The organism is Nocardioides sp. NPDC054178, assembly GCF_055585005.1.
Genome location: NZ_JBVJKY010000004.1, coordinates 109,156 through 220,848, shown reverse-complemented (window position 1 = coordinate 220,848; position 111,693 = coordinate 109,156). Strand labels below are relative to the sequence as shown.

Annotated in this window: 107 protein-coding genes (2 of these 107 cut by a window edge); 48 read left to right on the top strand and 59 right to left on the bottom strand. The window is 69.2% G+C overall.

The features are described 5' to 3' along the window. The 3 genes in view from ACZ6WN_RS17000 to ACZ6WN_RS16990 are tightly spaced (at most 50 nt apart) and all read right to left on the bottom strand, a layout consistent with a single transcriptional unit that may run on beyond the window. On the bottom strand, positions 1 to 2,011 hold the 5' portion of the coding sequence (locus ACZ6WN_RS17000; RefSeq protein ID WP_465866144.1) for an oxidoreductase. It extends 62 nt beyond the left edge of the window; 2,011 of the gene's 2,073 nt are visible here — the first part of the coding sequence; its start codon is at positions 2,009 to 2,011; its stop codon lies beyond the left edge, outside the window. Further along, a complete protein-coding gene (locus ACZ6WN_RS16995) occupies positions 2,008 to 3,522 on the bottom strand; it encodes an APC family permease (protein WP_465866143.1) in 1,515 nt (504 codons plus the stop codon). The genes ACZ6WN_RS17000 and ACZ6WN_RS16995 overlap by 4 nt, the downstream gene beginning before the upstream one ends. A gap of 50 nt (positions 3,523 to 3,572) precedes the next feature. Beyond that, positions 3,573 to 5,057 (bottom strand): aldehyde dehydrogenase, encoded by a 1,485-nt coding sequence (locus ACZ6WN_RS16990; RefSeq protein ID WP_465866142.1) that lies wholly within the window; start codon positions 5,055 to 5,057, stop codon positions 3,573 to 3,575. 99 nt (positions 5,058 to 5,156) lie between these two features. On the opposite strand from ACZ6WN_RS16990, the gene ACZ6WN_RS16985 reads away from it, so the two are divergent. Further along, positions 5,157 to 5,810, top strand: a complete 654-nt coding sequence (locus ACZ6WN_RS16985; protein ID WP_465866140.1) for a TetR/AcrR family transcriptional regulator — start codon at positions 5,157 to 5,159, stop codon at positions 5,808 to 5,810. Positions 5,811 to 5,813: 3 nt separating this feature from the next. Here ACZ6WN_RS16985 and ACZ6WN_RS16980 read toward each other — a convergent pair whose 3' ends face one another. From ACZ6WN_RS16980 to ACZ6WN_RS16965, 4 genes are all read right to left on the bottom strand, one after another. Further along, positions 5,814 to 6,440 carry a hypothetical protein gene (locus ACZ6WN_RS16980; protein ID WP_465866138.1) on the bottom strand — a complete coding sequence of 209 codons (627 nt, stop codon included), beginning with the start codon at positions 6,438 to 6,440 and terminating at the stop codon, positions 5,814 to 5,816. 56 nt (positions 6,441 to 6,496) lie between these two features. Continuing rightward, positions 6,497 to 7,060 (bottom strand): PIN domain-containing protein, encoded by a 564-nt coding sequence (locus tag ACZ6WN_RS16975; protein ID WP_465866137.1) that lies wholly within the window; start codon positions 7,058 to 7,060, stop codon positions 6,497 to 6,499. Continuing rightward, positions 7,057 to 7,434 (bottom strand): excisionase family DNA-binding protein, encoded by a 378-nt coding sequence (locus tag ACZ6WN_RS16970; RefSeq protein WP_465866136.1) that lies wholly within the window; start codon positions 7,432 to 7,434, stop codon positions 7,057 to 7,059. Before ACZ6WN_RS16970 ends, ACZ6WN_RS16975 begins: the two co-directional genes overlap by 4 nt. Before the next feature lie 83 nt (positions 7,435 to 7,517). Next, a complete protein-coding gene (locus tag ACZ6WN_RS16965; protein WP_465866134.1) occupies positions 7,518 to 8,720 on the bottom strand; it encodes an MFS transporter in 1,203 nt (400 codons plus the stop codon). Between the two features lie 48 nt (positions 8,721 to 8,768). Between ACZ6WN_RS16965 and ACZ6WN_RS16960 the strand changes: the two genes are divergently transcribed. The 8 genes from ACZ6WN_RS16960 to ACZ6WN_RS16925 all read left to right on the top strand — a co-directional run bounded on the left by ACZ6WN_RS16960 (position 8,769) and on the right by ACZ6WN_RS16925 (position 16,626). Further along, positions 8,769 to 9,425 carry a FadR/GntR family transcriptional regulator gene (locus tag ACZ6WN_RS16960; RefSeq protein ID WP_465866133.1) on the top strand — a complete coding sequence of 219 codons (657 nt, stop codon included), beginning with the start codon at positions 8,769 to 8,771 and terminating at the stop codon, positions 9,423 to 9,425. A 66-nt stretch (positions 9,426 to 9,491) separates the two neighbouring features. Beyond that, a complete protein-coding gene (locus tag ACZ6WN_RS16955; protein WP_465866132.1) occupies positions 9,492 to 10,370 on the top strand; it encodes a DUF1295 domain-containing protein in 879 nt (292 codons plus the stop codon). Continuing rightward, positions 10,367 to 11,485: an FAD-dependent oxidoreductase gene (locus ACZ6WN_RS16950; RefSeq protein ID WP_465866131.1), complete on the top strand. Its 1,119-nt coding sequence runs from the start codon at positions 10,367 to 10,369 to the stop codon at positions 11,483 to 11,485. Before ACZ6WN_RS16955 ends, ACZ6WN_RS16950 begins: the two co-directional genes overlap by 4 nt. Before the next feature lie 189 nt (positions 11,486 to 11,674). Beyond that, positions 11,675 to 12,364, top strand: a complete 690-nt coding sequence (locus ACZ6WN_RS16945; RefSeq protein WP_465866130.1) for a sensor histidine kinase — start codon at positions 11,675 to 11,677, stop codon at positions 12,362 to 12,364. A 64-nt stretch (positions 12,365 to 12,428) separates the two neighbouring features. Further along, on the top strand, positions 12,429 to 13,196 hold the full coding sequence (locus ACZ6WN_RS16940; RefSeq protein ID WP_465866128.1) for an ANTAR domain-containing protein: 768 nt from the start codon (positions 12,429 to 12,431) through the stop codon (positions 13,194 to 13,196). A gap of 61 nt (positions 13,197 to 13,257) precedes the next feature. Then, positions 13,258 to 13,860 (top strand): chemotaxis protein CheB, encoded by a 603-nt coding sequence (locus ACZ6WN_RS16935; RefSeq protein WP_465866127.1) that lies wholly within the window; start codon positions 13,258 to 13,260, stop codon positions 13,858 to 13,860. Next, positions 13,860 to 15,749, top strand: a complete 1,890-nt coding sequence (locus tag ACZ6WN_RS16930; RefSeq protein ID WP_465866126.1) for a CheR family methyltransferase — start codon at positions 13,860 to 13,862, stop codon at positions 15,747 to 15,749. The genes ACZ6WN_RS16935 and ACZ6WN_RS16930 overlap by 1 nt, the downstream gene beginning before the upstream one ends. Before the next feature lie 28 nt (positions 15,750 to 15,777). Next, positions 15,778 to 16,626 (top strand): GAF domain-containing protein, encoded by an 849-nt coding sequence (locus tag ACZ6WN_RS16925; RefSeq protein ID WP_465866125.1) that lies wholly within the window; start codon positions 15,778 to 15,780, stop codon positions 16,624 to 16,626. A 16-nt stretch (positions 16,627 to 16,642) separates the two neighbouring features. On the opposite strand, the gene ACZ6WN_RS16920 is transcribed toward ACZ6WN_RS16925, so the two are convergent. The 8 genes from ACZ6WN_RS16920 to ACZ6WN_RS16885 all read right to left on the bottom strand — a co-directional run bounded on the left by ACZ6WN_RS16920 (position 16,643) and on the right by ACZ6WN_RS16885 (position 31,048). Beyond that, complete coding sequence (locus ACZ6WN_RS16920; protein ID WP_465866124.1) at positions 16,643 to 18,784, bottom strand: hypothetical protein; 2,142 nt, start codon at positions 18,782 to 18,784, stop codon at positions 16,643 to 16,645. Between the two features lie 243 nt (positions 18,785 to 19,027). After that, the gene (locus ACZ6WN_RS16915; protein ID WP_465866122.1) at positions 19,028 to 22,585 is read right to left on the bottom strand and encodes a TIM-barrel domain-containing protein; all 3,558 of its coding nucleotides are present in this window, start codon (positions 22,583 to 22,585) and stop codon (positions 19,028 to 19,030) included. 105 nt (positions 22,586 to 22,690) lie between these two features. Further along, on the bottom strand, positions 22,691 to 23,542 hold the full coding sequence (locus ACZ6WN_RS16910) for a class II fructose-bisphosphate aldolase (protein WP_465866121.1): 852 nt from the start codon (positions 23,540 to 23,542) through the stop codon (positions 22,691 to 22,693). Between the two features lies 1 nt (position 23,543). Further along, positions 23,544 to 24,455: a 1-phosphofructokinase family hexose kinase gene (locus ACZ6WN_RS16905; protein WP_465866119.1), complete on the bottom strand. Its 912-nt coding sequence runs from the start codon at positions 24,453 to 24,455 to the stop codon at positions 23,544 to 23,546. Beyond that, positions 24,452 to 25,363: an ROK family protein gene (locus tag ACZ6WN_RS16900; protein WP_465866118.1), complete on the bottom strand. Its 912-nt coding sequence runs from the start codon at positions 25,361 to 25,363 to the stop codon at positions 24,452 to 24,454. Before ACZ6WN_RS16900 ends, ACZ6WN_RS16905 begins: the two co-directional genes overlap by 4 nt. Next, positions 25,363 to 26,283 (bottom strand): SIS domain-containing protein, encoded by a 921-nt coding sequence (locus ACZ6WN_RS16895; RefSeq protein WP_465866116.1) that lies wholly within the window; start codon positions 26,281 to 26,283, stop codon positions 25,363 to 25,365. The genes ACZ6WN_RS16900 and ACZ6WN_RS16895 overlap by 1 nt, the downstream gene beginning before the upstream one ends. Before the next feature lie 91 nt (positions 26,284 to 26,374). After that, on the bottom strand, positions 26,375 to 27,157 hold the full coding sequence (locus ACZ6WN_RS16890) for a DeoR/GlpR family DNA-binding transcription regulator (protein WP_465866115.1): 783 nt from the start codon (positions 27,155 to 27,157) through the stop codon (positions 26,375 to 26,377). Positions 27,158 to 27,202: 45 nt separating this feature from the next. Further along, a complete protein-coding gene (locus tag ACZ6WN_RS16885; protein WP_465866113.1) occupies positions 27,203 to 31,048 on the bottom strand; it encodes an endo-alpha-N-acetylgalactosaminidase family protein in 3,846 nt (1,281 codons plus the stop codon). 101 nt (positions 31,049 to 31,149) lie between these two features. On the opposite strand from ACZ6WN_RS16885, the gene ACZ6WN_RS16880 reads away from it, so the two are divergent. Beyond that, positions 31,150 to 32,937: a glycoside hydrolase family 35 protein gene (locus ACZ6WN_RS16880; protein ID WP_465866112.1), complete on the top strand. Its 1,788-nt coding sequence runs from the start codon at positions 31,150 to 31,152 to the stop codon at positions 32,935 to 32,937. Positions 32,938 to 33,179: 242 nt separating this feature from the next. Further along, entirely contained in the window at positions 33,180 to 34,205 is a 1,026-nt protein-coding gene (locus ACZ6WN_RS16875) for an ankyrin repeat domain-containing protein (protein WP_465866110.1), read from the top strand. Positions 34,206 to 34,253: 48 nt separating this feature from the next. On the opposite strand, the gene ACZ6WN_RS16870 is transcribed toward ACZ6WN_RS16875, so the two are convergent. Next, entirely contained in the window at positions 34,254 to 35,048 is a 795-nt protein-coding gene (locus tag ACZ6WN_RS16870; RefSeq protein ID WP_465866109.1) for a helix-turn-helix transcriptional regulator, read from the bottom strand. 9 nt (positions 35,049 to 35,057) lie between these two features. Here ACZ6WN_RS16870 and ACZ6WN_RS16865 point away from each other — a divergent pair, with 9 nt between their 5' ends. Both ACZ6WN_RS16865 and ACZ6WN_RS16860 read left to right on the top strand, forming a co-directional pair. After that, on the top strand, positions 35,058 to 35,432 hold the full coding sequence (locus ACZ6WN_RS16865; protein WP_465866107.1) for a DUF4345 family protein: 375 nt from the start codon (positions 35,058 to 35,060) through the stop codon (positions 35,430 to 35,432). Positions 35,433 to 35,530: 98 nt separating this feature from the next. Next, the gene (locus ACZ6WN_RS16860; RefSeq protein ID WP_465866105.1) at positions 35,531 to 36,013 is read left to right on the top strand and encodes an NUDIX hydrolase; all 483 of its coding nucleotides are present in this window, start codon (positions 35,531 to 35,533) and stop codon (positions 36,011 to 36,013) included. On the opposite strand, the gene ACZ6WN_RS16855 is transcribed toward ACZ6WN_RS16860, so the two are convergent. After that, positions 35,976 to 36,692 (bottom strand): TetR/AcrR family transcriptional regulator, encoded by a 717-nt coding sequence (locus tag ACZ6WN_RS16855; protein WP_465866103.1) that lies wholly within the window; start codon positions 36,690 to 36,692, stop codon positions 35,976 to 35,978. The genes ACZ6WN_RS16860 and ACZ6WN_RS16855 overlap by 38 nt on opposite strands. A gap of 164 nt (positions 36,693 to 36,856) precedes the next feature. Here ACZ6WN_RS16855 and ACZ6WN_RS16850 point away from each other — a divergent pair, with 164 nt between their 5' ends. Both ACZ6WN_RS16850 and ACZ6WN_RS16845 read left to right on the top strand, forming a co-directional pair. After that, positions 36,857 to 37,600 carry a hypothetical protein gene (locus tag ACZ6WN_RS16850; protein WP_465866101.1) on the top strand — a complete coding sequence of 248 codons (744 nt, stop codon included), beginning with the start codon at positions 36,857 to 36,859 and terminating at the stop codon, positions 37,598 to 37,600. A gap of 5 nt (positions 37,601 to 37,605) precedes the next feature. After that, a complete protein-coding gene (locus ACZ6WN_RS16845) occupies positions 37,606 to 38,088 on the top strand; it encodes an NUDIX hydrolase (RefSeq protein ID WP_465866099.1) in 483 nt (160 codons plus the stop codon). Here ACZ6WN_RS16845 and ACZ6WN_RS16840 read toward each other — a convergent pair whose 3' ends face one another. Then, a complete protein-coding gene (locus ACZ6WN_RS16840) occupies positions 38,089 to 38,625 on the bottom strand; it encodes an HDIG domain-containing metalloprotein (protein WP_465866607.1) in 537 nt (178 codons plus the stop codon). 139 nt (positions 38,626 to 38,764) lie between these two features. Next, positions 38,765 to 39,604, bottom strand: a complete 840-nt coding sequence (locus ACZ6WN_RS16835) for an oxidoreductase (RefSeq protein ID WP_465866098.1) — start codon at positions 39,602 to 39,604, stop codon at positions 38,765 to 38,767. A 201-nt stretch (positions 39,605 to 39,805) separates the two neighbouring features. Between ACZ6WN_RS16835 and ACZ6WN_RS16830 the strand changes: the two genes are divergently transcribed. Continuing rightward, complete coding sequence (locus tag ACZ6WN_RS16830; protein WP_465866097.1) at positions 39,806 to 40,858, top strand: helix-turn-helix domain-containing protein; 1,053 nt, start codon at positions 39,806 to 39,808, stop codon at positions 40,856 to 40,858. On the opposite strand, the gene ACZ6WN_RS16825 is transcribed toward ACZ6WN_RS16830, so the two are convergent. Both ACZ6WN_RS16825 and ACZ6WN_RS16820 read right to left on the bottom strand, forming a co-directional pair. Then, the gene (locus ACZ6WN_RS16825; protein ID WP_465866095.1) at positions 40,859 to 41,236 is read right to left on the bottom strand and encodes a nitroreductase family deazaflavin-dependent oxidoreductase; all 378 of its coding nucleotides are present in this window, start codon (positions 41,234 to 41,236) and stop codon (positions 40,859 to 40,861) included. It lies immediately after the preceding gene. 1 nt (position 41,237) lies between these two features. Beyond that, on the bottom strand, positions 41,238 to 41,693 hold the full coding sequence (locus tag ACZ6WN_RS16820; protein ID WP_465866606.1) for a nitroreductase family deazaflavin-dependent oxidoreductase: 456 nt from the start codon (positions 41,691 to 41,693) through the stop codon (positions 41,238 to 41,240). Between the two features lie 78 nt (positions 41,694 to 41,771). On the opposite strand from ACZ6WN_RS16820, the gene ACZ6WN_RS16815 reads away from it, so the two are divergent. Next, the gene (locus ACZ6WN_RS16815) at positions 41,772 to 42,155 is read left to right on the top strand and encodes an MmcQ/YjbR family DNA-binding protein (protein ID WP_465866093.1); all 384 of its coding nucleotides are present in this window, start codon (positions 41,772 to 41,774) and stop codon (positions 42,153 to 42,155) included. Between the two features lie 70 nt (positions 42,156 to 42,225). Here ACZ6WN_RS16815 and ACZ6WN_RS16810 read toward each other — a convergent pair whose 3' ends face one another. Then, a complete protein-coding gene (locus ACZ6WN_RS16810) occupies positions 42,226 to 44,037 on the bottom strand; it encodes a hypothetical protein (protein ID WP_465866091.1) in 1,812 nt (603 codons plus the stop codon). 502 nt (positions 44,038 to 44,539) lie between these two features. On the opposite strand from ACZ6WN_RS16810, the gene ACZ6WN_RS16805 reads away from it, so the two are divergent. Next, on the top strand, positions 44,540 to 45,100 hold the full coding sequence (locus ACZ6WN_RS16805; protein WP_465866605.1) for a tyrosine-type recombinase/integrase: 561 nt from the start codon (positions 44,540 to 44,542) through the stop codon (positions 45,098 to 45,100). A 98-nt stretch (positions 45,101 to 45,198) separates the two neighbouring features. On the opposite strand, the gene ACZ6WN_RS16800 is transcribed toward ACZ6WN_RS16805, so the two are convergent. Then, positions 45,199 to 45,726, bottom strand: a complete 528-nt coding sequence (locus ACZ6WN_RS16800) for a Pycsar system effector family protein (protein ID WP_465866089.1) — start codon at positions 45,724 to 45,726, stop codon at positions 45,199 to 45,201. After that, a complete protein-coding gene (locus tag ACZ6WN_RS16795) occupies positions 45,719 to 46,120 on the bottom strand; it encodes a hypothetical protein (RefSeq protein ID WP_465866087.1) in 402 nt (133 codons plus the stop codon). Before ACZ6WN_RS16795 ends, ACZ6WN_RS16800 begins: the two co-directional genes overlap by 8 nt. A gap of 472 nt (positions 46,121 to 46,592) precedes the next feature. Between ACZ6WN_RS16795 and ACZ6WN_RS16790 the strand changes: the two genes are divergently transcribed. From ACZ6WN_RS16790 to ACZ6WN_RS16780, 3 genes are all read left to right on the top strand, one after another. Beyond that, the gene (locus tag ACZ6WN_RS16790; protein WP_465866085.1) at positions 46,593 to 47,498 is read left to right on the top strand and encodes a hypothetical protein; all 906 of its coding nucleotides are present in this window, start codon (positions 46,593 to 46,595) and stop codon (positions 47,496 to 47,498) included. A 900-nt stretch (positions 47,499 to 48,398) separates the two neighbouring features. Continuing rightward, complete coding sequence (locus tag ACZ6WN_RS16785; RefSeq protein ID WP_465866083.1) at positions 48,399 to 48,974, top strand: hypothetical protein; 576 nt, start codon at positions 48,399 to 48,401, stop codon at positions 48,972 to 48,974. Positions 48,975 to 49,128: 154 nt separating this feature from the next. Continuing rightward, the gene (locus ACZ6WN_RS16780) at positions 49,129 to 49,737 is read left to right on the top strand and encodes a hypothetical protein (RefSeq protein ID WP_465866081.1); all 609 of its coding nucleotides are present in this window, start codon (positions 49,129 to 49,131) and stop codon (positions 49,735 to 49,737) included. Between the two features lie 77 nt (positions 49,738 to 49,814). On the opposite strand, the gene ACZ6WN_RS16775 is transcribed toward ACZ6WN_RS16780, so the two are convergent. Continuing rightward, on the bottom strand, positions 49,815 to 50,201 hold the full coding sequence (locus ACZ6WN_RS16775) for a hypothetical protein (RefSeq protein ID WP_465866079.1): 387 nt from the start codon (positions 50,199 to 50,201) through the stop codon (positions 49,815 to 49,817). 538 nt (positions 50,202 to 50,739) lie between these two features. Between ACZ6WN_RS16775 and ACZ6WN_RS16770 the strand changes: the two genes are divergently transcribed. Further along, entirely contained in the window at positions 50,740 to 51,465 is a 726-nt protein-coding gene (locus ACZ6WN_RS16770; protein ID WP_465866077.1) for a uracil-DNA glycosylase family protein, read from the top strand. Between the two features lie 147 nt (positions 51,466 to 51,612). On the opposite strand, the gene ACZ6WN_RS16765 is transcribed toward ACZ6WN_RS16770, so the two are convergent. After that, positions 51,613 to 51,945, bottom strand: coding sequence for a hypothetical protein (locus ACZ6WN_RS16765; protein ID WP_465866075.1), 333 nt, complete (start codon positions 51,943 to 51,945; stop codon positions 51,613 to 51,615). A 178-nt stretch (positions 51,946 to 52,123) separates the two neighbouring features. On the opposite strand from ACZ6WN_RS16765, the gene ACZ6WN_RS16760 reads away from it, so the two are divergent. Next, positions 52,124 to 52,477: a hypothetical protein gene (locus ACZ6WN_RS16760; RefSeq protein WP_465866073.1), complete on the top strand. Its 354-nt coding sequence runs from the start codon at positions 52,124 to 52,126 to the stop codon at positions 52,475 to 52,477. 172 nt (positions 52,478 to 52,649) lie between these two features. Next, positions 52,650 to 53,030 carry a RidA family protein gene (locus ACZ6WN_RS16755; protein WP_465866071.1) on the top strand — a complete coding sequence of 127 codons (381 nt, stop codon included), beginning with the start codon at positions 52,650 to 52,652 and terminating at the stop codon, positions 53,028 to 53,030. 213 nt (positions 53,031 to 53,243) lie between these two features. Here the strand turns inward: ACZ6WN_RS16755 and ACZ6WN_RS16750 are convergent, their stop codons facing one another. The 3 genes from ACZ6WN_RS16750 to ACZ6WN_RS16740 all read right to left on the bottom strand — a co-directional run bounded on the left by ACZ6WN_RS16750 (position 53,244) and on the right by ACZ6WN_RS16740 (position 57,441). Next, positions 53,244 to 53,657: a GNAT family N-acetyltransferase gene (locus tag ACZ6WN_RS16750; protein ID WP_465866069.1), complete on the bottom strand. Its 414-nt coding sequence runs from the start codon at positions 53,655 to 53,657 to the stop codon at positions 53,244 to 53,246. A 95-nt stretch (positions 53,658 to 53,752) separates the two neighbouring features. Continuing rightward, positions 53,753 to 54,514 carry a hypothetical protein gene (locus ACZ6WN_RS16745; RefSeq protein WP_465866068.1) on the bottom strand — a complete coding sequence of 254 codons (762 nt, stop codon included), beginning with the start codon at positions 54,512 to 54,514 and terminating at the stop codon, positions 53,753 to 53,755. After that, complete coding sequence (locus ACZ6WN_RS16740) at positions 54,511 to 57,441, bottom strand: metallophosphoesterase (protein ID WP_465866066.1); 2,931 nt, start codon at positions 57,439 to 57,441, stop codon at positions 54,511 to 54,513. Before ACZ6WN_RS16740 ends, ACZ6WN_RS16745 begins: the two co-directional genes overlap by 4 nt. A 271-nt stretch (positions 57,442 to 57,712) precedes the next feature. On the opposite strand from ACZ6WN_RS16740, the gene ACZ6WN_RS16735 reads away from it, so the two are divergent. Continuing rightward, complete coding sequence (locus tag ACZ6WN_RS16735; protein WP_465866064.1) at positions 57,713 to 58,042, top strand: hypothetical protein; 330 nt, start codon at positions 57,713 to 57,715, stop codon at positions 58,040 to 58,042. A 9-nt stretch (positions 58,043 to 58,051) separates the two neighbouring features. Here the strand turns inward: ACZ6WN_RS16735 and ACZ6WN_RS16730 are convergent, their stop codons facing one another. The 3 genes from ACZ6WN_RS16730 to ACZ6WN_RS16720 all read right to left on the bottom strand — a co-directional run bounded on the left by ACZ6WN_RS16730 (position 58,052) and on the right by ACZ6WN_RS16720 (position 60,551). Then, on the bottom strand, positions 58,052 to 58,891 hold the full coding sequence (locus tag ACZ6WN_RS16730) for a hypothetical protein (RefSeq protein WP_465866062.1): 840 nt from the start codon (positions 58,889 to 58,891) through the stop codon (positions 58,052 to 58,054). Positions 58,892 to 58,894: 3 nt separating this feature from the next. Beyond that, entirely contained in the window at positions 58,895 to 59,530 is a 636-nt protein-coding gene (locus tag ACZ6WN_RS16725) for a hypothetical protein (RefSeq protein WP_465866061.1), read from the bottom strand. 109 nt (positions 59,531 to 59,639) lie between these two features. Continuing rightward, positions 59,640 to 60,551, bottom strand: a complete 912-nt coding sequence (locus ACZ6WN_RS16720) for a LysR family transcriptional regulator (RefSeq protein ID WP_465866059.1) — start codon at positions 60,549 to 60,551, stop codon at positions 59,640 to 59,642. A gap of 116 nt (positions 60,552 to 60,667) precedes the next feature. On the opposite strand from ACZ6WN_RS16720, the gene ACZ6WN_RS16715 reads away from it, so the two are divergent. From ACZ6WN_RS16715 to ACZ6WN_RS16685, 7 genes are all read left to right on the top strand, one after another. Then, positions 60,668 to 61,918, top strand: coding sequence for an MFS transporter (locus tag ACZ6WN_RS16715; protein ID WP_465866057.1), 1,251 nt, complete (start codon positions 60,668 to 60,670; stop codon positions 61,916 to 61,918). Positions 61,919 to 61,944: 26 nt separating this feature from the next. Continuing rightward, positions 61,945 to 62,775, top strand: coding sequence for an alpha/beta fold hydrolase (locus ACZ6WN_RS16710; RefSeq protein ID WP_465866055.1), 831 nt, complete (start codon positions 61,945 to 61,947; stop codon positions 62,773 to 62,775). Between the two features lie 80 nt (positions 62,776 to 62,855). Next, positions 62,856 to 63,866 carry an NAD-dependent epimerase/dehydratase family protein gene (locus tag ACZ6WN_RS16705; RefSeq protein ID WP_465866053.1) on the top strand — a complete coding sequence of 337 codons (1,011 nt, stop codon included), beginning with the start codon at positions 62,856 to 62,858 and terminating at the stop codon, positions 63,864 to 63,866. Positions 63,867 to 63,913: 47 nt separating this feature from the next. Further along, positions 63,914 to 64,321, top strand: coding sequence for a hypothetical protein (locus tag ACZ6WN_RS16700; protein ID WP_465866051.1), 408 nt, complete (start codon positions 63,914 to 63,916; stop codon positions 64,319 to 64,321). Next, complete coding sequence (locus ACZ6WN_RS16695; RefSeq protein WP_465866049.1) at positions 64,318 to 66,243, top strand: caspase, EACC1-associated type; 1,926 nt, start codon at positions 64,318 to 64,320, stop codon at positions 66,241 to 66,243. The genes ACZ6WN_RS16700 and ACZ6WN_RS16695 overlap by 4 nt, the downstream gene beginning before the upstream one ends. Positions 66,244 to 66,390: 147 nt before the next feature. Further along, positions 66,391 to 67,608: a tachylectin-related carbohydrate-binding protein gene (locus ACZ6WN_RS16690; protein WP_465866048.1), complete on the top strand. Its 1,218-nt coding sequence runs from the start codon at positions 66,391 to 66,393 to the stop codon at positions 67,606 to 67,608. A gap of 65 nt (positions 67,609 to 67,673) precedes the next feature. Beyond that, positions 67,674 to 68,360, top strand: coding sequence for a hypothetical protein (locus ACZ6WN_RS16685; RefSeq protein ID WP_465866046.1), 687 nt, complete (start codon positions 67,674 to 67,676; stop codon positions 68,358 to 68,360). A 372-nt stretch (positions 68,361 to 68,732) separates the two neighbouring features. Here the strand turns inward: ACZ6WN_RS16685 and ACZ6WN_RS16680 are convergent, their stop codons facing one another. Genes ACZ6WN_RS16680 through amcB form a run of 3 tightly spaced genes read right to left on the bottom strand, consistent with a single transcriptional unit; the run spans position 68,733 to position 70,799 of the window. Next, positions 68,733 to 69,407, bottom strand: a complete 675-nt coding sequence (locus ACZ6WN_RS16680; protein WP_465866044.1) for a pentapeptide repeat-containing protein — start codon at positions 69,405 to 69,407, stop codon at positions 68,733 to 68,735. A 39-nt stretch (positions 69,408 to 69,446) separates the two neighbouring features. After that, positions 69,447 to 69,656, bottom strand: coding sequence for a multiple cyclophane-containing RiPP AmcA (gene amcA / locus ACZ6WN_RS16675; RefSeq protein WP_465866042.1), 210 nt, complete (start codon positions 69,654 to 69,656; stop codon positions 69,447 to 69,449). Between the two features lie 12 nt (positions 69,657 to 69,668). Further along, positions 69,669 to 70,799: a cyclophane-forming radical SAM peptide maturase AmcB gene (gene amcB, locus ACZ6WN_RS16670; protein WP_465866040.1), complete on the bottom strand. Its 1,131-nt coding sequence runs from the start codon at positions 70,797 to 70,799 to the stop codon at positions 69,669 to 69,671. A gap of 442 nt (positions 70,800 to 71,241) precedes the next feature. On the opposite strand from amcB, the gene ACZ6WN_RS16665 reads away from it, so the two are divergent. After that, positions 71,242 to 72,453, top strand: coding sequence for a helix-turn-helix domain-containing protein (locus tag ACZ6WN_RS16665; protein ID WP_465866039.1), 1,212 nt, complete (start codon positions 71,242 to 71,244; stop codon positions 72,451 to 72,453). A gap of 17 nt (positions 72,454 to 72,470) precedes the next feature. On the opposite strand, the gene ACZ6WN_RS16660 is transcribed toward ACZ6WN_RS16665, so the two are convergent. After that, positions 72,471 to 73,124: a YdcF family protein gene (locus ACZ6WN_RS16660; protein ID WP_465866038.1), complete on the bottom strand. Its 654-nt coding sequence runs from the start codon at positions 73,122 to 73,124 to the stop codon at positions 72,471 to 72,473. Positions 73,125 to 73,206: 82 nt separating this feature from the next. On the opposite strand from ACZ6WN_RS16660, the gene ACZ6WN_RS16655 reads away from it, so the two are divergent. Continuing rightward, positions 73,207 to 73,686 carry a GNAT family N-acetyltransferase gene (locus ACZ6WN_RS16655; protein ID WP_465866036.1) on the top strand — a complete coding sequence of 160 codons (480 nt, stop codon included), beginning with the start codon at positions 73,207 to 73,209 and terminating at the stop codon, positions 73,684 to 73,686. Between the two features lie 3 nt (positions 73,687 to 73,689). Here the strand turns inward: ACZ6WN_RS16655 and ACZ6WN_RS16650 are convergent, their stop codons facing one another. From ACZ6WN_RS16650 to ACZ6WN_RS16625, 6 genes are all read right to left on the bottom strand, one after another. Beyond that, entirely contained in the window at positions 73,690 to 75,063 is a 1,374-nt protein-coding gene (locus ACZ6WN_RS16650) for an NAD(P)-binding protein (protein ID WP_465866035.1), read from the bottom strand. A 73-nt stretch (positions 75,064 to 75,136) separates the two neighbouring features. Beyond that, a complete protein-coding gene (locus ACZ6WN_RS16645; RefSeq protein WP_465866033.1) occupies positions 75,137 to 76,348 on the bottom strand; it encodes a 2Fe-2S iron-sulfur cluster-binding protein in 1,212 nt (403 codons plus the stop codon). After that, positions 76,348 to 77,253, bottom strand: coding sequence for an FAD binding domain-containing protein (locus ACZ6WN_RS16640; RefSeq protein ID WP_465866031.1), 906 nt, complete (start codon positions 77,251 to 77,253; stop codon positions 76,348 to 76,350). The genes ACZ6WN_RS16645 and ACZ6WN_RS16640 overlap by 1 nt, the downstream gene beginning before the upstream one ends. 4 nt (positions 77,254 to 77,257) lie before the next feature. Further along, positions 77,258 to 78,037, bottom strand: coding sequence for an enoyl-CoA hydratase/isomerase family protein (locus ACZ6WN_RS16635; protein ID WP_465866030.1), 780 nt, complete (start codon positions 78,035 to 78,037; stop codon positions 77,258 to 77,260). A 1-nt stretch (position 78,038) separates the two neighbouring features. Beyond that, entirely contained in the window at positions 78,039 to 80,441 is a 2,403-nt protein-coding gene (locus ACZ6WN_RS16630) for a xanthine dehydrogenase family protein molybdopterin-binding subunit (RefSeq protein ID WP_465866029.1), read from the bottom strand. Then, the gene (locus ACZ6WN_RS16625) at positions 80,438 to 82,009 is read right to left on the bottom strand and encodes a class I adenylate-forming enzyme family protein (RefSeq protein ID WP_465866027.1); all 1,572 of its coding nucleotides are present in this window, start codon (positions 82,007 to 82,009) and stop codon (positions 80,438 to 80,440) included. The genes ACZ6WN_RS16630 and ACZ6WN_RS16625 overlap by 4 nt, the downstream gene beginning before the upstream one ends. A gap of 72 nt (positions 82,010 to 82,081) precedes the next feature. Between ACZ6WN_RS16625 and ACZ6WN_RS16620 the strand changes: the two genes are divergently transcribed. Then, a complete protein-coding gene (locus tag ACZ6WN_RS16620; protein WP_465866026.1) occupies positions 82,082 to 82,615 on the top strand; it encodes a PadR family transcriptional regulator in 534 nt (177 codons plus the stop codon). Between the two features lie 248 nt (positions 82,616 to 82,863). Further along, on the top strand, positions 82,864 to 84,021 hold the full coding sequence (locus ACZ6WN_RS16615) for a benzoate/H(+) symporter BenE family transporter (protein WP_465866025.1): 1,158 nt from the start codon (positions 82,864 to 82,866) through the stop codon (positions 84,019 to 84,021). Positions 84,022 to 84,031: 10 nt separating this feature from the next. Here the strand turns inward: ACZ6WN_RS16615 and ACZ6WN_RS16610 are convergent, their stop codons facing one another. Continuing rightward, positions 84,032 to 84,460 carry a DUF309 domain-containing protein gene (locus ACZ6WN_RS16610; RefSeq protein ID WP_465866024.1) on the bottom strand — a complete coding sequence of 143 codons (429 nt, stop codon included), beginning with the start codon at positions 84,458 to 84,460 and terminating at the stop codon, positions 84,032 to 84,034. An 80-nt stretch (positions 84,461 to 84,540) separates the two neighbouring features. Between ACZ6WN_RS16610 and ACZ6WN_RS16605 the strand changes: the two genes are divergently transcribed. After that, complete coding sequence (locus ACZ6WN_RS16605; protein WP_465866023.1) at positions 84,541 to 85,086, top strand: YciI family protein; 546 nt, start codon at positions 84,541 to 84,543, stop codon at positions 85,084 to 85,086. Between the two features lie 61 nt (positions 85,087 to 85,147). Here the strand turns inward: ACZ6WN_RS16605 and ACZ6WN_RS16600 are convergent, their stop codons facing one another. Further along, on the bottom strand, positions 85,148 to 85,351 hold the full coding sequence (locus ACZ6WN_RS16600) for a cold-shock protein (RefSeq protein ID WP_141804077.1): 204 nt from the start codon (positions 85,349 to 85,351) through the stop codon (positions 85,148 to 85,150). A gap of 215 nt (positions 85,352 to 85,566) precedes the next feature. Further along, on the bottom strand, positions 85,567 to 87,075 hold the full coding sequence (gene putP / locus ACZ6WN_RS16595) for a sodium/proline symporter PutP (RefSeq protein WP_465866021.1): 1,509 nt from the start codon (positions 87,073 to 87,075) through the stop codon (positions 85,567 to 85,569). 181 nt (positions 87,076 to 87,256) lie between these two features. Between putP and ACZ6WN_RS16590 the strand changes: the two genes are divergently transcribed. Further along, on the top strand, positions 87,257 to 87,709 hold the full coding sequence (locus tag ACZ6WN_RS16590) for a hypothetical protein (RefSeq protein ID WP_465866020.1): 453 nt from the start codon (positions 87,257 to 87,259) through the stop codon (positions 87,707 to 87,709). A 30-nt stretch (positions 87,710 to 87,739) separates the two neighbouring features. Here the strand turns inward: ACZ6WN_RS16590 and ACZ6WN_RS16585 are convergent, their stop codons facing one another. The 5 genes from ACZ6WN_RS16585 to ACZ6WN_RS16565 are packed head-to-tail and all read right to left on the bottom strand — an operon-like array spanning position 87,740 to position 92,827. Then, positions 87,740 to 88,822, bottom strand: a complete 1,083-nt coding sequence (locus ACZ6WN_RS16585) for a sulfite oxidase (RefSeq protein ID WP_465866018.1) — start codon at positions 88,820 to 88,822, stop codon at positions 87,740 to 87,742. 37 nt (positions 88,823 to 88,859) lie between these two features. Continuing rightward, on the bottom strand, positions 88,860 to 89,720 hold the full coding sequence (locus ACZ6WN_RS16580) for an enoyl-CoA hydratase/isomerase family protein (protein WP_465866017.1): 861 nt from the start codon (positions 89,718 to 89,720) through the stop codon (positions 88,860 to 88,862). Beyond that, complete coding sequence (locus ACZ6WN_RS16575; protein WP_465866016.1) at positions 89,717 to 91,102, bottom strand: Dyp-type peroxidase; 1,386 nt, start codon at positions 91,100 to 91,102, stop codon at positions 89,717 to 89,719. Before ACZ6WN_RS16575 ends, ACZ6WN_RS16580 begins: the two co-directional genes overlap by 4 nt. Position 91,103: 1 nt before the next feature. Then, positions 91,104 to 92,252, bottom strand: coding sequence for a DUF4331 family protein (locus ACZ6WN_RS16570; protein WP_465866014.1), 1,149 nt, complete (start codon positions 92,250 to 92,252; stop codon positions 91,104 to 91,106). Between the two features lie 26 nt (positions 92,253 to 92,278). After that, positions 92,279 to 92,827, bottom strand: a complete 549-nt coding sequence (locus ACZ6WN_RS16565) for a hypothetical protein (protein ID WP_465866012.1) — start codon at positions 92,825 to 92,827, stop codon at positions 92,279 to 92,281. A 188-nt stretch (positions 92,828 to 93,015) separates the two neighbouring features. Here ACZ6WN_RS16565 and ACZ6WN_RS16560 point away from each other — a divergent pair, with 188 nt between their 5' ends. Both ACZ6WN_RS16560 and ACZ6WN_RS16555 read left to right on the top strand, forming a co-directional pair. Beyond that, on the top strand, positions 93,016 to 93,195 hold the full coding sequence (locus ACZ6WN_RS16560; protein WP_465866011.1) for a hypothetical protein: 180 nt from the start codon (positions 93,016 to 93,018) through the stop codon (positions 93,193 to 93,195). Positions 93,196 to 93,349: 154 nt separating this feature from the next. Beyond that, positions 93,350 to 93,907, top strand: a complete 558-nt coding sequence (locus ACZ6WN_RS16555) for a helix-turn-helix transcriptional regulator (RefSeq protein WP_465866009.1) — start codon at positions 93,350 to 93,352, stop codon at positions 93,905 to 93,907. 180 nt (positions 93,908 to 94,087) lie between these two features. On the opposite strand, the gene ACZ6WN_RS16550 is transcribed toward ACZ6WN_RS16555, so the two are convergent. Further along, the gene (locus tag ACZ6WN_RS16550; RefSeq protein WP_465866008.1) at positions 94,088 to 94,729 is read right to left on the bottom strand and encodes a TetR/AcrR family transcriptional regulator; all 642 of its coding nucleotides are present in this window, start codon (positions 94,727 to 94,729) and stop codon (positions 94,088 to 94,090) included. 163 nt (positions 94,730 to 94,892) lie between these two features. Between ACZ6WN_RS16550 and ACZ6WN_RS16545 the strand changes: the two genes are divergently transcribed. From ACZ6WN_RS16545 to ACZ6WN_RS16530, 4 genes are read left to right on the top strand one after another with little or no spacing between them, the layout of a single operon-like run. Next, on the top strand, positions 94,893 to 96,500 hold the full coding sequence (locus tag ACZ6WN_RS16545; protein ID WP_465866007.1) for an MFS transporter: 1,608 nt from the start codon (positions 94,893 to 94,895) through the stop codon (positions 96,498 to 96,500). Between the two features lie 41 nt (positions 96,501 to 96,541). After that, positions 96,542 to 97,717: a cytochrome P450 gene (locus tag ACZ6WN_RS16540; protein ID WP_465866006.1), complete on the top strand. Its 1,176-nt coding sequence runs from the start codon at positions 96,542 to 96,544 to the stop codon at positions 97,715 to 97,717. Continuing rightward, positions 97,714 to 97,902 (top strand): ferredoxin, encoded by a 189-nt coding sequence (locus ACZ6WN_RS16535; RefSeq protein ID WP_465866005.1) that lies wholly within the window; start codon positions 97,714 to 97,716, stop codon positions 97,900 to 97,902. The genes ACZ6WN_RS16540 and ACZ6WN_RS16535 overlap by 4 nt, the downstream gene beginning before the upstream one ends. Further along, positions 97,899 to 99,026, top strand: coding sequence for an NAD(P)/FAD-dependent oxidoreductase (locus ACZ6WN_RS16530; RefSeq protein WP_465866004.1), 1,128 nt, complete (start codon positions 97,899 to 97,901; stop codon positions 99,024 to 99,026). The genes ACZ6WN_RS16535 and ACZ6WN_RS16530 overlap by 4 nt, the downstream gene beginning before the upstream one ends. Positions 99,027 to 99,093: 67 nt before the next feature. Here the strand turns inward: ACZ6WN_RS16530 and ACZ6WN_RS16525 are convergent, their stop codons facing one another. The 6 genes from ACZ6WN_RS16525 to ACZ6WN_RS16500 are packed head-to-tail and all read right to left on the bottom strand — an operon-like array spanning position 99,094 to position 105,661. Next, a complete protein-coding gene (locus ACZ6WN_RS16525) occupies positions 99,094 to 100,815 on the bottom strand; it encodes a CocE/NonD family hydrolase (RefSeq protein WP_465866003.1) in 1,722 nt (573 codons plus the stop codon). Continuing rightward, positions 100,812 to 101,726 carry an MBL fold metallo-hydrolase gene (locus tag ACZ6WN_RS16520; RefSeq protein ID WP_465866002.1) on the bottom strand — a complete coding sequence of 305 codons (915 nt, stop codon included), beginning with the start codon at positions 101,724 to 101,726 and terminating at the stop codon, positions 100,812 to 100,814. The genes ACZ6WN_RS16525 and ACZ6WN_RS16520 overlap by 4 nt, the downstream gene beginning before the upstream one ends. Further along, positions 101,726 to 102,631, bottom strand: coding sequence for an alpha/beta hydrolase (locus tag ACZ6WN_RS16515; RefSeq protein WP_465866001.1), 906 nt, complete (start codon positions 102,629 to 102,631; stop codon positions 101,726 to 101,728). Before ACZ6WN_RS16515 ends, ACZ6WN_RS16520 begins: the two co-directional genes overlap by 1 nt. 6 nt (positions 102,632 to 102,637) lie before the next feature. Beyond that, the gene (locus ACZ6WN_RS16510) at positions 102,638 to 103,747 is read right to left on the bottom strand and encodes an FAD-dependent monooxygenase (RefSeq protein ID WP_465865999.1); all 1,110 of its coding nucleotides are present in this window, start codon (positions 103,745 to 103,747) and stop codon (positions 102,638 to 102,640) included. Between the two features lie 9 nt (positions 103,748 to 103,756). Further along, positions 103,757 to 104,764 carry a phosphotriesterase family protein gene (locus tag ACZ6WN_RS16505; protein ID WP_465865997.1) on the bottom strand — a complete coding sequence of 336 codons (1,008 nt, stop codon included), beginning with the start codon at positions 104,762 to 104,764 and terminating at the stop codon, positions 103,757 to 103,759. A 3-nt stretch (positions 104,765 to 104,767) separates the two neighbouring features. Next, positions 104,768 to 105,661: a phosphotriesterase family protein gene (locus tag ACZ6WN_RS16500; RefSeq protein WP_465865996.1), complete on the bottom strand. Its 894-nt coding sequence runs from the start codon at positions 105,659 to 105,661 to the stop codon at positions 104,768 to 104,770. A 265-nt stretch (positions 105,662 to 105,926) separates the two neighbouring features. Between ACZ6WN_RS16500 and ACZ6WN_RS16495 the strand changes: the two genes are divergently transcribed. From ACZ6WN_RS16495 to ACZ6WN_RS16480, 4 genes are all read left to right on the top strand, one after another. Beyond that, positions 105,927 to 106,637 carry a response regulator transcription factor gene (locus ACZ6WN_RS16495; RefSeq protein WP_465865994.1) on the top strand — a complete coding sequence of 237 codons (711 nt, stop codon included), beginning with the start codon at positions 105,927 to 105,929 and terminating at the stop codon, positions 106,635 to 106,637. Further along, positions 106,634 to 107,941: a HAMP domain-containing sensor histidine kinase gene (locus ACZ6WN_RS16490; protein ID WP_465865992.1), complete on the top strand. Its 1,308-nt coding sequence runs from the start codon at positions 106,634 to 106,636 to the stop codon at positions 107,939 to 107,941. The genes ACZ6WN_RS16495 and ACZ6WN_RS16490 overlap by 4 nt, the downstream gene beginning before the upstream one ends. Before the next feature lie 116 nt (positions 107,942 to 108,057). Then, a complete protein-coding gene (locus tag ACZ6WN_RS16485) occupies positions 108,058 to 109,314 on the top strand; it encodes a COG4705 family protein (RefSeq protein WP_465865991.1) in 1,257 nt (418 codons plus the stop codon). A gap of 586 nt (positions 109,315 to 109,900) precedes the next feature. Continuing rightward, positions 109,901 to 110,680, top strand: coding sequence for a hypothetical protein (locus tag ACZ6WN_RS16480; RefSeq protein WP_465865990.1), 780 nt, complete (start codon positions 109,901 to 109,903; stop codon positions 110,678 to 110,680). A 550-nt stretch (positions 110,681 to 111,230) separates the two neighbouring features. Here ACZ6WN_RS16480 and ACZ6WN_RS16475 read toward each other — a convergent pair. Both ACZ6WN_RS16475 and ACZ6WN_RS16470 read right to left on the bottom strand, forming a co-directional pair. After that, complete coding sequence (locus ACZ6WN_RS16475) at positions 111,231 to 111,356, bottom strand: hypothetical protein (protein WP_465865989.1); 126 nt, start codon at positions 111,354 to 111,356, stop codon at positions 111,231 to 111,233. A gap of 34 nt (positions 111,357 to 111,390) precedes the next feature. Then, on the bottom strand, positions 111,391 to 111,693 hold the 3' end of the coding sequence (locus tag ACZ6WN_RS16470) for a hypothetical protein (RefSeq protein ID WP_465865988.1). The gene runs 477 nt beyond the window's last position; only the last 303 of its 780 coding nucleotides appear in the window; its start codon lies beyond the right edge, outside the window; it ends in the stop codon at positions 111,391 to 111,393.

Genomic DNA, 111,693 nt, shown 5'->3' with positions numbered 1-111,693 from the left:
CGAACTCCTCGGCGGCGCGCCGCCCCGACCACACCGCGGCGGCGATGGTGCCGGGTGCCCAGGCGTCGCCGATGCCGCGTACGGAGGCGATCTCGCCGGCGTCGCGGCGGGCGACGAGGTCGAGGTAGAGCTCCTCCCGGGGCAGGCGGGCGGTGACCATGACGACGGCGTCGCAGTCGAGGTCGCGCTCGGCGCCGGTGTAGGTCTCGCGGACCGTCACCCCGCCCGCACCGACCGCCACGACGGCGTGGTCGAGCACCCGGGCGATGCCGTTCTCGATGACCCGGCGCTGGATCCGGTTGATCTCGAAGGTGTTGTTGGTCCACGACGAGACCTGCGGAGCGGGGGTGACGATCGAGACGTCGTACCACTTCTGCGCGAGGAGCTCGGCGACGACGCCACCGAGGTAGTAGTGGTCGTCGTCGTAGACGACGACCCTCTTGCCGTCGGGCAGGCGGCCGGCGAACAGGTCGTCCGGCCCGAGCACCTGGGCGCCCTCGGCGATCGGCAGCGGGCTGGTGTGGAAACGGGCGACGCCGTCGGTACGCCAGGTGGCCCCCGTCGCGGTGATGACGTGCTCGAAGCCGAACTCGACGATGTCCGCGGCCGCCATCGGGCTCTCGCGGTAGATCTCGACGTTGGGCAGGTCGGCGAGGACGGCCTCGCGGTACTCCTTGACCCGGCCCCAGGCCGAGAGCCCCGGCAGCTTCGACTCCGCGCTCACCCGGCCGCCGAGGTCGCGGCCGGCCTCGGCCAGCACGACATCGTAGCCGCGTACGCCGAGCGCTCTGGCCGCTTCCAGGCCGGACGGTCCGGCACCGACGACGAGGATGCGGGAGTCGCTCTCCTTGGCCCGGATCCGCTCCGGGTGCCAGCCGCGGCGCCACTCCTCCCCCATGCTCGGGTTCTGGGTGCAGCGGATCGGCGACATGGTGAGGTCGCCGGAGACGCAGATGTTGCAGCCGATGCACTCGCGGATCAGGTTGAGCCGGCCGTCGCGGATCTTGTTCGGCAGGAACGGGTCCGCGATCGACGGGCGCGCGGCGCCGATCAGGTCGAGGATGCCGGCCTTGACCTGACGCACCATCGCGTCCGGCGAGGTGAACCGACCGACGCCGACGACGGGCTTGGAGGTGAGCTTCTTCAGCCCCGCGACGAACTCCTCCTGGCGCCCCTCGGGAGCGAACCGTGAGGTGACCGAGTCGCCCTCCCAGCTGCCCATCGCGAAGTCCCACAGGTCGGGCAGCTCGCCGAGCTCGCGCAGCACGCCCTCGATGTCCTCGCGGGTGATGCCGCCGTCGACCTCCTCCTCGACCGTGATCCGGCAGGCCACCGCGGCCCGGCCGGCGACCTCCTCGATGGTGTCCTCGAGGAGCTCGCGCAGCAGCCGCATCCGGTTCTCCAGCGAGCCGCCGTACGCGTCGGTGCGGTCGTTGTAGCGCCGCGAGAGGAAGTGGTGCGGGGTGCCGTAGCCGTGGGCGCCGTAGACGTAGACGATGTCGTAGCCGGCCTCGAGCGAGCGGCGTACGGCGTTGCGGTGCCAGCGCCGCAGGTCCTCGATGTCCTGCAGCGACATCGCCCGGGCCTGGACCGGCGCGATCGTGTCGGGGGCGACCGGGAGGTGCGCGGGCCCGAGCGGGGTCTCGCGGCTGAGCTGGTTCGGCGCGTTCATGCCGTTGTGCGCGAGCTCGATGCCGGCCAGGCCGCCGCCCTCGTGGATCGCGTCGGCGATCCGCTTCAGCGCGGGCAGGTCCTGGTCGTCCCAGATCCGCAGCTCGATGAACGGCGCGATGTCGGAGGTCGCGTGGATCTCCACCTGCTCGGTGCACACCACCGACCAGCCGCCCTCGGCCTTGATCTTGCGCATCGCCGCCTGGGCGCTGGGGTCGCGGTAGCCCATGCCGTTGCAGTGCGGCACCTGGTAGAAGCGGTTCTTCGTGGTGAACGGGCCGATCTGGACGGGCTCGAACAGGAGGTCGTACGGAGCCGCCACGGGCTTGCTCTCGGTCATCGGGTGGGCTCCTCGGTGGGAACGGACGGGACGGGGGCGCCGACCTCGGCGCGGACGCGGGCACCTCGGACGTACCCGATGCCGCACAGCAGGAGCAGGCAGCCGAGGGTGCCGAGCGTGAAGACCTCGAAGGTCAGCTGGCTCACGCCCCAGATCTCCTTGAACGGGTACGCCTCGCCGAACAGCCGCTCGAGAGTGCCGGGGAACACCGCGACCCAGGAGCCGAGCAGCACCCAGGCGAAGGCCAGCCAGCCGAGCAGCGCGAAGCCGCGGTCGGAGACGGGGACGCGGAAGGGACGCGGACGGTCGGGATAGCGGGTGCGCAGCCGGATCGCGGCCGGGATCACCAGCAGGTAGCTGAGCAGGAAGGTGGAGATCGAGATGGTGAGGACGACACCGAAGATCGACGCGCCGTCGCCGGTGACCTGCATCGCGACGAGCAGGAACACCGTCGCCACGACACCGGAGAGCATGTTGACCCGCACCGGGGTGCCGAGGCCCTCGTGGAAGCGGCCGAAGAACCCGCCGAAGAAGGCGCCGTCGGCGGCGGTCATCGCCTGCATCCGGTCGGAGATGATCATCCACGCCGCGCCCTGGCTCATCAGGATGTAGACGAAGACGACGGCGGTGAGCGTGAGCAGCGGCTCGGCCGCGGCGCCGTAGACGGAGTAGACGGTGCCGACCGCGTCGAGGAGGCCGCCGATGCCGGTGATGTCGTCGCTGGGCACGACGAGCAGGATCGCGAAGATCGGCACCAGGTAGCAGACCGCGGCGGTCGCGCACGAGCGGAAGATCGAGACCGGTACGTCGCGGGCCGGGTTCTCCATCTCGCCGGCGGCGCTGTTGGAGGACTCGAAGCCGAGGTAGGCGAAGAGCAGGATCGGGACCGACCCGAACAGACCGAGCAGGGTCGGGCTGAAGTCGTCGCCGCTGAGGTCGACGACGCCGTTCTGCGCGGCGTAGATGATCGTGGTCAGCACGAAGAACGCGAGCAGGCCGACCTTGAGGATCGCTCCGCTGGTCGGCAGCCACTTGCCCTTGGCCAGGCTCGCGATCGCGGCCACCACGGTGATCCAGATGAACACGATCTTGAACATGTAGTCGCCGAACGAGCCGTGCTCGAGCGGGGTGATGTAGACGCTCACCGTTTCCGCGGCGAGGAAGGCCATCGAGCCACCGACCCACACCGGCTGGGTGATCCAGGTGAGGATCGCGGCCACCGCGGCCGCCGGGCGCCCGAAGGCGTCCCGGACCCAGGTGTAGGCCCCGCCCTCCTCGCTGAACGCCGCGCCGGTCTCGGCGAAGATCAGGCCGTACGGCACGAGGAAGAACACCGCGAGCACGAGCGCCCAGGTGAACGCCTCGGCGCCGTAGAGCGAGACCTGCCCGAGGGTCTCGAGGCCGACGACGGCGGCGATGAGCAGGAAGACGATGTCGAAGCGTCTCAGCGTCTTGCGCAGATGTGACTGTTGCTCGGCCGCGAGGGCGGTCGGCTGGTTGGTCTGGGTCATGGTGTGTCCCTGGCTGTTCGGATGGCTTCTCGGATGACTGGCCGGGCCGGTCAGTGGTTGATCCAGACGGTCTTGAGACCGACGTACTTGTCGAGGGCGTGCAGCGAGAGGTCGCGACCGAACCCGGAGCCCTTGAACCCGCCGAAGGGGGTCCAGGCGCTGAAGGCGTCCACGCCGTTCACGGTGACGGTGCCGGCGTGGATCCGCTCGGCGAGCCGGTGGGCGCGGCTCAGGCTGCCGGTCGCGACCGAGGCGGCCAGGCCGTACGGGGTGTCGTTGGCGAGCGCGACGGCCTCGTCCTCGGTGTCGAAGGCGGTGACCGCCAGGACCGGCCCGAAGACCTCCTCGCGGGCGAGGGCGGAGGCCGGGTCGACGTCGTCGAAGACGGTGGGCTGGACGTAGCAGTCGCTGCCGTCGCGAGTGATCCGCTCACCGCCGGTGACCAGGCGCGCGCCCGAGGTCCTGGCCTCCTCGACGTACTGCATGATCCGGTCGGTCTGCTCGGGCGAGACGATCGCGCCCATCCCGGCGGCCGGGTCGAGCGGATCTCCAGGAGCGTACGCCGCGGCCTCCTTGGCGACGAGGTCGACGAACTCCTCGTGGACCTCACGCTGGACCAGGACGCGGGAGTGCGCCGAGCAGACCGCGCCCTGGTTGAACCAGATGCCGAAGGCGGTCTGCTTGGCGGTGGCCGCGAGGTCCTCGGCGTCGGCGAAGACGACGTGCGGGCTCTTCCCGCCGCACTCGAGCCAGACCTGCTTGAGGTTGGACCGGCCGGCGTACTGCAGGAAGTAGGCGCCGACCTCGGTCGAGCCGGTGAAGGCGAGCACGTCGACGTCGGGGTGGAGGCCGAGCGCCTTGCCGGTGGTCTCGCCCAGCCCGGGGACGACGTTGAGGACACCGTCGGGGATGCCGGCCTCGGCGGCGAGCTCGGCGATCCGCAGCGCCGAGGAGGGCGACTGCTCGGCCGGCTTGAGCACGACGCTGTTGCCCGCGGCCATCGCCGGAGCGACCTTCCAGGCGAGCATGTCGACCGGGTAGTTCCACGGGACCACCGCACCGACGACGCCGAGCGGCACCCGGCGGATCAGCGCGGTCGTGCCCGGCGGGGTCGGCGCGACCTCGTCGTTGATCTTGTCGATCGCCTCGGCGTAGTAGCGGAACAGGTTCACCGAGAACGGCAGGTCCAGGTCGTACGCGTCCACGACCCGCTTGCCCATGTCGAGCGCGTCCAGGACCGCCAGCTCGGCGGCGTGCTCGGCGAGGAGGTCGGCGAAGCGGAGCATCCGCTCGCGGCGGAAGGCGACACCTGCCCGCGACCAGCCCCCGTCGTCGTACGCGGCCCTCGCCGCGCGCACCGCCTCGTCGACCCCTGCGGCGCCGGCGTCGGCGACCTCGGCGAGCAGGGCGCCGGTGGCGGGGTTGCGGTTCTCGAAGGAGCCCTCCGCGGTGTCGACGGAGCGGCCGCCGACGAACGGTCGTGTCCGGAGCCGGACCTCGGCGGCGAGCTGTCGCCAGTCCTGGTGGGTACGCACAAGCAAGTCCTTTCTTTGCGCTTCACCGCAAATATGAGGCGCGCCACACCAGGTGTCAATCATCCGCCCGCAGATTTCACATACGCGTTACGGTTGAGCATGGCTCGACGCAAGGACCAGGCCGCTCGGCGCGAACATCTGACCGCGGCAACTCTGACCGTGATCGCGACCCACGGCCTCGCCGGCGCCACGATGAAGAACATCGCCGCGGAGGCCGGCATCTCGCCACGGCTGATCGCCTACTACTACCCCGAGCTCGACGGCCTCATCGAGGCTGCCCACCAAGCCGCGACCGACCGCTACTACTGGTCGCGACAGCGCGCGATCGAGGGCGACCTCTCCCCCGCCGAGAAGCTCGGCCGCCTGATGTACTCAGGTCTTCCCCGAGGTGAGGACCTCCTCCTGAGCCAGGTCCTCGACGAGATCTCGGTCAACGCGAGCCGCAGCCCGATGCACGCGACCCTGATGACGCTGCTCTTCGACCGCGAGGTCTCGCTCTACGTCGCGGTGCTCGAGGTCGGCCGCGCGACCGGCGTGTTCACGCCGACCGACTCGGCCGAGGCGATCGCCCGCAACTTCGTCGCCCTCGAGGACGCCTTCGGCCTCCACCTGCTCGCCCACAACTCCTCGCTCACCCTGGAGCGCGCCGAGCAGCAGCTCGCCAGCTACGCCCACTCCGCCCTCGGGGTCCGGGTCACCCCGATCGACCCAGAACTGCCTAAGAAGGCAAAGAATCCCCCGGCTGCGAGATAGCAGTCAGGCAGCTGCGACCTGGGCCTGTCGAGCCGTCCGCGACAGGGCCTCGACGCCCCAGCAGGCCAGGCAGCCGATGAGCGGGATCGCCGCAGTGGACACCAGCATGAAGAGGTCGGAGACCACCGGCTGACCGCCCAGCGTCTCCCAGGCCCTGTCCGCCCACCTGATCCACACCAGCATCAACACCCCGGGCACGACCAGCCCGACCGGCCAGAGGTAGCCCCGGCGCCGCGCGATCCCCCATGCGGCCGTCAGGCACAGCACCGTGACCACCATCTGGAGCCGGATCATCCACAGCCACCACTCACCGTGCGGCAGGCCGAACGATCCGCGCCCTATCAGGAAGCTCACCACGAGCCAGAAAGAATCGAAGAGCCAGGGCACGAGCAGAAGGAGCGGGGCCGTGATCCGGCGAACGAACGTTCGTCCGCGCCAGACCAGCACCGCCGCGTACGTCAGGTAGACCAGCGTGAACAGCACACCCTGGACCGCGTACGTCTCCGGATAGCCGAGCTCCCACCGAAGCCGGTTCAGGAGCAGCAGTCGCGCGGCCTCCACCGCCACGACGACCACCGCCGCCACCACCGAGAGTCCGACCCGATCCGTCCGCTCCGCGGTCTCCATCATGTCCAGCAGTATTGCCGTCCGTCAGCGTTGGCGCAGGTACAGGACCCACGTGTCGGTCAATCTCCGGCCAGCGCCCGCCGAACCGCAGCGGCCGCGCGATCACCCGCGCATCGCGCGAGTGTGGCGAGAAGATCTTCTTCATCCTTCTTCGAGTACCGCAACGTCATCTCGTGCGCCGAGCGAACCTTCCCCGGCATCGAGTCGGCTAGGCGAACGACCAGATCCCCTGAACCGATCAGCTCGATGCCACGCTCATCCATCCAGGCCTTCGGAAAGTGCCGAAGGTTGTCGGTGAGCAGGATGTCGGCGTCAGCCGAGATCGCAGCCGCCAGAACGTGTCGATCCTTCGCGTCCATCTCGACGTCCGAAATTTCGTTCACAACCTCGTCACTGACCTCGACGATGGCGTATTCCAGGTAGTCGTTCATCAACTCTTCGAGCCGATCAGTGTCCTCGACGCGGAGGCCGAGGCCGACGCGCAGGTTGCGGGACATCTCATCCAAGATCTCCTGGGACCAGTGGATCTCGATGGCACCCGCATCAGCGGCGTACAGGAAGTAGTCCCGAAGCGTGCGGGAGTAGAGGATGTTCGCGTCCGCGAGAACAACGCTGAAGGTCAATCGACGAAGCCGATCTCGTTCGAGAACTCGGCCAGAGCTTCTGCCGCCTTCGCCCGCCGCACTCGTCTCGCCCGCTCGAACGCCACCAACGGTTCGGCGGGGATCCGGTGGTGAGATCCCACCATGATGTGCTCGATGTCGCCGGCCGCGATCATCTTCATCAAGGTCGGGCGCGAGACCCCGAGGAAGCTGGCTGCCTCAGTCGTCGTGAACGCCTCCTTGATCGGCACGACGACAGCGCCAGACGTACGCTCCGCATCCAGGAGGGCGAGCACCTTCTCTGCACTGGCTCGCGGCAGGCTCAAGGAGACGTGCACCGTCTCGTCCGCGTCGTCGAGTGCCGCACGGAGCATCCGCACGTCGTCGTTCAGCATCTCCGACACCTCAGAACCTCCCTCTGCACATCTGGAGCCAACTGAAGCAAGTGTAACCCGGATCCGAGGCCCGGGCGAGCGCTTCAGTCCTCAGCCGGGTCCCCGATGACGACCGGACGACCGGCGACGTACCCGGCCCCGACCTGGACGATGGCGAGCCCGAGCAGGAGCACGATGGGGACCGACCAGGAGCCGGTGGACTCGCGCAGGAGGCCGACGACGAACGGGCCACCGGCGGCGAGCAGGTAGCCGATGCTCTGGGCCATCGAGGACAGTGCAGCGGTGCCGGCGGTGGTCGCGGTGCGGATGCTGAACAGGGTCAGGGCGACCGGGAAGACAGCGCCGCCGATGCCGATCAGCACCGCCCAGAGCCAGGCGCCGGTGACGGGGGCGAGCCAGAGCCCGGCGAACCCGATCGCGAGCAGCGCGGTCAGGACCGCGACCAGGTGGCCCTGCTGGGACGAGCGAATCGCGAGCGTCGGCGCCAGGAAGAACACGGGTACGCCGACCAGGATGCTCACCGCGAGCAGCAGCCCGGCGGTCGCGTGGCTGAAGCCCGCGTCGGCGTAGATGCTCGGCAGCCAGCTCATCACGACGTATGCGAACAGCGACTGGGTGCCGAAGACGAGGGTCACGGCCCAGGCCACCGGCTCGCGCCACAGCGAGACCCGGGTGCCGCCACCGCGGCGACGACCGTGCTCGCGCAGGTGTGGCACCCAGGCCAGCAGGGCGAGCAGGGCCAACAACGCCCACACCCCCAGACCGACCCGCCAGGTTCCGGCCGCATCGGCGATCGGGACCGTGACCCCCGCGGCGATCGCCGCGCCCAGCGACATCACCGCGCTGTAGGCACCGGTGACCGCGCCGACCCGGTTCGGGAAGCCCTCCTTGACCACGGCCGGCAGCAGCACGTTGGCCAGCGCGATGCCGGCGCAGGCGACGAAGGTGCCGGCGAGCAGCAGCCACGGGCCACCGACCACCCGGACCAGCAGCCCGGCCACGAGCAGGCCGAGCGCGACACCGATGCCACGGTGCACGCCGAGCCGACGCGCGAGCGTCATCCCGGTCGCGCCGACGACCGCGAAGCACAGCACCGGCAGCGACGTCAGGAAGGCGCGGGTGCCGGCCGAGAGCCCGTCGAGACTGTCGAGCAGGGCACCGAGGGACGTGATGCCCCCGCGCAGGTTCGCGGCCACCAGCAGGACCGCGATCAACAGCCATACCGTCGACCGGACGGCTGTGTTCGACGGCGGAGACTCGGGGCGGGACTGGAGACGCGACTTCACGCCCACTAGGATGCCAGACATCGGATGATTGGATGAAAGGACGGCATCGTGCCGCTCTCGACCACCACGCCTCGCTCCCTGGTCGACCAGGCGATCGACGGCATGCGCGCCCTGCTCACCGACGGCGAGTGGGCCGTCGGCGCCCGCATCCCGCCCGAGCCCGAGCTCGCCGCGGCGCTCGGCGTCAGCCGCAACACGGTGCGCGAGGCCGTACGGGCGCTGGCCCACACCGGCGTACTGGAGGTGCGACGCGGCGACGGGACGTACGTCGCGGCCTCGAACGAGGTCGCCGCGATGATGCGGCGCCAAGTCGGCCGCGTCGACCTGCAGCACGTCCTCGAGGTCCGCCATGCGATCGAGACCCGCGCCGCGGCGCTGGCCGCCGAGCGGCGCTCAGAGGACGACCTGCGATCCCTGACCGCCATCATGGAACGCCGCGCAGCCTCCGTCGCGGCCGGGGACGCCGACGCCTTCGCCGAGGCCGACGCGGAGTTCCACCTCGGCGTGGTCACCGCGACCCACAACCCGCTCCTCATCGAGCTCTACGCCGGCTTCGAGGACACCCTGCGCGCCACCATCCACCTCGACGACGAGACGGCCGAGATCGCCGACGAGCACGCCGCCGTCTTCGACGCGATCCGCGCCCAGGACGCCGACGCCGCCGCGGCCGCCGTCACCGGCCTGCTCCACACGCTCGCTCGCTGACGCCTGACCACTCGACGCAAGCTAGAACATGTTCCAATTTCTCGAAAGGTCCACTACCGTCGAGCGGTGAGCAAGTCAGAGTCGCTCGTCCGCGTCGCCGCGGCGTACGTCATCGCCCTCGCCGTGGCTTCGGCCTGGCTGATCTGGGGACCCGACACGCGTCACCTGTGGCTCGACGCCCTGATCGCAGACGTCCTCGCGACGCTGGTCATCTTCGGTGCGAGCCGGTTGCACAAGAACTCCAGCTTCTATGACGCGTACTGGAGCGTCGTTCCTCCGCTTCTCCTTCTCTATTGGTGGTCCTCGGCCGGCGAGGACGTCCCCGACGCCCGCGTCATCCTGATAGCGCTGGTGGTCCTCGCGTGGTCGATCCGGCTGACCGGCAACTGGGTGTACGCGTTCCCCGGGCTCCACCACGAGGACTGGCGCTACCCGCTGTTTCGCGAACGGGCCGGCAGGTTCGCGTTGATCGTGGACCTCATCGCGATCCACCTCATCCCGACCCTCCAGGTGTTCGTGGGATCGTTGCCGATCTACGTCGCTGTCACCCGCACAGGTCAGGACGTCGGCTGGCTCGACGTCGCCGCCTGCGCGCTGGGCCTCGGTGCCGTGGCTCTGGAGTTCGGCGCAGACCTTCAGATGCACCGGTTCACCCGCGACAGCCAACCGGGCCAGGTGATGGACCGCGGACTCTGGGGCTGGTCGCGGCACCCGAACTACTTCGGAGAGATCAGCTTCTGGTTCTCCCTCGCTCTGTTCGGCCTGGCCGCCTCGCCCGACAGCTGGTGGTGGCTGTTCGCGGGCACCGTCGCGATGACGGCGATGTTCCTGGGTGCGAGCATCCCGATGATGGAGAAGCGCAGTCTCGCGCGGCGGCCGGCCTACCAGGACGTCATCGACCGGGTGCCCCGCCTCGTGCCGAGACCACCCAGGGCGGCAGGGTGAGGCGCAAGCGGGTCGTCATCGCGGGGCTCGGCGACACGGGTGTCCTGACAGCGGTACGCCTCTCGAAGCACGCCGACATCGTCGGGATCTCCGCCAAACCGGGGCTGGTCAGCGGCCAAGAGCTCGGCGCTCGAGTCAGCAGGCCGGTCGAGTGGGAGCGCGACCACCGGATCTCGTTCGACCGGTTCCGCGGACTCGATCGGGTCGAGGCCATCCACGGCACGCTCGTCGGTCTCGACCTCGCGCACAGGGCCGTCCATGTCGAGCTGCCGGACGGCAGCACCCGACCCGTGCCGTACGACCTGCTGGTGATCTCGACGGGGGTCACCAACGGGTTCTGGAGAACGCCGGGCTTCCAGACGGACGCCCAGATCGATGCCGACCTGCAGCGTGTCCACCAACAGCTGCGGAGAGCGGCCTCGGTGATCGTCATCGGCGGTGGCGCAGCGGCTGTCAGCAGTGCGGCCAACATCAGCGGCACCTGGCCCGACAAGCAGGTCGACCTCTACTACCCGGGCGAGCGCGCCCTCCCCCAGCACCATCGAAGGACGTGGCAGAGCCTGGAGAAGCGTCTTGTCGAGTCAGGCGTCGGGCTGCACCCGGGCCATCGCGCCGAGCTACGGCGCGGCTTCGTCGGGGACGAGATCACCAGCGACGCGGTCACGTGGAGCACCGGCCAACCACCGTCGAAGGCCGACGCGGTCCTCTGGGCCATCGGCCGCGTGCACCCCAACACCGGCTGGCTTCCCGCGGAGATCCTCGACGACCGCGGGTTCGTCTTGGTGGAGCCGAATCTCCAGGTCAAGGGCCGGAGCGATGTCTTCGCGGTGGGCGATGTCGCGGCCACCGACGAGCTGAGATCCTCCGCGAGGAACCGCGCCGACCGACTCCTCGCTCGCAACCTCAAGGCAGCTCTCAAGGCGAGGCCGCTCGACAGCTACCGGCCACCCCGTCGCCGCTGGGGCTCGGTGATCGGCGTCCAGCGAGACGGGCTCCAGGTCTTCGCGCCCAACGGACGCCCGTTCCGATTCCCCGCGTGGACGATCAACACCGTCCTGCAGCCGTGGATCGTGCGGTGGGGCATCTACAAGGGCGTACGCCGCGGCCGTGGCTGATTCGCAACGGCGTCGTGACGGCGTCCCGGGCCTGCTCCACACGCTCGCCCGCTGACCACCACATCTGTGTCACTGGTGTCGCTCTGCTGATAGCCTGCTGTTGATCTCATGGTCCGCCGCGACCACGAGGGAAATGCCCCTGACCCCGGTAGTCGATCCGTCATGTCTCGGCTCTTTGGGGGAGCAGCGATGTCAACACCAACCGCCGCCGACGACGCCGGCCGAGACCTTCTGCAAGAGCGCGAGCGCATCGCCGAAGAGCTCCGGGACGTCGCGATGGCACACCTGCTCACACTCGGCTTCAAGCTGGTCTCGATCAGCAGCTCGGTCCAAGGACCCGCCGCGGACCGGCTGCGAGATGCCGTCAGCGACATCGACGACATCATCCGGGGCCTTCGCAGACTGGCGTTCGGACTCGACCGTCGCGACGACCAGGACGCCGACCACGAGGCGAACGGGCTCATCCTGCAGACACTGCTCGACGCGAGCGCCGACCTGTCGGCGCCCGGCGCGAGCATCTCGGTGCACGGCGACCTCACCCGGCTTCCGGCGACCGTTGCCCGAGGCCTGGCCGAGCTCCTCGGCGGCGTGGTCGTCTCGGCGGCCGCGGGTTCGGGCCGCGTCCGGCCCGACATCACGATCGCGATCGGCGAGGCAGCCATCGACGTCCTGGTGGCCGACGGCGGCGCCTGGCAGCACAGCGACCGCGCCGGCCTCGACCTCGTCGGGATGCTCGACCGCGCCCAGCACCTGGGCGGACGCTGCACCTTCACGCTCGACCCGGACGGCGGCTCCGTCGCGCACTGGGACATCCCGTACACCCCGGTGGAGACCACCCTCGAGCCTGCCACGCAGGCCGGGCCTCACCCTGCCCGGTGACCACAGAGGAGTGGCGCGACGCGTCCCGAGACGGCATGATCGATGCAAGGAGAGAGACGCGAGCGTGAGCAACCCGAAGACGCCCTGGCCAGACCTGGGCGACCTTGTCACCGTGCTCGCTGCGGGCGAGACACCGTCCAACGACCTGGACGTGATCACGGCAGCGGCCTGCCGCCTCATGTCCGTCGACGCGGCGGTGCTCAGCGACGCCCACCACACCGTGCTCTCTCGGGCCACACCGCGGCTCACCACCCTGAGAGCCCTCCCCGTCCCGCCGCTGCTCGGGGACCGGCTCCTCGTGCTGGCCGAAGCCCGCACGGCCACCGTCGCCGTGGTGCGGGACCTGCGCCACGTACCCGTCACCGAGGAGTCGGTGACGGCAGAGCTCGAAGTCGCCGACCGTCTCGGTGTCCGAGCGATGGCGCACGTCCTCCTTCCCCTCGTCCAGGAGGACGGCGAAGGCAGCCTCACCCTTTACTCCCGAAGCCCGCGCCGCTGGACCGGCGAGGAACTCGGACTCGCCGGCTTCCTCGGCGTGCTGACATCGGCGTTCCTGACCTCGGCGACGCGGTTGGCCCACGAGAGGAGCACCGTCGGCCAGCTCCAGCACGCACTCGACTCCCGAGTCATCATCGAGCAGGCCAAGGGGGTCCTGGTCGCCAGCGAGGCCATCGACGCCGACGAGGCCTTCGGCAGGCTCCGCGACCAAGCGCGCCGCCGGGGCGTCACGGTGAGAAGCGTCGCCGAAGCGGTCGTGAACAACGGATACCGGCCCGGCCCGCAGCCGTCGCGGGTGCCACCGCGGCCGCGCTCCCGGCGTACGTCTGGATAAGTCATGCCGGACACCCCGCTAAAGGCCCCCTCACGGACGTGTCCTCGCTATGCTCGATGACGTGTCTGCGGCAGCCCCGGCGCGATCCACGGCGTTCGACGTCATCGCGATCGGCTCCTCGGCGGGCGGGGTCACCGCGTTGGGTCTCGTGCTCTCCGGACTCGCTGCGGACCTACCGGTCCCGCTCCTCGTCGTCCAGCACCTCGACCCGCGCCACGAGACCGTCATCGCCGACGTCCTGCAACGCCGGTCCCCACTGCGAGTCAAGCTCGCCGAGGACGGCGAGAGCGCAGCACCGGGGATGGTGTACATCGCGCCGCCCGACCGCCACCTCCTGGTCCGCGAGGGCGGCGTGCTGACCCTCACCGAGAGCGAGCTCGTCCACTTCGTGCGTCCCTCGGCCGACCTGTTGTTCGAGTCGGTGGCCGCGACCTACGGCGACCGCGCGATCGCCTGCGTGCTGACTGGCACCGGGGTCGACGGCTCGATGGGGGTGACCGCGGTCAGCGACCGTCGCGGTACGGTGATCGTCGAGGACCCGGGGACGGCTGAGTTCAACGGGATGCCCGAGGCCGCAGCGGCCACCGGAGCGGCGGACTTCGTCCTCCCCCTCGACGAGATCGCCAGCGTCCTCGACGGGCTGGTCAGGCAGCGGAGAGCATGATGACAGACGACCAGGATCCCCAGGACCAGGCCCCACACGCCGAGCCGTCGATCGATGAGCAGCTCGAGGACCTGCTGGTGTTCATCCGCGACGCACGCGGGTTCGACTTCACCGGTTACAAGAGGTCCTCGCTCGCCCGGCGGATCAAGAAGCGGATGACCGACATCGGCGTGGAGAGCTGGACCGACTACCGCGACCGGCTCGAGACCGATGCCGACGAGTTCAGCTATCTCTTCAACACCATCCTCATCAACGTCACCAGCTTCTTCCGCGATGCCGAGGCCTGGACGTACCTCCAGGAGGAGATCATCCCGAAGATCCTCGCCGGCACGGAGGGCGATGAGGAGATCCGGGTCTGGAGCGCCGGATGCTCCAGCGGCGAGGAGCCCTACTCGCTCGCGATCGCGTTCGCCGAGGCCATGGGTCTTCAGGAGTGTCTGGACCGGGTGAAGATCTATGCCACCGACGTCGACGAGGAAGAGCTGCAGCACGCGCGGTCGGGTGTCTACGGTGCGCGAGCGCTGAAGAACCTGCCCGAGGGACTGCGAGAGCGCTACTTCGAGCACAACGGCACCAACTACAGCTTCCGCCCCGATCTTCGTCGCCGGGTGATCTTCGGACGCCACGACATCACCCGGGACGCGCCCATCTCCCGGCTCAGCCTGCTGGTGTGCCGCAACACGTTGATGTACTTCAACGTCGAGGCCCAGCACGAGATCATCGAACGGTTCAACTTCGCGCTGGGCGAGGGTGGCTTCCTCTTCCTCGGCAAGGCCGAGATGCTCACCTCGAGCGACCGGTTCGGCGTCGTGAACATGCGTCAGCGGATCTTCCGGCGCACCAGCAAGCACGGCCTGGGAAGAGCACCGGCCGTACGGCCTCGAGCCGAGTCCGCTCACCCGGAGATCAACACCGGTGGCACCGGCCGGAAGCGACAGCTGCGTGACAGCTTGCTCGACGTCGCGCCGTACGCCGTCCTCGGCATCGACTACGACGGCGTGCTGGTCTCCGCGAGCAGCACCGCGCGCACCCAGTTCGGGATCGGGGTGCACGACATCGGCCGGCCGTTCCGCGATCTCGAGATCTCCTACCGACCGGTGGAGGTGCGCTCGGTCATCGAGAAGGCGACCAACGAGCGTCGGGTGATCCGGCTCGCTGGAGTGGAGCGCCGCACCGGAGACACCACCGAGTCCCAGTACTACGACGTCGTCGTGCAGCCGTTGACCACCGCGGGCGGCGAGCTGCTCGGCGCCTCGATCTCGTTCATCGACTGTTCCGCCCAGGTGCTGCTCGAGCACGAGGTCAAGCGCGTGCGCGAGGATCTCGAGACGGCCTATGAGGAGCTGCAGTCCACCAACGAAGAGCTCGAGACCACCAACGAGGAGCTCCAGTCCGGGATGGAGGAGCTGGAGACCACCAACGAGGAGCTGCAGTCCACCAACGAAGAGCTCGAGACCACCAACGAAGAGCTCCAGTCGGGCAACGAGGAGCTCGAGACGATGAACGAGGAGCTCCGGATCCGCTCGAGCGAGCTCGACGAGACGCGCACCTTCTTGCAGAGCGTGCTCTCCAGCGTCGGGCTCGCGGTGGTCGTGCTCGACGACCGGTTCACCGTACGCAGCTGGAACACCGCCGCCGAGGACATGTGGGGGCTGCGCGCCGAGGAGGTGCGGGACGAGGCGTTCTTCCGGCTGGACTTCGGGCTGCCGGTCGCCGAGATCCACGGCATCGTCGAGCAGGCCCGCGCCGACGACATCCGCACCGGCCCGATCGAGGTGCCCGCGATCGACCGCAAGGGCCGCGCCCTGGGTTGCCAGGTCACCTGCTCACCGCTGGTGGGCGAGACCGGCGGCGTCGTGATCATCATGGAGCCGGTCGACCGATCCTGACCCGCCCGCACAGGCGTACGCTGGGCAGATGGCCCGCTCCGGTCGAAGGGACCTCAACCTCCTGCTGACGCGTGCGGCCGCCGAGGACATCCGCGCCGACTCGGCGGCCGCACGCGCGGCGGAGGCCGAGCTGCGCGCGATGAGGTGCGCGCCGGAGATGCACGACCTCCACGCGTCGGCCGCCCGGGTCCACCGTCGCAACGAGGAGCTCCACCGGGCCACCGCCAGGCTCCACCGGTCCATCGCGCGCCAGATCACCACCCAGACCGTGGGCGCCTCCGTCGTCACGGCCGTCTCGGAGGCGACGGAGGCACCCGATGTCGCGCTGCTGCTCCTCACCAGCGACGGCGTCGCGGCGGGCTCTCAAGCCACCGACGGCCTCGGCGAGACGGCGCAGGACCTCGAGCTCGTGCACGGAGAGGGCCCGTCGCGCTCGGCCTGGAGCTCGCGGCGCCCCGTCCTGAACGAGGGCGACGAGATCGCGCGCCGCTGGCCCCACCTCGGACCCCCGCTGCAGGGGCTGGGGATCAGCACGGTCCTCGCCGTCCCCATCCGCGCCCCCGACGGGGTGCTCGGCGCGCTCACTCTCTACAACCCCCCGGCCCAGGTTCACGGCGGCAGCGCACTGCAAGGCGCCGCCGACGCCTTCGCCCTCCTCCTGGCCCGCACGGTCGATGTCGGTCAGGCCCCGGCCTCCATCGACCTGGCCGACATCGACGGGGTGAGCCGGCTCCACCAGGCGGCCGGGATCGTCGCCGTCGACTCCGACTGCAGCGTCGAAGACGCCCTGGCACTGATCCGCGCGCGTTCCTTCGTCGAGAGCTGCCCCACCAGCGCGATCGTCGCACGCATCCTGAGCGGCGACCTGCGGCTCTGACCGAACGGCGGCGGCGCTAGCTGCCCGGCAGGTCCACCCGGATGAACTTCGGCCGGTACAGGAGCGGGTCGCGCAGCACCGCGCCGAGGTCGGTGCTGTTGCGGCTGTAGGACACGATCACCGAGCCGGGCTTCTCGAGGATGTCGGGATGCGCCAACGGCATGTAGCGCAGCTTGCCACGTGCCACCCCGGAGGGGAGGGCGCCGACGGGCGGCTGCGCCCGGAACGGGCCGGTCGGCGAGGACGAGGTCCAGAAGACGAGGTCGTCGCCGAGGAACTCGCCGCTCTTGCTGAAGGCGTACCAGCGCCCGTCGCGCTCGAAGACGCTCAGCGTCTGGGAGACGCCGCCTCCCGTTGCGGGGATCAGCTCGCTCGACGACTCCGCTCGCCTGCTCCACTTCGTGCCGTCCCAGTAGGTCCAGCGGTCGGGGTCGGCGACGTCGTCCGGCGCGACCCGGGCGACGTGCAGGGCGAAGCCGGTGCCGAGCGGCGGGTCGGGCTCGCGGGCGGTGCCATAGAGGTAGAGCCACTCCCCCGAGACCGCCGCGGCGGCGCCCCACATCGGCCGCCGCGTGTCGGCGTCGTCGGCCCCGATGTCGGTCACCGCGATCAGCTGCGGGACTCCCCCGTCCGGGACCACGAACTGGGCGATGGCCGGCCCGAGCGCCTCGAAGCCGAACACGTCGTCGGAGTCGGTCGTCCGCACCCGCTGCGCGGCCACGACGACCAGCGCGTAGCCGGGCTTGTCGAGCGTGGTCACCGACATGGGCCAGTAGCCGACGCCGTCGTCCCGGTCGGGGATGACGGCGCCGCCGGACTCCGGGAGCACGACCTGCAGGCAGTCGGGCTCGACGAGCAGCATCGAGTTGCGTACGAAGCCGGCACCGGGGAGCTTCTTGTCACGCAGGGTGTCCCCGAACATCCAGATGCTCCGCCCGTCGCCGAGGTCGGCGCTCACCCCGACGTCGCCGCCCTGCAGGGCAGGCTCGGCGCGGAGCCTGGTGATCCGGTTGAGGTCGTCGACGTCCTCGACCGGCCCCGAGGGGACGCACTGAGTTGTGGAGGCGAGGCTGGGCAGCGGGCGCGGCACGGCTTCGGCGTGGAGTGCGGAGGTCACCGCGGTCACCAGCACGGTCAGACAGGTGGCCGCGGTCAACACGATGCCGAGGTTCCACCGCCACGCCTGCACCGGCCGGGCCCCCTCGCCGGCGAGACCGGCGCGGACCAGCCACCGGGTCGCCACCAGCACGACCAGACCGAGCAGCGCCGAGCCGGCGATGGTCACGACCGGCTGGACGAGGCCGGTCCGTACGTCTCCGGTCGCCGCCCAGAGCAGGGACTCGGCCGAGCCGGCGATCGTCCATCGAGACCCGATCGACCAGGCATCCGCGAGCAGCAGCCGGTCGCCGGCGAGGACGAGCGGCAACGGCCCGGCGACGATCAGGGTCGCGGCGAGCAGCAGCCCCGGCAACCCGCCGATGACCTCGCAGGCGAAGGTCAGCGCACCCGCGGCGACCACCGTCGCCGCGAGGACCCCGGCGACGAGCAGGCGCTCCCCGGCCGGTGCCGGCGCGGCGAGCAACCAGCCACCGCCGGCCGCCACGACCGCCAGGGCACCGAGCGCGGTCAGCCGCGCCAAGAGCCGGGGCAACGTACGTGCGAGCGGCCCCCACACGAGCGAGACGACGCACACCAGCAGGAAGCCGGCCAGCGCGGTCACGAAGGTCACCGGGGCGAACGACCGCTCCTCGAGCCGCTCGCTCGAGGATGCGAGCGCCACCGTCCGTCCTCGGGTCTTCTCGATCCGCGCGACCTCGGCCCGGATCGCGCTCGCCAGCTCGGGCCGGTGAGCGGCGGCGATCCGCAGCTCGTCACGCGTCCCGGACAGGTCGAGGTGGACCGCGGCGACGGCCTCACCGCTCTCCAGCAGCTCCGCCGCCTCGGCCGGGTCGTCGACCGCGCCGGCCGCGAACGGCCGCCCGGGCACCGCGTTCACCTGCTTCACCAGAGGCGCGGTGACGACGTCCGGGCCGACCAGCACCACCGGCGCCTCGTGCAGCTCACCGGAGTCGGCACGCAGCCCGCCGATGATCCAGCCCAGCGCAATCAGTGCCAGGACGGCGCAGAGCACGGCCTCACGACGGCTGCCAGACCGCACCGCTCACCACCCTTCCCTGTCACCGACTGCGCGGTTTCTCGACTGCGCGGTTCCTGAGGTCATGTAAGCAGTGCGACGAAGATCCTGAAAGCAGAACCGATCTATGTCACAGCGCACACCTCATCGGGGCGCATCTCATCGGAAACCTTGCATCCCCGGCGCCTACGGCAGTGGGCCTCACCTCGTGAAGCGATTCACAAGGTGAGGCCCACTGTCGTAGCGGCCGAGGGGGCCGCCGATCGCCTAGTTCGGCGTGGCGCGCCAGCGCTGTGAGGTGTTCGCGCTGTCGGTCTGCTGGATCACCGACCCGTCGGCGTCGACCGTGAGGCTGAGGCCGCTGTGCTTGGCCGAGATCTTCAGGGCCGCACCGTCGGCCGCGATCACCCAGCGCTGGTTGGGTGTGCCGGTGCAGGTGTACTCCACGACCGGGTCGCCGCTCGTCGTCGAGCTGTAGGCGACGTCGGCGCACAGACCGGTGCCGGCGTTCTTCAGCTGGTAGCTGCCGTCGTCTTCGTTCCGGGTCACCACCCACTTCTGCGACGCCGCCGCCCCGACCGCCGAGGTGGTCAGCTGACCGTCGGTGGCCTCACCTGCGGCGTCGAGCGCGAGCCCGGACGCGGCGTTCCCGAGCGAGTACTGGCCGTCCGCCAGGGCCGGCGGCACGACCTCCTCCTCACCGACGGTCATCGCGAACACGTGCACCGCGGCGTTGGCGGGCAGCGTGACCGCCGCGATCTCCTTGGCCGGATCGGTACGCAGCGTCTTGGTGAACAGCCGGTAGGAGACCGTCGGATAGGCCGGGCCGCTCGGCGTGTTCTTGCCCAGCGTCGTGACGGCCACCTTGGCGCCGTAGCTGTCCGTGGCCGCACAGCACCAGTTGGGGAAGCCCAGCGTCCCCGTGGAGGAGGTGCCGTCGGTGTAGTGCACCGTGGCTTTCCCCGATGCCGACAGGCTGGTGCCGGTCCCCAGGAACGCCAGCGCATTGCCGCGGCCGCTGACCCGGATGGTCTGGCCGCCGGAGGCCACGTTGTCCTGGGTTCCGGGCGCCGAAGACGGCCAGGTGAAGTCGAAGCCGTTCGCGCTCACCGTCGCCCCGGGCGTGACTCCCTTCTCGGCGAGCTTGCCGGCAAGGAAGCTGCTGCCTCCACCGTCGATGTCGCCCGGACCCGGATCCTCGGCCCTGGTGACGCCGACGTTGTCGAACGCCGAAGCCAGGTCCGGATGAGCAACCGTCGTGGTGACCGAGTCGGACACTGCGTACGTCCGGTCGTGGGTCACGTACGTCGCGCCCACCTCGATCTTCACCCGGCCGGGTTCGGCATCCGCCGGCGGCGTGACGCCGAAGGTCGCGGTCCGGGAGGCACCCGGCGCGAGCCCACCGGTCGCTGCAGAGGTGGTGCGTACCTCCCAGCCCTGGGGCGCGGTGGCGGTGATCGACGTGAGCTGCACGCGGGAGTCGGTGTCGTTGGTGAAGGTGGCCTTGACCTCGGCGGCCTCACCGGCGACCGCGATCGCGGGGGTGGTGCCGTCGAGGCTCACGTTGCGGTCGCCCGGGTGGCTGCCACCGACAGCCGACGAGCCGTTCAACACGACCACAGCAGCGGACGACGTGGACAGCTTCCCGGTCTTCACGTGCGTGACGCCCGTCGCCGAGTCGTGGAACCATCCGGTCGCTGCGTCTTCCAGCGCCGCATTCGAGCCACGCTGCGGCAGCTCCCTACCGCCCAGGACCACGCTTCCCGGCTCGGCATCGGCATGCACAGCGAGCCCGTACTCCCGCGAGGCGGGCTTGCCGGCGTACGTGCCGTCGACCTCGCCCAGCCGCACCACGACGCGCCCGCGGCCCTGCTCGGGGGCGTCGACCTCGAACTCCTGGGTGGCGGACTCGCCGGAGGCGTGCGCCTGGCTGCGTCCGTCGTCCTCGTAGTTCACGAACGAGGAGGACCCCTGCGGGTAGATGTCCAGGTCGAGGCGGCCCGACTTCTTGCCCTGCTGCCAGTCGAGGGTGCCCTCGGGGAACTGCGGGACGACCGCACCGGCGCGGACGAAGAGCGGGAGCGTGTCCAGCGGAGCCTTGTAGCCGTCGATCGTGGTCGGTCCCTGGTGGACCCGGCCGCTCCAGTAGTCGACCCAGGTGCCCTCGGGGAGGTAGATCCCGTCGCGCGTCGTGGCGTCCTCGTAGACCGGCGCGACCAGGAAGTCGTCACCGGCGAGGAACTCGTACTTCACCGCGTCGCCCCAGGTCTTCGGGTCCTCGGGGTAGTTGAGGTAGAGCGGCTTGACGGCTCCCACGCCGTTGCGGTTGGCCCGCATCGTGTGCGTGTAGAAGTAGGGCAGCAGCCGCTCGTGCAGCTTCAGGTACTTCCGGTTGATCGAGGTGAAGGGCTCGCCGTAGCGCCACGGCTGCTTGTCGGAGGCCGCCCACCCGCTCATCAGGTAGGTCATCGGCAGGAACATCTTCCACTGCATGTCGCGGACGTACGTCTCGGCGCTGCCGCCGAAGATGCCGTCGACGTCGCCGGTGGCGAGGTGCTGGCCGGACATGGTGGACCCGGCGTACGTCGGGATCTGCCAGCGGATGTAGTCCCAGCTCCCGGACTGGTCGCCGCTCCATACCGCGGCGCAGCGCTGGGTGCCGGCCCAGCCCTCGACGGTGAGGACGGTCGAGCGGTCGGTGCTGTGGGTCTCGATGCCGTCGCGGGCCTGCTCGCAGGCGTCGAGCGCGAAGCGGTAGCCCGGGCCGACCCAGGCGACGTCGGTCTTGCGGACGCGTACACCGGCCTTGACCTCGCTCTCCTGCTCGGTGAGGTCGTCCTCGGTCCACAGGCCCAGCTCGGCACCGTGGTCGTCGAGCATGTCGCCGGTCTCGGCCAGGTCCTCGTAGCCGCAGCCGTAGCCGTCGTTGACCAGCATCCAGCCCAGCGGCAGGTCGTGCTCGGCGTAGCCCTCGGCGATCGCGGTCGAGTCACGCAGGGTCTCGCGCTCACCGCGGTTGGCGTTGTGGAGGTAGCAGTCGGCGTCGCCGACCTCCAGTGCGTACATCGGCACCGCGACCGGCCGGCCGGTCAGCTCGGTGTAGGAGTCGATGACGCCCTTGGCGTCACCGACGAAGTAGTAGGCGTCGAAGCGCTGCTCGTCGTGGGTGGTCGTGGTCGGCGCACCGAAGTCGTAGCTGCCGGGCGCGAAGGTGTTGCGCAGCACGCCGTAGCCGCGGGAGGAGACGTAGAACGGCACGGCGTTCGGGTTGCCGCCGTCGTTCCAGTTGAAGTCACGCGAGATCTTGATCGTCTGGCCGCGGTGGCTGAACCGGCCGTTCTGCATGCCGCCGCCGAAGAACTGCTCCTCGGCGCCGCGCTCCAGGTGCTGGGCGGTGCCCTGCGCGTCCCAGGTCAGCGGCGAGGCCTCCGCCATCAGCACCCGCCCGTCAGGATCGGTGAGGCGCAGGGTGATCGGCCGCTTGGTCACGGTGAGCACGGCCGCCGCGGTGCTGATGACGTACGCCGCGTCGGTCTCCTTCACCGACGAGCGCCCGCCGGGGTAGTCGCGCTTGACGACGATGTCGGCGTCGGGAGCACCGGGCTCGGTGGGGTCGTCGTTGGCGGGGTCGTCGAACTCACCGTTCGGAGCCAGGCGGACGCGCACCATGTCGGCGTCCTCGAAGGTCACGCGCAGCGCGGCCTCGCCGGACGTGAAGGTGTAGCTGTCGCCGTCGCGCTCGAAGCCGGTGACGTCGCCGAGCTCGCTGCTCGCCTCGGCCGCCACGGAGCTCACCGGGCTGAGCGCGACCAGGCCTGCCGCCAACGCGACTCCCGCGACCAGAAACTGTCGGAATGATTGATTGAACATGATCGCATCACGCCCTAATTAGTCAGAATCAATCGAAGTCGAGGGCGACTGTAGCGTGGGTCACACCGCGCGGTCCACCCTCGGTCCACCGATCAGGGCGAGCAGGCGCGCGGCCTCGCCCGCGACCGCGTCGCGGCCCACGCCGAGGTACTTGCGCGGATCGACCTTCCCCTCGTCCGCGAGCGCCGCACGGACGGCCCGGGTGAAGGTCGCGTTGAGGTGGGTGGCGATGTTGACCTTGGTCATCCCGGCACGGACGGCGGCGACGATCCCCTCGTCCGGGACCCCCGAGGAGCCGTGCAGCACGAGCGGCACCTCGACGGCGGCCGCGAGCCGGGTGATGAGCTCGTTGTCGAGGCTGGCCGTGCGCGTCGTCATCGCGTGCGAGGAGCCGACCGCGACCGCGAGCGCATCGACTCCGGTGACCTCGACGTACTCCGCCGCCTCGGCCGGCTGGGTGCGGACCCCCGGGGCGTGCACCCCGTCCTTGCCGCCGACCTCGCCGAGCTCGGACTCGACGGAGACGCCGCGCTCGTGGCACCAGGCCGCGATCTTCGCGGTGGCCGCCACGTTCGAGTCGTAGTCGAGCCTGGAGGCGTCGAACATCACCGAGGGACACCCCAGCTCGACGGCCTCCTCGACGAGCTCGACCCGGGTCGCGTGATCGAGATGTACGCAGACCGGCACCGTGGCGCGCTCCGCGATCGCGAGGGTGGCTCCCAGCAACGGCGCCAGGCTGCCGCGGTAGTCGGCGGTGTTCTCCGAGATCTGCAGGACCACCGGACGGCCGGCCTGCTCGGCGCCGGCGACGATCGCCTCGGCCAGCTCGAGCTGGATGACGTTCATCGCGCCCAGCCCGCCTCCGGTCCCGCGGGCGTTGTCGAGCAGCAGCGACATCGGTGCCAGGGGCATGTCAGGGCTCCTTGTGGTCGATCCGTGCGACGCCGAGACCGGCCAGGACCGAGGCGTACGTCTCGGTGTCGATCTCGCCGGCGACCGGCGTGGCCACGGCGGCGGCACCCAGCGCGGCGGCATCGCGGAGGATCTCCGGCCACGGCCTGCCGTGGGCCAGGCCGCGAGCGATCCCTGCGGCGGTGGCGTCCCCGGCGCCGGTCGGGTTCCCGGCGATCCCGGCGGGCGGGCTCACCTCCCAGCAGACGCCGTCGGCACATGCGACCAGCCCGAGGCGTCCCCGGGTCAGCACGACCGCTCCCCCGTGGCGGGTGGCGAGCTCGGTGACCGCGGCGACCGGGTCCTCGGGCGCATACCCGAGAAGGCGTGCGGCCTCGTCCTCGTTGGGCGTCAGGACGGCGCCGGTCCCGACCGCGGCCGCGAGGGCCGCGTCGTCGAGATCGAGGAGCACGGGGACCCCGGCGGCCGCGGCGAGGCGTGCGATCCGTGCCGGAAGGTCGGTGGGCACTCCGGGCGCCAGGCTGCCGGAGACGGTGAGAGCCGTGGCGTCCATGACCCAGTCCTCGAGGAGGTCGAGCAGCCGCAGGTCGGCGCCGGGGGCGGCCTGCCGTCCCGGCTCCCACAGCGAGGTCGTCGACTCGTCGGCGGCGACGACCACGGTGCGGCGTACCTCGGCGAGCTCGGGCAGGAAGGTCGAGGGCAGCTCACGCGCGAGCGCTTCGGCGAAGTCGTCGTCGGCGAGACCGACGGCGTGGGTCGGCTCGGCCAGCTGGTGCAGCACGCGGGCGACGTTGACCCCCTTGCCGCCGAGCCGGCTGGTGACCTCGGTGACCCGGTGGACCTCGCCCACGGTCAGCCGGGGCAGCCGGTAGGTCACGTCGATCGCCGGGTTGAGCGTGACGGTGATGATCACGGGTTCGTCCTCACCGCATCCAGGGCCAGCCGGGCGGCACCGACCAGGCCGGCACGGCCTCCGAGCGTGGAGAGGCGTACGGGCGGGACCGCCGTCACGCCGGCACGCTCACCCATCCGGGTCCGCAGCGGGGCGAGCAGCGCTTCCTCCGCCTCGGCGACGCCACCGCCGAGGATGATCTCGCCGGGCGCGAGCAGCGCTCCCACGGCGAGGAAACCGTCGGCGAGAGCGGTGATCGCCTCGGACCACACCTGGGCGGCGAGGCGGTCGTGCTCAGTGCGTGCGACCAGGTCGGCGACGCCGGAGATCGTGGTGTCGCCACCCAGCGCGGCGTACCTCTCCAGCATCGCGCGCCCACCCGCGTACGCCTCCACGCAACCGCGCAGCCCGCAGCCGCACCGCGGCCCGGCCGGGTCGACCACCAGGTGGCCGAGCTCGCCGGCCTGCCCGGAGACCCCGAGGACCGCCGTCCCCCCGACGTACGTCACCCCGGCGACACCCGTCCCGAGCACGGCGACGAACGCGGAGGCCGGCGAGCCGGCGTCCGCCCAGATCGCGGCGGCTGCGGCGGCCGTGTCGTGCACGACCGTGACCGGCAGGCCCAGGCGTTCACCGAGAGGGGCCGCGACGAGGGTGTCGACGAGACCGAGGTTGACCGCCCTGCGGGAGATGCCTGCTTCGGTGTCGACGAGACCGGGGAAGGCGACGCCGACCCCGGCCACCTCCGCCCGAGCCGCGGGGCTCAGCCCGGCGAGCAGCTCCTCGCCCATCCGCGCGATGTCGTCGAGGACGGCCGGACCGGTCCGGGTCGCCACCCGCGACTCGGCCATCACCACGTCGGCGGCCCCCACCACGGCCCCCCGCACCGAGGTGCCGCCGACGTCGAACGCAAGGGCAAGAGATCGCATCACGCAGACGGAGGAGCGGCCGGGTCGAGGATGATCGAGCGCGTGAGGTTGCGCGGCGCGTCGGGGTCGAGCCCGGCCCGCCGGGCCCGCTCCACGCAGAGCAGCTGCACCCGCACCAGCTCGGCGAGCGGGTCGACCCCGTGGTGCACGAGGTCGGCGCCGGTGACCGCGACGTCCTCGGCGAAGCCCGGGACCAGGTCGCCGAAGGCCCACACGACCCGGCCCGGAGCACTGATCGAGAGCGGGCCGTGGCGGTATTCCATCATCGGGTAGGACTCGGTCCACACCTGCGCGGACTCCCGGAGCTTGAGCGCGGCCTCCTGCGCCACGCCGTTGGTCCAGCCGCGGCCGACGAAGGTGAGCTGCTCGGCGGTCAGCGCCGGACCGAACCCGCCCTCGCCGGCGTCGATGATCTGCTGGGCCTGCTCGGCGGCCAGGCTCAGGTCCTCACCGAGGTGCCAGCGCAGCATGGCGAGCGTGGTGGTCGCGAAGCGGGTCTGGACCACCGACCTCTCGTCGATCTCGGGCACCAGGATCGGCTCGGCCAGCTCGAGAGCCGGAGTGCCGGGCGAGGACGAGATCACCGTCGCCGGGATCCGGCCACCGACCCGGGCGAGCAGGTCGACGACCTCGGTCGTCGTGCCGGACCGGGTGATCGCGAGCAACCGGTCGTAGCCCCGGCCGATCCGGGCCTCCGTCGGCGTCCAGGCGTCGGTGACGCCGTGGCCCTGCTCCTCGCGCAGCGCGGCGTAGGCCTGCGCCATGTAGAGCGAGGTTCCGCAGCCGATGACCGCGACCTTCTCCCCCGGCTTCGGCAGGGCATCGGCAGCTCGTTCGGCGGTGCTCCTGGCAGCCATCCAGTTGGCGGGCTGCGTCGCGATCTCGGCGGCGAGATGCGTCGTCGGTGCAGATGCGGTCATGGCGTCGGGTCACCCTCCGATGTGTTGCCGGCTGGACCCGAATCATCCAACGCATTGCGCGTTTCTGTCAACAAAGCAGCCAAAGCGATCATTATCGATCAGTTGTGACGATGACTTCCGTCTCGTGCTCGGCCAGCGCCTTCGCGAGCGCCTCCGGCACCGCCCGGTCGGTGACGAGCATCGAGACGCCGTCGAGGTCGCCGATGCGCGCGAAGGTCGGGTGCTCGAGCTTGGTGCTGTCGGCGACGACGATGGTGCGCTGCGCGGCCGCGATGAAGTCGGCGCTGACCTTCGCCTCGGCCGGGTGGATCGTGGTCAGCCCGGCCCGGGTGCTGATGCCGTCGACGCCGAGGATCGCGGTGTCGATGTGGATCTTCGACAGCACTCCCTCGCTCAGCGGACCGACCAGCTCGTAGGACTGGGTGCGAGCGGCCCCGCCGGTCACCACGATGTTGACGTTGGGCCGGATCGAGAGCTCGTAGGCGATGTTGAGCGCGTTGGTGACCACGGTGATGCTCTCGTCCTCGGCCAGGTCGGGATGGCGCCCGATCGCGCGCGCCACCTCGCTGGTGGTCGTGCCGCCGTTGAGCGCGACCGTCTCGCCGGGGACGAGCAGGTCGGCCACCGCGGTCGCGATCGCCCGCTTGGCGTCGGCCTGGCGGCCGATCTTGTACTGCAAGGGCAGCTCGTACGCCGAGCCGAGCGCGGTCGCGCCGCCGTGCGTCCGGGTGACCAGCCGCTGGTCGGCGAGGTGCCCGATGTCGCGGCGGGCGGTCGCGGCCGAGACACCGAGCGCGCTCTCGACCTCGGCGATCGACACGTGCCCGTGCTCGCTGATCAGCTCGAGCAGCTGGTTGAGTCGCTGTTGTCTCATGGGCCCCCTTCCTGGGTCCCGGACAGCCTACGCATCTCCGGCGCCTCAGGCGCCGCAGTGGAACCTCGCGTCGGCCCAGTCGGCGTGGTCGTTGCCGTTCCCGTCGCCGGCGTCGCCGGCCACGAGGTCGACGTAGTCGGCGCCGGTGACGTCGGCGGTGACCTGTGCGGTGGCACTGGCCGGCCCCAGGGTGCCGGTCTCGGCGACCGTCCGCCCGTCGGCGACGACCGAGAAGGTCACCGAGCCCCGCGAGGTCTGGGCGTCGTCGACCCCCACGTCGGCAGTGAAGGCGGTGCAGTTGCCGGCCAGGTAGTAGCGGACCTTCGAGACCGCGTGCGCGCCCAGCCCCTTGGGGTAGACCTTGCCGGCGAGCGTGATCGGGCCACCGTCGCCGGAGCCGTTCTCCCCCACGCTGGTGTCGCGCTCGACCGGTCCCCAGCCGTTGGTGGCCGAGATCCAGCCGAGATCGCTGGCGTAGGTGTCCGCGGTCGGCGGAGGCGGCGCGGTCTGCACCGTGGCCGCGCGAGTCACCGTGCGCGTCTCGCCCCCGATGTCGTACGTCGCTGAGCCGGTGAGCCGGTAGCTCGACTCGGCCGCGTCGGCCGGCGGTGTGACCGTCCAGGTCACGGCGTGGCTCTCCCCGGGTGCGAGCGAGTCGAAGGCCGCCGGGGTGGCGGCCTCCGCGGTCCAGCCGTTGGGGACCTCGAGGGCGACCTCGCCCGCGCCGGTCGCCGACGCCTCGTCGCTGGTCAGGGTGGTGGTGACCTCGCTGGCCGCGCCCGGCAGCAGCTTCTCCTCGCCGGCATCGACGGCGAGGGTGGCACAGGCCGGCAGGTCGGCGGCCGCACCGAGGTCCTCGACGGTGAAGTCGTCGATGCTGATGTCGCCGCTCGCGCCGTCGTCGTCGGCGGTCCGCAGACCGACCCAGTAGTCGCCACAGCCGCCGGCCACGAGCTCATCGCTGAACCGGGCCGTCTCGACCTGCCGGCCGATCGCGCGGGCACCGACCTCGACCGATCGCGGCTCACCGCTCGCGACCGAGTCGTAGCCGGTCACCCACTCGTAGTCGTCGGCCCGCTCGGTCTGGTGGTCGAAGGAGACCCGGTAGCGGTGGCCGGGCTCGAGACGTACGGTCTGCGGGACGGTGCGGTAGACGAGGCCGCCGTTCTCGGCGTGCGACTTCAGCGACCAGTCGCCGCTGATCACGTCGTCGGTGGCCTTGCCGTTCCAGCCGCTCTGCGTGTAGGGCTCGTGCCGCTCGGCCAGGTGGGTGCGCGGGTCGGTGACGCCGCCCGAGGTGCCCTTGACGAAGGGCGACCAGCCCTGGACGACCTCTTCGAAGTCCTCCTGGGCGATGACCTTCGCCCCCGGCGCGGCCGGCAGGTCGCGCTCGACCGCGACGACGCGTACGTCATCGAGCCGGACCTTCCCGGCGCCTGCCTCCGCGGAGATCCTGACGGTCGCGGTTCCGTCGCGGCCGGCGTCGAAGGGGACCTCGACGCGCTGGAAGTAGGTGCTGTGCAGCTCGTCGGCGGCCACCAGGTTCTTCGCGGTCGAGCGCTCGACACGGTTGCGGTAGGTCTTCCCGCCGGAGGTGACGGTGACCGTGGTCGCGCGGCTGTGGCCGGGCTCGACCTCCACCCAGACACCCAGGGCGTTGCGGCCGCTGCGCAGGCCGTTCAGCCGCTGGCTGATCGTGGCCCGACCGCCGGCGCCCAGGACGGCGACCTGCTGACCGGTCGAGGTCCGACCGGTGGTGGCCGGGCCGCTCGGGTGCCAGGCGTCGAGGTCGCCGGCGTTGAAGCCGGGGTCGGCGACGTGGCTGCCCTGACCCCACTGCGGGTCGGCCGACCTCCCGGGAGCCTTCGTCAGGACGTACGCCGTCCCGGGCTCCGCCTCGAGGGTGACCTTGCCGTTGCGGACCGGCACGCTGCCGGCCGCGGCGCGGCCCTGCTCGGTGAGCTCGTAGACGTTGAGCCGGCCGGCCTCGCTCCACGCGTCGGTGAGGCTCCAGGTGGTCCGGCCGCCGTCGGCGTTGTAGTGGTAGAGCTTCGCGTCGTCCTTCCACGGGAGCAGGTAGGCGTCGCCGTCGAGGACGAGGTCGCCGTCCTGGTAGATCTTCCGGGTCGCCTCTGTCTCCCCTGAGTTGACCACGCGGACGCCACCGTCCTGGACGACCTCGTCCGGGCCCCAGCGCAGGATCGGGTTCCTCTGCAGGTACTTCGTCGGCAGGTTCGTCCGCCAGATGTTGTCGTAGAAGGCGTCGACGTCGTTCTCGCCGGTCCAGCCCTCGAACTCGACGATCTCGGTGTGCCCGAGGAGCTTGTCCGGGTTCCAGGTGTCTTTCTGCCCGTTGCGTACGAACCGGATCAGCTGGCTGTTCAGGCCCTTGTTGGTGGCCCCGCCGTAGGACTCGTCGTTGGCCCAGTGGGACCAGAGCGCGTCCTCCTCGAAGTGGTAGGACCACTCGGTGCCGATGTTCCAGCCCTGTCCGCGCAGCTCCTGCGCGAGCCGCTCCTGGAGCCAGCCGTAGGAGTAGTAGACGTCGATGTAGACGAAGTCGAGGTTGCGGTGCGTCTCGCGGCGCAGCTGGGCGAAGCGGTCGACGATGTTGGTGGTCGCGAGGTCGGTGCGCTGGTCGATGTAGTAGGACTGGTCGATCCAGTCCCAGCCGGGCTTGCTCTTGTCGACGAGGGTCTCGTCGAAGGCCTTGGCCTCGGGGTAGGCCTCGGTCGCGTTGACGTGGACACCGAAGTCGGCGCCCCACTTCTCACCCTCGCGGGCGAGCGTGTTGAGGTCCTCGAGCCCGCCGGCGCGGGTGTTGTAGTTGCCGCCGTAGTCGGGGTGCGCGGAGTCGTGGCCCTCGGAGCCGTAGCCCTTCAGCACGGCCAGCTGCCCGAGCCCGTCGGTGGCCAGCGAGACCCGTTTGACGTCGTCGAGCGTACGCAGGAACGGATGCGTCGCCTGGCTGGCGAAGTTGAACGGGATGTGGGTGACGACCCGCTCGGGAGTCTCCTCCGCGCCGTTCATCGGCCGCTGGATGTCGCGCAGCGCGATCGCGCCGTCCTGCCAGTCGACTCGCTGGTCGTCGTTGGCGTCGGGGGTGATGGTGACCTTCGCCCAGGGGAGCTCCTCGGTGTAGGGTGAGCCGGTCGCCCGGTAGGTCCACTGGCCGCTCCACAGCCCGACCCGGCGGCCGCTCTCGGTGGCGCTCACGCTGCGCCAGATCCGGCCGCGCTCGTTGGTCGCGTCGCCGCCGCTCTGGTCGTAGACCGAGTTGGTCTCGATGGCGGCGGCCAGCCGGTCGGTGTCGACGATGGCGTACGCCGAGCCGACCGGATTCGCGGTCGTGGCCAGGTCCGCGGTCACCTCGGTGTGGGTGTCGCCGTTCTTGGTGCGGTCCGCGCTCACGACGGCGGTGCTCACGGTCGCCCCGGCCTGGTCGGAGCTGACCGAGAGGAGGTCGTGCCCGGGGATGTCGAGGGTCCCGACCCGGTGCTCGGCGGTGTCGGTCACCTCGGTGACCGCGAAGGTGACGACGTCGCCGGCGACCTCGAGCTTCGCGTCGAGCTCGACGCCGGGCAGGTCGGCGAAGGTCAGCCGGTAGGTCGCGGTGTCGGCGTCGACCTGGGTGCCGGTCACGGTCGCGGTGTGCGCGGTGCCGTTGATCCGTACGGAGGTGGGCGGGGTCGCGGCACCACCGATCTCGCCGCCGGCGGTGTGCCGGTAGCCGAGCACGGCCGGGAAGTCCTCGGCGACCTGGACGCTCAGCTGGGAGGAGGTCAGGGTGAAGCCGCTCGCGGCGGCGGCGTGACTTTCGGGCGCGATGGCGACCACGCCGGCGAAGGCCGTCACGGACGCGAGGAGGGCGGTGGGGAAACGCTGCGGCATCGTGACTCCCGAGGGTGGGGGTGGGCCTGAGGTTCGTCCATCATGCAGAGTTTTGCGCGGATTGGCTACGTTATGCGCAAAAGTTGTCATAGCCTCGGCGGGTGATCCCCACCTTGACCTGGCGCGACGGCGAGTTCCTGAAGCGCGGCGTCCCCCACCGGATCCTGTCCGGGTCGATCCACTACTTCCGCATCCACCCGGACCTCTGGGAGGACCGGCTGCGCCGGGTCGCCGCCACCGGGTTCAACACCGTCGACACCTACGTCGCCTGGAACTTCCACCAGCAGGACGAGGGGTCCCCCGACTTCAGCGGGCCTCGCGACCTTGCCCGCTTCGTCACTCTCGCCGGTGACCTGGGGCTCGACGTGATCGTGCGCCCCGGCCCCTACATCTGCGCCGAGTGGACCAACGGCGGGCTGCCCTCGTGGCTGACCGCCCGCACCCGGGCGCCGCGCAGCACCGACCCGGTCTACCAGGACGTGGTCGCGCGCTGGCTCGACGTCCTGCTCCTCCACCTGGTCCCGCTCCAGGCCGCCCACGGCGGACCGGTCGTGGCCGTGCAGGTGGAGAACGAGTACGGCTCCTACGGCGACGACGCCGCCCACCTCGCCTGGCTCCGGCAAGGTCTCCTCGACCGTGGCGTCACCGAGCTGCTCTACACCGCCGACGGCCCGACCGAGGTCATGCTCGACGCCGGCATGGTCGAGGACACCCTCGCCGCGGCGACCTTCGGGAGTCGCGCCGAGGAGGCTCGGTCGATGCTGACGTCGCGGCGGCCCGGCGAGCCCTTCCTGTGCGCCGAGTTCTGGAACGGCTGGTTCGACCACTGGGGCGAGAACCACCACGTGCGCTCCCCCTCCAGCGCGGCTGGGACGCTGCGGGAGATCGTCGACCTCGGCGGCTCGGTCAGCGTCTACATGGCGCACGGCGGCACCAACTTCGGGCTCTGGGCCGGCGCCAACCACGACGGCCGCCGCCTCCAGCCCACGGTCACCAGCTACGACTCCGACGCCCCGGTCGGCGAGGACGGCCGGGTCTCGGAGAAGTTCTGGCTCTACCGCGACATCCTGGCGCCCGCCACCGGGCGCACGGTCGACGCGCTCCCGGCCTTGCCGCCTGACGCTGCACGTCACGAGTTCACCTCGGTGCCGGTGTCGCCGGGCGCCGACCTGCTGTCCTTGGTGAACCGCGGGCCTTCGACGCGCGCAGCCAGGCCGCTGAGCTTCGAGGAACTCGGCATCGACACCGGCCTGGTGACGTACCGTGCCTCGGTCACGCTCCCCGGCCACGACGTCCATCTCACCGTGCGGGGGCTGCACGACAGGGCGTACGTCTTCCTGGACGGGGATCCGCTCGGGACCCTCGAGCGGGACGACGCCGAGCCCGCGGTGCTGACGCTTCCCGGCCTCGGCGCGGTCGCCGAGCTGACCCTCGTCGTCGAGGCGCTCGGCCGGGTCAACTACGGCCCGCTGCTCGGCGAGCACAAGGGGATCCTCGGTGGCGTCCAGGTCGACCGGCGTCTCGTCCACGGCTGGGACCACCACCTCGCGCCCCTCGACCGCTGGGACGCTCTCGACGGTCTCCCCCGTGCCACCATCGACGTCGAGGCGCCGGCAGACGGCTGGCTCGCCGTCCCCGGCGACGGCGACCGGTTCGTCTGGCTCAACGGCACCTTCCTCGGCAGGCTGTGGAGTCGCGGGCCCCAGCGACGGCTCTACGCCCCCGCTCCTCTGTGGCACACCGGCGCCAACCAGGTCGCCGTCCTCGACCTCACCACCTCCGCGACGTACGTCGAGGTCCACCCGGACCCCGACTTCGGACCGACCGAGGAGTACGTCGAGACGCTGCCGACCGGCGTCGACCCGGTGGACGAGGATGCACCGGCCTGACGCGCATCATGTTGCCGATCCCTCCGGCGAACCTGGGGCTGTCCGAGCCTGGTTCGGACAGCCCTCCCCAGGCTCACGGGATGCCATAGCCCAACAGACCTCCTGCTAGATTGGCAGGCGCGCGCGAGGGCGCAGCCGGGCCCGCGGACAGGACTGAGTCCACCTCGTGATCTCAGATTGCGTGAAGTGCTGACGATCTCCTTGTCCGGCATCGTGGGCCTGCCGGCCGATGAGGAGCCGTCGTGTCCGTACTTGTTCCGCCCGCCGACCTCGAGCAGCTCCGCCGGCAGGCCAAGGACCTTCTCCGTGCCGCGAAGCGTGGCGAAGCTGCGGCGCTCACCCGGATCGGCACTGCCTCGGATCGATTGATCCTGAGCGCTGCACAGCTGACACTCGCTCGCGAGTTCGGCTTCGAGAGCTGGGCAGGGCTCAAGCTGGAGGTCGAGCGCCGCCACGTTCTCGATGCCGTCGACGCCGTTCGCCTGCGCGAGCTCCTCACCGCTCATCCCGACCTGGCCATCCTGAACATGCGGGGCTGGTGTGATCACCCGCTCGGGATATCGCCGTTGAGCTACCTGGCGGCCATGCCTTTCGACACCATGCGCAGTGCGTGGCGAGTCGTCGAGGGCACCGGACCGCTCGCGCGAGAGCTCCTGCGCGCGGGCGCGCCGGTCGACGGCGCACCTGGAGACCCCGAGACTCCGCTGATGACCGCCGCGAGCTACGGCAACGTCGAGGTCGCCAAGGTGCTGGTCGAGGGCGGGGCCAGCCTGACGGGAACCGCGTCGCCCCACGCGGGAGGAGTGCCGAACGGCACCGCACTGCGTCACGCGGTGGTGTTCGGGATGACCGACGTTGCGGACGTGCTCATCGCGGCCGGAGCCGACGATCTTGTTCACGCGGCGGCAACCGGCTCGGTGGCGGGGCGTCTGACGCCGGCGACGCCCGAAGCCGATCGGGTTGCGGCGCTACGCATCGCCGCGGAACGCGGCCACCTGGGCGTCATCGACCAGCTGCTGGCGGCAGACACACCGATCGAGGGACTGGACCGGGACGGGTCGAGCGCTCTACATGCAGCGGCATACTACGGACGGGCCGACGGAGTCGGGTATCTCATCGAGCACGGTGCCGACCCCACCCGCCGCGACACCAGATTCGACAGTACGCCGCTGGGCTGGTCCCGGGCCGGACGGCGGGACGAGGTCGGCCCCGAAGCCGGCCACGACCAGATCGAAAGCATCCTGGCGCCGCTGTCTCCGGACGGCTAGGCGGCGGCCGTCCGCGTCACCCGCAGGGGCGCGACGTGCTCGCAACGATCACTGCGGCCCCATCACCACGATGCGGAGTTGGCGAGAGATCAGCTGCGTGGCGGTGAGTCCGAACATCGCTCGGAAGGTGTCGCTGAAATGGCTCGGTGAGGCGAAGCCCGCATCGCTGGCGGCCGTCGACAGATCCGCGCCCTGACTGACGGCGGCTGCGGCGTACCGCATCCTGGCCCAGAGGCGGTAGCGGCGAAAGCTCGTCCCGGCGTGGGCCGAGAAGAGGTGCAGGAAGCGGGACTGGGACAGGTTGACCGCGGCGGCCATCTCCGCCGCGATCCCCCGCTCACCGGGCCGTTCACGGAGAAGCCGCAGGGCGACGCGGATCCGCTCGTCGGTCGGGTTCGCCTCACCGGCATCGAGCAGCCGTCGTCGCAGCATCTCCGGATCCGTGACCGGCCCCTGCCGCCAGTCAGCGACCAGCGCCGCCTCCTCGCGATGGTCATACGCGATCGTGCTCGTCCGGTCGGCCATCTGACCGAGCAGGTGGGTCGTCCCGGCTGCGCCCGGGTCGGCATAGAAGAACAGCATCGACTGCTCCTCCCCCGCGACGATCTGATGGGACGTACGCGCCGGGATCAGCGCACTTCGCGCCGACCGTGTCACTCCCGGACCCGAGCGCAGCACGAAGGGAGCGTCCAGGCCAAGCGCGAAGCAGGTCACCGACCCGGAATGAGTGCCCAGCCGCAGCGACGGCCCCCGATAGGCCGCATGTCCCGACCAGAGCCACACCGTCGGTCGCGCGTCGTCGCAGCACGAATCCGGAAGCGGCTCGGTCGCCATGCGCGTCATGATCCCACGGTGAGCACCGTGGCCAGCCTGACCGTCGCCGTCATCGGCGTCTTCTTCCTCGCCATGGGGACGTACGCCCTGATCACCCCGGGCGCCCTCGTCGCCCCGTTCGGCCTCTCGGCCCGGTCGCCCGAGTCCCGCTCGGAGGTCCGCGCGGTCTACGGCGGGTTCGGCATCGCCATGGCCGCCGTGCTCGGCGCCGCCGCTCTCGACCTCGGCGACGTCCGGGCCGGCGCCGTGACCACCGTCGGCCTCGCCCTCATCGGGATGGCCGGCGGCCGACTCGTCTCGCGCCTGTTCGACACGGCCGTACGCTTCTATCCCATCTGGTTCTACTTCTGGATCGAACTGGTGGCCGGCGCGGCGCTGCTTCTCTGCGCCTGACCTCGGCAGATTCGGCTATGCTCGGCGCCGTGGGATCTCGGCCGACATCAGACGCGTCTGTACAACCGCCACGTCCGCGCGCCCCCAGGCCGGGCAACATGGGCCAGCGAGTCGACTGGCACAACGATCCCTCGGCCCCCGAGGTGAACAGCATCCGACCCAGCGCCGGCGCCTTCGTGCTCGACGACCCGGGCCGGATCCTGCTGATCCGCCGCAACGACACCGGCAACTGGACGATGCCCGGCGGGGCGATGGAGCCCGGCGAGTCGCTGACGGCGGCCGCGGTCCGCGAGACCCTCGAGGAGACCGGCATCACCATCGAGGTGATCGGCCTGGTCGGGATTTGGACCGACCCGCGCCACCGCATCGAGAACACCACCAACGGCGAGGTACGCCAGGAGTGCTCCATCATCTACGCCGGCCGCTATCTCGCCGGCGAGCCGACTCCCTCGGCCGAGAACACCCACGCCGAGTGGGTCTATCCCACGATCGTCCCCAGCCTGCAGATGGACCGCAGCCAGCGCGTACGGATCGACTGGGCCCTCAACCGCAACTTCCCCCACCTCGACCCCAACCCCTGATCCCCTCGGCCGCGGCCGCCGCGCGAACGATCCCCTCCTCCGCCACGCCGCAGATCCGCAGGCAGGTCTCCGCGATCGCCTGCCGGTAGCCACCGGCGACCTCGTCGCCACGGGACCGGATCCGGATCACCACCTCGACCGCCTGGACCAGCAGCCCACCCAGCTGGTCCACGCCCACCGTCGCGGCAACCGTGTCGCTGACGACCGCGGCACCCAGCCGACCGTACGCGGCGACCAGCTCACGAAGCGCAGGCTCGAACTCCCCGAAGACCTCGCTGCTCCTGACATCGGGCATCCGGCAGAGCCTGCCGATGTTGTGCGGCACCGTCGCTAGGGTGTCCGCGTCGATCAACGCGAGAAGGTAGAGCGCCGTCTCCGGGACATCGGCCGGACACTCCAGCTCGATCTCCTCGACCTTCTCCAGGCTCGGCCGCACCGAGAGCTCGAGGAGCTCGGCGAGGATCCCGGGCTTGCCCTCGAAGTGGTAGTAGAGCGACGCCTGCCGGATCCCCACCTTCTCCGCGATGTCCCGCGTCGAGGTCGCCGCGAACCCACGGCCGACGAAGAGCTCCGCCGCCGCGTGAAGGATCTCGTCGCGCGGAGCGGCCGCGCTCACCGCGCGCGGGACCACTCGAGGCCGGCCCGGGCGGGCGGCGCCTGCAGGCGCGTACGTGCTCATCGGGTCCCTCCGCAGGGAGTCGTCTCGGACTGGAAGTCCCCAGCGCTCCGGCGCCGTGTGCGGTCCGGCGCGCCGGGGACTTCAACCACCATCGCCTCGAAACCCGGGACGTTTGCACCTCCCACAAGGGACATATGGGGACGTTTGTCCGCTACGTTGAAGGCATGCCGAATCACAGGCTCCACTCCGCGCTCACCGCGCACGACATGACCACGACGGGGTTGGCCGCTGCCGTCGGCGTGGATCCGAAGAGCGTGGAGCGTTGGCTCACCCAGGACCGCGTACCGCATCGCGGCACCCGCGCTCGCGTCGCGACTGCGCTGGGTCACGACGAGACCTACCTGTGGCCGAGCCTCCGGATGGGTCCGGGCACGACCGCCGCGACGTCCTCGGAGCTGGTCACCGTGTGGCCAACACGAGACAGCATCCCCGGCGACGTGTGGCGGACGATGTCCTCACGCGTCAGCCGCCGACTCGATGTGCTGGTCTATTCCGGCGGTTTCGTGGTCGAGGCCTTCGGGATGCCGCGCGAGATCAGGCGAATGGCCGCCGGCGACGGCCTGGTCCGGATCCTGCTCGGCGACCCCGACTCCGAAGAGGTCCGGCGCCGGGGCGTGGCAGAGGGCCTTCCGACCCTCCCCGCTCGTGCGGCCTCGACACTGGACTACCTCCGTGACGTACGCGCGCTTCCCGGCGTCGAGGTGCGGGTCCATGACGTGCCTTTGTACGCCTCGATCTACCGGTTCGACGACGACATGCTCGTCAATCCGCACACCCATGGCATCGGCGCCAAGGACTCGCCGGTGTTCCACTACGAGCGGGTCGGAAGCGGCGGACTGTTCGGCTACTACGAGAAGGCCTTCGACCGTGTCTGGGAGACAGGCCGGCCACCCGCCCCCATAGGCTGAGTCGCATGGGCCGACGAATCGACTGGTACGACGACCCCTCCGCTCCCGAGGTCAACAGCGTCAAACCGAGCGCCGGCGCGTTCGTACGCGACGACCTCGGCCGCATCCTGTTGATCCGCCGTGACGACAACGGCAACTGGTCGATGCCGGGCGGGGCGATGGACCCGGGTGAGTCTCTGACGGCGTGTGCGGTCCGCGAGACGCTCGAGGAGACCGGCATCAGCATCGAGGTGACGGGCCTGGTCGGGATCTGGACGGACCCGCGCCATCGCATCGAGTACACCTCTGACGGCGAGGTCCGTCAGGAGTTCACCATCATCTACACCGGCCGCTACCTCGCCGGCGAACCCACTCCTTCAGCGGAGAGCACCCACGTCGAATGGGTCTCCCCCGAGATCGTCCCGAGCCTCCAGATGGACCGGAGCCAGCGCGTACGGATCGACTGGGCCCTCAGCCACAGTGACCCACACGTGGACCCCAACCCCTGATCACCCAGCGCTCACAAGACGGTCCTCGACCCGACGCACTGTCTCGATGAGCTCGCCACGCGCGGCATCCACGAAACGGCCGACGACATCGGCTGACCCATAGCGGGCCTGGATCTCGGCAAGGCGATCCGTCACCGTCACGCGCTCACCTCCCGGACCCGTCGTCATGTCGCAGAAGCACAACGCGTCCTCGAGCTCGGGAGACGGGCGTGGGAACTCGCCGAGCGCGTCGCTCAACCCGCGCAGCCCAGCCTCGAAACTGCTGCATGAGTGGTGCGCCACCAGACGTACGACTTCCTCGTCCCAACCCATGCGCCTCAGAAAGCGGGCGCCATCAACGGGATGGAAGCCTGTCTCACGCAGCTCCTCGGCATAGCCGATGTCATGGAGCCACGCCGCAGCAACCAGTGTCTCGGCGTCCAAGCCTGTCTTCGCTGCGACGCCATCAGCCGCCGCGGCCACCGCCTGCACATGCGACCAGCGGCGCCCGAGTGGCGCCACGAGACGACGCGCCTCGCTGCTGGCTCTCATCACCATGCTGGACACCCGAATGAGCCTAGTGCCGGCACATGATCAAGCCGTACGCAGCAACCTGAACTCATGCCGCTGCTGCAGCATATGCAGCACCAACTTGGCCGGACCGCCTCAGCTGCCTGTCGACCCAACCCTGCGAGCGCTAGCTCGACGGTACGCCGGTGACTCGGCGCATCATCGCGTCGTAGGTGCGGTCGGGGAGGACGTCGTGCATGAAGATGATCGGCTTGGCACCGAAGCCGACGGCGTACCGGGTCTTGGGCTTGCGGGCGGCCACGGCCTTGCGGATGGTGCGTCCGATCAGCTCGGGTGGCGATGATCGCCTCTGGGTCGACTCCGAGGACAGCGAGTTGGCAACGGCGTTGCCCTGGGGTGCATACGGGCCTTCGGAGGACACGGCGCGGACCTTGTCGGCGGCGATGCCTGCCCACTCGGTCTTGATACCGCCGGGCTCGATGATGATGACGTCGATGCCGAAGGGCTTGACCTCCACTCGGAGGCAGTCGCTGATGGCCTCCAGCGCGAACTTGGTGGCGTGGTACCAAGCACCGAGCGGGGTGTGGACCTTGCCGCCCATCGAGGTGATGTTGACGATCTTGCCCGAACGCTGGCCACGCATGTGCGGAAGGACGAGCTGGGTCAGTCGGGCGGCACCGAAGACGTTGACCTCGAACTGGTAGCGGGCCTCCTCGATCGGTACGTCTTCGAGGGCGCCGTAGGAGCCGTAGCCGGCGTTGTTGACCAGGACGTCGATGCGACCGGTCTCGTCGATGATCCGCCCGACGCCGGCGATCAGGGAGGGGTCGTCGGTGACGTCCATGCTGATCGGGCGGATGCCGAAGCTCTTGAGGTGCTCCATGCGTTCGACGCGGCGTGCTGCGGCGTAGACGGTGTAGCCCGCCTCGGCGAGCTCGAGTGCGGTGGCCTCGCCGATGCCGGAGGATGCTCCGGTGACGAGGGCGACCTTGGTGGTGGCGGTCATGGTGGTCCCTTCGGATGCTGTTGATCGGCAGAGGATTGCGGATCCTGGACACCCTCAACGCTAGGGACGAAGCCGCGCCGATCCTCTAGCCGAAGGCGCCGTTCCACCTGCAGTTCCCGCCACCGGCGGCCTGGCGCGAATTGCAGGTGATGTGGCACCACAGGCAAGCCGGCTCGCCTCGGTCGTTCGTAGACTGACCTCGTGGCAGGCACACGCTTCGATCTCGAACCCAGCATCAAGGCGCTGCTGCGCGACCTCGACATCCCGGTGTCGCGGGTGCTGCGCCGGGCGGAGCTGCCCGCGGACCTGTTCGCCCAACGGCCCATCGAGCTGAGCGTCGCGGAGTACTACCGCTTCTGGAAGGCGATCGACGCCGAAGCAGCGGCCGCAGGACGGGCAGACCTGGCGGTCGAGATCGGCAACGCCATCTCGGTGGAGATGTTCGCCCCACCCATCTTCGCCGCGCTGTGCAGCCCCGACCTGGCCACCGCCGCGACCCGCCTCGCCACACACAAGCCGCTCATCGGGCCGCTGCGCATCGACGTCGACTCCGACGACGCCGGACGACTCACCATCACCTATCGCTGGCCCCCGGGCGAGGACGTACCGCCGCTCCTGGCGACCGCCGAGCTCGTCTTCTGGGTGGCACTGGCTCGGATCGGGACTCGCGAGGCCGTCCGACCGGTCGTCGTCACGGCGCCGACCTGGGTGCCGCGCACCGAGGCGCTGCGATCCCACCTCTGCACTCGCATCCTCACCAGCGAGACGTTCTCCATCAGCTTCACCGCGCTCGACGCCAAGCGTCCGTTCCTGACCGAGAACGACCAGATGTGGCGGGTCTTCGCACCCGACCTGCGACGCCGGCTCTTCGACCTCCAGGCGACCGCATCCGTAGCCGACCGCGTGCGCGCGGCGCTGCTGGAGACCCTCCCCGGTGGCGACCCCTCCATCGCAGCCGTCACCGGCGAGCTGGCCGTGAGCTCGCGGACGCTTCAACGCCAGCTCCGCGACGAAGGGACCACCTTCCAGACCGTCTTGGCCGACACCCGCCACGACCTGGCTCGCCACTACCTCCGCCAAGACAACCTCCGCACCTCCGAGATCGCCTACCTGCTCGGATACGCCGACACCAACTCCTTCTACCGGGCGTTCAAGACCTGGACCGGGACCACCCCCGAAGCCGCACGACTCGAACGAGCCCCGTCGGTCGCCGGTCGGCCTGCGATGCCGAGCCACGAGGCCGACGCACGATGATCAGGCCGTACGCAGCAGCCTGAACTCGTGCCGCTGCAGCACCTGCAGCACCAGCTTGGCCGGATAGCCGAAGGCGTCGCGACCGGCCTCGGACGGATAGGGCTCGATCGCGGACACCTGATGCCACTGGCCGTCGACCAGCAGCTCACAGCCACCGGCGGCGACGATGTTGCGATACCAGTTGACGTCCTCGCCGTACGTCAGCTCCGCGATGAACCCCTCCGGCACCCGCGCGACCATGATCGGCGTCTCGTACGTCTTCCCCGACTTCCGTCCCACATGCCGCACGAGCGAGAACGGCCCGTGCCCCGAGCGAGCGACCCGGGTCGTCACCCGGTTGAGCGAGTTCTTCAACAGCCACAGCCACCTGCGACGCATCTCAGCCTCCTACGAGCTTCAGGTTCACCATCGGCAGTCCTTCGACCTCATGACCGACCGCCGCCTCGATCGCACCGCGCAGCCGCTGCCAGGCCTTCGGGTGTGCCTGCTGATAACGACCCAGCGCAGCAGCGGACTCCTCCTCGGAGAGGAACCGTGCCCGCGCCGTGACGCCGGCGCGCGCCCCGATGCTGACGCGACACGAGGGCTCGGCCAGGAGGTTCTGGTACCACTGCGCACCCTCGCCGAAGCCGCTCACCACCACGATCTCATCCGCGCTCGGCCGCTCGACGACCTCGAGGCACACGTACCGCGAGACCCCCGATCGGCGGCCGACATGCTCGAGCATCAGCATCCGGGACCCGAAGAGCCAGCCGCCGTTGTGGCGATAGAGCCAGATCGGAGCACGTACGACCGCCCGGGTCCGCAGCAGCCGGGACACGACCGAGTCGATCATGGACGTCACCGAACCGACCTTACCGACGGGCTCGGTCGATCTCGCCCGAACCGGTGGCACCGGAGTTACGCTCCAAGGATGGCAACGCTCGAAGACCTCGCCCGGATCATCGCCGAGCTGCCCGAGGCCACCGAGGGCGAGCACCACGGACACCCGACCTGGTCCGTACGCGGCAAGAGCATCGCCTGGCTGCGCCCGTTCAGCAAGGCCGACATCAAGCGCTTCGGCGACCAGACCCCACCCGCCCAGCCGATCCTCGCGGTCAACACCGCCGACCTGCACGAAAAGGAAGGCGTCCTCGCCGCCGGCATCGACGGCGTCTTCACCATCGAGCACTTCAACAACTACCCCGCAGTGCTCATCGAGCTCAGCGTCATCGACCCAGGCGACCTCCGCGACCTACTGGTCGACGCCTGGCTCGCCGCCGCCCCAGCTGAGTTGGTCGAAGCGTTCGACGGCTAAGTGCTGGCTCGCGGTCCGCGTCCGTAGCTGAGCGCGACACACCGCCCAGAATGGGGCACCACCAGGATGCTCAGATGAGATCGACGTCCACGGGTGACGTCGACCAAGAGATGACGGTTTGCAAGGTCTGTCGTTCGCTCTGGCCCGCGGGCTGGTCGGCCAACTGGAGTCGTGCGAACCTCACGTAACCGCGCACGAGGTTCTCTGCCTCTTGATCTTCGACCTCATTCGCAAGCTTGCGAAGCAGTCGGAAACGACGGAACTTTTCAAGGGTGTCGAGATCAATGGCCTCGACCAACTGAGTCGCTGTCCACTTTCGGAACGCTCGCTCGGGAAGCCATGGGGCGCCTTCTTCTGACCGCCAAGACCACTGGACGCGCATGAGCGCGATCTGTTTGGCAAAGTCGTCTGAGGTTTCACGGAAGAGGGCATAGGGCTCGATCGGGCAACTCCAGATAGCCCCATTCAGAGGCGCCACCCGGATCGTCGCAAACGATCCAGGCGGCAATGACGGCAACAACGCCCCAATGGCAACGGTGAAGCCACGGATGTCACCAGGTAGATCGACCTCCAACGTGCCGTCAGCGACGCGAACCGAGTCGTAACGAATACCGAAGGATGTAAGTACAAGCTCAGCGGTTTCCGTTGGCGAGAAGCCCAACGCGTCTAGCCCTGTGTCATCCGGTTCCGCCCAGCCCTTTGCTGAGCAGACGATCTGAATCGACATGAGACCAGCAAGGGTGGACTCGACGGCATGGAAGGTTGAGTCGATGAGATCGGTGTATGAGTATTCCCTCCGGCCCGAACTCAGGTCAGTGGTCAAGCGCTCGGCCTCGTATGTGATGGCCTTGTGGGAGTGGGCAGTCCTTAGGTGATCGTCGAGTCCATCAAACAAGTCGCGAGACGTGGGATTCGACTGTGCCTTGCGAAGGTGCTCGGTCGAGTTCCCGCCGCGCAGTGAGGCGTATGGAGCCTTCTTCTGCCCGGCAGCCGTCAGGAAAGGAATGGCCAGCACCCGGCCTGCAGACTCGACGAGAGTCGCATGAAGTTCCACCACCGCCCTCGCGGATTGCCGCTGGTGGGCAGCCGCCGCGATCGCGGCCTGACACGCGACCCCGCTGTCAAAGATCTCCAAGCGCAGGCGCCTAGCGTCCGCCTGAAAGTCGGAGTCACGCATCATCAGCCGGATGCGCTCGTCGGCGGCGAGCAAAAGTGCGACCCCCTCGCGAACCTTCTTGTTGAAGTCGTCAGGAGAGAGGAACAGATCGACGAATGCCGCATTTAGGCCGTAGCTGATCGCGGCGTCCGGGCCGGCCTGCACGCCAGCCACCTCAGCCACTCGCGGTTGCAGCTTTGACACCAAGGTCACGAGGGAGTCAGCACCCGTCGCGCTGAAGCACTCAGCAATCAGGAGCCCAAGACTTTCCTGTACTGACGACGCGGACGTCATGGCGTGCTGGCGAGCTAGCCAATCATTCAAGCGCTCGCACAAGGAGGCGAGTTCGTCAAGAGCGTCTTGAGCACGGCTGGCCGCCACCTGCGCCTCGATCGGCGTGCCGGCGAGCAGAGCCGTTGCATAGTGCTCCACCATGCGCAGGCAAGCATCGGCCATATCTTGGGCCGCCCTGACACCGCGTGCAAAGGGTCGGGTCGCATCTAGGCCAGCGAGATCCCCTCGCAGCCGCGCAAGGCTTCGTCCGGATGCGAGAAGCGCGTCGCAATTTTGAAAGTCCGAGTCGGTCGCCGCGTGAAGCCCGGTCCAGAAGCTCGTGAGCCACTCGGCGAGTTCGCGCGACTCCTCCAACTGTTTGTCAGTGGCGGAAGCAGACGCACCACGCGCCTCGACGGCACCGGCAACCGTCTCCAGGAGACTCGTGGCCACGACACGACGCCGCTGACCAACCGGGTCAGTCTCCCAGCGGGCCGGCCTCTCGCCGCAGTCGGGGCATTCGACCGCCCGGATCCGCGGAGTCCCGCAGCGGCTGCATGTGATCTGGGCGAAGGACAACGAAAACTTGTGGATGCTCAGGAGGTCCCTCCAAGGTTGAACGCGTTGGACGCCTTGAGCATGACGCATCCCGCCGACAGCCGCTGCGCAATGTGCCCCAATCCGCCGCCAGCGGCGCTCGCCCCAACGTCGCTAGCGTTGATCTATCCGAGCGCCTTGCCGTGTTGGCGGCGAGCATGGCCAGGCCTCGCTGTGGGTCGTCGCACGAGGTGTCGCATGTCCACCACCACGTCGAAGCTGCTGCCGTCCCAGCCACCGTCGATGACGACCGCCGAGCTACGGGGTCCGGGGGCTACTTCCGGTTCGCCCACGTCGACGGACTGATTCCGGCTGACCGCGCCGTCTACGCACGGCTGCCCAAGGTGCACGCAGACGAATCCCGAGCCCAAGGTCTCGACCGGCTCGAGCTGATCCGCTTCCTTCAGGTCGCCCAGGCCATCACTGTTCACCACGGTGCCCCGGCCTACATGTTGGGCATCAACGCGCTACGTGCCTCCGAAGCGGCAGCGGTCCGGATCGAGGACTTCGCCGAGACACTGCGGGGCCACCGCGTGCTCCACCTCGTCGGCAAGGGCGACAAGCCCGCGACCATGCCGATAACCGTCCCCGTCCTCCGCGTCCTGGATGCCTGCCGCGGCGAACGGACCACTGGACGACTCATCTTGCGACCCATGTCGGGCAATCCGATCGACCGACCCGACGCGTACCGGATGGTCACCCGGGTCGCAAAGCTGCCGGAATCCCTCGGCACATCAGCCCGCACTCGTTACGCCACGCAGCGATCACCAACGCCCTCGACGCCGGCGTCCCGCTCCGCGACGCCCAGATCCTGGCCCGGCACGCCGACCCCAGAACCACCGAACACTACGACCGCGCCCGCGGAAACCTCGACCGACACGGAGTCCACTTCCTCACCGCCTACGTCGCCGGCGTCTGACCGCTCAGCAAGGCATGGCAACTTCGCCCACAAAGACGCAGCGAAAGTGCGGCACGGAGTTCGCATGACGACGGCATCTTGGTTGACGACAGAGGCGATCAGGCAGTCAGAACGACGATTACTGCGATCGCGAGCACGGTCGCCGCAGCCAGCTCGGCCCTAACTGCACGCTTGAAATGGTCGGCCTTCTTCTTGTTGCCTGTCCGGGCCCCTTTGATGACTTCGACCAGCGCGGCAGCAATCTTCGGTTCCGCGTCCGAAGCAGGCGCACTGAACGCCTCGGGGGTCGCGACGGCTTGTAGCGACTTGACGCCCAACTCCGAGTAGGTGGCAGGTGCCGCAGCCCATAGGGCGAACAAGATCGCGAGCAGGAAGCAGAAGACCGCCAGAACCAGCAGCCCCTTGGAAAGGTCGGGCAGGTCGTAGGTGTTGGATTTGGTCGCCAGAGCACCCAACGCGAACAGGAGAGTGGTTAGCGTTCCGGCGCTGGTGATGACCGTGTTCGCGCGTGCTTCGAGGGCGGCCTTGGTCGCCCGCTCCTCCGCCAGTTGATCCTCGATCAACTTCAGGGCCGCGGCCGACGCCAGGGCCGGCTTGTCACCGTCCCCTTGTTGGAGGTTAGTCATCTGAGGCCTCGCGTATCTCGGCGACCGAGACAATCACAGCCCAGTCGCCTTCGTCCTCGAGAACGGTCACATCGACCGCTCCTAAGGCTTCGGGCTCAGCCACGGCCGTGCCTTCCACTGCGTCTGGGGCCTCGATAACGGGGCCGATGCGCAGTCCCTCGTCGCCAGGCAAGGGCTTCAGAATCACCAGGGTAAGGTTTTCGCCTTCGTCATGAGGGTCGCCCAGCTCGTCGCGATGGATCTTGAGTACCTGACCGATCTCGATGTCTGGGAACGCCTTGAGGACCGGCCCAGTTTCGAGGTCCGGGAAACCCTTGGGGACCCGCCCAGTTTCGAGGTCCGGGAACCCCTTCAACACCTTCTCCGTGCCCAGGGTAGGAAAGTCGCCGTCCAACAGAGCCTCCAGTTCTCGACCCGGCTGCGCTACGCCAACGAGATCAAGCCATCTTGCCTACCTGATCACGCATTGGGAATAGCCCGAGCGAGCCATCGACACGGCCATCGCTACCGTCCAGCCAAATGCACACGCCCCCGGGTCGTCGGCAGGAATTGCAACCAAGTCTCGACTATTGGCCATTGCGCCGCTCCTGTGACCAACTGCTCGGTCGATCTTGCTGCCAGCGCCGAGCTCTCACCGCTGACAGGGATGGGACTGACCCTGACGGAACCACACCTTGGCCCCAGCGGACGATGAGTTGGAGCCTTGATGCGTGGTGCGCTGCGGACAGCGCGCGGATCTATCGCCATTAGCGCTTCGCACCTGCGTTATCCCGCCGCGACGACACCCTGCGCGAGATCGACGCGAAGTTGCAGCGGGTTGTTGCCCCGTGGATCGGCGCCGGACGGCAGTACGGGAACATATAGGGATGGTTGCCGTAAAGGTTGACGTCGGACGGGAACGCGGCAGCGACGATGGATCGCGGCGATTCCTGCCCGACGCCGTCTCGTTCGACACGCGCCCGATGCTGCTGGCGACCGTCATCCAAGACGATTGGGAACCAGACATCCGGCAGCAGTGGCAGACCAACCAAGCACATGTCCGCCAAGGGCTCATCCACGAGTTCGGCGCAGACGACTACGAGCAGAAGATCCAGAACTTCATCGACCTCGGGACCGCCCCGTGGTCCGTTGTCGCGCTCCACAACCTCTACCTGAGCCAAGTCCGCAATGCCTTCGTGGCAACGCAGTACTACCCCGCTCTGCTCGGTGCCTGCGGGCTCGGCGAGCGCATCCTGAACCAGTTGGTTCTCACGCTGCGCGAGGACTATGCCGACCACGAGGCGACACGACACGTCGCTAACAAGAAGGCGCTGGACGACTGGAAGAAGTGCGTCCGCACATTGCGTGAGTGGGGCGTCTTCGATGAGGACACAGCCCGCCTCTACCTGAGCCTGATGGAGAAGCGGCACGCTGCCGTTCACTATCGTTCGGACCTTGACAGCGGGGATGCTCGCGATGAAGCGTTGGCCGCTGTCACGCAGCTCTGTGAGCTGGTCCAGCGCATCTTCACTCCGATCGGCGACAGCCCTTACTACTTCAACGGGCCCATCGGACGGTCGTACGTCCGACGAGATGCAGAGGCAGTTCCGTTCGTGCGCCGGTTCATCCTTCCAGCATGTGTCCTCGTAAGTCCCATCTACCGATTCGTCGGCACCGGAGCCGGGCTGGACGTCTACGATGACCCGGACTACGGCGCCGGCCAGCCAGACCTCAGCGACGACGAGTTCGCGGATCCTGCACGGGCCACGCCGCAAGTGGCCCATCCGTTCTGAGTATGCGGCCGTGGCTGGGCTGACCCTGGCTGGCTACGCCCGGCCCGCGCTCCGGACGAGTGCGGCACACGAACGACCCAGCGGCTCTCGGTGCAGCGCTGGTTCCTAGCCTGCGGCGCGCGAGCAGGTGTCCACCATTCACGCGCCGCACTGGGGTGCGTCATAACGCCGCGAGCCGGGCGTCCGAACCGTCCCATATCTGCGCCGACGGCATTACTCTTCGATGAGCACGTATCCCCGTCGTTTGCTCTCGAGCAGGTTCCGTCCGAGCTCGCTACTCACACGAGCATCGATGTCGGGAGGAATCGGACACCCACCCCCGCCTCCGAAGCCCTGGGGCGCCTGGGCCTCACATCTCAACTCCGGAGGCAGGCCACGGCCCGTGGGCCTACACATCTCATGCTCGTGGCCAGAGCGACAGATGAACTTCACTCGAACGCGGTGCGGATCAGGCAACGGTGCCTCCTTCGATTGCTCCTCTAATTGCAGGAGGAAGGAGAGGCCGCTCTGATACTCGGCGACACCGTCTTCCCCGCGGTCCGCTACTGCCGAAGGATGCGTCAGTCCGCCGCGAACTGGCGACGGCCGAACGCTATTCGGGACAGCGATCGACTCCCGATGCCATTGGACGCGGCGCAGGACGGGTCTGACGATCGCATCAGTTCACGGTGCACGCCAATCTCGCCAGTCACCTTTCTATCTCGTGACGCCAACAGGCCTCACCTCGTGATGAGCCCAACGACATTCCAGTCGTGCTTCACGGCTCTGACGATCCCCCAAACCTGGTAAAGCCTCGACCGACTCAGCGCCGAAAGGACGCCGATCTCTAGGCTGCAAAGAGCCACCCCGGTCCGATTCTGCCGATCTCTGGGGGAGGTCCTCACCAAGAGGGAGCACCCCATGTCCGTACTCGCAGCTGGAGCCTTGACCATCAATCTGGTCATGGTGCGTACGGCGGAGGAGACTGCCAACTCCGGAGGCAGCCTGATGGACGATCTGGAGTGGAAGCACGTCTTCGGGCTTGTCATCCTCGGGTTCGCGGCCATCTGCCTCGCGATGCAGTTTATTGCCATCGTCAAGCCACCTGCTGGCACGAGCGAGGAGGCGAAGAAGAAGCTCCAAGAAGCTGCCGACAAGGTCGTGCATGCGGCCGACAAGATCCGGGGCGCGGCCGGCAACCTCACCGATGCTCGAGGAATGCTCGGCTCGCGTCCGAGGCGCCATGCCTTCCAGCCGACGGAGGACGCGCAAGGTCTGATCGATCAGATCGCCGAGCAAGAAGTGACTGCCAAGACCGACGCCGCCGAAGCAAAGGTGCAGGCTGAGGAGGCGAAGAAGGAGGTCAAAGACACCGGCTCGTCGCTTGCGGACCTTGCCAATTCCGTTGCCGGGAAGTTCCCACTAGTCGGTGCATCCCTGCTGTTCACCCTTGTCGGGGCGTGGGTAGGCGACTTCGTCACTATTGACCTCGGTTGAGGTAGAGGCGTCTCAACGCTTCGGAAGACGGCTCGCGGGGACATTGAATCATTCGGACGCGAGGCGGTTGCTCTCCGGCATCGAGGCCGGGACCTGAATGTCGGAGTCCCGGTCATCAACGCAAACCCGCAATGGAGCCGAGGATAGTTTGACTGTGGATGCGGACTGGGTCAGCGGACTTGCCGCTGCTGGGGCGTTGGTGATCTCGATCATCGCCCTACTCCTCCAGTGGCGCCAGCATGCGGAACAACTGGCGGTTCAAGAGCGAATGACCCGGATCGAGGAAGCGCGGCGTCTCGATGAGGTCGCCGCCGCGGCTGAGGTGCAGCGGGCCAGCGCGGTCGCCGACGTCCGAGTGGTGTCGTTCGACTTGGAAAGGCCTGGGGGCGCGCAGGCATCAGACAAGGTAAGCATCACGATTGTTAACCACGGCCCAGCCGAAGCACGCGGGATTGACGTCGCGATCATGGAGAGCGAGGACCGAGTTGCTGCCCAAAGGCTCGTTGAACTCACAGAGTCGACGCACTTGGTTGGCGGCCACAGCGGCGAATCTCCGCTGGGCTACTACCAGATTCCTTGGGAACTCCCGATCCCCCGGCCGGTAGCCCATCTCTCACCTGGGCAGGAGTTGATTCTACCGTTCTGGCTTCGCTACCGCGCGTACGGGCAGAACCAGATCCGAGTCGAATGGTCTGACGATCGTGGGCCCCAAGTGGCGACGTGCGCAGTGCCGTTCAACGTGGAGGCGCGATACCGCTATTGACCGAGGACGAAGCTGCCATCGTCGCGACGCACCGGTCCGGTCTGAGCGAGTCTTTCCGCCGCGAGTGTGTGAGACTCCTACAGCTGCTGCGTCATGCGCATCCAACGATCAGGCGGCGCGTTGTGAGCCCGAATCGCCGCCACCTCCAAGCTCTCCCAGCGGTCCAGGACATGTCGTTCGAACTCACGCGGTAGGCGCACACCGTGGTCTTCGACGTAGTGCGCGAGCCCTTCCGGCCACAGATACGACCCGTCGGTCAGTTCTGCGTTTCCGTTGGCCGAACGATCGCAGATCCGACAGGGCGAGAACCCCATCATGTGCAGCACGGGCAGCCCGCCTCGAAGGTAAGCGACCACGAGTTCCCGCTCGTCGTCATCCCAAGTCGCATCAAGGTGCCCCCGCGGATCTGGCAGCGTGGGTTCGTACTCGCTACACCAATACCCGACACGGATGAGGCTCGTCATATCAACATCTTGACGCAACAGTCGTGGCGAGTCGCTTCAGCGTGCACACTCGGGCCAGCTCCCTCGGCTTCGGAACTGCGCCACACCGCAGCCTGACGGACATTCCGATCTGCAGCGAGCAGCTACTCAGCCGGTCGGAGGTATCGCTCCAGCACCTGCGCTGTCGCGTATGGCCCGTCGCCATCGACGTCGCGCTGCGGCTCGTCGAACCTGATCCACCACATCCGCTCGATACCTCGTCGAGTTTCGACAACACTGAACGGATTGCCTGAGTGAAACGCCGTGATCTGACCAGTCGGCTCGGCTGGCCACGGTCCTGGGCCGAATTCCGGGTCCTGCATCACTTGGACACGCGATCCTGTCTCGTACGTGGACACGGTTAGGAGTTTGACATGGACCCTTTGGGGAAGGTCAGGTCTTAGCCCCGACGAGTGCGTCATTCCGCCGCGAGAGCGGCCATGCGTAGCCGCCCAACTCAACAAGCCGGCATGCCCAAACCCACACAATCGACGATCCAGCAACCCCTACCCTGAGGACCATGTTGAGCACCAACGGCCCTGGTGCCGAGGTCGGCGGCGGCGCATCACGGCCGTCGATAGAACGATTCGCCGCCCTGGTCCCGCCCGAGATCACCATCCGCTCCGGCGTCGTGTTCTACTCCGGTCGCGACGCCTTCAGCAGCCCATCGCCGCTTTACCTCCTGGGCCTCAACCCCGGCGGCGATGCCGACGTCATCGGCGGCACGATCGAACATCACCTCGAAGTTGCCCTGCGCGACGAGCCAGACAACTGGTCGCGCTACCGCGACGAACCGTGGGGACCAGGAGCCAAGCCCGGCACCTGGGGACTCCAGCCGCGCGTGCTGCACCTCCTCGACCGGCTCGGCCTCGATCCCGGCGAGGTCCCGTCAAGCAACCTGGTCTTCCCCCGCAGCCGCCAGGCCGTCCATATTGAGGATGAACTCAACGCGCTGGCCGATGCCTGCTGGCCGGTCCACCAGGCGGTCATAGAAGAGCTGGAGGTCCGCGTGGTCGTCTGCTTTGGAGCCCGTGTCGCTGACTACGTGCGGGTAAAGCTCGGCGCCTTCGGCGAGCCATGGGGAACCTTCGTCGAACAGAACCGTCGTGGATGGACCAGTCGTGCGTATGCCGGCACGGGCGGCGTCAACGTCGTCCAGGTCACCCACCCTGGCCGAGCAGACTGGCGCAACCCGGCAGCGGACATCACCCCGCTGGTCCAGGAAGCCATCGCGCGGCCTCGCTAGCCGCGCCCTGCACCCTCGGTCTAGTCGATGAACAGCCAGCGCGCACCTGACCCAGCTCAAGCGGCGGGAAGTTGCGTCACTCCGCCGCGAGCGCGCTACATCGCCGCGATGGGTCACTCACCGAACGGCGGGCCGTCGTCTCCCTTCCTATGGCGTGGTCGTGGCGAGGAGGCGTCGCGCACGACGACCCAGATCGCTCAGATCCACCCGACCCTCCTCAGCCGCGGCCGCCAGACGCGCGGCAAGGTCCATTGCCTCGTCGAGCTCAGGTGTGGTGACCGCGGACTCCTGGCCCATATCCCGAAGGATCGTGACCTCGGTCCTGGACGCGATCAAAGGATCGGTGACCCCGTCGATCCAGACTCGAGTACGGCGGCCATCGCCACGTTCCTCCCCAGTGATGCGCTCCAGGGCGAAAATACGGTCGGCGCGCGCGAACTTTCCGAAACCCAATGCCACCATCCGGGAGTCCGATGCCATGCAGTCATCTTGCCATTACGCATCGAACTTTGACCTGGCGTGCAACCCCGGCTGACAGAAAGGGTCCCGCGTCACACCGCCGCGGGCCGGGCACACGGACCTTGTCGCGATGCCCTCCACCTGGCCATTTGAGAGCGACGACCGGCGGAGCACCTACCTGCTCTGACAAACTCAGCCCATGAGCTACGACCTAGCGGTGTGGGCCGACGTACCGCCGTTCGCTGGACTTAGCCCCGACGCCGCCTATGAGGTGGTCTCCGAACTCCTAGACGACGAAGCGCTTGCGGAGCCGAGCACCGGTGTGATCAATGACCTCGTCAGCTCGCTGCTCGCACGATGGCCGGCGCTTGGCGAACCAGGAGACGAGAAGTCGCCTTGGGCGATGGGGCCGGAGATCGGGGAGGCATCCGGCTCGTGCATCTACATCACCATGACGTTTCCAGGGGCGGATTTCGCCGTTTCAGTGATTGCTGCGGAAGCCCGGGCGCGCGGCCTTGTGTGCTACGACCCGCAGCTCGAAGAGACGATCTGAGCCGTCCGGCGCACCTCAACTCTGCCTGACAAACGCATGTCGGAGCCGGCCGCGAGTAGCGCGTTTCGAACGTGCGTCCTTCCGCCGCCTGTCGGGCGCGTGCGAACGCTGCAGCCGAGGACACTTCCCGGTACATCTCCCTGATGGGACTATCAGAACAGGAGGTTCCGAGATGCCGCGTCAGATCATCACGACACCGAACGCACCAAGCTCGCCGCTTTTCAGCCAGGGAGTCAAAGCCGGCTCCCAAGTGTTCATCTCGGGAACCACCGGAATCGACCCGACCACGGGTCGACTGGCCGGCGACAGCATCCAGGCTCAGACCCGCCAGGCGATGGCGAACTGCGAGGCCATCCTGCGCGAGGCCGGTGCGACGCTCGACGACGTCGTCGAGGTCGGCGTGCTGCTGACCGACCCAGGGGACTTCGCAGGGATGAACGAGGAATACGCGCGTTGGTTCCCGGCTGATCCACCAACCCGCTACGCAGCCAAACTGGGAGCCGAGATACCAGGACTACTCGTCTCGATTCGCATGACGGCGTGCCTCGCCTGACCGTCAGGGCCATCATTGGCTGACGCTCCGGGCGTAGATTCGATCTCGCATCGCTTCGCCGCATCGGATGCCGAGAGCCGGGTGCGGCACGGTAGATAGTTTCGCCCGGGATACCTCGCGCGGATGCGCCCGGATCTGTCGACGCTCGGAACACGGGGAGGTCGCGATCGAGGGGGCATCAGCCCTCAGGTGCCGCGGGAGGAGTGGAGCGGATCAGTGCGCAAGGCGCATACCCAGCGACTTGGGCGCCGTCTCCACGAATCCCATCGATTCGTAGAGCCGACGTCCCGGGGCGTCGGCCATGAGGGTCACGTACGCCTCCGCTGGCGCAGCTTCCTCGATCTGCGCCAACAGGTCAGCGAGCACTCGCCGCCCCAGGCCGCGGCCTTGGTGCTCGGGCAACGTGGCCATGTCGGCGATGTGGAAGTACCAGCCGCCGTCACCGATCACGCGGCCCATCGCGACGGCCCGTCCGTCTCGCCTGACGACGCTCCATCGCCAACTGCCGGCCAGTGCACCCTCGCCTTGCGCAGCCGACTTCGGCGTCAGCCCCGAAGCGGCCCTCAGGTGCAGGTAGTCCTCGAGCGCCGGCGGCGTACGGACCAGTTCATCGGCAACGTCATTCACTCGGTCAACCATAAGTTGCGGGAAGGCCGCGACCTTCTTCCGCGAGTGAACCTCCGAGGAGGTCCCCATCGAGCAGGTCTCCGTCGCACGCTCTGCTAGCGGAAGACCGATCGAACGTGGTCGGGTAGCCCACGAGCGGCCTCGACTGCAGACGCGAGATCGTGCGGCTTGAGGTTGCCCTGCGCGAGCGCTTGGAGCCCTCCTCCCACATCTGCGACTCCACCGAGGATTCCGGCCATGCCTCGGAGACGGCGGGTGGTGAGGTCGGGGCCGAGCTCGAGGATGCCCGGGAGCTGGGTGACCCAGTCGTTGGTGCGCAGGGCGACGGAGAGAGCTGTGATGATCAGGTCTTCGACCTGCGCGGGCGCGATGTTGTGCCGCGCTTCACCGACCACGACGTCCGCGACCATCCACTGCCGGCCGCTGCCGGCGTCGACGGTGAGCAGGAGCCGGCGGCTGAGATCGCCCGACGTACTGGCTTCGAGCATTCCGTGGATGTCGGGCCAGTCTCTTCTCAGGACGCCGGCGAGGGCGTCGCCGTGGTCGCGTCCCGACAGTACGTGGAACAGGGACTCCGGGGCGCCGTCGATGCATGCCGCCAGCAGCTCGAAGTCGGTGCCGACGACCGGCATGCGGTAGACGCACCACCAGGTGTCGATCGGTCGGCCTTCGCGATCGGAGCAGCGTCCGACGATCTCGGCGAACCAGGGGAATGAATGCAGGTTGATGCCGTCTTCGATGCGGGTGACATCGCCCCGCGGTTCGTATTCGCCGAGGGCGACGAACTGGAACCGCGGCATCCCCGGCGCATCCGGAGACAGCACGATGGGATCGCAGACGCTGTCGCGTTGGTTCACGTCGACCTCCTGAACGTTTGGCGTGATGGCGTCTGCGGGGCGGTGTCGGTGAGGCTGATCCTCGCCACCTCCTCGATCTCGACAGGCCGGTCGCCACGGACACGGTGGATCTTCACGACGACCTCGACGGGTGAGGTCTCGAACTCGAGGAAGTGCTTGAAGAACGGCGGCTCGTCCAGCGAGTAGATCTCGGAGACGAACCTCTGGATCGGCCCGAACGGCGGGTTCAGACCGGGGAAGGCGATCTGCGCGCGGCGCCTGGTCCGCCAATCGACGCCCTCGACCACTGCGGGTCGGCCACCGGTCCGCTCCTGCTCGGCCTTGATGATGCACGTCGCGTCGGCCTCGCTGATGAAGTCGAAGTGCGTCGGGCCGCCCCGGCGGTAGCGGGGGCTCACCCACGCCCCGGGGTCCGCGAGAAGCGAGTGCGCGCCGAGGAACACCAGGTGGGCGAGGACGAGCGCAGCGCCGACCGCGACGGCGGTGACGAGGGCCGCGCCGACTGCCACGGCCGGCCACCACGTACTGAGCTCGTTCGCGACGTGACCGGGCGAGTCGAAGCCCGCTACGTCGAGCAGACCGGGCGCCGCCACCCCCAGCAGCAGGCCGCCGACGACCAGGACGGCGACGACCACCAGCGGCATGTACAGCAGCTCGTGCTCGCGTCGCAGCCAGTCGAGGACCAGCAGGCCGATCGCGGTGGTCGCGATGAGCGCCGGCAGGGCGAAGGCGGTACGCATGGAATCCGAGTCGACGGCGTCGGCGACCCACCACCAGAGCGCCAGGATCACGGGCGCCGCCAGGAAGACGAGGGGCTGCACCATCCAGCGCCGCCAGCCGAGCCACGCCTGCGCCCGGCGTACGGGCTCGTTGCGCAGGTGGCGGGTGAGCAGGTCCGGGGCCAGGGGCACCGCGAGGAGCACCACCGCGATCGCCGCCAGCAGCACGAGCCCGATCAGGCCACCGACGAACAGCACGGTCCAGCCCTCGCGGCTCAGCACGCGCACCATCTCGCCCGAGACGACGGCCGCCTGCGCGAGCGAGGCCCACACGACCGAGCGCTCGAGCCAGCGCGCGGCGCTGTCATCGTCCACGTTCTCGACGATCCGTCTCCGCCACCCGACGATCGCCACGACGGCGTAGATGCCGACCGCGACGACCAGGAGCCAGGGCACCGTACGTCCGTCGCCCGGGCCGCCCTCGGCCAAGGCCCAGGGCAGCAGAGCCAGGGCCGCGAGAGCCGCCAGCAGGCACCCGAACGCGACGTGCTGCCACCCCGGGACCTGTTCGACGGGGTTCCACCACCTCGACCAGCGCAGGCACCAGGCGTTGAGGCAGATCCACAGGGTGCTCGCCCCGAACAGCACCAGCAGCGCCCCGGCCGCATCAGGCAGGTAGTGGTGCAGGAACAGCGTCGCCAGCACCCCCGCGACCAGCGCTTCGAGACGTACGAGCAGGCGGCGTCCGAAGAGGCTGTGCCCGGGACGCTGCGGCAGCTGGTGCACCAGCACCATCGCCATCATCGCGGCGATGGCCACCCCCGCGGGACCGACGCGCACGACCTGGTCCCCGAGCTGGAGCTCGCGGCTCCACCCGGTGGTCGCGAGCCACCGACCCAGGGCAACTCCCCCGCCGAACAGCACGACGGTCAGCAGCAGCCGCCAGATGCTGGGGACCAGCTGCTGGGCGAAGTACGACAGCGACTCGGCCGACCCCGGGAAGAGCTTGGTCGGCCGGAAGTCCATGTCGGCTCGCGCGTCCGAGGTGGCCGTCCGGATGGGGTGGGTGGCATGGGTGTACGCGCCGCCACCACCGCTGACGATGTGCCACAGGCGGTCGCGCGAGCTGCCGGGGCTCGAGGGGTCGTACAGCTGGAAGTTGTGCGTGTCACCGCCCAGCGTCGCGACGTAGCGGTGCTTCTCCGTGGACACGACGTCATAGACGGTCTTGCCGGGTCGTCCTGACACCTCGCACCTGCGGCGCTCGCCGTTGACGAGCAGCGGCTTGCCGGTCATCAGGATCTTCGGGATCTCGCCGGGCAGCGAGCTCAGCCAGTCGAACTGCGGGCCGTCGATGGTCCCGTCGATGCCGGTGTCGATGCACACCAGGTCCACGTGCTCGGTCTCGATGACGAAGTACGGCCCCGGCTGCAGCCGAGCCTCGGGTGCCGGCCGTCCGTCGTCGGCCGGCTCTCCCCACCGCGCCGGAGCGGTGGTGCCGACCGGTTCGCTGGGCGTACGCCACATGCTGCGGCCGAAGCGGTCCCCGATCAGCTGCCCTCCCCCGAGCGTGTCGTCGAACGACGGCGCCAGGAGATCGCCGGGCCACGTCGGCGGTTCGTTCGCCGCGTACAGGAACTGGTGGGCGAAGCCGTAGAGACCGTCGTACCAGTCGTGGTTGCCCGGGATCGCGTAGACCGGGACGCTCTCGGGAAGCGCGAACCTGTCCCGCACCTCGACCGGCGCCCGGAGTCCCTCCACCCGGTTCGACCGGTACGGCTTGTAGAAGCCGTCCACGTAGTCGTTGACGTTGCCCGACGGGTAGATCACATCGCTCAGGACGAGCACGAAGCCCGCCTGTCGCTGCTCCACGTGCCCGTGCCGGTCCACGCGCTCGGCCGCGGCTCGCGCCAGGGCGGGCGCGACCACGTACTGGGACCCGTCCTGCTCGCCGGTGTCGCCGATGACCAGGAACCTCGAGACCCCCGGGCGGCGAATGGTCAGGTCGTCGTCCTTCCTGGTCCAGTGCACACGCAGGCTCTCGACGAGCCCCTGCGTACCTCTCCCCAAGACGTCGTTGACCGAGTCGACCAGCGAGCGCGCGGTGATCCAGGAGAGGCTGTTCCACTTGGTCGGGTCGCTGCGCAGGTAGTCCTTCGTGAGACCCCAGTCCTCGCTCCCGGTCTCGGTGTCATCGCCCTGAGCCATGGGCATCCCTTCCGTAGGACGGAACTGGTCGGTTCGGACCCCGCGCGAGCGCATGCAACAGGGTGCAGACAGATCGCCGCTCGGCACATCGGTAGCGCGTCGGACTCCCCCAGATTGGCGTATGACAACACCTCGACGCCGACTGATGATGAAAATCCAAGCCCCAACGACATCTCGGCCGTCCTGGCCATTCGTCTGGTTGAGCAGAACGCCAACCGCAGCTCGGTGCCACGACAGGTCGCGGGCACCGGAGACGGAAGGAACAGAGATCATGAAGCTTTGGATCGGAAGCTGTGCCATCGCTGCGGGCCTGGTGCTGGCCGGAGCCGGGGCGGCGAGCGCCGGCGAGGTCAACGGCAACGGCAGCGACATCCCTGCGCCGGAGCGCGCCGCGTCGGAGTGCGTGTTCTCGGGTCAGGACACCGCGGACTCCATCGAGAACAACCCGCCAGGGTTCGACGACGACACGCTGGCCGTACGCGGCAACCAGAGCCCCGGCGGCACCGACCGCTACCACGGCGTCCAGAGCTACGGCGGCTTCGTACGAGCCGGCCTCAAGTCGTTCGTGCCGTCGCCCGGACAGGCGTGCAGGGGAAACTGACATCATCGGTCAGTCCGGTGGGGAGTTGCGGAACTGGAACTGGACCTGCACGTCGTCGTCGAGCCGGACCAGGATCGTCGTGCCACCGGCGCTCCAGGTCTCGGGCACCAGGAACATCCGGTCGTCGCCCTGGATCAGCAGCCTCAGCCGCCAGTAGCGGTAGGGGTAGCCGTCCTCACCGGCATCAGGGCGTACGGCCTCCTCGACTCCTGCGGCGGCCGGGATGTAGAGCCGCTCGCGGGTGTCGAGGACGACGCTGGGCAGGCTGCGCAGGTTGCGGGCCTGCTCCATCGCCAGGCCGCGGCCGGTCCACTGCGCGGTCGTGGCCGTCGCCCAGACGACACACGCGGCCACGCCCACCCAGAGCAGCACGATGCGCGGCTCGAGCGGACCGCGAAGCCGCAAGGCGTACGCCACCAGCGCCGCGCCGCCACCGAGCAGGACCGGCGTCACCAGTGAGTAGTAGGCCCAGCCGCCGAGAAGGGAGAACGCGGCCAGCAGCAGCGTTCCCGCCGCCAGCAGGACCAGCCCGGTGCCGAGGACGGCCCTGACCACCCGACCGAACCAGCTCGTCGCGGCATGTCGGCGGACCCAGTGGTGGAAGGCCACGACCGCGACGCCACCCAGCGTCAGCACGAGCATCGGGGTCAGCAGCGGCTGCGGGCTGCGCATGACGTAGGCACGGGTGCTGAGCCCGATGACGTCGACGTCGAGGCCGAAGTAGTCGTACTGGGCGCGGGCGGCGACGTACCCGAAGTAGAAGAGGACGGCGCTGATCAGGGTCACCGGCGCGACGAAGCTCGTCGCCAGGCTCACCCAGCGATCGATCCCCGGCGACGTCTCGGACACGGCTCAGCCAGACTCGGTCGTGTCCGAGGTGTCCGTCGACTCCGACGGATCTGTCGGGTCCGTCGACTCGGTGTCGACCTCGGGCGCGTCCAGGGTCACCTCGGTGTCACCACCCTCGACGTCCTCGAGCTCGCAGGGCTCGTCCGGGCAGGTCATCTCGCCGCTGAGCCGGAGCACGGCGTCCTCGCCCTCCTGCTCATCGGTCCACGGAACCAGCGAGAGCATCGCGACCTTGCAGCTCAGCGAGTCGGCGGTGAAGACGAAGCCGTCCAGACAGGACTCCCCGTCGCAGGCCGCATCCGCCGGCTCGAAGACCTCCGGATCGACGAGGTAGTCGGTGACCCGGACCGAGACACCCTCGGGCATCGACGGGTCGTTGCCGCTGGGCCAGAGCCAGCTGACGTCGCCGCAGACCACGCCGGGCGTGCCGTCGAGCGGGTAGGACCCGCCGCCGATCGGGAGGGTCGGCACGGCCACCACCGGCTCGTCGGGATCGGTCGGGTCGTCGGGATCAGGATCCACCTGCCCGCTCGTCGCGGAGCTCGCATCCGTCGGGTCCACCTCCGACCCGTCGTCGCTCGACCCGCAGGCGGCGAGGAGCAGTGCGCTGGCGATGACAGCGAGGTGTGAACGACTCATCCACATGATCAACACCTCCTGAGAACTAGGAGGTAGAGCCGCCTGCCCATGATACTCGCCCGCCGATCTCGGCGTCATCGCTCCGAACAGACCTCCGCGCCCGGGCAGATCAGGCGCTGAGGAGCATGGCGCCGTCGGGCACCGTCAGCCAGCCACGCGCCTCGGACAGCTCGCGTGCGCTGCCTCTGAGCACGTCGAGCCCGGGGTGGTCGAGATCCGCACGCCAGCGCATCGCCCAAGGGAAGAGCGCGACGGGCTCAACGAGCGGGCGCGTCACGATGCCCTCGATCGGCGGCTGGCTCGCCAACGCCAACCCCGGTGCACCGTGCAGCCGCAGGTGCGCACCCAGCTCAGCACCGCCGAGGACATGGGGATGCCCGTCGGTCGGGTCCACGCCGAACGGGGCGAGGAGCTGACCCATCGCGCGGGTCCAGGCCGGAGTCACGTGGTCGCCCGAGCGCATGCACACACGAGCCGTCAGGAGAGCCTCGAGCGGGACGGCGTCGAGCGCGGTCAGCTCGTGGTCGTCGGGGAGGAGCACGATGACCCGCTCGTGACGTACGGCCTGCTGGCGCGGGGTCGAGGCGCCCTGCGGGGTGGCGCCGAAGCCGACGTCGGCGCCGACCACCGTGTCGGCCGACCCGCCGCCGTAGCGGACGATGAACTCGATGTCGGGGGCTGCGCGCCGGGCCGCGTCCAGGACCCGAGCTGGTGTGGTTCCGGGCGCGACGGCGTCGACGACGAGGCTGCCGGTGTCGGCGCGCAGGTCACGCAGGGCGCGGTCGTGCAGGGCGATGAGCTCGCGCGCCCGGCCCACGAGACGGCGGCCCTCCGGGGTGAGGGCGACGCGGCGCGAGGAGCGGTCGAGGAGGCGGACGCCCACCACCTCCTCGAGCCGGCGTACGTCTCGGCTGAGCGCCTGCTGGGCGATGAAGAGCCGCTCGGCCGCGCGCCCGAAGTGCAGCTCCTCGGCGACCGCCACGAAACGGCGGAGGAGCCTGATCTCGAGGTCGCCTGCCACGGGCTCATTCTGTCCCCTGGGTGAGGCGGGCGACAGCGGATCGACAACAGAAGTGCGTCGATCGGGGCCTCGCCGGTGTTGGACGTGCCTCCGAGACCGCGAGGAACCTGGTGGACATGCCCTCCTCGCTCCGATCCCTGCGCATCGTCACCGCGCTGCACGGAGGCGTCGGCATGCTCACCGCGGTCTGGGGCGCGGGGCTCCCGGTCCTCGACGCCCGAGCCGATCTCGGCCCCACGCGCCTCGGGCTCCTGCTCCTCACCCTCGCACTGGGCGCGGCGGCGGCGATGCCGCTGGCGGGACACCTCGCCCACCGCTGGGGCGACGCCGCCGTGCTGCGCGTCGCCGTCCCCACGGCCGGGCTCGTGCTCGCCATGATCGGCGCGATGCCCGCCGCCGAGCCGATGATCGCGCTCGCTGCCGTCTTCGGCCTCTGCTGCGGCGGCATCAACGTCGGGCTCACCTCGCAGGCGACGGTCGCCGAGCGGGCGGCGGGACGGCCCGTGATCGCCCGGATGCACGGGTGCTGGACGCTCGGTGCCGTCCTCGGGTCCTCGGCGCTGGCAGCGGCGCTCCGCGCCGGCGGCGACAGCCTCCTGCTCCTGCCTGCGGCCGCGCTGAGCGTCGGCGCCCTGCTCACGCTGCTCGCGCTGCGGCTCCCGGCCGGCCGTACCGGCACCGACCGGGACGCGGCGACGGACCCGAACGCAACCGGGGGCCAGACCCTCGCGGTGAGCCCGGTGCTCCTCGGCGCCGGTGCCGTGGCGGCCGCCGCCTTCGTGGTGGAGGGGGCCGCGACCGACTGGGCGGGCATCCACACCACGCGCGTCCTCGGTGCCGAACCGGCGGCCGGAGCGACGATGTACGCCGTCTTCTTCGCCGCGATGACCGCCGTCCGCTTCACCGGAGACCGGCTGCGCAGCACCGTCGTCGCACCGGTCCTCGTGGCGTCCGCCGCCGCGACGACGACCGTCGGGTTCGTCCTCGTCCTCCTCTCCCCTGTCGTCGCCGAAGGTGCCCGGGTCGCGGTGGCGACCGGAGGATGGGCGCTGGCCGGCGCGGGCACGGCCCTCGTCTGGCCGATCGTGATCGGCAGCCTGGGCGCCTCCCGGATCGATCCGCGGCGGCTCTCGCTCGTCACCACGATCGGCTATCTCGGCGGGTTCGTCGGGCCCGCTCTCATCGGCGGGCTCGCCGCCGGGGTGGGCCTGGCCGCCGCGATGGCGCTGCCCGCGACGCTGACGGTCCTGCTGGCTGTGGCCGCGCCACCCCTCGTCTCCCGGCTCCTGCGCCTGGCGCCGCCCCGTGCCCCCGCCCTCGCGTTCGACCCGCCCCTGCTCGCCCACTCGACCACCCGTGCGGAATGACCGCACCCAACGAAAGAGGAATCCCCATGTCCGAGTCCAGGATCGTGCTCACCGAGACGACCACCGCCCAGATCGACCTGCCCGAGACGCGCGTGCACTACGAGCTGCGCGGCTCCGGGCCCGCTGTCGCGCTCGTCGGATCGCCGATGACCGCGGCGGAGTTCGCCCCCTTCGCCGACGCGCTCGCGGCCGACCACACCGTCCTCACCCACGACCCACGCGGCCACGGCGGGAGCATCCTGGCCGACCGATCCGTCGGCTCCACACCCGAGCAGCGCGCGGACGATCTCGCCGAGCTCGTACGTCGCACGGACCTCGGCCCCGTCGCGATCCTCGGGTCCAGCGGCGGTGCCGTGACGGCCCTCGCCTTCGCGCAGCGTCATCCCGAGCTCGCCACGACGATCGTGGCACACGAGCCCCCGCTGCTGGACCTGCTCGAGGACCGGGAGGAGCAGCGCACCCTGACCGACACGATGCGGCGTCGCTACGCCGACGGTGACGTGGTCGGCGCGTGGGGCATGTTCTTCGACCAGGCGGGCATCACCGTGCCGAGCGGCATGCTCGAAGCCATGTTCGGCGGCGAGCGCAGCTCGAGCGCTCTGGCCGAGGAGGCGTTCTGGTACGCCGAGGAGCTGCCGGCGTCCGTGCGGTGGGAGCCGGACGTGGACGCGCTGCGACGCGGTCCGCGGATCGTCCTCGGTATCGGCGAGGAGTCGGCCGGCCAGCTCTGCGAGCGTACGACCGAGGCGCTCGCCGCGCGGCTCGGGCTGACCGCCGTCCGGTTCCCCGGTGACCACACGGGTTTCGTGGACCATCCCGAGGCCTTCGCCGCGCGGTTGAAGGCAGCACTCGCCTGACCGGATCGGGCCTCCACCTGTCGATCGATCCCCTGGATGAGCGATGCCCGCGCGTCCAGGACGGCCCTACAGTGCGGTTCATGAGCGTTGTCATGCTCACGGGGGCGTCGGGGTTCCTCGGCCTCCACATCCTCCAACGCCTGCTCGATCAGGGCCATGAGGTCCGCGCATTCGTGCGGGCCCCCGCGAAGCTGCGCCAGAACCTCGAGCCGCTCGGCGTGGACCCGGACGATCGACGCATCCAGGTGGTCCGCGGAGACATGACCGACGCCGGCGCCGTGAAGGAGGCGGCCAGCGGCTGCGACCAGGCGATCCATGCCGCCGCGACGTACTCCTACCGCCGCCGGGACGCCGACCGGATGGTCCGCGAGAACCACATCGGCACGTCCACGGTCCTGGACGCGGCGATCGATGCCGGTTGCAGCGGCATCGTCCACGTCTCCTCGACCGCAGCGCTGCTGCGGCGCGGCGCGATCCTGGATCACCAGAGCCCCACGGGTGTGGTCCTCGGCCCGTACACCCAGAGCAAGGTGGAGTCCGAACGTACGGCCCGGGAGCGACAGCAGGCCGACGCTCCGGTCGCCATCGTCAACCCGGGCGGCATCTTGGGTCCCCACGACCCCTACCTCGGCGAGAGCGACCAGGTCGTCCGCGACATCCTGTGCGACCGACTTCCCACCTGGCCACGAGGCGACATGCAGTGGGTGGACGTACGTGACACCGCCGAGGTGGTGGTCGCAGCACTCACACGGCCCGGACGGCGCTACCTCGTCCCCGGTGAGAACGTCACCACCCCGCACGAGACGCTTCGTACGGTGACGGGACGCCGACTCCCCGCAGCACGCCTGCCGCTGTGGGCCGCGCTTCCGGTGCTGCAGCTCGGCTACCGCACCGGCTGGTCGTTCCTCCCGCACGCGTTGGAGGGCGGCCGGCTCGTCGCGCTCCACACCCGTGTCGACTTCTCGGCGACGTCCGACGAGCTCGGGGTCGGTGGACGATCTCTGGCTGAGTCCATGCGGGACACCGTTCGTTGGCTCGTCGAGGCCGGCCACATCAGCCCCCGTGCTGCTGGCCGCGCCCTCCAGACGTAGAGATCCTCTGAGGAAACGGGTAGTCCTGATGAAGGGAGGTGCCGAGGATGAGTCGCCAGATGACCGTCACGATCCACGATCCTGACGTGGAGCGTCTCGATGAGCTCAGCTCCGTCTTGCGCCGGGAGCTGCTGGACCTCGGCGTCGATGATGTCGAACGCGCGAGCGCGGGCGAGGCGCCTGCCGGCACCCGTGGCGTCGACGTCGCGGCGATCGGGGTCCTGCTCGTGGCCTTCCAGGAGCCACTGGTCGCCGTGACCGCCATCGTGGGGGTGATACGGGGGTGGATGTCCTCTGCTCGCGGGGCCCAGTCGGTCGAGCTCACCATCGGCGACCAGACGCTCAAGATCGACTCCGCGTCGCGGGAGCAGCAGGATCGACTCATCGATGAGTTCGTCGCAGCCCTGCACGGCTCCGGGGAGGCCGAGCCACCTGCCTCCTCACCCGTGCCATGACCACGGGTCGGCGTAGCGCACTGGTGGTGGCGAACGACACCTACCGCGACCAGCGGTTGAGCAGGCTTCGTGCGCCCGCCACCGACGCCGAGCAGCTGGCAGGCGTCCTCCGGAACGCCGAGATCGGGGGCTTCGAGGTCGAGGTGTCGCTGAACGAGCCGGAGCACGTGGTCCGCCGCAAGGTCTCGAGCTTCTTCGACGACCGCGGGCTCGACGATCTCCTCCTGCTGCACCTGTCGTGTCACGGGGTGAAGGACGAGGACGGGCGGCTCTACTTCGCCACCCCGGACACCGAGGTCGACCACCTGGACGCCACGTCCCTGCCCGCCGACTACGTGAACAGACAGATGACGAAGAGTCGATCCCGGCGCATCGTGCTGCTCCTGGACTGCTGCTACAGCGGCGCCTTCGCGCGCGGGATGATGAACCGCGGCGATGAGCGCATGGACATCATGGAGCGCTTCGACGGCCGCGGGCGCATCGTGCTGACGGCGTCGAGCGCGATGGAGTACTCGTTCGAGGGCGACCAGCTCGCCGGCCAGGGCAAGCCGTCGGTGTTCACCTCGGCCCTGGTCGAGGGCCTGGCCACCGGCGAGGCGGACCGGGATCGTGACGGCTTCGTGTCGGTCGACGAGCTGTACGACTTCGCCTTCGACCGGGTGCGGACCGTCACGCCGTCGCAGACTCCGGGCAAGTGGGTCTTCGACGTGCAGGGAGACTTCTACATCGCCCGCAGCAACCGCCCGCCCGAACCGGTCGACCTGCTGGCCGACCTGCGTGGCGCCATCTCGAGCCCGTTCACCAACGTACGTCTCGGTGCTGTGGAGGAGCTGGCCGGGTTGCTGGACGACGAGGACTCCGCTCGCGCCGACGCGGCTCGCCAAGCGCTGGAAGAGATGGCTGAGCACGACACAGAGCGTGTGGTGCGAGGGTCGGCCAGACGAGCTGGCAGGCCCGCCGAGGCCTCTCCCCCACCGCCGCCGGCCGCGCCGGAGCAGCCGACAGTCGTGCCACCCGAACCTGACACACCGGACACACCCACGCCGGCGGCCGAAGCCGCGGTCGCGCGCGAGCCGGAGCCCGAGCTTGAGCAGAGCCAGCGGCCGGTGGCGGCGACAGAACATCAGGCCCCCGCGTGGGTACCGGCCGTCGCCTCGGTTGCTGCGGTGGGGCTCCTGGCCGCGGTTCCGTTGCCGTTCCTGGCTGAGACCACGACGTCCTGGAACTCGTTCGCCGTCGTCACTCCGTTCGAGGTAGCGCTTGCCGCCCTTGCTCTCCTCCTCGCGGCGGGACGGCTCCGCCGTCACCAGCTGGCCACCGCCACCGCAGCAGGACTGTTCGTCGTGGTCGGTGTCCTCATGAGCGCCGCCGGCATCGGACTGGTGAAGTTCTCCCTCGAGGACATCGGCGGCATCGGCGTTGCGCTGAGTCTTCTTGTCGTGTGCGGCGGAGTGGGGGCTCTCGTGGCAGGCCGGGCGTGCTCGACCGAGTCGCCGCAAGATCGCGACCTCGGTCCTGTCGAGCCCGTCTGGCTCGTATCCGTCATGGCGGGCGCTGGACTGGCCGCCCTCGCGCTGTTCCTCCCCTACGACGGCTTCAGCTCGTTCTGGACCGAGGTCGAGGAAGGCGTGAGCGCCGAGTACATCTTCGAGCCGGCGGCAGCGGTCGGTTGCCTGGCCGTCGGCATCCTGTCTCTCTCCTCCCGGCGTCGGTTCGCCACCGCCGTCCTGATCTCTGCCGGTGCCCTCACCGCAGTCCACTACGTCGGGGTCGTCATCGCGGCCTGGCAGGCGATCGGCGAGGAAGGCGAGGTGCGTTCCGCCGGGTGGGTCGGCATTGCCGGAGGCCTGCTGGTCGCCTTCGCCGCATGGCAGGTCCAGCAGTCGCTGACACGGAGCGCCGCGGGGTCTGGCACCACCTGACCACGACCTCGACTGCGCGCTCGCGGATCGGCACGCGTCTCCCACCCCCGCTGAAGCCGCACTTCCTCGATCTGGGCGATGCAGACGAGCGCCGCCGTTGAAACGCTGATGAACGAGCGAAAGCAGAGGGCGATCGGAGGCCCACGCATGCGGCACATCTTCTACACCGGTAACGGCACCGCGCCTCCGGGCGTCGCGCGTCCGCACGTCGGCCGCTTCTTCACGGTCGAGGACGACGGCGCACTGCGCTATTTCCGGTACGACGGATTCGGCGAGCAGGACCCGACAGGCGCGAACGGCTTCGTGGGAAACAACTCGGGCAACCAGATCGGCCGGGGCTTCAACCACTTCCTCCATGTCCTGGGCGGCGGCAACGGCATCATCCTCGCGGTCGCACCGAACGGTGACCTCACCTGGTTCAGATACACCGGGGCGGGCGAGCACGACCCCAGCGGGACCAACGGCTTCGTGGAGAACAACCCGGGCAACGTGATCGGCAACGGCTTCCACAGCTTCCGCCACCTGTTCGTCTCTCCCCGCGAAGGACAGACCAACGCGACGACCATCTTCGCCGTCGCCGAGAACGGTGATCTGCGCTGGTTCCGGTACGAAGGCCACGGCGAGCACGACCCCACCGGGGTCCGCGGATTCCCCGGCCCCAACCAGGGAAACCAGATCGGCAACGGCTTCCTCGGCTTCCGCCGCATCGTGGGCGTCGGCGACGGTGCGTTCCTCGCGATCCGGGACAACGGCGACCTGCTCTGGTTCCGCTACACAGGTAACGGTGAACTCGACCCGTCGGGGGCGAACGGGTTCGTGGAGGACAACTCGGGCAATCAGATCGGCAACGGCTTCGACTCGGTGCGTCACCTGTTCGGCGGGATGACCGACCGCCCCGGCCTCGAAGGACAGTCGGCGCCTGCGCGCGTCTTCTACTTCGTCGATGCGAACGGTGACCTGCGCTGGCTCCGCTATGGCGGCAACGGCGAGCAGGACCCGAGCGGATCGGCGGGATTCGACGGTCCCCATCAGGGCAACCAGATCGGCAACGGCTTCTCCGCCAGCAGGATGGACACGACCAACATCCCGCGAGACCCGGTCGAGCGACTGGGATCGGCCATCGAGTCCGCCAACCAGGAATGGAAGGCGCTGCCGGAGGAAGAGCAGCACCAACCCGAGTCGCTCCCTGCGCCTGGGCCGATGGCAGTCCTGTGCGCGCAGTACAAGGAATCGGCCGTCCTCATGCACGCCGAAGCGCACAGCGCCAGCCAAGCCGGTTTCGATCAGCTCGCGAAGGTCGCGACCGAGCTCGCCCATGAGTACGACGAGTTCGTCCGTATCGCCTGTCCCCCACCGGTCGACTGAAACCGAGCAGCGACAAAGGTTGATCGCGCCAGCGCATCGGCGCATCCTCGGAGTAGGAGGTTGCGATGAAACCCTCACGCATTCCCGACGGCATCCCGGTTCTGTCACATGGCCGGCATCGAACGCCACGACGCGGCGCATGCTTCATGGAGCTCGCCTCGGTCCTCGCCGGTGAGCGGTGGAGCGATCATCCCTCGTGCACTCATCCCTTGCTCGCGTATCTGGCAAGGCTGGTGAACGATCACACCAGTGACGACGGACGCCAGCAGCTGGTGCCACTCGTCCCCTCGGTCGTGGGCCGGCGCGGGAACGACCGCACCTGGCTCACGGTCGCGGTGGCGGTCGTGGCGCAGACCATCCTCGACGTCCCCGAAGGGACGCAGCGCGCGCTGGCAGCAGGCCTGCTTCAAGCCGAGCGCTTGTGCGCGGAGGCCGAGCCCGATCTGGCGGCCACCCGCCGGGAGGCCCAGCTCGCACTCGAGATGGTCCCTGGCGCGGTCGCCTGGGTCGATCGACTCGGGATCCGAGGCCGGGTCGACGCACGCATCTTCGCCAAGCGTTGCGCGCCGACGATGGTCCGGTGCGCCGTCGAGGGCGTCGTGACGAGCGCCGGCCCCGACTGTGACGCGCGGCTGGGCGCTCTGCTCGAGGCCGGCATCGCGGCTTGTCCCCCGCCGGACATGGAGATCGCCGCACCTGCATTCACAAGTACTCGCCCGCTGCCTGCTGGAGCAGGGCACAACGATCGGTAGGAGGATGTCAGCGGCGGACGGCACCGTCTGCGACGTCGGCTCAGATCGGTCGGCCGCCTCAGCAGCCGGGCGAGCCCTGGCTTGGTCTGCTTCGCCAACCGTTCCCGCGCGTCCTCCGACGGCCGCTGATGCGCGCAGGTCTTTCCTTTCGAGCTGTCGACGGGCAATGGGGCGGGCTGAGAATGGCTGATCTACGTCGCGCTGGTCGGCGGCGCTTTCGGCACCGCGCTCGGTGCGGTCGTCCATCTTGTCGCCATGGTTCGAATCGGCTTGGGGCAGCAGCGCTGAGCCCACTTAGAGCCGACCACTCTGCTGTACGACGTGGAAGGCCCGGGTTCTCGGGGCTTTGGGCCATCTCGAACGCCACAGGGGCTAGTCCAGATTGTCCGCGAAAGTGAGATCGAGGTCGTCAGCCAGCGCGCCGGTGAGGTCAGCGAGCTGGTGATGGTCTAGGAGCACTTGGCGTAGGTTGACAACCCCGGAGATCGCAGACAGGTCGTTCTCACGGAGATCCGTGCCGCGGTAGGTGCCCGGCCCGAACCTGGTCTGCGACAGCCGGTTCTCGGTGAAAGCAACTCGGCTCAGGTCGCTGCCGTCGAACTCAGCCTCCGTCAGCGAGCACCCCACGAACGCGACGGCGCCCTTCGCGACCACATGAGTGAAAGTCGCATAGTCGAGGCGGCACCGCTCGAAGACGACGTCCTCCAAGGTGACCTCGCTGAACCTGGCGCCGAGGAGCCGACAGTTACTGAACCTGACGCGAGTGAGTCTGCTGTCAGCGATGATCAGCCCGGCCAGTTCGCAGTCGGCTAACTCGATCGACGATAGGCGCACACCGGCGACGTGCGTCCGCTCGGTAGCGACCTTCTGAATCCGGCCGTCGTGGAGGCGCGAGTCGACAACCTCCAGGAGACGGAGGTTCTGGTCGCGGTAGGAGAAATAGGTGATCGGGTCGTCGGCCGCCTCAAGGGTGGACACCACCTGCAGATCACGCTCGTCGAGGGCCGGCAACGCTACGCGCGTATCGCGGATCGTGAACGTCTCCATGGGCCTTCACCCTATGTGCGGGCGAGTCAGGGTCCGCATCTACCTCTTCTTCCAGTTGTCCCAGGTCGGCCGATTGTCGAAGCGCTTGGGCCCGGTCTTGGTCCAGTTGTCCCAGGACTTCCGATTGTCGAACGCCGTCGGAGACGGTCCTGCCGAATGCGTCGCGATATCAAGGATCGGATGCCCGGTGCGCAGGAGCCTGGTGAGCTCGGTGCCCGGATCCGGCATGGTCTGAAAGGACGTCGCCATGTTTGTTCTCTCCTAGATCGGTGTCGTGTCGACGAGGGCTTTGACGAGCTCTTGCCTGCTCACCCGGCAGTAGTTGGTCTCGGTCGTATCGAAGCGGCCGTTCTCGAAGTACCGGTTTCCCGCCTGAGCACCCCGGCAGAAGTCGAAAAACCGGCAGGTGGCAAGGCATCTATTGAGACCGTCGAGGAACTCGGCGACGTACCGCAGACCGCTGGCCGAAGCGAGAATCTCGCTGATGCTCTGGTGGCGAACGTTGCCGGCGACGAAGTCGCCATAATGCCCGTCCTTGATTCCGGCGAGTTCCGGGGAGAGCAACACGACGTCCCCATTGAATGTCACGGTGGGCAATGGGTCGAACCGGTGCGATTCCCACGAGTCGCGGCGGCCGCCCCGGATCAGGCGGAGGTAGCTCCCGATCCGCTCGAGTTCGCGCACTTCGGTCCCCGAGTGCTCGAGTGACCACGCGATCGCGCTGGCCCAGAACTCCCGTGCGGCGGTGGTCGTAGGAAGTGGCCGATCGAGGTTGATCCCTTCGCGCTCCTCCATGTTGATCCCGACCGATGAGGCGCCGAGCTCGGTTGCGAAGTCGAACACCTCAGTCGCGGCCGCGCGACCCGGGTCGACGACAGCAATCATCGAGAAATCGATCCCGTGGGCACGAAGCCGTTCAATCCCTGCCGTGGCGCGCTCGAAGGACTGGCGACCGGCTCGGTCAACTCGCTCCCGGTTGAGGTGTATCGGCCCATCGAGGCTGACACCGACCTTCACGTCGTACGCGGTGAGCAGCTCGCACCAGGAGTCGTCGATGAGGGTGGCATTCGTCTGCAGGCTGTGGACCAGTCTCCCCGCGCGACGCAGCGCCTCGAACTCCTCCCAGAGCCCGATCAAGTGGTCACGGCTCGTCGCCAGCGGCTCTCCGCCGTGCCAACACACCTCGACCACGTCGTCGACCGGTTGGTCCGCGATGCTGCTCGCGACGGCTGCAGCGACCTCGACACTCATCTCACGGCGTCGCATCCGCTCGGGCAGGTAGCAATAACTGCAGTCCAGATTGCACAGCGTGGTCGGCTGCATCACCACCAGGCTCGGCCGAGGCGCGATCCAACGCTCGTACGCCGCCGACGACGGATGTTGCGACCGCATCAGCGCGCCACCTTGCGACGACATGCCACGCAAAGCACGTCGTCTCTGACGTCTGCCCGCGGGCGCGCTGGCACGAGGTTCCATCGGCCCAGCCGACGCCCACAGCGAGTGAAGACATAACTCGCGCGTCCGACCAGGCCGGGCCGCGCCAGATGCCAGAATGCACCTGCTCGGGTGCGATACACGTACATCAGTACGTCTGCTGGCGGGTCCGTGGTCTCGGTTGCAGTCGCCATCTCAATACTCCCGCGGTCGTCCGGTTGGCTGACCCAGCGCCGAGGAGCCCTCGACGCCGGATCGTTCTTGACGCTATGGGCCGCTCGGTCTCATGGCCCCGCAGGAAATTCCGACCCGGAAGGAATTTCTGGGGTCACCTCGCCGGCCCCAAACGCACGGGAGACAACTGCACCCTTCCGGTGGCAGGCTCATTCCCGTGCGAGGGATGACGACGCAATTCACCGTGGGCGAGCGCATCGCCTGGTATCGGCGACGCCGTGGTCTCTCACAAGAAGTCCTCGCCGGCCGCGTTGGGCGCACGGCGGACTGGCTGAGCAAGATCGAGAACGGCCGTATCGACCTGGATCGGCTCTCGGTGCTTCGGCTCATCGCCGACGCCCTCGACATCACTTTGGCAGACCTGATCGCCGAGCCATCCCTGATGGAGTGGACCGAAGACAGCGGGCAGCACACCGTGCCAGCGCTCAGGTCCGTCCTCATGGACTACCGCCCCGGCACCGGGTTCCTCAGCGCGCCGACCATGAACCCGACAACCCTGGCAGACCTGATCACGCGGCTGGACGATGCCTGGAACGCCTACCAAGCGGCGCGCTTTGGGTACGTCACGGCCCAAGTCGCCGCCCTCATCCCGGACGCCAAGAGTGCTGTCGTGGCGTACGACGGCGACGACAGCCGCGTTGCATCCGGCAGACTTGCGCTCGCCTACCACCTCTCCGCGACTTTGCTCACCAAGCTCGGCGAGACCGACCTCGCCTGGACTGCCTCCAACAGAGGTATGGAAGCGGCGCGGCTCAGCGAGAACCCTGTCGTGATCGGATCGCTTCTACGGTCGCTCTCACACTCGCTCCAATCCGCCGGCGAATACGCTGAGGCGGTGCGTCTAACCCACGACGCCATCGAGTTCCTCGACCCCCACATGGCCAGCGCTGGACGCACGCTCACCTCGGTCTATGGCATGGCGCTGCTCGCCGGATCGATGGCAGCCGCACGGGCCGACGACCGAACCACCGTCCGAGACTTCCTCGATGGCGCCACTAGGGCGGCAACGCGCCTGGGCAGCGATCACAACCTGATGTGGACCGCGTTCGGGCCGACCAACGTCGCCATCCACCGAGTCTCGACATCCATGGAACTCGGTGATCTGCAGGTCGCGCTCTCGCTCGGTCCCACGCTCGATACGAGTGGCGTCCCCACCGAACGTCGGGTTCGGCACGCGCTCGAGCTATCCCGCGTCTACAGCAGCGCCAACCAGCGTGACGACGCGCTCGCCACGATCCTCGAGGCAGAGCAGGTCGCCCCCGAGCAGGTCCGATACCACTACCTCAGCCGCCACCTCGTGCAGACCTGGATCCGCACCCAGCGCGGCAAGCCGCCGCTGCGCCTCGTCGAACTCGCCGAGCGCGTCGGGGTGGCCTGAGCGTGGACCCGGATCTGTCAGACCGACTCGGCCACCAGGCGACTCGTGTACCCAGCCTCGACCAGACGCTCGTACGCGGCCATCGTCCTGTCGTCGATTTCCTGCGGCGTCGCGAATCCCTGTTCTGCGTACACCCACAGGCGCTGGGTGTCGCCGACCAGCATGTCCAGCACTCGCTTCTCGCTGCCGATCGACGCGATATACGCGCCCAGATCCTGCCTGCGAGCCGCACACACCACATCCAGCTCTGGCCACAGCTTCTGAGCCGTCGCGTACGCTCGCCGCTGCTGATACGGGCGGCTGATCAAGGTCGCAGTCGCCACGCTGACCTCGTGCTCGACGAGGAGGTCGCGGCTATACGTGAGGTTCTCGCCGGTGTTGGTCGCACGGTGTTCCACGAGGATCGCGCTGCGCGGCACTCCTAGCTCCTCGGCACGCTCGGCGAAATGGACCGCCTCGCCGCGTGGGAAATCCTTCACAGTCGTCGGCGCGTTCGCCCCGGTGAAGACGATCAGTGGGAATCGACCGGCAAGGAAAAGGTCCGCTGTGTGCTCAGCCACCCCGATGTCATGGCTACCCAGCGCGATTGCCACATCGGTCGTGCGAGGCTCCTCGGGAATTTGATGGAAGTCCCACAGAACACGGGCATCGTCGAGCGCGGTCGATGGCATCGGTTCAGTTTGCCATGCGAATCCGTCGGCGAGTCGCAAACTGGGTGGCAGTACCGACGGGGTTGCTGTCAATGTCGGTGCCATGGACGTCGAGGTACGCACCATCACCGCTGATGACTGGTCTCTCCTCCGCGAGGTCAGCCTGCGGGCGCTGGCCGACTCCCCCGACGCCTTCAGAAGGACGCTCGCCGAGGCCCAAGCACTCACGGAGGACTTCTGGCGGCAGCGGGCCGAGGGGTCGGCACCGATCCTGGTGGTGCTGGAAGACGGCCGAGGAGTCGCGATGGGTGGCGTCTTCGCTCCCCCGGACAGCACGGTCGCCTATGTCTGGGGCATGTGGACGGCGCCCGAGGCACGCGGCCGTGGGTACGCCGCCGGGCTCCTCACCGATCTGGTGAAGTGGTGCCGGGACCGCGATCTCGGCGTACGTCTGCACGTGACCGAGGGCAACCACGTCGCGCGTCGGCTCTATGTCGCCCGCGGCTTCGAGTCGACCGGTGTGTGGGAGCCGCTGCGGGAAGGATCGGCGCTGCGGGTCGAGGAGCTACAGCTGATGAGGTGACGCTCAGATCGATCCAGCGAGCTCAGCGAGCCGGGCGAGCCCGGGCTTGGTGTGCTTCGCCAGCCGCTCGCGCGCGTCGTCGAGGGCTGCGGATGCGGGATACCCCGGCGGGACCCGGGCGGGGTTGAGTGCGACCCCGTCCGACCATGCCTTGATGTCGGGCTCGGCCGTGAACGACATGGCGGCCCGGGTGCCCAGGACGTTCATCCGCGCCCACGTCGCCATCGTGTCGGGGAACGGGCTCGGCGGGCAGAGCCTGTTCTTCTCGGCGTCGGAGTCGCGCGTCGCCTCCACGTAGCCCGTCACGGCTGCGCCGAAGCAGGGGAAGCCGGCCCGGATCGGCTGCAGCGTGATCGCCTCGGGGCGCCAGACCGGGACCAGGGGCGGATACTTCAGCCCGTCGGCGGCACAGTGGACCACCAGGGCGTCGGAGGCGACGGCGACGGACCCGTCGGCGAAGGCGAGGGAGCCGCGGTCGACGTGGCGGAGGTGGCCGCGGCGTACGACGTTCTCGAGCGTACGCAGCTGCTCGAGCTCCCACGTCGCCAGCGTCGGCGCCTTGGCCATCGTCGGCATGACCGAGCGGTCGATGCGGAGCATGATGCCGGCCTCCTCGAGCCGGAGGAACAGGTCCTCGGGCGAGGCCGACTGCTCGGCGGCCTGCATCGTGTCGGCGGCCATCCCGAGGAAGATCGCGGGGTCAGGCTGGACCACGGCCCGGTTGAACATCCACGGGTCCCGCGGCCGCACCCAGCAGATCGCGTCGGGGTCGACGCCGCGCGAGAGCAGCCAGATGCACGCGTCGGTCGCGGTCTTGCCGGAGCCGACGACGACGTACTGGCTCGGCGCGTCCTCCAGGCGCGCGAGCTCGTTGACCGCCAGCACCCGGGCGCCCTCGGCGACGCCGAACGGCGGCGGCTTCTCGGCGGGGATGCTCGGAGCCAGGTAGCGGGCGTCGACGATCCGCGCCCCGGGCATCTCCAGGCGCTCCCCCGAGATGTGCGAGACGACGGTGCCGTCACCGACGTACTCGCTGTTCGGGAAGAACTGGACCTTCCCGGACTCCACCATCCGGTCGAGGATCCGGGCGTAGTAGGCGCAGATCTCCGCCTGGGTGGCCCGCTCCTGCAGCCCCTTCTCGGGCCCGCGCTGCTGCAGCTGCCCGCCGCCGAGCAGGGTCGAGGCGACGCCGTAGAACGCGGAGGCCTGGTGCAGGCGCACGAACGGGTATGCCTCCAGCCAGTGTCCGCTCACCCCGTGGCGCCGGTCGACCAGCGCCACCCGTACGTCGGCGTGCTCCGTCAGCGCGTCGGTGAACGCCATCCCCATGGCGCCGGCACCCACCACCAGGTAGTCGACATCGACCGTGCGACTCATGGAACCACCCAAGCACGCCGAGGGCGCTCGTGGTCAACAGCCGGCCGGGGCAATGCCACAGACGAGGTACGTCTCAGGCGCCCCGGCCGCGTGAGGTCAGCCGCCGGAAGAACCGTCGGACCCCGTCGACGATGGTGGCCAGCAGCAGGGAGACGGCGCCGGGCGGACGCGTACCCCCGGTCGGCTCCTCCTCCCCCGACGCGGCTCGGTCCACGGCGCGAGCGAACTCCTCGAACATCCGTCGGCTCACGTCGCCGGCGAGCGACCGGCCGAAGCCGGCGATGCGTCCGGTCAGGAAGACGCTGGCTTCGGCCTGCAAGGCGGTCCCGCCGCCGTCGATCTCGGCGGCCGTCATCACGATCCGGGCCTGCGCCCCGCCGCCGGTGTCCTTGCCCTGCGCTCTCATCACGATGCGATCGGCGGACTGCTCCTCGATGTGCGCGATCCCGTTGAACGCCATCCGCATCGGGCCGAGGGCGATGCGCGCCCGGCCCCGGTACCAGCCGGCGCCGAGGTCGTCGGTCAGCTCCGCACCCGGCAGGCAGCGCGCCAGCAGCCGGATGTCGTCGAAGACCCGCGCCACCTCGTCCGGCCCGGAGGCCAGCCGGCTGACGACATCGATCTGGATGGTCGGGTCGCCGGCAGGGATCTCGATCTCCTGGGGACGCTCGACCGGCTCATCCTCGACGGTGCTCTCGGCCGTGCCGGCTCCCGGGCTCATCGCACTCGTACGTCCCACGAGGGTGCGCTGCCCGCAGTTGCCCGGAGCGGGAAGAGCCCCGCGATGACCCTGGGCGACCTCGTCCACGGCGTCGATGATGTTGCGGTATCCCGTGCACCGGCACAGGACCCCGGAGAGCTCGGTGGGGAGGTCGTCGCGCTCCACCTCTGGCTCGTGGGACAGCAGGTCGTAGGAGCTCATCAGGAAGCCCGGTGTGCAGAAGCCGCACTGCAGGCCGTGGTGGCGGCCGAACGACTCCTGGAGGGGATGGAGCTCGTCGGGCCGACCCAGCCCCTCGACCGTGGTGATCTCGGCGCCGTCGAGCTGCACGGCGAACAGGAGACAGGCTCGCGCCGCATCGCCGTCGACGAGCACCGTGCACATGCCACAGATCCCGTGCTCGCAGCCGACGTGGGTGCCGGTGAGGCCGAGGTGATCGCGCAGGGCATCGGACAGGGTGACGCGGGCGGGCAAGGACAGCGCGACCTCGGTGCCGTTGATGGTCAGGTTCACATCGACGGCTTGGTCGGCCTCGGTGCGGGCGTGCGGCTGCGGCAGGTTCATCAGGAGCGTTCCTCGGACTCGGGATGTCTGGCTGACACGTACGCGCGGCTCACCTCGCGGGCGGCGAGAGCGCTGATCAGCCGGCGGCGGTAGGCGGGGCTGGCGTGGCTGTCGCCTCCGGTGTCGACGACCTCCTCGGCGACGTACGCGGTGTGCTCGGTGAGCGCGGAGAGCAGATCCGCCCGCGACGGATCCGGGCCGGTGATCTGGAGCGCAGCGTGGAGCTGCGGCGAGACATCCACGGTGACCGGTACGTCCGAGACACCGAAACACGTCAGCCGCGCGTCCACCGACTCGTCCGAGGCGCGAACCCGCACGGCCACGCCCGCCAGGGCGAAGTCGCCGTGCCGGCGGGCGAACTCCCCGAAGCCGAACCCCTCACCGGGCTTCGCGACCGGGAAGACCACCTCCGCGAGGAGCTCGTCCGACTCGATCACCGTCGAGAGCGCACCGGTGAAGAAGTCGGCGGCGGGCACGTGCCGGGTGCCGCGAGCACTCCTCAGCACCATCGTCGCCTCCAGGCAGGCAGCCACGGCGGGCAGCTCGGCCGACGGGTCCGCGTGCGCGATGCTGCCGCACACGGTGCCCCGGCTGCGTACCTCGCGGTGGCCGACCCACGGGAGGGCCAGCCGGATCAGCGGAACGGCCGCGGCGACCTGGTCCCGCTGCAGCTGCCGCTGGCGAACGGTGGCGCCGACCCGAAGGGACCCGTCGTCGCGGGAGAGCCCGCTCAGCTCCGGCACCGCGTTGATGTCGATCAGCTGAGCCGGCCGCCCCAGACGCATCGCGAGCACCGGCACCAGCGACTGTCCACCGGCGATGACCTTGGACCCGTCACGGGACAGCTCGGCCACCACCTCGGCGACGCTGCCGGGCCGGACGTACGCGAACGGCGCGGCCTTCACGTGATCACCGGCCCTCGAAGCGCGGCGGGCGCTTCTCCCCGAACGCGGCGACGCCCTCGGCGAAGTCGTGGCTGGCCCTGAGCATCGAGTACGCCTTCCGCTCGAGCTCGATGCCGGTGTAGAGCGGGCCGTCGACCCCTCGGTCGAGCACCTCCTTCGCGGTCCGCATCGCCATCGGCGAGTAGCCGAGCAGCTTGCTCACGACCTCGTCGACGGTCTTCTCCAGCTCCTGCGCGTCGGCACAGTTGTGCGACGTCAGGCCCCAGTCGAGCGCCTGCTGACCGGTGATCCGCTCCCCCGTCAGGATGTGGTACTTGGCGCGGGAGAGCCCGATGAGCCGCGCCAGACGCTGGGTTCCGCCGCTGCCGGGGATCATCCCGAGCTTCATCTCCGGCAGCGCGAACCGGGAGCGGTCCGTCGCGATGCGGATGTCGGCCGACAGCGCGAGCTCGAGCCCGACGCCGAAGCAGTAGCCGTCGATGGCGACGATGACCGGCTTGGGGCTTCGGGCCGCCGCCGTCACGTCCTGCCCGAGGTCGGTGAGGTCGACGGGCTCGACCTCCATGAACCCGGCGATGTCACCGCCCGAGGTGAAGTGCTCCCCCTCGGCCCGGATCACCACGACCTGGACACGATCGTCCGCGTCGATCTCCCGGAACCGCTCCGCCATCACCCGACGGGTCTCCATCGTGATGATGTTGTAGCGCCCGTGGTCGAGCACCAGGTGGGCAACGCGCCCGTCGTGGCTGTGCTCGAGCCGGATCTCGCCTCCGGTGAGTGGCATGTCAGTTTCCCTTCGATGTGGTGAGCAGTTCGTGCAGTACGTTTCCGTGCAGCGGCAGCGAGTCGACCGTGACGCCCTCGCCGGAGAGTGCGTCGGCGACGGCGTTGGCGATCGCCACCGGGAGGCTCATCGAGCTGCCTTCACCGCAGCCCTTGGCACCGAGCCTGGTCAGGGGTGAGGGCGTCTCCAGGTGGTCGCTGGTCAGCGGGAAGACCGACTCCGCCGACGTCGGGCACAGGTAGTCCATGAAGGTGCCCGCGGTGGGCTGGCCCGCGTCGGAGTAGGTCATCTCCTCGTAGAGCGCGCCGCCCAGCGCCTGCGTGATCGCGCCGTGCACCTGGCCCTCCAGGAGCGTCTTGTTCAAGATCGTGCCGGCGTCGTGGACGGTGGAGAGATCCTCGATCCTCACCGTCAGCGTCTCCCGGTCGATCCGCACGACCACGACGTCGGCGACGAAGCCGTAGCAGAGGCTGGAGTTGATCTGGTCGGTGCGGGAGGCCGCCTTCGACTGCGGGGGCGTGTACGCCGCCTCCTCGTAGAGCCGGGCCGAGAAGCCGTCCGGCAGGGAGCCGGGATCCCAGTGGATGAGCCCGGCCGCGTGCCGGAACGCGACCGACCGCTCGTGGTCGTCGACGACCCGCACCGTTCCCTCGGCCAGCTCGAGCCGCTCGGGCTCCACCTCGAGGAGCACGGAGGCGGCCACCTTGATGGACTCCGCGATCCGGTCGGTGGCCTCGAGCAGCGCGCTCGTCAGGAGCGGGGAGAACCGCGAGGAGTAGCTTCCCGAGCTGATCGTCCACGGCGTGGTGGCGGTGTCCATCTCCACCCGTGGGCGGACCTGGTCGGCCGGCAGGCCGAGGTGCTCGGCGACGATGTCGCGGGCCACCGTGGCGTGCCCCTGCCCCTGCGGGACCGTTCCGAGGAGCACGCCGACGATCCCCTGCGGGTCGACCGTGACGCGCACGTGCTCGGTCGACCCCGACTTGCCACGCTTGGCGGTCCGGTCCCGGACCGGGGTAGCCAGTCCGACGTACCCGATGTTCGTCGCCGACGGGTCGACGACCGTCGCGACCCCGATCCCCATCCACTCACCGTTCTCGCGGGCGACCGCCTGCTCCTTGCGGAGCTGCTGGTAGCCGACGTTGTCGAGGGCGAGCTCGAGGGCTCGCTGGTAGTCCCCGGAGTCGTAGATGCCGCCGCTCGGGGTGGCGTAGGGGAAGGCGTCCGCCGAGACCAGGTTGCGCCGACGGACCTCCGCGGGGTCGAGACCGCGCTCGCGGGCGATGTCGTCGATGAGCCGCTCCAGACCGAAGTACAGCTGCTGCCCACCGAATCCACGGTTGAGCCCGGTGGGCGCCTTGTTCGTGACCACGGCGCGTGCCCGGATGCCCACGGCGTCGATCTGGTAGGCGCCGGTGATGTTGCCGAAGCAGCGGTAGAGCGTGCTCGGCTCCGGAGGCCTCATGTAGGCGCCGACGTTGTCGACGAGGTCGACCCGCAGCGCGCTGATCACCGCGTCGTCGTCCACCGCGGCCTCGAACGTCATCATCCGGTCGGAGCCGGCCGAGCTCGCCAGGAGGTGCTCGAGCCGGTCCTCGGTCCATCGCACCGGCCGGCCCGCGTGCTTGCTGGCCAGAGCCATCAGCGCGACGTACGGGTAGACCCCGGACTTGATGCCGAAGCTGCCGCCGATGTCTGCGGGAACCACCAGGCGCAGCGACGAGGTGGGGATACCGAGCGCCCCGGCGACCACGGGTGCCATCGAGAACGGGCCGTGGAAGTTGGCGTGGGCGGTGATCTCGGGGCCGTCGGCGCCCTCACGCCAGTCGGCGACCACGACGTAGCACTCCATCGGTGTCGAGGAGTAACGCGGGAAGGAGTAGCTGCGGGAGACGACGTGCGGCGCCTCGGCGAAGGCGGTCTCGACCTCGCCGAAGGTGAACTCACGGTCGGTCGCGACGTTGCTCTCGGACTCCTCGTGCAGCAACGGGGCGTCCGGCAGCAGCGCCTGGTCGGTGCGGACGACGACCGGAAGCGGTTCGTACTCGATCTCCACCAGCTCCGCGGCGTCCTCGGCCAGATAGCGGTCGGAGGCCACGACGACCGCGACGGGCTCGCCCACGAAGCGGGTCTTGTCGGTGGCGGTCGGGTAGTAAGGATGCGGCGTCTTCACCGAGAGCGGGAACGGCTTGAGCGTCGCCAGCACCTCCTCGGGACCGATCACTGCCGCCACGCCGGGCATCCGGCGGGCCTTGTCGAGGTTGATCGACCGGATCCGGGCGTGCGCGTGGGGGCTGCGGACCACCGCCGCCACGAGGGTCCCCGGAAGCGGGTCCAGGTCATCGAGGAAGCGCCCCTGACCGGTCAGCAGCGCGGCGTCCTCGATACGAGCGAGCCGGGTCACGCGGGAGCACCTTCCTCGGTGTCGGCAAGGGTCTCGAACTCACCTGCGGTGAGGCGGCGGCGCAGGATCTTGCCCACGGCCGACTTGGGGATCTGGTCCACCACGACGTACCGCTTGGGTCGCTTCAGCGACGGCAGGCCCGATCCGTCCCGGGCGAACTGCTCGACCTTGGAGAGCGTGGTCTCGGCAGAGTCCTCCGGGCGTCCCACGATGAACGCGGTGACCGCCTGTCCCCACTTGTCGTGCGGGGTGGCCGCGACGATGACCTCCTGCAGGTCCGGGCAGGCGGCGAGCGCGTGCTCGATCTCCTCGGGGTAGATGTTCTCGCCGCCCGAGTTGATCATGTCGTCGACGCGTCCCGAGACCCACAGGTCACCGTCCTCGTCGGCGACGGCGAGGTCGTTGGTGTAATACCAGCCGTCCCGGATGGCCTTGGCGTCGGCGTCGGGCCGGTTCCAGTAGCCGGCGAACGCCTCGGGGCTGTCCAGGGAGGCGATCACCTGCCCGCGCTCACCGTCCGCCACGATCTGGTCGGGGCTCGCGCCGGGATCGGGGTCGATGAGCCTGATCCGGGAGAACAGCCCGGCCCGGCCGGCACAGCCGGGCTTGCTGATGTTCTCGGGGCCGATCGTGAACGTGTAGATCTCGGTGCTGCCGTAGTGGTTCACGAAGCGCGCGGGATCGACCGCGTCCACGAGCCGTCGGGCGAGGGTCGGGGTCATGGAGGCGCCGGCGTAGGCCAGGTTGCGCACCGACGGTGCCTCGCCAAGCCGGTCGCCCTGCATCAGGGTCCAGTACATCGTCGGGACGAGGTAGAGCGAGCTGACCTCTTCGGCGACGATCAGCTCGAGCGCCTCATCAGCGTCGAACCGGGCCTGCGGCACCCAGGTGCCCGCCGACACCACGCTCGCGAGCAGCGTACGCAGACCCATCGTGTGGAACAGGGGCATGACGCCGAGGGTCGCCTCACCGGGACCGTGGCCGGTCTGGACCAGGTGCGCCAGCGCGGCGTAGTGCTCGGCGCTGTGGGTGCGCGGGACGCCCTTGGGCTTCCCGGTCGTCCCGGAGGTGTACAGCATGACGCTGATGTCGTGGCTCTGCGGTCTGGCCGGCACGACCGTGCTCGGCGCCCGCTCGGCGACTCGCGCGACGGACGGGACCCCAGCCGGGGCGTGGTCTCGATGACCCGCCCAGACCAGCGGCGGAGGCTTCTCGACCATCTCCAGGGCTCCGAGGACGAGGTCGTGGGTGTGCTCGTCCACCGCGATGAGCGCAGGATCGCAGTCGCCGATGCAGTAGGCGAGCTCTTCCATGCCGATACGGGTCGAGAGTGGCAGCGACGTCACCCGGGCCTTCTGGGCAGCCAGGTGCAGCGTCGCCAGCGGCTCGCCTCCTTGGAGCATGAAGATCGCGCGGCTGCCTTCGCCCGCTCCGAGCTCGTGCAGGGCGTGGGCACAACGCTCGGTGCGCTCGTCCCACTCGGCGTACGACATCGGCTCGGAGCCGCCGACCGCGCGGCGGTGCGGATATCTCTCGGTGGTCCACCGCAGGGCTGTCGCAAGGTCCATCATGCCGACTCCTACCGTACAGTTCGTATCGTCTGTTTCGGACGTTCAGGACCCTACGATACGCTTCAGACCGTGTCAACACCGAAACTGACCCCTACCTCCTACGTCGTGCTGGGCATGGTGTCGATGCGAGGACCGTCGACGTCGTACGACCTCAAGCGCGCCGTCAACCGCTCCGTCGGCTACTTCTGGCCCTTCCCGCACGCGCAGCTGTACTCCGAGCCGAAGCGGCTGGTCGACCTCGGCCTCCTCGAGGTGCACCAGGAGGAGGTCGGCCGGCGACGCCAGCTGTACTCGGCCACCCCTGCCGGCCTCGATGCCCTCAAGTCGTGGCTGAGCGAGCCCACGACCGAGCAGATGCAGGTGCGCGACGTCGCCGAGCTCAAGCTCTTCTTCGCCGAGTTCGCCCAGGCCGAGGACGTCCTCCAGCTGGCGCGAGAGCAGATCGAACAGCACCGCGAGCGGATCAAGGTCTACACAGGGATGCAGGAGATGTTCAAGGACCGCGAGGACGTGGCCGACCGCATGGTCCCCCTCGGGCTCGGCCTGGCGATGGAGCACGCCGCCCTCGACTTCTGGGAGAAGCTCGAGAAGGAACGCAGCTAGCCGGGCACCCGAACAGCCGCCCTTGACAGCGCTCTGGGAGCAGCCCTAGGTTTCGATAGTCCAAACCAGACGGTCGCTTTCAGACCGTACGTCGTGACATCGAGGTGGCCCCCATGACCAGCCCCACCACTGGCTCCACCAGCCAGCCCACTCCCCCAGCGACTCGCGCCGGCCGCACTCTGGTCGAGCCGGGGCCCGGATTCAGGTCAGGACTTCGCGACCTACGACGACACGTGGGGGTGGCTCCGGTGAGCGCCGGCCTGGTCGCCGCCATCTTCGGGTGCACCGGGCCCGCCCTGATCATCATCAACGGGGCCCACAAGGCAGGACTGTCCGACGCGCTCGTCACCTCGTGGATCTTCGGCATCTACGTCTTCGGCGGCCTCATCTCGCTGGTCCTCGGCCTCTACTACAAGATGCCCGTCACCGGCGCCTGGAGCATCCCCGGCGCGGTCCTCGTGGTCGGCGCCCTGGCGGACTTCGAGTTCAGCGAGATGGCCGGCGCCTTCCTGGCCGCCGGTGTGCTCGTGCTCGCGCTGGGCCTCACCGGGCTGCTCCCCCGGCTGGCCGCATGGCTCCCGGTGCCGATCGTGATGGCGATGATCGCCGGCGCGCTGATCCGCTTCGGCACCGGCGTGGTGGACGCAGGCGTCCGCACCCCGGTGATCGTGATCGCCGCAGCGGTCGGCTATCTGCTGCTCACCCGCTTCGTCAGGTCCGTACCCGGCGTCGTCGGTGCGCTGGTCTTCGGCATCGTCGCCTCGCTGGCCACCGGGGCCTTCGGGTCCGCGGACGCCGATTTCGCGCTCTCCGCCCCGCAGCTGGTGGCACCCGCGTTCGACCTCAATGCCATCCTGGCCGTGGCGATCCCGCTCGCGGTGCTGGTCATCGGCGCCGAGAACGCCCAGGCCACCGGAGTGCTGATGGCCGAGAAGTACCGGCCTCCGGTCAACGCGATGACCCTGATCAGCGGCGTCGGAGGCATCCTGACCTCGTTCTTCGGCGGCCACAACGCGAACATCGCGGGGCCGATGACCGCCATCTGCTCCTCGGAGCAGGCCGGCGAGAACCGCGACGGCCGCTACGTCGCGACCGTGGTCAACGGCATCCTGTTCGCCCTCTTCGGCGTCTTCGCCGGGGTGGCGGTCGCCCTGGTGTCGATCCTGCCTCCGACGCTGATCGCCGCCGTGGCCGGGCTGGCCATGATCGGAGTGCTGGTCTCGGCCTTCCGCGGAGCGTTCGGCGGCACCAGGTTCCAGACCGGAGCGTTCGCCGCGCTCGTGATCGCCATGAGCGGCGTGACCATCCTCAACATCTCCGCCCCGCTCTGGGCGCTGCTCGGCGGAGTCCTGGTGTCCCTCGTCGTCGAGTCCAAGGACTTCAAGGCGGACACCGACCGGCCCTAGCCGCCCGGGCTCAGTCGCTCGGCACGCGGTCTCGGGCACACCCGACGAGCGCGCCGAGATCGAGGCCGTAGGCCGGGCCTTCGCCCCTCTCGTACGTCTCCAGCCGCCGCGCCGCGCGCTCGATCAGCCGGGAGGCGCCGACCGCGTTGCCGCGCTCGTGGTGGGTCAGGCCGACACACAGCTGGGCCAGCCCCTGCCACAGCTCACGCTCCTCCTCCGGGCACGACTTCCACCGCACCTCGAGCGCCTCGTGAGCCGCGAACGGACGCCCCTGGTCCAGGAGCTCGCGGGCGTACGCCAAGGTCTCCGCCGGCGGGAGCGGCTCCTCGGAGATGGGCTCGACCCCGACCTCACCGTAGGGCAGCGGACGGCCGAGCGCGTCGCGCGGCCGAGCCTGCTGCGCCCGCCCTTGGTCGTTCCGGTCGCGATCACCCGCCATGTCAGCCTCCTCGGCTCCACCCTACGGACCCGCCGAGATAACCGATTGCGCGGGAGGACGGGTGCGGTGAGTCTCAGCCCATGGAGTTCTTCTGCTACCACCGCGACCGCCCGGGGTCGACGCCACTGCGCACCGAGATGGTGGAGGAGCACTGGACCTACATGGATCGGTTCGCCGCGACGATGATCGCGCGAGGACCGACCTTCGCCGCCGACGACGAGACTCTGACCGGGAGCGTCCACATCCTCGACCTCCCGGATGCCACCACAGCCCGCGCGTTCGCGTTCGAGGAGCCCGGCTACCAGGCCGGTGCCTACCGGGACGTGCTGCTGCGGCGGTGGCGCAACACGCTCGGCCGCACGATGTGGGAGTTCGGCGACGGCGGGCCGGGCGACAACCGATACCTCGTCCTCGGGTTCTGCGAGCCGACGGACGACATCGACTTGCCGGACGGCGAGCAGCTGATCGCCTGCGGACCGCTCTTGTCCGACGACGGAGCCGTGGTGGTCGGGGCGGCCGTGCTGCTGGAGGCGGCCTCAGCGGGCGACGCGCAGCGGATCCTCTCCCCCGCTCGCTTCGCGGCGGTCGAGGTTCACCCGTGGGACTTCGGCGGGCGACCCGGGTGAGCGGCCGCCACACGCACGAAGGGCCCCGACCGCGGCTGCGGTCGGGGCCCTTCGTTGAAAATCAGGCGACGCGGACGTTCTCGGCCTGCGGGCCCTTGGGGCCGGCGGTGACGTCGAACTCGACCTTCTGGTTCTCGTCGAGCGACTTGTAACCGCTGGTCTGGATGGCGGAGAAGTGAACGAACACGTCCTCGCCGCCGCCGTCCTGCGCGATGAAGCCGAAGCCCTTGTCAGCGTTGAACCACTTGACGGTGCCCTGAGCCATGATCTTTTCCTTTGTTCGGTGCCGGGGCACTGTGCCCCGAGCCGCTGAAGACATCCATCTGTGCTGATGTCCAGCGAACCGAAAACCAGATAAAAGATACAAGCCGCAACGTGGTGTGCGGCCAGGACGGCTTACAGAGCCGTCCCTTCAACGCTTTGAACAGTACGCCATCGGGCCCGGGATCGCGGTTTCCACGAGATCCCGGGCCCGTCGGGTCAGACGCGAGCCGTCTCCTCGCGCGAACCGGCGGGGTCCAGCAGCCGGATCGCCTCGTCGAACTCGGCATCGATGTCCGGGTTCTCCCGGTAGGTCGCCAGGCTGACCACCACCGCGACGATCGCGTTGAGCGCGAAGCCCGGCACGATCTCGTACATCTGCGAGCTGAGCGCGTCGATGTTGCCCCACACGACGACCGTCACGGCACCGACCACCAGGCCTGCCAGCGCGCCGGCCGCGGTGAGCTTCCGCCACCACAGCGCCAGCAGGATGATCGGGCCGAAGGAGGCACCGAATCCCGCCCACGCGTAGGCGACCAGGTCGAGCACGGTCCCGCTCTTGGGCCAGGCCAGGACAGCGGCCACGACGGCGATCCCGAGCACGGCGAGCCGGCCGAACAGGACCAGCTGACGGTCGGAGGCGTCGTTCTTGAAGACCGCCTTGTAGAGGTCCTCCACCAGCGCCGAGGAGGTCACCAGGAGCTGGGAGGAGATCGTGCTCATGATCGCGGCGAGCACGGCGGCGAGCATGATGCCCGCGACCAGCGGGTGGAAGAAGATCTGCCCCAGCACGATGAAGACCGCCTCCGGGTCCTCGAGCGTCGCATCGGGGTTCTGCTGGTAGTAGGCGATGCCGACGAGGGCGGTGCCGACGGCGCCGAAGAGGCTCAGCATCATCCAGCCGATGCCGATCCGCCGCGCGGAGGCGGCCTCCCCCGCCGTACGCAGGGCCATGAAGCGGACGATGATGTGCGGCTGGCCGAAGTAGCCCAGCCCCCATGCGACCGCCGAGATGACGCCGAGGGCGGTCGCCCCCTCGAGCATGCTCAGCCGCGACGGGTCGACGGCACGGATGCTGTCCAGGGTCTCGGCGGGCCCGCCGGTCACGAAGAGACCGACGACCGGCACCAGCACCAGCGCGAGCAGCATGATCGCGCCCTGCACGAAGTCGGTGTAGGAGACCGCGAGGAAGCCACCGAAGAGCGTGTACGCCACCACGACCCCGGCGACGACCAGCATGCCGGTGTGGAAGTCCGTGCCGAAGGAGCTCTCGAAGAAGACGCCGCCGGCCACCATGCCCGAGGACACGTAGAAGGTGAAGAACACCAGGATGACGGCCCCGGAGGCCATCCGCAGCAGCCGCGAGGTGTCCTTGAGCCGGTTCTCCAGGAAGCTGGGCACGGTGATCGAGTCGCCCGAGACCTCGGTGTACGTCCGCAGCCGCGGTGCCACGACCTTCCAGTTGAGCCAGGCGCCGACGGTCAGGCCGACGGCGATCCAGCCCTCCATCAGCCCGGTCGCGTAGATCGCACCGGGCAGGCCCATGAGCAACCACCCGGACATGTCCGAGGCACCCGCGCTCAACGCACTCACCATCGGGCCGAGGTCGCGCCCGCCCAGCATGTAGTCGTCGAGGTTCGAGGTGCGCCGGTACGCCCAGGCGCCGATGCCGAGCATGGCGACCATATAGGCCACCAACGCCAGCATCTGATAGGTCAGGTCTGACATCGAGAAACTCCAAGATCGGGGGAATGCCGCCGCAGAACCTAACCCGTAGAGCGCGTTTGATGGTGATCGGCACCCCATGACCGCGCTGTCCCACGTCTTCGGCCGCTTGCCCTCGGCTCCGACGCGGGCACGCACCGTAATCGCCTGCGCGGCGAGGTCGCATGCCCTACGGTCTTCCGACGTGACCACGACTGTCGTGGTGGCCGGGATGGGCATCCTCGCCACCCTCCTCGGCGCCTGGTGGGGCGCGTTCTGGCAGCACCGGAACACCCGTGACCTGCAGCTGCTCGACGCCAGGGTCCGCGTCTACGGCCAGTGCGCCGCGAGCCTGTACGAGTTCGAGCGCGTCACCTACAGCCGCGTCAAGGCTCGCCTCGCCGACCTCTCCGACGCCGAGCGCGAGTCGTTGCGGCAGGAGGCGTACCGCAACAACTCGGCCGCCCGTGCCGCCATCGGCCAGCTGAGCGTCCTCAGCGCGGGCGGGGAGATCCCCCAGCGGTTCCAAGCCCTCCGTGAGGCGATCGGGGACCTCAACGACGTCGCAGGTCTCGACGACCTCCGGAAGCGGCACGACGAGATCTACGCGGACCTGGACCGGGTCCTGGAGCAGGCACGCGCCGACCTCGCCCGCTGACGCACCGGGCCTGTGGCGACGGACCTGGGGCTAGCGCCGGTCGACGTAGATGACCTCGATGGCGTTGTTCCCGTAGCCCAGGCGGTTCCACGGCGGTACGTCGGGCTGCACGTTCCCGGCAGCGTCGGTCGCTCTGGCTCGGAGGGTGTGCCGGCCGACGCCGATACCGTCCCAGGTGAAGCTCCAGTCCTGCCAGCCGAAGTCGCCCGCGGCGGCCGGCTCCAGCTGCGCCGGCTCCCAGTCGCCCGCGCCGGTGAGGCTGACCTCGACCTTCGTGACCGGACCGGTCCCCGACCAGGCCTTCCCGCGGACGGTGCAGGTCTCCTGGGTGAGGACCGAGCCGGGTTCCGGCTGGGTGATGCGGGCGCGGACCCGCATGAGCGTGACGGGCTCGTGCGGCCTGTCGGGCCACTCGTAGATGTAGTGACCGGTCTGGAACTCTCCGGAGTACGGCTCGGTCAGGACGTCGAGCCGGTCGAGCCACTTCACCGACGCGACGGCGTACCAGTGCGGGACGATCAGCCGGAACGGGGCGCCGTGGTCGCGCTCGAGGGGCCGGCCGTTCATCTCGTAGGCGATGAGGATCCCCGACTCCGGGTCGGTGGCCAGCGACAGCGGCAGCGCGCGGGTGAAGGTGAGATCGTCCTGGTCGGTCTCGGGAAGGACCGCCTGCAGGTGGTACGGCCCGTGGTCGGCGCCGGTGGCGAGGAGCTCGACCCCGTCGGCCGCCGGCTCGACGCTCGCGAGAACGTCGTGGAGCAGGGCTCCGGTCCACCGTGCCGTGGAGACCGCGAAGTCGCCCCACGGCTCGCCGGTCGGCAGCGGCCTCATCTCCAGGCGGCCGTTGCCGGCGCACTCGAGGGTGACCGTGCTCTGGTGGGCGGGCAGCGCGCGCAGGTCCTCGAGCGTCAGGGTCGTGGGCCTGCCGACGGCGCCGCCGATCTCCAGCGTGCCGTCGTGGTCGGGCACGGCGAAGTTGCTGCGTACGTAGTGCAGCTCGACAGGGGTGAGGTCCTCGGCCAGGGCGGCCGGCGGCGCCTCGGCGTTGTACGGCGCGGGGTTGATCATCACCAGGGCCGCACGGGCCGCCTCGAGCTCATCATCAACGGTCATGCTGGTTCAGCCTCCTGGGGACGGGTGAGGTGTGGGGTCAGAAGTCGGAGTCGGCGAAGGTGGGATCGCGGCCGTCGTTGAAGGCGCCGATGCCCTCGACGCGGTCGGGGTGGACCGCGGAGCGCCAGTGGGCGTCCATCATGATCGCGACGGCCTGCTCGATCGGCTGCCCCTCCCCCAGGTGCACGGCCCGCTTCACCGCCTGGACCGCGGTCGGCGAGTTGCCGGCGATCTTGTCGGCGATCGCCAGCGCCGCCGTGGCGAGGTCGCCGGGTTCGTGCAGCTCGTTGACCATGCCCAGCCGGTAGGCCTCCGTCGCGGGGACCGGGTCGCCGGTGAACAGCATCTGCAGCGCCTTGCCGCGCGGCAGCAGGCGAGGCAGCAGCGCCGGTGAGCCGCCCCCGGCCGCCAGGCCGAGCATCGCCTCGGGCTGGCCGAAGGTCGCCGTCGTCGAGGCGATGATGAAGTCGGTGCTCTGAGCCAGCTCGCAACCGCCGCCGTACGCGATCCCGTTGACCGCGGTGAAGATCGGCTTGCGCAGCTGGCGCACCGTGTACAGGGTGCGGTCGAAGGCCTGCCGCTGGCGCAGCCAGTCCTCCTTGGTCATCGCCTTGCGCTGTCGCAGGTCGCTCCCGACCGAGAACGCGCGCTCGCCGGCGCCCGTCAGGATGACGACCCGTACGCCGGTGCGCACCGCGATCTCCTCGACGACCTCGGTCAGCGCGGTGCCCATCTCGGTCGAGATCGCGTTGTCGGCATGGGGGCGGTTGAGCGTGACCCGGGCGACCCTGCCGTCGGAGAGGTAGTCGAGGAGGACCGGTGGTTCGGTCTCCTCGATGTCGGGGTCCGGTGGGGCGAAATCGAGTGCTGCCCAGCGATCGGTGCTCGAGGTGCTCATCTGCGTCCTCCCTGCGTGGCGGGGTCGTCGGGTTCCAGGTCGGCGAGCCAGTGCAGCGCGCTCAGGCTCGGGGCGAAGCAGTACTCGCCGCCGCGGGTGACCACGAACGGCGGCAGGTCCTGGAGCCGGCGCCGGATCGGTCGCTGCGGGATCGTGAACATTCCGGCCTCCGCACGGGGGCCGACGAGCGGGTCCGACTCGAGCGGGGCGCCGATGAAGATCCCGTCGTTGAGCCACTGGGTCTTCACGAACTCGAACTGCCGCTTCAGGTGCGCCCCGGCGAACACGAACATGATGCCGCGCTCGGCCCCGTCGTCCTCGAGCACGCCCTCGGGCAGTGCCGGGCCGTAGCTGGTGCCGCGCCGGATCATCCGGTGGAGGCGTACGTCGACGCTGCCCTCCTGGTCGAGGGCGTCGCGGGGGTTGGCGCGGCGCGCATGGGCACCGGCCGGGCACTTGAAGCCGCGGGGGTCATCGCCGTAGGCGAAGTCGTTGTTGCGGTCCGGGTCGCTCCCGAGCTCGGGGTCGTCGCGTTCCGGCGCGAGCGCGAGCGGGGCGCCGCTGGGCCAGCGACCGACCATCTTCGCGCCGAGAAGCTCCTCCTCCGCCCGCGACGCCGCCCTCGCCCGCAGATAGGACCGGTACGCCGCCACCTTGGTGTGCAGCTTGCGGAACACGACGTAGGTCCCGTTGCGTCCCAGCACCTCGGGCGACGGCATCGGCGCGAGCTCGCCCGTCTCGTCGGGGTAGCCGAGGATGATCTCCCCCGCCTTGAGCGGAGGCTCGTGCGAGTCCGTGGCAGGCCGACCGCTTCCTTCGACAGCCGGCTGACCGATGCCGTCCTTGAAGCCGAACGAGGTCCGGCCCGTCGCGAGCTGGTAGCAGTCCTGGCGCCACACGAGCTCGATCCCGGGCAGCTCGGCGTGCGCTCGGCGGGCCTTCTCGGCGACCAGCCCGAGCCGGTCCTCGTCCGGGGCGAGCACGGAGACGGCCACGTGCACGTCGCTGCTGCCGAGCGGTTCCTCCCAGTGCTCGGGAGCACTCTCCCCGACATCACCCAGGATCTCGGCCCGCGCCGCCATCCCCTGCCGGAACTCGGGGGCGAAGCTGTCGAGGGAGGCCTGCGGCACGCCGAGCGCCTCCAGCCCCCGATAGGTGAACGCGACCGTCAGCGAGGTCTCCCCCGCCTCGCTGGCCTCGCCGTCCTCGGCGAGGAGCCGGTGCAGCCGCCGGACCAGCTCACGGCCGTCGCGGCGATCACGGATGCTGAGCAGCAGGTAGACGCCGACGTACGGCGAGGGGCGCTCGAACAGTGCACCGGACTGGATGTCGTCCAGCTCGAGGGATACCCCGTCCATGTCGGTGTCCAGGTAAGTGTCCATGTCAGTGATGCTCCGGAGGCTCGGGCGGGTTCGGGTTCGCCGCAGCCAGATACGGGAACGTGGTGGTGGCCGGGCGGGTGGCGGCGTCGACGCCGTCACGGATCGTGGGGCCTCGGCCGGCGTTGACGAGCTGGGTGAAGAGCGCGTCCATCACGTCGTCGTTCAGAGCCCGGCCCCCGCACGTCCGGTGCGGCTCGCCACGTCGCGCGGCCAGCTCGATCTCGAGGAAGGATCCCTGCTCGGCGTACGGCAGGGTGGGGTCGACCACGAGATAGTCGGCGAGGACGAGGTCGGTGAGCGGGTGGCTCCCGTCGGCTCCGAGCGGCCAGTCCTGCGTGCCGTCGAGGCCGTCCCAGAACGCCAGGTTGGCATCGAGGCGCGCCCGGTAGGCCCCGCAGTAGGACTCGCCGAGGTGGAAGACGTCCTCCATGTTGTAGAGGTCGCGGATCTCCAGATCCCGGTTGACCTGGTCGAAGTCCTTCGGGGCCAGCATCATGTTCTTCACCTCGGGCCGGCCGACCCGTTCGATGCGTACGTTGAACTCGCCGCGGGTCAGGGTCTCGGCCACCACGCCGACGAGCGTCGGCCCGGGCAGGAGACCGGCGTCGATCTCGACCACGATGCTCAGCACGTTCTTGCCGTCCAGGAAGATCGACCCCTCCTCGGTGAACGCGAGCTTCCGCGTCGCGATCGTGGCCAGCGCGGCGCGGGCGTCCATGATGAACGGGTCCCACCGCACCCCGGCGAAGACGCGTACGCCGCCGCCGGCACCTCCGGCCTCGTCGTTGACGCGGAAGGTGACCTCCTCGCCGCCCGGCGTCACGCAGCTGCCGTGCTGCTCGTGGCCGGATGGACCGGTCTCCGGGTTCGCCACGTGCTCCGGCGGGTCGAAGACGCAGTCGAGGACCACTTCGTCCTCGCCCGCGACGAACGGCGCGCCGCTCGTGCCGGCGACGGGCACGCTCAGCGGCCGCAGCCGGAAGCGGTAGAGCAGACCCGCCGAGAACAGGTCGGTGGGTCTGGCCATCGGCAGCGTGTTCATCACCAGGACGAGGCGTCCCGGGGAGTCGGGGCTCGGGAACGCGTAGAAGTCGGTGATGTCCGCGATCGGGTCGGCCAGCGCGCGCGGCCCGGAGATGTGGTCGGACATCGCTGCTCCTCACCCCGCCCGCGCGGCTAGTCGGCGGCCTCGTCGAGCAGGGGCCGCATCGCGGGGTGCTCGAGGATCTCGGCGGCCTGCGGATGGTCGAGGACCTGCTGGAAGGCGCTGTTGACACGCAGCGCCTTGCGGATCTCCTTGACCGTCCCGCCGTAGTTGCGGGCGTAGGCCGCGGCGCGCTGCTCGGCTCCCAGGACGAAGGAGCGCACGGCCGCGACGTCCGGCAGCCCGTCGTACCCCTCGACGTGGCTGAAGATCACGTCGAAGAGGGACAGCGTCGGCCCCGAGGTGAAGAAGTCCTCCATGTAGGCGTCCCACGGACCGTCGAAGCTGGTGATGAACGCCAGCCGGGTGTCGTCGTCGAACAGCACAAACCGCGCCTCGTGGATGGTCTGGATCGCCATCCCGTAGTCGCCCGGCCGGTAGCCGGGCGTGTCCTGGAGCGCCGTCAGTGCGTCCCGCAGGGACGACGCAGCACCCGGTTTGACCCGGAAGAACAGGCTGAACTCGCTGGTCGGCCCGACTCTCAGCCCGGGCTGCGGGGCACCGACGTCCGATGTGGTCACGGGTTCCTCCAGGTTCCCCCGACTCGCCCACGGCACACCGGACGACCCAGGTATCCAGCTGGACCGACGCCAGCCCTCAGACCGTAGGACCGATGTCCGCACCGACGATTCACCCCCAGCGGATGAACCGGCCCGCGGGTGAGCAGCACTGCGTTTGGGTACCTGGAGACCAGAGAGGAGGCACGGCCATGTGGAACATCTCCCAGATCAACGCGCTACATCTCTCGCACGACCTGCCGTGCCCGCGGTGCGGCCATCCGGCACACGTCTACCTGGCGTGCGGTGGCCGATGCGACTGCGAGCCGACCTCGATGCCCGGCTCCGCGCTGCCCGCCGATCACCTCACGCCAGGCGAGGAAGCCGCCTGACGAGGGCAGACTAGGACGACGTACCCAGACGCGACGCCGCTGGGCGGGTTCCGACCAAGGGCTCTACCAATCCCCGCACCGTTCTGAGAAGGTCGAGGTTGTGGTGGGGTCAGGGGTGGTACGCGTCGCGGTGGTCAGCCCGCAGGAAGTCGTCATGCGCGGAGTCATCGCGATGCTCGACGACTATCCGGAACGCGTGGTCGTGGCGACAGTTCCGTCCGCTCATGCTCACGCGGTCGGTGTCGACGTGATCCTCTACGACACCTTCAACCTCTTCCTTGCCGGCGGGCACGAGCTCTCCGAGCTGCTGCACGAGGCGGACGCGAAGGTGCTGATCTTCAGTCGAGACCTGCGCCCCGACCTACAGGCCCAGGCCCACTCACTGGGCGCCACAGCCTGGATCTCGATGAGCGCGTACGCCGACGACCTCGTCCGCAGCATCGAGCTCACCGCCGCCGGCGAGCCGACCAGGGAGCCCCAGAGCGACCGGCAGTGCACAGGAACCGGGCTCACCACCCGGGAGATCGAGGTTCTCGACCTGATCGCCCAGGGGCTTCCCAACCAAGACATCGCCGAGAAGCTCACCATGAGCGGGAACACCCTCAAGACCCACATCCGACAGGCCTACCGGAAGGTCGGAGTCACCACCCGCAGCCAGGCGGTCAGCTGGGCCATCACCCACGGCCTCGCCTCGCCCGACGAGCTTCTGTGAACCGGACGCCGGCAAACGGCCGTTTCTCGACACCCCGTGACGTCGTCATGCCGAGGGCGAGCGGCCGCCGCCTTCCTCACCAGGAAGCGCTGTGCCGATGCATCGTGGGGCACGTGTCTGCAGAGCCGAGGGCGCATCGACAGGCCTGCGCGCGCAGGCAGGTGTGACGCCCCGCGGCACTCAAGCCAGGTTGTGCCCGGCCTCAGCAGAGCCGTGTCCGATGGTGCCGCACCAGCTCTCGGTCAGAACGGTGAGGACCTCATCGCGGTCCACTCCCCAGTGTCCCGGCGTCCAGTGTCGCGCGACATGGTCGAGCTCCGTGAAAGCGATGACACCGCGCAGGCGTCGAGTCGCGGGCGCAAACCGGCCGGCGCGGTTGAGCCCTTCGGTGATGTCGCCGACCACCTCGTCGGTCCACTCGTCGAGCAGCGCCTGGATCTCGGGATCGACCGCAGCCGCCTGGAACGCCGTGACGGTGTAGGGGCGGATGGCGTCCCAATGAGTGGAGACGTCCTCGAGCCACCCGCGAATCCGCTCGTCGCTGCCGTCGGCGACCACGTCCACCAGCTCACGTGCCGTACTCCCATGGTCCTCCGAGGGGACCCGACCGAGCTCGACGTTGAGCCGCTCTCTGATGAGCGCCTTCATCAGCTCCACCTTCGAGGGGAAGTGAGCATAGAAGGTGGCACGGGTAGCGCCCGCGGTCGAGGCGATGTCGTCGACAGTCGTCGACGCGTACCCCTTCTCCCCGAAGAGGTTCAGGCCCGTGTCGAGGAGGAGCTCGCGGGTCATCCGCTTCTGGGCTGCGCGCAGGTTGGCCATGGCGCGACTCTAGTGCGACCGACCGCGGCCCACGGAGCCGCCACGATAGGAAGACAATGAGACCTGTGACTTGACACTATGTCTAGTGACATGTCAGATTGCCTGCGTCCGGTCGTGATGCCGATCACACTCGGAGACGGCTCGAGTCCTCAGGAGTCCCCTCATGTCCACAGCAGTGGCGCCGGTGAAGGCGCCCCGATACACCGCGACCGTCGTCGCAGGTTGCTTCGCAGTTCTCCTCGCCCAAGTCGCCTACTCGCTGCCCGGCGCTCTCAACGGCACCTTCCAGTCGGAGTTCTCCGCCAGCGGAACCGACCTGACCTGGATCAGCGCTGCCTTCGCGATCCCGATGGTCGTCTTCGAGCTCACCACCGGCGTCATCGGCGACCTCTTCGGGCGCAAGCGCCTGCTGCAGGCCGGAGCGCTCCTCACTGCCTTCGGCGGGGTCGTGACGTACGTCGCCGACAGCGTCGAGGTTCTGTGGGTAGGTCAGATCGTGGCTGGTCTCGGTGCTGCCGTCCTCTACCCGATCTCCCTCGCGATGATCGCCGCGCAGGCACCGAGCACGGAGCAGCGCGCGAAGTCGATCGCCCTGTGGGCGGGATTCCTGTCCATCGGTGCGGCCATCGCCCCCATGCTGGGTGGTGCACTCGCCTCCGCAGGAAACTGGCGTGCGGCGTACCTCATCGTCATCGTTGCCGCCGCGGTCTCCATCCTGGTCACGTTCGCCGCCTCCGACTCCTCCGCACCGGAGGGGCGCAAGCTCGACGTTCCCGGCCAGGTCACCTTGGCGGTCGGCCTGATCGCGCTGTTGTTCGCGGCCACCCACGGCTCCGAGATCGGGTTCGGCCAGCCGATCATCATCGCCGCAGCCGGCCTCGGCGCAGTCCTGCTCGCCGCGTTCGTGCGCATCGAACTGCGCACCGAGGTGCCGCTCATCCAGCTCGGCCTGTTCGCCAACCGCGCCTACGCCGTCGTCGCGATAGCGACCGTGATCGGCATGTTCGCCTTCCTCGGGATCTGCTTCTCGATGTCGATCTGGCTCGGCGCGATCCAGCACCAGGAAGCCGTACGCATCGGCATCCTGTTCCTCTTCATCCAGGGACCGGCCTTCGTGCTGGTGCCGGTGGTCTCCCGCCTGATCAGCAACGTCTCGCCACGGTGGGTGCTCAGCATCGGATTCGCGTCGATGGCGGTGGCCGGCATCTGGTGCTCCACCTTCGACGTGAACGACATGACCTGGACCCGGTTCGTCGCGCCGATGCTGGCACTGGGGGTCGGGTTCGCGATGACGGTCGGCTCCATCACGGCTGTCGCGATCAACACCGTTCCGCTGCGCCTGGCCGGGATGGCCTCGGCTACGACCAACCTGCTGCGTGATCTGGGTTTCGCGCTCGGGCCGGTGCTCGTCGGAGCGGTCGCGACCGCGTCGGCCAACGCCCGCCTGGTCGCCGACCTGGAGGGCGTGGTCGGTGAGCTCGTCGGCTCCGGCACGCTCGATGAGGCGCACGCCGACGCGGCGGTCGGGATCGGCCACGAGGGTGGCGCGATGGCGCTCAACTCGATGCCGGTCATCCCCGGAGGCGAGCCGGTGCGGATGCCGGCCGAGATCGCCGGCCTGGCCATGGAGTCGCTGGGAGCGGCGTACAACCTCGCCTTCCTGGTCTGCGGCGTCTGCGCCGCCGTCGCCGCGGTCCTCACGCTGGTGGGGCTCGTCGGCGCGCAGGCCCCGGCCGACCTCGATTCCGCCGACGTTCCGGCGACCGCCTGATCTTCCGCCCACCGACCTGTCCACCACCACCAGAGGAAGCCATGAGCACGCCGCCAACCTCCGATGTCGACATCTTCGATGATGAGATCCTGATCGACCCCTACCCCACCTACGCCGCGCTGCGGGACCTCGGCCCGGTCGTCCACCTGCCTGCCAACGACGTCTACGTACTGACCCGCTACGACGCGATCCGCAGGGCGCTCAGCGACACCGACGCGTTCTCCTCGGCGGCCGCGATCGGGTTCAACCCCGCGGTCAACGAGGCGCTCACCGGCACCTCGCTCGCCTCTGATCCGCCGGACCACACCCGGCTGCGTGCGGCGCTGACCGAGAATCTATCGCCGCGGGCCTTGCGCGGCCTGAAGCCCCAGATCGAGGAGAAGGCCGACGCGCTGGTCGCCGACCTGGTCGAACGAGGCACCTTCGAGGCGATCGACCAGATCGCCAGGGCCTTCCCGCTCGAGATCGTCGCCGACCTGATCGGCTTCACCGGCGACGTACGCGCCAACATGCTGCGCTGGGGCCAAGCCGCGATGCAGGTGATCGGGCCGATGAACCAGCGCACGGCGGAGAGCTTCCCGATCGCCGGTGAACTGTACGCCTGGTGCTCGAGCGTCACTGCTGAGGACCTGCAGCCGGGCTCCGTCGGCCGGGGCGTCTTCGAAGCCGAGTCCCGCGGCGACATCCCGCCGGGCACTGCAGGACACATCATCCACCAGTATCTCGGCGCGGGCGTCGACACGACCGTCGCCGCGCTCGGCAACGCCGTCGCCCTGCTGGGCCGGCACCCCGAACAGCTCGCCGCGATCCGTGCCGACCGCGCACTGGTCCCGGCGGCGTTCAACGAGGTGCTGCGTTACTGGGCACCGGTGCATGTCTGGGGCCGGCGCGCCACAGGTGAGGTCGAGATCGACGGTCTCGTCGTGCCGACGGGCGCCCAGGTCGGGATCCTCTTCGGCGCCGGCAACCGCGACCCACGGCACTACGAGGAGCCCGACGTCTTCCGTGTCGAGCGCAACCCGGTCGACCACCTCTCCTTTGGGTACGGACCGCACGGCTGTGCCGGGCAGGGCCTCGCCCGGCTCGAGGTGCACGCCGTCATCGAGGCATTCTCGCGCCGCGTCGTGCGACTCGAGCTCGGCGACGAGGTCCGTGTCGCCAGCAACATCACCCGGAGCATCGAGGGGCTCCCCGTCATGGAGGTCGTCTCCGCATGAGGATCCTGCTCGACCGCCCTCGCTGCGAGGGCCATGGCCTGTGCGAAGAGGCCGCCCCCGACCTCATGCACCTCGACGACGACGGTGAGCTCGTCATCGACGTCGAGGAGGTCGGCGAGGCCGACGCCCGGGCCGCCGGCGCCGCGGCCCGGGTCTGCCCCGTAGCAGCGCTCCGTATCGGATGAGCGCGTTGACGGAACGAGTCGTCGTCGTGGGCCACGGCATCGCCGGGCTCACCACCGCGGATGCGCTGCGCGCGGCAGGGTTCGACGGCGACCTCACGATCATCGGGGACGAGCCTGCCTACAGTCGCCCGGCGCTCTCCAAGGCGCTCCTCGCCGACCCCGCCGACGGCGGGTCGCACGAGCTGCCACCCAGCGACCACGGTGCCGAGGAGATCCTCGATACCCGTGCGTCAGGACTCGACCAGGCACGCAAGGTCGTCGTCCTGGCGGATGGCAGGGAGGTGGCGTACGACAAGGTCGTGATCGCCACCGGCTCCCGCGCCCGGAGGCTCAGCGACCAGCCTGAGGAGATGACGCTTCGCGGTCTCGCCGACGCGCAGGCGCTACGCGACCGCCTCACCTCCACCCCGAGCGTGGTGGTCGTCGGCGGGGGTCCGCTCGGTATGGAGATCGCGTCCGGCACGCTCGCCCGAGGCTGCCCGGTGACCGTCGTCTCCCAGGGACCGCCGCTCGCCGCCCAGCTTGGCCCCCACCTGTCACAGGTCTTCACCAGGGCCGCGCGCGAGCGCGGGGCGAACATCGTCGAGACGGCCGGCGCCACCATCGCCGGCCGCGGCCGTGTCGTGTGCGCCGAGGGAGCCGACCTGAGCGCGGACCTGGTCGTGGGCGCCGTCGGCGATGTGCCGAACACCGAGTGGCTCTCCGGCTCCGGCGTGCTACGCGCCGGCCGTGGCGCCGTCCACGTCGACGAGCGCTGTCTGGTCACGCTCGACGTGGCGGCCGTCGGCGACGTCGCCGCTGCGCCCGTTGCCGGCGGCCACCGGCGTACGCCGTTGTGGAACAGCGCCATCGAACAGGCCAAGGTCGCTTCGGCTGCACTGCTGCACGGGCAGGACGCCCCGATGCTCGAGCCGCGGCCGTACTTCTGGACCGAGGCGTTCGGGCTCAGCCTCAAGGCCGTCGGCCCGATGCCGGTCGCCGGCCGACCCGAGTACGTCGACGGCGGCCGTGGCGGGCCGGCGCTGATGCGCTGGCACCACGCCGACGGGTCGGCCACCGTGGTCGCGCTCGACTACCGCATCCCGATCCCCAGGATGCGGCGCCTGGCCGCCGCCAAAGCTTGAGCGCGACACCAGAAAGAGCACCGGGGCCGGTCCATGGAGGACCGGCCCCGGTGCTGTTGTGGCGTGCTCAGGTCGTGACGAGCGGCAGCACCAGCCGCGAAGGATGCTCGGCATCGCGGTAGATCTTGTGCGTGGTCGGTCGCCCGATGGGCAGGTGGAACGAGTCGGGCGGGAGCAGCGCGTTGTGCTCGTCCTGCATCGGCTCATTGGCGGAGAGCTCCACGACGAGCCGGTGCCCCGGCAGGATCGTGGCTGCGAACGGGTAGATGCGAAGGACGTACTCGTTGATCTCGCCCGGCACCACCGGCACCTTGCGGGTGTGCGGGTGCACCGGGCTGCCCTCGGTGGTGCGCTCCGGATCCAGCTCGCGCTGGCTCGCCTTGAGATAGGCCGTCGAGACGAGCTGGCGCTTGCCGGACGGCGCGTAGTCCCAGATCCGTGCGATGAAGTTGGTGTCGTCCTGGTCGATCTCCGCGTGGAGGTGGAGCGCACCGGTGCCGAGAAGCTCCATCGGCTCTTCGAGCACCGGGGTGGACCAGGTCAGCATCCCGATCGTGTCGGTCGTGATGATCGGGGCCTGGAAATAGCCCTCGTAACCGGCGACATCGGAGGCGAAGCGCTCCGGCGTCTCCGACAGCTTCTGACGGCCACGCAGGTAGAGCGCCCTGTGCTCGGCTGCCTTCGGCGGCCACGCCTCGGCCTCGACGTACCGCCTCGTGCCCTCCATGAAGACCGAGACGGCCGGTTCCTCCTCGACACCGTTGTCGACGCCCTTGAGCCACTTGTCGTACCAGCGGAACATCTCGTCGTGGTCCTCGACCCACGGCCGCGACTGCATCGGCGGGTACGGGCCGATGGTCAGCTTCTTGTGCTTCGAACCGATGTTGAGGAACGTCTCGATCGTCGAGTCGAGCGTCCAGCCGCGACCCTGCTCCATCTTGAGCCAGACCGGGATGTCGATGTTCTTCGCGAGGTTGACTGGGTTGCGCTCCTCGTACCACTCGCCGTCGAGGTCGTTGGTGATGATGTCGAACCACGCCTCGTGGTGCTTCGGGTAGTGCAGCGTGTGGACGAGGTTCGGCCAGGCCTGGACATCGGGGTCGGCGAGACGTTCGGCCACTCGAGCCTTGACCTCCTCCTCGGGGACACACTCGAGCATCCGTGAGGTGGTGCGGTCGGTGAAGGCCCAGCCGGAGTCACCGCCGCGCCCCTCGCGGGCGGCGCGCGGCATGAACCACATGACGCCGCCGTGGTAGGTCGTCTCGTAGAAGTCGTAGTGCCCGCCGGAGACGAAGATCGCTTTCAGCGAGGGCGGGCGCTCGGCCGCCGCGAGCACCTGCATCGACCCGAAGTACGAGATGCCGATCATGCCGACGTTGCCGTCGCACCACGGCTGCGCGGCGACCCACTCGATGAAGTCGTACGCATCCTGGCCCAGCGGCACGCCACCGGCGTTGTAGTTGCCGACGTGGTCGCCCTCGGAGGCTCCGGAGCCACGAATATCGCCGATCACGTGGACGTAGCCTTCGGCCACGACGCGGGCGATGTCACCGGCCTCGATGCAGCCGTCCCAAAGCGGGGACGGCCGGCGCTGCGGCGGGATGGTCAGGGCGAGCGCCTGGAGCTCCTTGCCGTAGGGCGAGAGCGCGACCAGCGCAGGGCGCGGGGCGCCGACGTCGCCTCCGTAGGCATCAGCGGCGAGCTTCACGCCGTCGCGCATGGGCACGCTGAGGTCCTTGTGGACGGCGACCTGCTCGGTGCCCACCTGGATCGTGCGGATGTCGGTCATGAGTGCTCCTTCAGCACCCGGTAACCGTGAAGGGAGGTGAAGAAGGGTGACGGCTCCAGCGTCGGGTCGCCGTCGTAGCCCAGCTCGGTGGCGAGCTGTTCGAAGGGCGAGCAGCGCGAGTCGGTCTCGACGGGCTGGAAGCCGGTGATCGCAGCCCGGATCTCGGCCTCCCGGGCCAGGCTCGCCTCCAACGCCTCGCGAGCGCCGGCGGCGTCGAGCACGACCGGGAACGGGCTGCCATCGGCGCGCCGGTAAGGGTGGCCGAGGAACAGCCGGCCCGGCTCGAGGGCGAGCACATTCTGCAACGAGCCGCGGTAGGCATCGGGATCCTCGAACCCCGGGAAGCCGCTGGCCGCGCCGTAGCCCTGCGCGGCGTCGCCGATGAAGACGTCGTTCGCCCCCTCGATGACGTACGCCACTGCACCCGGCGTGTGCCCCGGCACCGCGACGACGCGCACCGAGACCCCGCCGAGGTCGAGCACGTCGCCGTCCGCGACGGTCAGGGAAGGCGTCATCTCACCCGATATCGCCTCGAGCGCCTCGGCGGACTTCCTCGCCTCGAGTGCGGTCGCGTCCACGTAGTCACCGCGCAGCGCGAGCGCCTCCTCGACGTGCGCACGCCGGGAACGGAGGAAGTGTGCGTCGGTCTGCGAGATGACCACCTTCGCCTGGCGGCCGGTGGCCTCCCACAATGCGTAGGCGCCTCCGACGTGGTCGATGTGACCATGCGTTAGCAGGATCCACCTCACGTCCTCGATCCGTCTCCCGAGCTTCTCGAGCTCGGCGGGCACCGCGGCGGCCGATGCGGCGACTCCGGTGTCGACGAGGGCGAGCTCCGGGGCGTCGATGAGGAAGCTGAAAAGCGCGAACCGCCCCCAAGGAGCGGCGATCGGGTGGACATCGACCACCATCAGCCCTCCTGCAGGAAGGCGGCGACGGTCTCGAAGACCTGGGCGAACTCCGGGATCTGAGAGAAGTTCTGGACGAACCCGTGGTTCGCGCCCTCCCAGCGCACCGCGTTCACCTCGACCCCGGCCTCCCGCAGCCTCTGGGCATAGCGCTCCCCCTCGTCGCGCAGCGGGTCGAACTCCGCGGTCACGACCAGCGCCTTGGGCAGGCCCTCGAACGAGGTCCGCTTGATCGGCGAGACGAGCGGGTTGTCCGGGTCGGCGCCGGAGTCGAGGTAGAACGCGTTGAACGGCTTCAAACCGGCAGTCTCCAGGCCGTAGCCGGTCGCGTTCTCCACCAGTGACGGGTAGCGCGTCTCGTCGAAGTCGAGGTCGAGCGAGGGGTAGAAGAGGATCTGGTGGGTCACGGCGTCGTAGCCGTCGTCCGTGGCCATCGCGGCCACCGCCGCCGCGAACGTGCCGCCGGAGGAGTCGCCCGCGACAGCGAGCGTCGAACCGTCCCAGCCGAGCTTCTCGCCGTTCTCCTGCACCCACCGCACCGCGGCGTAGCAGTCGTGGAGGCCCGCCGGGAACTCGTTCTCCGGAGCCAGCCGGTAGTCCACCGAGACGACCTTCAGACCGGTCGCCCTCGCGAGATGGCGCGCGACGTGGTCGTGGGTGTCCAGCGACCCCAGGAAGAACGCGCCGCCGTGGAAGTAGACGATGACACCGGACGCGTCGGTGGAGTCGGCGTAGAGCCTGACAGGTGCGTCACCCGCCGACATGTCCTCGACCGACGCGATCGGCAGCCGGTCCCCGAGCGGCGGAACCTGGCTGGCCTCTCCGGCGCGCATCGCGACCGGGTCGAGCACGGCGGAAGGGGCGGGAAGCGTCGCCAGAACCTTGGCGACCTCGGGATGGATGGGCATCTGTGATCAGCCCTCCTGACGTCCGGAGTTCGGCTTCTGACCAGGAAAGACGTCATTGACCTCGTCCTCGCTCCAGCCCTGACGGGAGATCCGCTGCAGCTCGTCGGTGACCGGCTTGCGCTCGGCGACGTACGCCTCGAGCGCCTCCGGCACCGAAGCCGCCGCGACCAGGGCGCCGGCGAGAGCGCCGGCGTCCAGGATCGCCGAGTTGGCGCCCTGGCCCTGGTGGTGACACATGGCGTGGGCGGCGTCGCCGAGCAGGACCACCGAGTCGGTGGACCACCGCTCGACGGGGTCGATGTCGTAGACCGCGCGCTTGTTGACCGCGGCGAGGTCGAGCCGTCGGGTGGCGTCGACGATGCGGGGGTCGAAGCCCTCCACCGTCTTCAGGATGTAGTCGAGGTCGACCTCGGGCGCCCAGGTGCCGTCGACGTCCAGGGCGGTGATGTCGAAGGAGACCTGGCCCCGGGAGAGCAGCGGGAGGAGGTAGACCTTGGTGCCGCGGCCGATGTACATCCGCAGCTTGCCGTCGGCGACCAGGCTCAGCAGGTCGGCGTCCTCGACGACGACTCGGTAGGCGTGCTCCCCGGCGAAGACCGGCTGGGCATCGGTGAAGAGCTGCTCGCGGATCACCGACTTGATCCCGTCGGCGGCGACGACCAGGTCGTAGGTCTCGCTTTGGCCATCGGCGAAGCTCAACGTCGCGCTCGGGCCGTTGTCGGCGATCTTCTCCAGCCGGTGGCCGAGCTTGACCATGCTCTTCGGCAGAGTGGCGAAGAGTGCCTCGATGAAGTCGCCGCGGTGGATCAGATGGGTGGTCACGCCGTGCACGTCGACCTCGGGCCAGATCTCCTCGGCGATCGGGTGACCTTCGGCGGTGAGGATCTGGAACGATTCCGACGCGTTGGAGACGCTCGTGATGGCCTCGAGCTCGCCCCAGGCACGGAACTGCGCCAAGGAGGAGGGTCGCAGCCCGATCCCGGCGCCGACCTCCTTGATCTCGGAGGCCTGCTCGTAGACGGTGACGTTCGCGCCGGCCACGGAGAGCGCCTTGGCGGCGGCCAGGCCGCCGTAGCCGCCGCCGACGATCGCGATGGTGAGGTTCTTCAGGTCCATGGTGGTCTTTCAGTTCGTGGTGAGAGAGGACAGCGCGGGGCCCTGCCGGCCCAGGCTCTGCTGGTCCAAGAAGGCAGCGGGGAGCTCGACGAAGATCCGGTGGATCGTCTCCTCGGTGACGCCGTTCTCGCGCAAGGCGGGCAGCAGGGTCTCGAAGAGGTAGTTGACGGTGTGGCCCTTGACGCCGGGCCAGCCCAGCGGTGAGCAGTTGGCGTCCGCGGAGGCGAGGACGGAGTCGACCAGGCCGTCGCGCAGGTAACCGAGGAAGTGCTCGAGCCGCTCGGCGCGGGGACGCCCCCAGAACGGCGGGTCGGGCAGCTCCAGGTCGTAGCCGAAGGTGTCGAAGCCGATCCGCCCGCCCTGCGCAGCGATCCAGCGGTCCTTCACCTTGCCCTGGGAGACACCGTCGTCGGCGTGACCGAAGAGCACCCGGTGCAGCGGCAGCCCCTCCTCGGCGAAGACCTCGACGGCGGGCTCGACGTCGACGGCGAGGTGGGTGAAGATCGGCACTCCGGTGGCGAGCGCAGCACGGGCGGCGGCCCGGTAGATCCGCAGGTCCAGCGGCTTCATCCGGAATCCCCGGGAGACGCCGACCTTGATGATCCCGGCTCGCGCGGTGGTGCCGGGGATGCCGACGGTGATCTCGTGGACGAACTGCTCGGTCAGGTACTCCACCGAGGCCCGCTCGAAGAACGGCAGCGCGGTGTCGCCGCCGACGAACCCGGTCGAGGCGACGATGTGCACTCCGGTCTTCTCCGAGAGCGACTGGTAGTAGGGGACGTCGCGGCCGTTGCAGATGCCAGTGGCGTCGACGAACGTCGCAGCGCCGTAGGGCCGGGTGTTCTCAGCGAACCTCCGCAGCTTCGGCACGGTCTCCTCGTAACGGACCTCGGGGGTCTTCCACCACCGGGTGTCCAGCTCGGAGCCCGGCATCCCGTAGCCGATGTGCTCATGGACGGCGACGAAGCCGAGCTCCTCGACCGGGATCGTCCCCAGGACGGTGTTCACAGAGCCCATCGCTCAGTCCTCCTTCACAGCCAGCAACGTGGCCGGGTTGGTGATCAAGATCTGGTCGGCGAGCTCCCCGGGCAGGTCCGCCCGCACGGCGGAGATCAGACGGTCGTACGCCGCCTCCGGCACCTCGTGGCCGAGGGCCTGCCCCGCTCGCCCGGTGGCAAGGAGGATTCGATCCGCATGCCCCGACTCGGCCAGCGCCGCAGCCTCGGATGCCCCTGCGAGGACGACGTACGCGCCCTGCTCGGCCAGCTTCGCAGCGGCGGATCCGGGGCTCGAGACCGCGACCCGACTGGCGTTCAGGCCCTCCTGGGTGATGACGGCGAGCTCGGCGACCGCATCGGCTCCGGCCACGAACGTGACCGGCACACCGGTTGCCAGCGCGGCACGGGCCGAGCCGCGTAGCAGCTCGACGTCGGTGGGCGTAGCCCCCTCGGCGGTCACCGCGGTAGCGATGACCCCTGCGTGTCCGCGGCGCTCCACCCGCGGCACGACCATGCCGTCGGTGACCTCCGCACAGAACAGGTCTGCCCACTTCTCGGCCGGCCACGGGGTCGGCGGGTTGGTCTGCGGGGTCAGGAAGTAGCCGCCGAGCATGCCCTCCGGCCCCTGTCCGGTGGAGGCGACCACGTGGATGCCGGTTGCGCGGGAGAGCGCCTCGTACAAGCGCAGGTCACGACCGGCGAACTGGCCGGTGACGTCGACGATGCTTCCGCCACCGACCTTCTTGAAGGCGCGCAGCTTCGTCGCAAGCGCCTCGAACACAGCTGCTCGGTCGAGATCGATGTCGTAGGCGTACTGCGCTCCGGGCAGCACCGACAACAGCGCCTCGTTGGTCAGCGTCAGCCCCAATTCGCCGGCGGGGACCGGCCCCAGAACGGTGTTCACGATCTTGCCCATGTGTCTCCTTCGCAGCACGACTCGACCACCTTGTGGCCGCAGTCACGGTAGGCTTCGGTAGACACCATGTCAAATGACTAGACTATCTGATGGCCGTCCGTGGAACGGAGGACGAGGTGGTGAGCGGAGGCAGCGGATCGGTCATGTGGGGCCCACCCGTCCCAGGCCCGGGTGCACACCGAGCATGGCCACCTCGGCGCCGTCGCTCGGCGACACATTCGGCCTGTGCGTCGCGCTTTGATCTCGTGCTGGCACCATCGGTCGGGTGAGACTCACCGTCGGCATCTGCGAAGACGACCCCTCGCTGCGTCGCGTCCTGCGTCAGGCACTCGACCTGGCGGGTCACGACGTCGTCATGGCACACACCGGCGGCGAAGCCCTCAAGCTCTTCGGGCGCGGCGCCGGGCTCGACGTCGTCGTCATGGACATCGGGCTCCCCGACGCCGACGGCCGGGACGTGTGCCAGGCGCTGAAGACCGCGGGCCAAGAGGCTCCGGTCCTGTTCCTGACCGCCCTCGGCGCGGTTCACGAGAGGTTGTCCGGGTTCAGCTCGGGTGGCGACGACTACGTCGCCAAGCCCTTCGACATCAAGGAGCTGCTTGCTCGGGTCGCGGTCCTGGGGCGACGCGGTCGGCAGCTCACCAACGGGTCGAACCACTCCGGCCTGATCCTCGACCCCGCCACGCACTCGTTGCGTACCGATGCCGGCGAGGTGCTGCTCTCACCGACGGAGTTCCGGATGCTGGCCGCGATCGCGGGCCGCTCCGGGGAGGCGGTCAGGCGACATGCGGTCGTCGCCGCCGCCTGGCCGGACGGTGCGATGGTCAGCGACAACACCGTCGACTCCCTCATGCGGCGGCTGCGGGGCAAGCTCACCGAGGTCGACGCCCCTGTGGAGATCCAGACTCTCCGGGGCATCGGCTTTCGCCTGCATCCCATCGAGCCCGACGATCGTCACGAGCGAGAGATCCGATGATCTTCGACCCACGAGGGTCCTTTCGCCGCCAGCTCGTCGCCCTGACCGCCGCCGTCACCGCCATCGGTGTCGTCGCCCTGACCATTCTGGTGCAGCTGGTGCTCGCCCGATCGACCGAGCACAGTCTCGACACGGTGCTCGAGGACCGCGCAGAGACGGTCATCAGCTCGATCTCGACGGCGCCCGACGGGGGGCTCCTCGTACCGGACGACCTGCTCGACGCGGGCGTCGCCGTCTACGGCGCCGACGGGCGACTGGCGGCCGGCAGCATCCCTCGCTCGCAGCGCACCATCTACGCCGACCTCGCCACGGTCCGCCATCGTCGCACCGTCGATCACGCCGGATCCGACGAGAGCCGGGTGCTGGCCGAGCCCTTCACCACCGGTGACGGCACCTCCGGTGTCGTCGTGGTCACCGAGCGGCTCTCGCCCTATGAACGCGCCGAGCGCCAGGCGCTCCTGGTATGCGTCGGCGCCGGCCTCATGATGATCGCCCTGGCCGCCGGGCTAGCCCAGTGGGTCAGCAGACGCGCACTCGCACCGGTCGCCGAGATGACCCGCGCAGCCGACGACTGGAGCGAGCACGACCTCACCCATCGGTTCGACCTCGGCCCGGGCAGCAACGAGATCGCAAGCCTCGGGCGCACCCTTGACCGACTCCTCGAGCGCGTCGCGATCGCCATCCGCTCAGAGCAACGGCTCACCTCCGAGCTCGCCCACGAGCTCCGCACCCCGCTCGCGACCATCCGGGCCAACGCCGACCTGACCCTGAGCCGCGACCTCAGCCCCGCTTCAGCGCGAGACAGCCTCGAGGAGATCGCGGCAGCGGCAAAGCAGATGGGCTTGACGATCGAGGGCCTCCTCGAGCTCGCCCGCACCCACACCGGCCAGGGGCTGCCCGGAGCCTGTGGCCTGCGGGAAGCGGTCCTCGAGGCTGTCGGCCCGCTCGACCACGGAAGCATCGACATCGCCGTCGACCCGGCCGTCAGAGTCCTGCTGCCCCAGGCTCTCGCCGTGCGAGCGATCTCGCCGATCGTCGCGAACGCCGGCCGCCTGGCCCGAAGGATCGAAGTCTCCTCCGCTACCCCACGCCCCGGCTACGTGGACCTGTACGTCGATGACGACGGTCCGGGCATTCCGGCAAGCCGGCGCGAGCTGGTCTTCGAACCGGGCCACACGACCGGTGACGGAGCCGGTCTCGGACTCGCGCTCTCGCGCCGGGTCGCGCGCAGCATGGGTGGAGACGTACGCGTGGCCGACGGGCCGCTGGCGACCCGCCTCGTCATCACCCTCCCCGCAGCGTGACGGTCTGCCCGAACTCCCTCGATGACCTGTTCAGGTTCGTGTCAGGCGGAGCGACCGATGCTCTGCCCATGTCTTCTTCGATGCAAGCCATAGACGTACGACCAAGCGCGCGCCAGATGCTCAACAAGGTGCCGGAGGTCACCTTGTGGTTCTGGGTGATCAAGATCCTGTGCACCACGGTCGGCGAGAGCTTCGCCGACTACATCAACGAGACCCTCGGCGTGGGCCTGGTGCCGACGGCGGTCATCTTCACGGCGGCCTTCGCCATCGTCCTGACGATCCAGATGCGGCTACGGCGCTACGTGCCGGCGATCTACTGGCTCACCGTCGTCGTGGTCAGCGTCACCGGGACGCTCTACACCGACATCCTCACCGACCAGTACGCCGTGCCGCTGTGGATCAGCACCACCGTGTTCTCGACGCTCCTCGCCGCGGTGTTCGGCATCTGGTACGCCCGCGAGCGCACCCTCTCCATCCACAGCATCGTCACCAGGCCCCGCGAGTCCTTCTACTGGCTCACCGTCCTGGTCACCTTCGCGCTCGGGACCGCCACCGGCGACTGGACGCTCGAGCTCACCGGCTGGGGTCCCGGCAAGTCCGTCCTCCTTCCGCTGGCCCTGATCCTGATGATCACCGCCCTGTGGCGCTACGGCGCCAACTCGGTGCTCAGCTTCTGGCTCGCCTACGTCCTGACCCGTCCGCTCGGGGCGAACATCGGCGACTGGTTCGTCACCCCGACCAGCGAGAAGGGCCTCGGCCTGGGCACCATGGTGACCAGCCTGATCTTCCTCGCCGCGATCCTGGCCACCGTCATCTACCTCTCGCTCTCCCGCGCCGACGTGATCGAAGGAGGCGGCGAGCACACCGTGACCGGTGGACAGAGGACACCCGCACCGGACAGCCCGCGGCGCGAGCGCAACTCCCTGGCCGCACTCGGAGCAGTCGCCATCGCGACCTGCGCGATCCTGGCCTATGCCAACAGCCAGCCGCACGCGAGCGCGCTCGACGCGGAGGAGGGCAAGGCCCCGTCCTGCTCCGGCGACACATCCTCGCTCAGCCCCGCCGAAGCACAGCAGCAGACCGCGTCCGCCTTCCCTCGGGATGACGTCAGCCACTTCCGCTCGATCTCACAAGACACCCTGGCCCTCGTTCAGGCCGACGACCAGTCCGGCGCGGCCTCGAGGATCACCGACCTCGAGACCTCTTGGGACAACGCCGAATCGCGCCTCGCGACCAAGGACTGCGTGACGTGGACCTACCTCGACCAGGAGATCGATGATGCCCTGAGCGCCGTGCGCGCCTCGAGCCCCGACCAGCGTTCCGAGACCGAGGCTCTCACCACGCTGGTGTCGACGCTCGGGGGTCCTGCGTGACGCCACCCGCGCCACGAACCGTCTACGACGTCAGGCTCGATGAAAGTATCCGGGTCTGAGCACTGCTCTCCGTGCCGCACGCCGACGCTATCCGTGATCACGCAGGGCGGTCGACCATCGGTGGGCAGACCCAGCGTGAATCGCGAGTGCCCTGAAACCCGTATCCGGGTCCAGGGCACTCGCTGTTGTAGTGCGTGATGCTGGTTCGACGGGGCCGGCCGGGATCTGGCGGTTGCCCGGGGCCAACGCCCAGTCGAGTCGGTCAACCGCAGGACGGTCCTATCGAGGTGACCCGTGATGAGTCAGCCACGGTCGTTCTTCTTCCGGTTGCCTAATGCGCGTGACTTGAGTTCGATCAGTCACGCTGGCAGTCCGCCGAGCAGGTCTTGGCCGACCCGTCCTCGTCGATATCGTCCTGTACATCTGATAAGGCGAGCGTGTTGTGGAAGTCGCTCAGTGCTGCACGGATCCGACGGCGCCTACGAGCCGGGGAGTAGACGGCGCCCGCGGTCGGTGCTTGACCATCGACTCCAGCGCGGATTGAATCGGCTTTACTTACATGAGCGCTTGTGAAGGGGTCAATCGGGTGGCCGAGTTCAAGTTCTCGCGTGTAGCGCTGACGATCGTCGCGCTCTCCTCGTTCGCGACGGCATGCCAAGCGGGCGATGAGACCTCGGCCGGCAAAGCCGACCCAACGAGCAACACGTCGAGCAGTCCCTCCGAGGAGGGATGCCTCGCTTGGTCAGTGCCCTGTTCGCGGGCGCCGGAGTCAGGGTTGCCTACGCCCGAGGTTTGGCCGCCAGTGTCCGCGTTGTCCTATAAGTCAGCTGTCGTCCGACTGCCGGGCAAGGGGTGGCTCGCGGTGCCAAGGGGAGAGGAAAACGACCTGGCGGTGTCGCCGGGAGGTTCCTCGGATTACAGAGTTTCCAAGAGCGCCGCCATCGTCTACGACGACAGCAAGCCCAACCGTCGAAAGAGCAAGGCGACAGTCAGTCTGGAGATCCATGACTACGATCCCCATGCCCTGGGCAATGACCTAGACGTCGACGATATGCGCACTGAGGTCACCAAGATCGACTTGGAGAACCGGCAGACCTGGGGCCCGGCGACCCAGAAGCCATCGATCACCAAGGACGGTGTGGTCTACGACGTCATCGCGTCGGGACAGAAGTCGCTGTGGAAAGAAGACCGGGGCAAGATCGACACCTGGAGGCTGGACTACATCGGCGTCGCGATGCGCAAGGACGGCAACGGTGCCGACGGCATCCAGACGGTCATCGAGTGCCGGGGCGAGTTCTACACAGAGAAGAAGTGCACGAATCTGGCGAACGCCGTGTTCGCCACACTGCGAGTGAAGAAGCGGTGACGAGGCCAGGCCTCCCTCGCCCATAGGTCAGACCTACCCTGGTGACAAGCGGCAGCCGGCGCGGGGCTGTTCTGGCAACATGGCCCAGAGCGGCCCCATGTCGTGCGCTGCGACCAGTACTGACGTGCTAGGAATTCCAGTCCTCCGAAGGGGCAAGGTTCGGCAGTCAGAACGGGCCGCTGGCAAAAGTTGGTGAAGAAGACGGCTGGTGTCTTGGCCGTCTCGGCGGCAATCGTGCCTCTATGTGGCTCAGGCTCGAGAAGTGAGCGACGGGTCTCGGCGCAAAGCAGGCGCTAAGGGGCCCTCAGTTGGCAGCAGATCGAAGGCCGTGCGTGGGCGCGGCGAACGGCATCGATGTGCCCGCATCGGACGGGTTCCAACGACCGTCGTAGCTCATCGAGAAGCCGCCGATCTCTTGTCTAGGCGTTGAGGCGAAGGCGGAGGCATGTCTCTCAGCTAGCGACCGAGATCTGAGGGCCCGGCGGACTTCACCGCGCGGGCCCTCAGCTATTCCTGGGTCCGATGTGCCGCCAGAGAAATGGGCAAGGGTCTAGTTCGGGTGGATGCCCGCGGCGACCTTCTCGCCATAGGACGCACAGGCCTCGGCGGAATTGTCGGGGAATCGCTTGTCCTTGTAACAGAGCAACTCGACCTCAAGGGTGTTGCCGTAGAGCATGGTCTTGTACGTCTCGAACCAGAAGTCATCTGACTCATAGCTGACGTGCGTGAGCAGGAGCCCGCCGTCGGAGGTGACGTCGTCGTGTCGTCGTACGTTGTCGTAGAAGTCCTTCATCGTGGGGGAGCTCGAACTTGAGCATCTTGTCGAGGTCCTCGGCGGTGGCTTTCCCGCCTTCGCCGCCGGCAGCCAGGTTCCTGACCTGGATCTTCATCGGGGCGCTCTGGTCCTTCTCGAGCTTGTCGTAGTAGGCGACGGGGCTCCGCTTTTTGTCGCCGGCCAGTACGAAGTGCCACTTGTCGTCGGGGACGGTGATCGTGGCGTCAGGGACCCAGAT

Coding starts and splice junctions, on each gene's coding strand:
- ACZ6WN_RS16550 (WP_465866008.1), bottom strand. CDS start 94,729: ATGGCCAACCTGCGCGCAGCCCAGAAGCGGATGACCCGCGAGCTCCTC.
- ACZ6WN_RS16845 (WP_465866099.1), top strand. CDS start 37,606: ATGGGCCGACGAATCGACTGGTACGACGACCCCTCCGCTCCCGAGGTC.
- ACZ6WN_RS16535 (WP_465866005.1), top strand. CDS start 97,714: ATGAGGATCCTGCTCGACCGCCCTCGCTGCGAGGGCCATGGCCTGTGC.
- ACZ6WN_RS16820 (WP_465866606.1), bottom strand. CDS start 41,693: ATGATCGACTCGGTCGTGTCCCGGCTGCTGCGGACCCGGGCGGTCGTA.
- ACZ6WN_RS16840 (WP_465866607.1), bottom strand. CDS start 38,625: ATGGTGATGAGAGCCAGCAGCGAGGCGCGTCGTCTCGTGGCGCCACTC.
- ACZ6WN_RS16655 (WP_465866036.1), top strand. CDS start 73,207: ATGGACGTCGAGGTACGCACCATCACCGCTGATGACTGGTCTCTCCTC.
- ACZ6WN_RS16500 (WP_465865996.1), bottom strand. CDS start 105,661: ATGGGCAAGATCGTGAACACCGTTCTGGGGCCGGTCCCCGCCGGCGAA.
- ACZ6WN_RS16680 (WP_465866044.1), bottom strand. CDS start 69,407: ATGGAGACGTTCACGATCCGCGATACGCGCGTAGCGTTGCCGGCCCTC.
- ACZ6WN_RS16930 (WP_465866126.1), top strand. CDS start 13,860: ATGACAGACGACCAGGATCCCCAGGACCAGGCCCCACACGCCGAGCCG.
- ACZ6WN_RS16710 (WP_465866055.1), top strand. CDS start 61,945: ATGTCCGAGTCCAGGATCGTGCTCACCGAGACGACCACCGCCCAGATC.
- ACZ6WN_RS16685 (WP_465866046.1), top strand. CDS start 67,674: ATGAAACCCTCACGCATTCCCGACGGCATCCCGGTTCTGTCACATGGC.
- ACZ6WN_RS16660 (WP_465866038.1), bottom strand. CDS start 73,124: ATGCCATCGACCGCGCTCGACGATGCCCGTGTTCTGTGGGACTTCCAT.
- ACZ6WN_RS16890 (WP_465866115.1), bottom strand. CDS start 27,157: ATGAGACAACAGCGACTCAACCAGCTGCTCGAGCTGATCAGCGAGCAC.
- ACZ6WN_RS16555 (WP_465866009.1), top strand. CDS start 93,350: ATGCGCGGAGTCATCGCGATGCTCGACGACTATCCGGAACGCGTGGTC.
- ACZ6WN_RS16835 (WP_465866098.1), bottom strand. CDS start 39,604: ATGACCGCCACCACCAAGGTCGCCCTCGTCACCGGAGCATCCTCCGGC.
- ACZ6WN_RS16985 (WP_465866140.1), top strand. CDS start 5,157: ATGGCTCGACGCAAGGACCAGGCCGCTCGGCGCGAACATCTGACCGCG.
- ACZ6WN_RS16600 (WP_141804077.1), bottom strand. CDS start 85,351: ATGGCTCAGGGCACCGTCAAGTGGTTCAACGCTGACAAGGGCTTCGGC.
- ACZ6WN_RS16650 (WP_465866035.1), bottom strand. CDS start 75,063: ATGAGTCGCACGGTCGATGTCGACTACCTGGTGGTGGGTGCCGGCGCC.
- ACZ6WN_RS16815 (WP_465866093.1), top strand. CDS start 41,772: ATGGCAACGCTCGAAGACCTCGCCCGGATCATCGCCGAGCTGCCCGAG.
- ACZ6WN_RS16860 (WP_465866105.1), top strand. CDS start 35,531: ATGGGCCAGCGAGTCGACTGGCACAACGATCCCTCGGCCCCCGAGGTG.
- ACZ6WN_RS16910 (WP_465866121.1), bottom strand. CDS start 23,542: ATGCCCCTGGCACCGATGTCGCTGCTGCTCGACAACGCCCGCGGGACC.
- ACZ6WN_RS16855 (WP_465866103.1), bottom strand. CDS start 36,692: ATGAGCACGTACGCGCCTGCAGGCGCCGCCCGCCCGGGCCGGCCTCGA.
- ACZ6WN_RS16825 (WP_465866095.1), bottom strand. CDS start 41,236: ATGCGTCGCAGGTGGCTGTGGCTGTTGAAGAACTCGCTCAACCGGGTG.
- ACZ6WN_RS16740 (WP_465866066.1), bottom strand. CDS start 57,441: ATGGCTCAGGGCGATGACACCGAGACCGGGAGCGAGGACTGGGGTCTC.
- ACZ6WN_RS16485 (WP_465865991.1), top strand. CDS start 108,058: ATGCTCAACAAGGTGCCGGAGGTCACCTTGTGGTTCTGGGTGATCAAG.
- ACZ6WN_RS16530 (WP_465866004.1), top strand. CDS start 97,899: ATGAGCGCGTTGACGGAACGAGTCGTCGTCGTGGGCCACGGCATCGCC.
- ACZ6WN_RS16610 (WP_465866024.1), bottom strand. CDS start 84,460: ATGGCGGGTGATCGCGACCGGAACGACCAAGGGCGGGCGCAGCAGGCT.
- ACZ6WN_RS16735 (WP_465866064.1), top strand. CDS start 57,713: ATGAAGCTTTGGATCGGAAGCTGTGCCATCGCTGCGGGCCTGGTGCTG.
- ACZ6WN_RS16665 (WP_465866039.1), top strand. CDS start 71,242: ATGACGACGCAATTCACCGTGGGCGAGCGCATCGCCTGGTATCGGCGA.
- ACZ6WN_RS16775 (WP_465866079.1), bottom strand. CDS start 50,201: ATGACGAGCCTCATCCGTGTCGGGTATTGGTGTAGCGAGTACGAACCC.
- ACZ6WN_RS16635 (WP_465866030.1), bottom strand. CDS start 78,037: ATGCCACTCACCGGAGGCGAGATCCGGCTCGAGCACAGCCACGACGGG.
- ACZ6WN_RS16970 (WP_465866136.1), bottom strand. CDS start 7,434: ATGCTGAACGACGACGTGCGGATGCTCCGTGCGGCACTCGACGACGCG.
- ACZ6WN_RS16525 (WP_465866003.1), bottom strand. CDS start 100,815: ATGACCGACATCCGCACGATCCAGGTGGGCACCGAGCAGGTCGCCGTC.
- ACZ6WN_RS16925 (WP_465866125.1), top strand. CDS start 15,778: ATGGCCCGCTCCGGTCGAAGGGACCTCAACCTCCTGCTGACGCGTGCG.
- putP (WP_465866021.1), bottom strand. CDS start 87,075: ATGTCAGACCTGACCTATCAGATGCTGGCGTTGGTGGCCTATATGGTC.
- ACZ6WN_RS16520 (WP_465866002.1), bottom strand. CDS start 101,726: ATGGTGGTCGATGTCCACCCGATCGCCGCTCCTTGGGGGCGGTTCGCG.
- ACZ6WN_RS16980 (WP_465866138.1), bottom strand. CDS start 6,440: ATGATGGAGACCGCGGAGCGGACGGATCGGGTCGGACTCTCGGTGGTG.
- ACZ6WN_RS16515 (WP_465866001.1), bottom strand. CDS start 102,631: ATGCCCATCCATCCCGAGGTCGCCAAGGTTCTGGCGACGCTTCCCGCC.
- ACZ6WN_RS16850 (WP_465866101.1), top strand. CDS start 36,857: ATGCCGAATCACAGGCTCCACTCCGCGCTCACCGCGCACGACATGACC.
- ACZ6WN_RS16580 (WP_465866017.1), bottom strand. CDS start 89,720: ATGAGCACCTCGAGCACCGATCGCTGGGCAGCACTCGATTTCGCCCCA.
- ACZ6WN_RS16575 (WP_465866016.1), bottom strand. CDS start 91,102: ATGGACACTTACCTGGACACCGACATGGACGGGGTATCCCTCGAGCTG.
- ACZ6WN_RS16900 (WP_465866118.1), bottom strand. CDS start 25,363: ATGCGATCTCTTGCCCTTGCGTTCGACGTCGGCGGCACCTCGGTGCGG.
- ACZ6WN_RS16645 (WP_465866033.1), bottom strand. CDS start 76,348: ATGAACCTGCCGCAGCCGCACGCCCGCACCGAGGCCGACCAAGCCGTC.
- ACZ6WN_RS16715 (WP_465866057.1), top strand. CDS start 60,668: ATGCCCTCCTCGCTCCGATCCCTGCGCATCGTCACCGCGCTGCACGGA.
- amcB (WP_465866040.1), bottom strand. CDS start 70,799: ATGCGGTCGCAACATCCGTCGTCGGCGGCGTACGAGCGTTGGATCGCG.
- ACZ6WN_RS16770 (WP_465866077.1), top strand. CDS start 50,740: ATGTTGAGCACCAACGGCCCTGGTGCCGAGGTCGGCGGCGGCGCATCA.
- ACZ6WN_RS16505 (WP_465865997.1), bottom strand. CDS start 104,764: ATGGGCTCTGTGAACACCGTCCTGGGGACGATCCCGGTCGAGGAGCTC.
- ACZ6WN_RS16695 (WP_465866049.1), top strand. CDS start 64,318: ATGACCACGGGTCGGCGTAGCGCACTGGTGGTGGCGAACGACACCTAC.
- ACZ6WN_RS16625 (WP_465866027.1), bottom strand. CDS start 82,009: ATGGACCTTGCGACAGCCCTGCGGTGGACCACCGAGAGATATCCGCAC.
- ACZ6WN_RS16560 (WP_465866011.1), top strand. CDS start 93,016: ATGTGGAACATCTCCCAGATCAACGCGCTACATCTCTCGCACGACCTG.
- ACZ6WN_RS16570 (WP_465866014.1), bottom strand. CDS start 92,252: ATGTCCGACCACATCTCCGGGCCGCGCGCGCTGGCCGACCCGATCGCG.
- ACZ6WN_RS16475 (WP_465865989.1), bottom strand. CDS start 111,356: ATGCTCTACGGCAACACCCTTGAGGTCGAGTTGCTCTGTTACAAGGAC.
- ACZ6WN_RS16490 (WP_465865992.1), top strand. CDS start 106,634: ATGATCTTCGACCCACGAGGGTCCTTTCGCCGCCAGCTCGTCGCCCTG.
- ACZ6WN_RS16725 (WP_465866061.1), bottom strand. CDS start 59,530: ATGAGTCGTTCACACCTCGCTGTCATCGCCAGCGCACTGCTCCTCGCC.
- ACZ6WN_RS16785 (WP_465866083.1), top strand. CDS start 48,399: ATGTCCGTACTCGCAGCTGGAGCCTTGACCATCAATCTGGTCATGGTG.
- ACZ6WN_RS16705 (WP_465866053.1), top strand. CDS start 62,856: ATGAGCGTTGTCATGCTCACGGGGGCGTCGGGGTTCCTCGGCCTCCAC.
- ACZ6WN_RS16945 (WP_465866130.1), top strand. CDS start 11,675: ATGTCAACACCAACCGCCGCCGACGACGCCGGCCGAGACCTTCTGCAA.
- ACZ6WN_RS16765 (WP_465866075.1), bottom strand. CDS start 51,945: ATGGCATCGGACTCCCGGATGGTGGCATTGGGTTTCGGAAAGTTCGCG.
- ACZ6WN_RS16995 (WP_465866143.1), bottom strand. CDS start 3,522: ATGACCCAGACCAACCAGCCGACCGCCCTCGCGGCCGAGCAACAGTCA.
- ACZ6WN_RS16545 (WP_465866007.1), top strand. CDS start 94,893: ATGTCCACAGCAGTGGCGCCGGTGAAGGCGCCCCGATACACCGCGACC.
- ACZ6WN_RS16755 (WP_465866071.1), top strand. CDS start 52,650: ATGCCGCGTCAGATCATCACGACACCGAACGCACCAAGCTCGCCGCTT.
- ACZ6WN_RS16760 (WP_465866073.1), top strand. CDS start 52,124: ATGAGCTACGACCTAGCGGTGTGGGCCGACGTACCGCCGTTCGCTGGA.
- ACZ6WN_RS16885 (WP_465866113.1), bottom strand. CDS start 31,048: ATGCCGCAGCGTTTCCCCACCGCCCTCCTCGCGTCCGTGACGGCCTTC.
- ACZ6WN_RS16895 (WP_465866116.1), bottom strand. CDS start 26,283: ATGACCGCATCTGCACCGACGACGCATCTCGCCGCCGAGATCGCGACG.
- ACZ6WN_RS16690 (WP_465866048.1), top strand. CDS start 66,391: ATGCGGCACATCTTCTACACCGGTAACGGCACCGCGCCTCCGGGCGTC.
- ACZ6WN_RS16790 (WP_465866085.1), top strand. CDS start 46,593: ATGGTTGCCGTAAAGGTTGACGTCGGACGGGAACGCGGCAGCGACGAT.
- ACZ6WN_RS16510 (WP_465865999.1), bottom strand. CDS start 103,747: ATGGACCTGAAGAACCTCACCATCGCGATCGTCGGCGGCGGCTACGGC.
- ACZ6WN_RS16540 (WP_465866006.1), top strand. CDS start 96,542: ATGAGCACGCCGCCAACCTCCGATGTCGACATCTTCGATGATGAGATC.
- ACZ6WN_RS16605 (WP_465866023.1), top strand. CDS start 84,541: ATGGAGTTCTTCTGCTACCACCGCGACCGCCCGGGGTCGACGCCACTG.
- ACZ6WN_RS16870 (WP_465866109.1), bottom strand. CDS start 35,048: ATGACGCGCATGGCGACCGAGCCGCTTCCGGATTCGTGCTGCGACGAC.
- ACZ6WN_RS16800 (WP_465866089.1), bottom strand. CDS start 45,726: ATGACTAACCTCCAACAAGGGGACGGTGACAAGCCGGCCCTGGCGTCG.
- ACZ6WN_RS16700 (WP_465866051.1), top strand. CDS start 63,914: ATGAGTCGCCAGATGACCGTCACGATCCACGATCCTGACGTGGAGCGT.
- amcA (WP_465866042.1), bottom strand. CDS start 69,656: ATGGCGACGTCCTTTCAGACCATGCCGGATCCGGGCACCGAGCTCACC.
- ACZ6WN_RS16585 (WP_465866018.1), bottom strand. CDS start 88,822: ATGACCGTTGATGATGAGCTCGAGGCGGCCCGTGCGGCCCTGGTGATG.